The 105,320-nt window shown below is 35.6% G+C and carries 93 protein-coding genes, 2 pseudogenes and 1 riboswitch; of the genes and pseudogenes, 27 read left to right on the forward strand and 68 right to left on the reverse strand.

The genetic code is table 11. The annotated features are described in order from the left end of the window. Positions 1–275 precede the first annotated feature (275 nt). Positions 276–710, reverse strand: a complete 435-nt coding sequence (locus tag BJ095_RS09635) for a recombinase family protein (RefSeq protein ID WP_107935035.1) — start codon at positions 708–710, stop codon at positions 276–278. A gap of 92 nt (positions 711–802) precedes the next feature. Between BJ095_RS09635 and BJ095_RS09640 the strand changes: the two genes are divergently transcribed. The 5 genes from BJ095_RS09640 (at position 803) to BJ095_RS09660 (ending at position 8,279) form a co-directional block, all read left to right on the forward strand. After that, complete coding sequence (locus BJ095_RS09640) at positions 803–2,236, forward strand: SulP family inorganic anion transporter (protein WP_285842490.1); 1,434 nt, start codon at positions 803–805, stop codon at positions 2,234–2,236. Positions 2,237–2,246: 10 nt separating this feature from the next. Further along, a complete protein-coding gene (locus tag BJ095_RS09645) occupies positions 2,247–2,666 on the forward strand; it encodes a universal stress protein (RefSeq protein WP_107935037.1) in 420 nt (139 codons plus the stop codon). A 164-nt stretch (positions 2,667–2,830) separates the two neighbouring features. Then, the gene (gene rnjA / locus BJ095_RS09650; protein WP_107935038.1) at positions 2,831–4,501 is read left to right on the forward strand and encodes a ribonuclease J1; all 1,671 of its coding nucleotides are present in this window, start codon (positions 2,831–2,833) and stop codon (positions 4,499–4,501) included. Between the two features lie 190 nt (positions 4,502–4,691). Further along, positions 4,692–5,666, forward strand: a complete 975-nt coding sequence (locus tag BJ095_RS09655) for a D-alanyl-D-alanine carboxypeptidase family protein (RefSeq protein ID WP_107935122.1) — start codon at positions 4,692–4,694, stop codon at positions 5,664–5,666. Between the two features lie 678 nt (positions 5,667–6,344). After that, positions 6,345–8,279, forward strand: coding sequence for an LTA synthase family protein (locus BJ095_RS09660; protein WP_107935039.1), 1,935 nt, complete (start codon positions 6,345–6,347; stop codon positions 8,277–8,279). Between the two features lie 209 nt (positions 8,280–8,488). On the opposite strand, the gene BJ095_RS09665 is transcribed toward BJ095_RS09660, so the two are convergent. Then, positions 8,489–9,037, reverse strand: a complete 549-nt coding sequence (locus BJ095_RS09665) for a recombinase family protein (protein WP_107935040.1) — start codon at positions 9,035–9,037, stop codon at positions 8,489–8,491. A gap of 91 nt (positions 9,038–9,128) precedes the next feature. Here BJ095_RS09665 and BJ095_RS09670 point away from each other — a divergent pair, with 91 nt between their 5' ends. The 3 genes from BJ095_RS09670 (at position 9,129) to BJ095_RS09680 (ending at position 12,016) form a co-directional block, all read left to right on the forward strand. Next, positions 9,129–10,562 (forward strand): SulP family inorganic anion transporter, encoded by a 1,434-nt coding sequence (locus BJ095_RS09670; protein ID WP_285842486.1) that lies wholly within the window; start codon positions 9,129–9,131, stop codon positions 10,560–10,562. 12 nt (positions 10,563–10,574) lie between these two features. After that, on the forward strand, positions 10,575–10,994 hold the full coding sequence (locus BJ095_RS09675) for a universal stress protein (RefSeq protein WP_107935042.1): 420 nt from the start codon (positions 10,575–10,577) through the stop codon (positions 10,992–10,994). Between the two features lie 83 nt (positions 10,995–11,077). After that, positions 11,078–12,016, forward strand: a complete 939-nt coding sequence (locus BJ095_RS09680) for a hypothetical protein (RefSeq protein WP_107935043.1) — start codon at positions 11,078–11,080, stop codon at positions 12,014–12,016. Positions 12,017–12,116: 100 nt separating this feature from the next. Here the strand turns inward: BJ095_RS09680 and BJ095_RS09685 are convergent, their stop codons facing one another. The 9 genes and pseudogenes from BJ095_RS09685 to BJ095_RS09725 form a co-directional block, all read right to left on the reverse strand. Beyond that, entirely contained in the window at positions 12,117–12,833 is a 717-nt protein-coding gene (locus BJ095_RS09685; protein ID WP_107935044.1) for a hypothetical protein, read from the reverse strand. Positions 12,834–12,835: 2 nt separating this feature from the next. Beyond that, the gene (locus BJ095_RS09690) at positions 12,836–14,542 is read right to left on the reverse strand and encodes a site-specific integrase (protein WP_107935045.1); all 1,707 of its coding nucleotides are present in this window, start codon (positions 14,540–14,542) and stop codon (positions 12,836–12,838) included. 27 nt (positions 14,543–14,569) lie between these two features. After that, entirely contained in the window at positions 14,570–17,917 is a 3,348-nt protein-coding gene (locus BJ095_RS09695; protein WP_107935046.1) for a hypothetical protein, read from the reverse strand. Further along, positions 17,898–19,247, reverse strand: a complete 1,350-nt coding sequence (locus BJ095_RS09700; protein WP_107935047.1) for a site-specific integrase — start codon at positions 19,245–19,247, stop codon at positions 17,898–17,900. The genes BJ095_RS09695 and BJ095_RS09700 overlap by 20 nt, the downstream gene beginning before the upstream one ends. A gap of 143 nt (positions 19,248–19,390) precedes the next feature. Continuing rightward, positions 19,391–19,525, reverse strand: a pseudogene (locus tag BJ095_RS09705) (DUF72 domain-containing protein); the annotation flags it as partial. Between the two features lie 192 nt (positions 19,526–19,717). Next, positions 19,718–20,788 carry a sulfate/molybdate ABC transporter ATP-binding protein gene (locus BJ095_RS09710; protein ID WP_107935048.1) on the reverse strand — a complete coding sequence of 357 codons (1,071 nt, stop codon included), beginning with the start codon at positions 20,786–20,788 and terminating at the stop codon, positions 19,718–19,720. Positions 20,789–20,800: 12 nt separating this feature from the next. Then, positions 20,801–21,679, reverse strand: a complete 879-nt coding sequence (gene cysW / locus BJ095_RS09715) for a sulfate ABC transporter permease subunit CysW (protein WP_107935049.1) — start codon at positions 21,677–21,679, stop codon at positions 20,801–20,803. 12 nt (positions 21,680–21,691) lie between these two features. Next, positions 21,692–22,528: a sulfate ABC transporter permease subunit CysT gene (gene cysT / locus BJ095_RS09720; protein WP_107935050.1), complete on the reverse strand. Its 837-nt coding sequence runs from the start codon at positions 22,526–22,528 to the stop codon at positions 21,692–21,694. A 99-nt stretch (positions 22,529–22,627) separates the two neighbouring features. Continuing rightward, positions 22,628–23,653 carry a sulfate ABC transporter substrate-binding protein gene (locus tag BJ095_RS09725; RefSeq protein ID WP_107935051.1) on the reverse strand — a complete coding sequence of 342 codons (1,026 nt, stop codon included), beginning with the start codon at positions 23,651–23,653 and terminating at the stop codon, positions 22,628–22,630. Between the two features lie 395 nt (positions 23,654–24,048). Between BJ095_RS09725 and BJ095_RS09730 the strand changes: the two genes are divergently transcribed. From BJ095_RS09730 to BJ095_RS09755, 7 genes are all read left to right on the forward strand, one after another. Next, on the forward strand, positions 24,049–24,750 hold the full coding sequence (locus tag BJ095_RS09730; protein WP_107935052.1) for a phosphoadenylyl-sulfate reductase: 702 nt from the start codon (positions 24,049–24,051) through the stop codon (positions 24,748–24,750). Further along, a complete protein-coding gene (locus tag BJ095_RS19030; RefSeq protein WP_181418022.1) occupies positions 24,743–24,916 on the forward strand; it encodes a hypothetical protein in 174 nt (57 codons plus the stop codon). The genes BJ095_RS09730 and BJ095_RS19030 overlap by 8 nt, the downstream gene beginning before the upstream one ends. Before the next feature lie 32 nt (positions 24,917–24,948). After that, a complete protein-coding gene (gene sat / locus BJ095_RS09735) occupies positions 24,949–26,088 on the forward strand; it encodes a sulfate adenylyltransferase (RefSeq protein ID WP_107935053.1) in 1,140 nt (379 codons plus the stop codon). Between the two features lie 18 nt (positions 26,089–26,106). Then, positions 26,107–26,703, forward strand: coding sequence for an adenylyl-sulfate kinase (cysC, locus tag BJ095_RS09740; protein WP_107935054.1), 597 nt, complete (start codon positions 26,107–26,109; stop codon positions 26,701–26,703). A 166-nt stretch (positions 26,704–26,869) separates the two neighbouring features. Further along, the gene (locus BJ095_RS09745; protein ID WP_107935055.1) at positions 26,870–28,345 is read left to right on the forward strand and encodes a spore germination protein; all 1,476 of its coding nucleotides are present in this window, start codon (positions 26,870–26,872) and stop codon (positions 28,343–28,345) included. A 9-nt stretch (positions 28,346–28,354) separates the two neighbouring features. Further along, complete coding sequence (locus BJ095_RS09750) at positions 28,355–29,446, forward strand: GerAB/ArcD/ProY family transporter (protein WP_181418023.1); 1,092 nt, start codon at positions 28,355–28,357, stop codon at positions 29,444–29,446. After that, positions 29,439–30,698 (forward strand): Ger(x)C family spore germination protein, encoded by a 1,260-nt coding sequence (locus BJ095_RS09755; RefSeq protein ID WP_107935057.1) that lies wholly within the window; start codon positions 29,439–29,441, stop codon positions 30,696–30,698. The genes BJ095_RS09750 and BJ095_RS09755 overlap by 8 nt, the downstream gene beginning before the upstream one ends. A 256-nt stretch (positions 30,699–30,954) precedes the next feature. Here the strand turns inward: BJ095_RS09755 and BJ095_RS09760 are convergent, their stop codons facing one another. After that, the gene (locus BJ095_RS09760) at positions 30,955–33,540 is read right to left on the reverse strand and encodes a polynucleotide kinase-phosphatase (RefSeq protein WP_107935058.1); all 2,586 of its coding nucleotides are present in this window, start codon (positions 33,538–33,540) and stop codon (positions 30,955–30,957) included. Positions 33,541–33,543: 3 nt separating this feature from the next. Beyond that, complete coding sequence (locus BJ095_RS09765) at positions 33,544–34,890, reverse strand: 3' terminal RNA ribose 2'-O-methyltransferase Hen1 (RefSeq protein WP_107935059.1); 1,347 nt, start codon at positions 34,888–34,890, stop codon at positions 33,544–33,546. Between the two features lie 564 nt (positions 34,891–35,454). On the opposite strand from BJ095_RS09765, the gene BJ095_RS09770 reads away from it, so the two are divergent. Beyond that, positions 35,455–36,048 (forward strand): YdeI/OmpD-associated family protein, encoded by a 594-nt coding sequence (locus BJ095_RS09770; RefSeq protein WP_107935060.1) that lies wholly within the window; start codon positions 35,455–35,457, stop codon positions 36,046–36,048. A gap of 196 nt (positions 36,049–36,244) precedes the next feature. Here BJ095_RS09770 and sufB read toward each other — a convergent pair whose 3' ends face one another. From sufB to gltB, 7 genes are all read right to left on the reverse strand, one after another. Further along, positions 36,245–37,642, reverse strand: coding sequence for a Fe-S cluster assembly protein SufB (sufB, locus tag BJ095_RS09775; protein WP_107935061.1), 1,398 nt, complete (start codon positions 37,640–37,642; stop codon positions 36,245–36,247). Positions 37,643–37,666: 24 nt separating this feature from the next. Then, on the reverse strand, positions 37,667–38,104 hold the full coding sequence (sufU, locus tag BJ095_RS09780; protein ID WP_107935062.1) for a Fe-S cluster assembly sulfur transfer protein SufU: 438 nt from the start codon (positions 38,102–38,104) through the stop codon (positions 37,667–37,669). Next, positions 38,094–39,317: a cysteine desulfurase gene (locus BJ095_RS09785; RefSeq protein ID WP_107935063.1), complete on the reverse strand. Its 1,224-nt coding sequence runs from the start codon at positions 39,315–39,317 to the stop codon at positions 38,094–38,096. Before BJ095_RS09785 ends, sufU begins: the two co-directional genes overlap by 11 nt. Then, positions 39,317–40,624: a Fe-S cluster assembly protein SufD gene (gene sufD, locus BJ095_RS09790; RefSeq protein WP_107935064.1), complete on the reverse strand. Its 1,308-nt coding sequence runs from the start codon at positions 40,622–40,624 to the stop codon at positions 39,317–39,319. The genes BJ095_RS09785 and sufD overlap by 1 nt, the downstream gene beginning before the upstream one ends. Positions 40,625–40,640: 16 nt before the next feature. Beyond that, a complete protein-coding gene (sufC, locus tag BJ095_RS09795) occupies positions 40,641–41,423 on the reverse strand; it encodes a Fe-S cluster assembly ATPase SufC (protein ID WP_107935065.1) in 783 nt (260 codons plus the stop codon). A gap of 490 nt (positions 41,424–41,913) precedes the next feature. Continuing rightward, positions 41,914–43,392, reverse strand: coding sequence for a glutamate synthase subunit beta (locus BJ095_RS09800; protein ID WP_107935066.1), 1,479 nt, complete (start codon positions 43,390–43,392; stop codon positions 41,914–41,916). Between the two features lie 14 nt (positions 43,393–43,406). Continuing rightward, on the reverse strand, positions 43,407–47,927 hold the full coding sequence (gene gltB, locus BJ095_RS09805; RefSeq protein ID WP_107935067.1) for a glutamate synthase large subunit: 4,521 nt from the start codon (positions 47,925–47,927) through the stop codon (positions 43,407–43,409). Between the two features lie 119 nt (positions 47,928–48,046). On the opposite strand from gltB, the gene BJ095_RS09810 reads away from it, so the two are divergent. After that, positions 48,047–48,949, forward strand: coding sequence for a LysR family transcriptional regulator (locus BJ095_RS09810; RefSeq protein ID WP_107935068.1), 903 nt, complete (start codon positions 48,047–48,049; stop codon positions 48,947–48,949). A 341-nt stretch (positions 48,950–49,290) separates the two neighbouring features. On the opposite strand, the gene BJ095_RS09820 is transcribed toward BJ095_RS09810, so the two are convergent. The 10 genes from BJ095_RS09820 to BJ095_RS09865 all read right to left on the reverse strand — a co-directional run bounded on the left by BJ095_RS09820 (position 49,291) and on the right by BJ095_RS09865 (position 59,796). Further along, positions 49,291–50,160 carry a MetQ/NlpA family ABC transporter substrate-binding protein gene (locus tag BJ095_RS09820; RefSeq protein WP_107935070.1) on the reverse strand — a complete coding sequence of 290 codons (870 nt, stop codon included), beginning with the start codon at positions 50,158–50,160 and terminating at the stop codon, positions 49,291–49,293. Between the two features lie 78 nt (positions 50,161–50,238). Next, the gene (locus tag BJ095_RS09825) at positions 50,239–50,907 is read right to left on the reverse strand and encodes a methionine ABC transporter permease (protein WP_107935071.1); all 669 of its coding nucleotides are present in this window, start codon (positions 50,905–50,907) and stop codon (positions 50,239–50,241) included. Beyond that, entirely contained in the window at positions 50,900–51,925 is a 1,026-nt protein-coding gene (locus BJ095_RS09830) for a methionine ABC transporter ATP-binding protein (protein ID WP_107935072.1), read from the reverse strand. Before BJ095_RS09830 ends, BJ095_RS09825 begins: the two co-directional genes overlap by 8 nt. 176 nt (positions 51,926–52,101) lie before the next feature. Then, positions 52,102–52,208: riboswitch (SAM riboswitch) on the reverse strand. A gap of 57 nt (positions 52,209–52,265) precedes the next feature. Beyond that, the gene (locus BJ095_RS09835; RefSeq protein ID WP_107935073.1) at positions 52,266–52,571 is read right to left on the reverse strand and encodes a thioredoxin family protein; all 306 of its coding nucleotides are present in this window, start codon (positions 52,569–52,571) and stop codon (positions 52,266–52,268) included. 43 nt (positions 52,572–52,614) lie between these two features. Beyond that, positions 52,615–53,019, reverse strand: coding sequence for a toprim domain-containing protein (locus tag BJ095_RS09840; RefSeq protein WP_408056960.1), 405 nt, complete (start codon positions 53,017–53,019; stop codon positions 52,615–52,617). A gap of 188 nt (positions 53,020–53,207) precedes the next feature. Next, the gene (gene gcvH / locus BJ095_RS09845; protein WP_107935075.1) at positions 53,208–53,588 is read right to left on the reverse strand and encodes a glycine cleavage system protein GcvH; all 381 of its coding nucleotides are present in this window, start codon (positions 53,586–53,588) and stop codon (positions 53,208–53,210) included. 81 nt (positions 53,589–53,669) lie between these two features. Beyond that, positions 53,670–54,026 (reverse strand): arsenate reductase family protein, encoded by a 357-nt coding sequence (locus BJ095_RS09850; protein ID WP_107935076.1) that lies wholly within the window; start codon positions 54,024–54,026, stop codon positions 53,670–53,672. Between the two features lie 200 nt (positions 54,027–54,226). Beyond that, positions 54,227–56,008, reverse strand: a complete 1,782-nt coding sequence (locus tag BJ095_RS09855) for an acyl-CoA dehydrogenase family protein (protein ID WP_107935123.1) — start codon at positions 56,006–56,008, stop codon at positions 54,227–54,229. Between the two features lie 162 nt (positions 56,009–56,170). Then, the gene (locus BJ095_RS09860; RefSeq protein ID WP_107935077.1) at positions 56,171–57,343 is read right to left on the reverse strand and encodes an acetyl-CoA C-acetyltransferase; all 1,173 of its coding nucleotides are present in this window, start codon (positions 57,341–57,343) and stop codon (positions 56,171–56,173) included. A 68-nt stretch (positions 57,344–57,411) separates the two neighbouring features. After that, a complete protein-coding gene (locus BJ095_RS09865; RefSeq protein ID WP_107935078.1) occupies positions 57,412–59,796 on the reverse strand; it encodes a 3-hydroxyacyl-CoA dehydrogenase/enoyl-CoA hydratase family protein in 2,385 nt (794 codons plus the stop codon). A gap of 279 nt (positions 59,797–60,075) precedes the next feature. On the opposite strand from BJ095_RS09865, the gene BJ095_RS09870 reads away from it, so the two are divergent. Both BJ095_RS09870 and BJ095_RS09875 read left to right on the forward strand, forming a co-directional pair. Continuing rightward, entirely contained in the window at positions 60,076–60,393 is a 318-nt protein-coding gene (locus BJ095_RS09870) for a thioredoxin family protein (protein ID WP_107935079.1), read from the forward strand. Between the two features lie 124 nt (positions 60,394–60,517). Beyond that, entirely contained in the window at positions 60,518–60,721 is a 204-nt protein-coding gene (locus BJ095_RS09875; protein WP_107935080.1) for a 2-hydroxymuconate tautomerase family protein, read from the forward strand. Positions 60,722–60,818: 97 nt separating this feature from the next. Here the strand turns inward: BJ095_RS09875 and BJ095_RS09880 are convergent, their stop codons facing one another. Next, positions 60,819–61,544, reverse strand: coding sequence for a YjjG family noncanonical pyrimidine nucleotidase (locus BJ095_RS09880; RefSeq protein WP_107935081.1), 726 nt, complete (start codon positions 61,542–61,544; stop codon positions 60,819–60,821). Between the two features lie 122 nt (positions 61,545–61,666). Here BJ095_RS09880 and BJ095_RS09885 point away from each other — a divergent pair, with 122 nt between their 5' ends. Continuing rightward, on the forward strand, positions 61,667–62,173 hold the full coding sequence (locus BJ095_RS09885) for a C39 family peptidase (protein ID WP_107935082.1): 507 nt from the start codon (positions 61,667–61,669) through the stop codon (positions 62,171–62,173). Between the two features lie 27 nt (positions 62,174–62,200). Here the strand turns inward: BJ095_RS09885 and BJ095_RS09890 are convergent, their stop codons facing one another. The 5 genes from BJ095_RS09890 to BJ095_RS09910 all read right to left on the reverse strand — a co-directional run bounded on the left by BJ095_RS09890 (position 62,201) and on the right by BJ095_RS09910 (position 67,823). Further along, on the reverse strand, positions 62,201–63,088 hold the full coding sequence (locus BJ095_RS09890; RefSeq protein WP_181418028.1) for a 5'-3' exonuclease: 888 nt from the start codon (positions 63,086–63,088) through the stop codon (positions 62,201–62,203). Positions 63,089–63,220: 132 nt separating this feature from the next. Beyond that, complete coding sequence (locus BJ095_RS09895) at positions 63,221–63,964, reverse strand: hypothetical protein (protein ID WP_107935084.1); 744 nt, start codon at positions 63,962–63,964, stop codon at positions 63,221–63,223. A 497-nt stretch (positions 63,965–64,461) separates the two neighbouring features. Continuing rightward, positions 64,462–66,450 (reverse strand): ABC1 kinase family protein, encoded by a 1,989-nt coding sequence (locus BJ095_RS09900; protein ID WP_107935085.1) that lies wholly within the window; start codon positions 66,448–66,450, stop codon positions 64,462–64,464. Between the two features lie 29 nt (positions 66,451–66,479). After that, positions 66,480–66,926, reverse strand: coding sequence for an SACOL1771 family peroxiredoxin (locus BJ095_RS09905; protein ID WP_107935086.1), 447 nt, complete (start codon positions 66,924–66,926; stop codon positions 66,480–66,482). 123 nt (positions 66,927–67,049) lie between these two features. Continuing rightward, positions 67,050–67,823, reverse strand: coding sequence for a metallophosphoesterase family protein (locus BJ095_RS09910; RefSeq protein WP_107935087.1), 774 nt, complete (start codon positions 67,821–67,823; stop codon positions 67,050–67,052). Positions 67,824–68,255: 432 nt separating this feature from the next. Here BJ095_RS09910 and BJ095_RS09915 point away from each other — a divergent pair, with 432 nt between their 5' ends. Then, the gene (locus BJ095_RS09915; protein ID WP_036201146.1) at positions 68,256–68,456 is read left to right on the forward strand and encodes a cold-shock protein; all 201 of its coding nucleotides are present in this window, start codon (positions 68,256–68,258) and stop codon (positions 68,454–68,456) included. Between the two features lie 22 nt (positions 68,457–68,478). Here BJ095_RS09915 and BJ095_RS09920 read toward each other — a convergent pair whose 3' ends face one another. The 14 genes and pseudogenes from BJ095_RS09920 to BJ095_RS09985 all read right to left on the reverse strand — a co-directional run bounded on the left by BJ095_RS09920 (position 68,479) and on the right by BJ095_RS09985 (position 82,376). Next, on the reverse strand, positions 68,479–70,080 hold the full coding sequence (locus BJ095_RS09920; protein ID WP_107935088.1) for a putative bifunctional diguanylate cyclase/phosphodiesterase: 1,602 nt from the start codon (positions 70,078–70,080) through the stop codon (positions 68,479–68,481). Between the two features lie 133 nt (positions 70,081–70,213). Further along, a complete protein-coding gene (locus BJ095_RS09925; protein WP_107935089.1) occupies positions 70,214–71,104 on the reverse strand; it encodes a helix-turn-helix domain-containing protein in 891 nt (296 codons plus the stop codon). A 444-nt stretch (positions 71,105–71,548) separates the two neighbouring features. Beyond that, positions 71,549–71,878 (reverse strand): annotated as a pseudogene (locus BJ095_RS19510) (methyl-accepting chemotaxis protein); the annotation flags it as partial. Positions 71,879–72,590: 712 nt separating this feature from the next. Then, complete coding sequence (locus BJ095_RS09935) at positions 72,591–73,409, reverse strand: ABC transporter ATP-binding protein (RefSeq protein WP_107935091.1); 819 nt, start codon at positions 73,407–73,409, stop codon at positions 72,591–72,593. Further along, positions 73,409–74,446: a FecCD family ABC transporter permease gene (locus BJ095_RS09940; protein ID WP_107935092.1), complete on the reverse strand. Its 1,038-nt coding sequence runs from the start codon at positions 74,444–74,446 to the stop codon at positions 73,409–73,411. The genes BJ095_RS09935 and BJ095_RS09940 overlap by 1 nt, the downstream gene beginning before the upstream one ends. After that, positions 74,443–75,486 carry a FecCD family ABC transporter permease gene (locus BJ095_RS09945; protein WP_181418024.1) on the reverse strand — a complete coding sequence of 348 codons (1,044 nt, stop codon included), beginning with the start codon at positions 75,484–75,486 and terminating at the stop codon, positions 74,443–74,445. The genes BJ095_RS09940 and BJ095_RS09945 overlap by 4 nt, the downstream gene beginning before the upstream one ends. Next, complete coding sequence (locus BJ095_RS09950) at positions 75,476–76,534, reverse strand: iron-siderophore ABC transporter substrate-binding protein (RefSeq protein WP_107935093.1); 1,059 nt, start codon at positions 76,532–76,534, stop codon at positions 75,476–75,478. The genes BJ095_RS09945 and BJ095_RS09950 overlap by 11 nt, the downstream gene beginning before the upstream one ends. A gap of 131 nt (positions 76,535–76,665) precedes the next feature. After that, a complete protein-coding gene (locus tag BJ095_RS09955) occupies positions 76,666–77,718 on the reverse strand; it encodes an NAD(P)/FAD-dependent oxidoreductase (protein WP_181418025.1) in 1,053 nt (350 codons plus the stop codon). A gap of 165 nt (positions 77,719–77,883) precedes the next feature. Further along, positions 77,884–78,078: a hypothetical protein gene (locus tag BJ095_RS09960; protein ID WP_107935094.1), complete on the reverse strand. Its 195-nt coding sequence runs from the start codon at positions 78,076–78,078 to the stop codon at positions 77,884–77,886. Between the two features lie 397 nt (positions 78,079–78,475). Continuing rightward, on the reverse strand, positions 78,476–79,093 hold the full coding sequence (locus tag BJ095_RS09965) for a hypothetical protein (protein ID WP_107935095.1): 618 nt from the start codon (positions 79,091–79,093) through the stop codon (positions 78,476–78,478). A 40-nt stretch (positions 79,094–79,133) separates the two neighbouring features. Next, positions 79,134–79,883, reverse strand: coding sequence for a C39 family peptidase (locus tag BJ095_RS09970; protein ID WP_235867629.1), 750 nt, complete (start codon positions 79,881–79,883; stop codon positions 79,134–79,136). A gap of 30 nt (positions 79,884–79,913) precedes the next feature. Next, positions 79,914–81,545: an L-glutamate gamma-semialdehyde dehydrogenase gene (gene pruA, locus BJ095_RS09975; protein ID WP_107935096.1), complete on the reverse strand. Its 1,632-nt coding sequence runs from the start codon at positions 81,543–81,545 to the stop codon at positions 79,914–79,916. 236 nt (positions 81,546–81,781) lie between these two features. After that, on the reverse strand, positions 81,782–81,970 hold the full coding sequence (locus tag BJ095_RS09980; protein WP_107935097.1) for a multidrug transporter: 189 nt from the start codon (positions 81,968–81,970) through the stop codon (positions 81,782–81,784). A gap of 43 nt (positions 81,971–82,013) precedes the next feature. Next, on the reverse strand, positions 82,014–82,376 hold the full coding sequence (locus BJ095_RS09985; protein WP_107935098.1) for a DUF2294 domain-containing protein: 363 nt from the start codon (positions 82,374–82,376) through the stop codon (positions 82,014–82,016). 516 nt (positions 82,377–82,892) lie between these two features. On the opposite strand from BJ095_RS09985, the gene BJ095_RS09990 reads away from it, so the two are divergent. Continuing rightward, on the forward strand, positions 82,893–83,318 hold the full coding sequence (locus BJ095_RS09990; RefSeq protein ID WP_107935099.1) for a hypothetical protein: 426 nt from the start codon (positions 82,893–82,895) through the stop codon (positions 83,316–83,318). Positions 83,319–83,480: 162 nt separating this feature from the next. On the opposite strand, the gene BJ095_RS09995 is transcribed toward BJ095_RS09990, so the two are convergent. The 3 genes from BJ095_RS09995 to BJ095_RS10005 form a co-directional block, all read right to left on the reverse strand. Then, on the reverse strand, positions 83,481–83,729 hold the full coding sequence (locus BJ095_RS09995; protein WP_107935100.1) for a hypothetical protein: 249 nt from the start codon (positions 83,727–83,729) through the stop codon (positions 83,481–83,483). Between the two features lie 241 nt (positions 83,730–83,970). Next, positions 83,971–84,255 (reverse strand): hypothetical protein, encoded by a 285-nt coding sequence (locus tag BJ095_RS10000; RefSeq protein ID WP_107935101.1) that lies wholly within the window; start codon positions 84,253–84,255, stop codon positions 83,971–83,973. A 371-nt stretch (positions 84,256–84,626) separates the two neighbouring features. Then, complete coding sequence (locus tag BJ095_RS10005) at positions 84,627–85,520, reverse strand: SDR family oxidoreductase (RefSeq protein ID WP_107935102.1); 894 nt, start codon at positions 85,518–85,520, stop codon at positions 84,627–84,629. A gap of 222 nt (positions 85,521–85,742) precedes the next feature. On the opposite strand from BJ095_RS10005, the gene sspO reads away from it, so the two are divergent. Next, positions 85,743–85,898 (forward strand): small acid-soluble spore protein O, encoded by a 156-nt coding sequence (gene sspO / locus BJ095_RS10010; protein WP_235867630.1) that lies wholly within the window; start codon positions 85,743–85,745, stop codon positions 85,896–85,898. A 326-nt stretch (positions 85,899–86,224) separates the two neighbouring features. After that, on the forward strand, positions 86,225–86,641 hold the full coding sequence (arr, locus tag BJ095_RS10015) for an NAD(+)--rifampin ADP-ribosyltransferase (RefSeq protein ID WP_107935103.1): 417 nt from the start codon (positions 86,225–86,227) through the stop codon (positions 86,639–86,641). Positions 86,642–86,980: 339 nt separating this feature from the next. On the opposite strand, the gene BJ095_RS10020 is transcribed toward arr, so the two are convergent. From BJ095_RS10020 to BJ095_RS10045, 7 genes are all read right to left on the reverse strand, one after another. After that, positions 86,981–87,199: a hypothetical protein gene (locus BJ095_RS10020; protein WP_107935104.1), complete on the reverse strand. Its 219-nt coding sequence runs from the start codon at positions 87,197–87,199 to the stop codon at positions 86,981–86,983. A gap of 246 nt (positions 87,200–87,445) precedes the next feature. Next, entirely contained in the window at positions 87,446–87,796 is a 351-nt protein-coding gene (locus BJ095_RS10025; RefSeq protein WP_107935105.1) for a hypothetical protein, read from the reverse strand. A gap of 162 nt (positions 87,797–87,958) precedes the next feature. Then, on the reverse strand, positions 87,959–88,456 hold the full coding sequence (locus BJ095_RS10030; RefSeq protein ID WP_107935106.1) for a hypothetical protein: 498 nt from the start codon (positions 88,454–88,456) through the stop codon (positions 87,959–87,961). A gap of 173 nt (positions 88,457–88,629) precedes the next feature. Then, positions 88,630–88,794 carry a hypothetical protein gene (locus BJ095_RS19035; protein WP_181418026.1) on the reverse strand — a complete coding sequence of 55 codons (165 nt, stop codon included), beginning with the start codon at positions 88,792–88,794 and terminating at the stop codon, positions 88,630–88,632. Between the two features lie 136 nt (positions 88,795–88,930). Beyond that, positions 88,931–89,158: a hypothetical protein gene (locus BJ095_RS10035; RefSeq protein WP_107935107.1), complete on the reverse strand. Its 228-nt coding sequence runs from the start codon at positions 89,156–89,158 to the stop codon at positions 88,931–88,933. A 318-nt stretch (positions 89,159–89,476) separates the two neighbouring features. Continuing rightward, positions 89,477–90,628: a M24 family metallopeptidase gene (locus BJ095_RS10040; protein ID WP_107935108.1), complete on the reverse strand. Its 1,152-nt coding sequence runs from the start codon at positions 90,626–90,628 to the stop codon at positions 89,477–89,479. A gap of 66 nt (positions 90,629–90,694) precedes the next feature. Next, positions 90,695–92,008 carry an MFS transporter gene (locus tag BJ095_RS10045; RefSeq protein WP_107935109.1) on the reverse strand — a complete coding sequence of 438 codons (1,314 nt, stop codon included), beginning with the start codon at positions 92,006–92,008 and terminating at the stop codon, positions 90,695–90,697. A 120-nt stretch (positions 92,009–92,128) separates the two neighbouring features. On the opposite strand from BJ095_RS10045, the gene BJ095_RS10050 reads away from it, so the two are divergent. Next, positions 92,129–93,004 carry a LysR substrate-binding domain-containing protein gene (locus tag BJ095_RS10050; protein WP_107935110.1) on the forward strand — a complete coding sequence of 292 codons (876 nt, stop codon included), beginning with the start codon at positions 92,129–92,131 and terminating at the stop codon, positions 93,002–93,004. 281 nt (positions 93,005–93,285) lie between these two features. Here BJ095_RS10050 and BJ095_RS10055 read toward each other — a convergent pair whose 3' ends face one another. The 3 genes from BJ095_RS10055 to BJ095_RS10065 form a co-directional block, all read right to left on the reverse strand. Continuing rightward, positions 93,286–94,218, reverse strand: a complete 933-nt coding sequence (locus BJ095_RS10055; protein WP_107935111.1) for an aminoglycoside phosphotransferase family protein — start codon at positions 94,216–94,218, stop codon at positions 93,286–93,288. Positions 94,219–94,393: 175 nt separating this feature from the next. Further along, a complete protein-coding gene (locus tag BJ095_RS10060; RefSeq protein WP_181418027.1) occupies positions 94,394–94,927 on the reverse strand; it encodes a GrpB family protein in 534 nt (177 codons plus the stop codon). A gap of 171 nt (positions 94,928–95,098) precedes the next feature. Further along, positions 95,099–95,803 (reverse strand): hypothetical protein, encoded by a 705-nt coding sequence (locus BJ095_RS10065; RefSeq protein WP_107935113.1) that lies wholly within the window; start codon positions 95,801–95,803, stop codon positions 95,099–95,101. 454 nt (positions 95,804–96,257) lie between these two features. On the opposite strand from BJ095_RS10065, the gene BJ095_RS10070 reads away from it, so the two are divergent. Beyond that, positions 96,258–97,721, forward strand: coding sequence for a phospholipase D family protein (locus tag BJ095_RS10070; RefSeq protein WP_107935114.1), 1,464 nt, complete (start codon positions 96,258–96,260; stop codon positions 97,719–97,721). A 350-nt stretch (positions 97,722–98,071) separates the two neighbouring features. On the opposite strand, the gene BJ095_RS10075 is transcribed toward BJ095_RS10070, so the two are convergent. The 5 genes from BJ095_RS10075 to BJ095_RS10095 form a co-directional block, all read right to left on the reverse strand. Further along, on the reverse strand, positions 98,072–98,554 hold the full coding sequence (locus BJ095_RS10075; RefSeq protein ID WP_107935115.1) for a hypothetical protein: 483 nt from the start codon (positions 98,552–98,554) through the stop codon (positions 98,072–98,074). Between the two features lie 137 nt (positions 98,555–98,691). Continuing rightward, the gene (locus BJ095_RS10080) at positions 98,692–99,162 is read right to left on the reverse strand and encodes a DMP19 family protein (protein ID WP_107935116.1); all 471 of its coding nucleotides are present in this window, start codon (positions 99,160–99,162) and stop codon (positions 98,692–98,694) included. Between the two features lie 1,017 nt (positions 99,163–100,179). Continuing rightward, a complete protein-coding gene (locus BJ095_RS10085; protein WP_107935117.1) occupies positions 100,180–100,653 on the reverse strand; it encodes a YtxH domain-containing protein in 474 nt (157 codons plus the stop codon). A gap of 330 nt (positions 100,654–100,983) precedes the next feature. Next, positions 100,984–102,285 carry an NCS2 family permease gene (locus BJ095_RS10090; protein WP_107935118.1) on the reverse strand — a complete coding sequence of 434 codons (1,302 nt, stop codon included), beginning with the start codon at positions 102,283–102,285 and terminating at the stop codon, positions 100,984–100,986. Between the two features lie 570 nt (positions 102,286–102,855). Then, positions 102,856–103,479, reverse strand: coding sequence for an FMN-binding negative transcriptional regulator (locus BJ095_RS10095; RefSeq protein ID WP_107935119.1), 624 nt, complete (start codon positions 103,477–103,479; stop codon positions 102,856–102,858). A gap of 161 nt (positions 103,480–103,640) precedes the next feature. On the opposite strand from BJ095_RS10095, the gene pdxR reads away from it, so the two are divergent. Beyond that, entirely contained in the window at positions 103,641–105,023 is a 1,383-nt protein-coding gene (gene pdxR / locus BJ095_RS10100) for a MocR-like pyridoxine biosynthesis transcription factor PdxR (RefSeq protein WP_107935120.1), read from the forward strand. Positions 105,024–105,320: the final 297 nt, after the last annotated feature.

Raw genomic sequence — 105,320 nt, forward strand, 5'->3', positions numbered from 1 at the left:
AATTATATCTTAATTAACCTAATTAAAAAAGCTACCTACTAGCATGTAGTCTATTAAAATTACCGTTATAAATGTTAAAGCATTACAGAAACAATTGGACACCATTATGGAAAAACATCTAGGATAAAGGATTATAGCTTACCTTTTACTAGATATAGCTATGATGGTTATAGTATTAATTTATTTTATAACCTTTGATAATTCATAATTCATAATTCTTTTTTTAATCAATTTAATAATCCAGTGCATTTACTGTTCCATGGAAATAGCTTCTCTTAATTCTCATCTTTTTTTTTAGGTCTTCCTATGGTTTTTCCATTCTCTATTGCACGTCTCATTCCAATTAATGTAGAATGTCGCGCTACATCCTGTTGAAACTCAATTATCCGATGAAGTAATTCTTGTAACGAACATGATAATAGGTCACAACTATTCACCTTTTCTTTTATAAAATAAATAATGACTCCTTTTTTTTCACACATATTTAAAACTTCCATTAGATGCCGAATAGAATCAGCAAGCACAAAGAACCTTTGTACAAAGATTTTATCTCCTTGTTGTAAATACATGAATAATTCCTCAAGTTGCAAGCGTTTTCTCGAAAATCCGTGAGATTCTTCAAAGATTTTATCAAAAATTATAGAATCAGTTATTAATTGATTTTCACATTGTTTGTCGTTATAAATTGGGCGTTTGTAACCATAAATCATTCTTATCTCTCCTCAAATGTCTCAAAAGGGTTACTTTTTGGGAATAAAAGTGTTATGATAATCTAAGAATTTTAAAAGAAAAGGAGATTATCATGCAAAGTTTAAAACAACAATGGTTCGGTAATGTGCGTGGGGATATTCTATCTGGAATCGTAGTAGCATTAGCGTTAATTCCTGAAGCAATTGCCTTTTCCATTATTGCAGGTGTTGACCCAATGGTTGGGTTATATGCTTCATTTTGTGTAGCAGTTATTATTGCCTTTGTAGGTGGTCGTCCAGGTATGATCTCAGCTGCTACCGGTGCTATGGCATTATTAATGGTGCCACTAGTAAGAGATCATGGAGTGGAGTATTTATTAGCTGCAACAATTCTAACAGGGATTATTCAAATTTTATTTGGTATCTTTAAAGTCGCTAAGATTATGAAGTTTATTCCAAATGCAGTTATGATTGGCTTCGTAAATGCACTAGCTATTCTTATATTCATGGCACAAGTACCACATTTCATCGGTATATCTAATATGACATATGTTTTTGTAGCGATTACGTTAGTTATTGTCTATACCTTACCACGTTTTGTAAAAGCAATTCCAGCTCCACTTGTGGCACTTGTCATTTTAACAGCTGTCGCAATGTTTAGTGGCTTTGAATTGCGAACTATTGGGGACTTAGGAAATATTACACAATCATTACCTTCATTCTTAATTCCAAATGTTCCATTTAATTTTGAGACATTACAAATTATCCTCCCATATTCATTGGCATTAGCGATTGTCGGATTACTAGAGTCACTATTAACAGCACAAATTGTTGATGATATGACAGGGACAGCAAGTAATAAAAACAAAGAGGCTCGTGGTCAAGGAATTGCGAATGTTGTTACAGGTTTCTTTGGCGGAATGGCTGCATGTGCGATGATTGGCCAATCAGTAATTAATATAAAATCTGGTGGTCGTGGACGTTTATCTTCACTTGTAGCTGGTTCATTCCTAATGTTTTTAATAATCGTATTAGGAGACCTAGTTGTAAAAATTCCAATGTCTGTGCTAGTAGGGATTATGATTATGGTAAGTATAGGTACGTTTGACTGGAGTTCATTTAAATATTTGGCGAAAGCACCACGTACAGATGCAATAGTTATGCTAGCTACTGTCATCATTGTCGTGTATACGCATGACCTATCAATAGGAGTTCTTGCAGGGGTGCTTTTAAGTGCAATTTTCTTCGTTGTAAAAATATCTACTTTAAAAGTGGAAAGGAAAAATTCACATTATATCGTGAAAGGTCAATTATTCTTCGCATCTACTGATGGATTCATCGACTACTTTAAATCAACAGATATTAATGAGAAAGAAATTACAATTGACTTCTCAAATAGTCGTATTTGGGATGATTCAGGAGTGGCAGCATTATCTAAAGTAAAAGATATGTTGAGAGATGAAGGAATCGAAGCTAAAGTAATAGGATTAGATACATCTAGTCAAAAGGTTGTTCAACAACTAGATGGTATATCATCATCACATTAAGGAGGAAAATATGTATAAAAACATTTTACTAGCAGCAGACGGTTCTAATAATGCCCTACGTGCTGCCAATGAAGCAATTAAAATAGCAAGTCTATCCAATGAATCTGTTATTGATATAGTTTATGTAGCAGACTATGAAAAGACTAAGGAAGATGTTTTACATGCTTCTTCTGCAGATGAACTTATGATTGAACGTCGAAAAAAAATACAAAATGTAGAGAAAGCGTTAAAGGACAATAATGTTTCCTATAAGGTAACAATTTTACATGGTTTACCAGGACCAGAGATTATCAAGTACGCTAACGAAAGAAAAATGGATATAGTCGTCATTGGTAGCCGTGGTTTAAACAGTCTACAGGAAATGGTGATAGGAAGTGTCAGTCACAAAGTAATGAAGCGCGTTTATTGTCCAGTATTGATTGTGAAGTAATATGTGATTAAAATCTTTATATAATTAAACCGAAATCTTATATTTCGGTTTTTTAATTATATAAATAGTAATAATAAAACAAAAGAAATATGTAAAACTTTTTCCATATTAGCAACAAATATGATTACAAATAATAGAGGTGAACTACCATAAAAAAGAATCTTATAAAAAATGATCAAGTAGCTGTGTTTGCACTCGGTGGACTAGGTGAAATAGGGAAAAATACGTACGGTGTTCAATTTCAAGATGAAATTATTCTTATTGATGCCGGTATAAAGTTTCCACAAGATGATCTATTAGGAATTGATTTAGTCATACCTGATTATACCTATTTAACACGAAATATAGAAAAAATCAAAGGACTATTTATTACGCATGGGCATGAGGATCATATTGGGGGTATTCCCTATTTATTGCGTCAAGTGAATGTGCCAGTATACGGTGGAAAACTAGCATTAGGACTTCTTCAAAATAAATTAAAAGAACATGGACTATTACGTAGCACAAAAATGATTGAAATATGTGAAGAAGATATAATCAAATTCAATAAAACATCTGTAAGCTTTTTTAGAACAACACACAGCATTCCCGACGCATTTGGTATTGTTGTAAAAACACCACCGGGAAACATTGTTCATACGGGAGACTTTAAGTTTGATTTTACCCCCGTTGGGCAACCAGCTAACATTACAAAGATGGCGGAAATAGGAAGTTCGGGTGTGCTTTGCCTATTGTCTGACAGTACTAATTCTGAAAAACCAAATTTTAGTATGTCTGAGCGAATAGTAAGTCAAAGTATTGATGAGATTTTTCGTAACTTAGAGGGACGGATTATTTTTGCAACGTTTGCATCAAACATCTACAGAGTACAACAAGCAACTGATGCCGCTGTTAAATATGGCCGTAAGATAGCAGTTTTTGGACGTTCAATGGAAAACGCTATTAGAATTGGTCAAGAGCTGGGTTATATAAATGCACCAAAAGAAAGCTTTATTGATGCTCATAGTATAAAACATTATCCTGCAAATAAAGTGATGATTTTGTGTACCGGATCTCAAGGTGAGCCTTTAGCTGCTCTCTCTCGAATTGCAAACGGTACACATAGACAAATTCGCATTCAACCAGCCGATACAGTTATATTCTCTTCATCACCCATACCGGGAAATACAAAAAGTGTGAACAGGATCATCGACTTATTACACCGTGCAGGTGCAGAAGTAATTCATGGTCAGATTAATAACATCCATACTTCTGGTCATGGTTCACAGGAAGAGCAAAAGTTGATGTTACGTTTAATGAGGCCCAAATTCTTTATGCCAATACACGGTGAATATCGTATGTTGAAAATGCATTCACAATTAGCAGTTGAATGTGATGTACAAGAAGAAAACACTTATATTATGGAGAATGGGGATGTACTTGCCCTTAGTTCTAATCAAGCAAATGTAGTTGGAAAAATACCTTCAGGTGATATATATATTGATGGCAATGGCATCGGTGACATTGGCAATATCGTATTACGTGACCGTCGTGTTCTTTCTGAAGATGGTATCATGATTGTTGCGGTAAGTATCGATACAGAACGAAAAATCATTGTATCTGGTCCTGATTTTATCTCACGTGGTTTTATTTATATGCGAGAATCAGGAGAACTACTCACTGAAGCACAAAAGATGTTAAAAAATCATTTAACGGAATCCATTAAAAATGAACCAACTAATTGGTCTAGCTTGAAAAACGTTATATCAAAACTATTAGGACCTTATTTATTTGAAAAAACAAAGCGCCGTCCAATGATTTTACCCGTTGTTATGGATGTTAATAAAGAAGAGTAAACTGAGTACGCTGATGAACATGCAAAATAGCTAGAATACAAGTAACAACATAACTTTCCTTTTCTTTCAGATATAAAGAAAATACTTGTAGAAAATCTAAACAGTCACATACTAAGAGCGCCTCACTTTTAAAAAATTTACAGAGGACATTAACTATAAAAGGAGTGACTTTTTGAAATCTATAGTTAAATTGTTGTTTCTTCTAATTTGTTCATCGGCTGTTTATTTATCAGTAGCTAAATCTGCAGATGCCTCATATGCAGTTATTGATGCTGAAACAGGTCGACTTCTATCAGGAAGTAATGCACATGCTCAAATGCCAATTGCTAGTTTAACGAAAATGTGGACTGCTTTAGTAGCAATTGAGAATAGTAACTTAGACGATGAAGTAAAAATATCAAGACAAGCAGCATTAAGTGAAGGATCTTCCATTTATTTAGAACCAGGAGAGAAAATAAAGGTTGAAACTTTATTGTATGGATTAATGTTGCGTTCAGGAAATGACTCAGCGTATGCATTAGCCGAACATACAGGAGGTTCATTTGAAGGTTTTATCGATTTAATGAATGAAAAAGCCGTTCTTTACGGATTAAAAAACACTTACTTTATGAATCCTTCTGGATTACATCACGATCTACATTTATCTTCCGCATATGATACAGCGATGATGTTAAAAATTGCATTAGAGAATGATTCATTTCGTAAAATTACTTCAACCGTTAATTATAAAAGTTCAGAAAAGAATGGTGTAACATGGCAAAACAAACATCGATTGGTTCAGGAACAAAATGGCGCAGTTGCAGGTAAGACTGGTTTTACCAAAGCCGCTGGACGAACACTTGCTACTTATTTTGAACGGGAAGATAAAAAGGTCATTGTGGTCACATTAAGAGAATCTAATGATTGGCAAGTGCATAAACAACTTGCAAATCATGTCTTCTCTCAATATGATATCGTCACAGTAGCGAAAAAAGGGGTTTATAAAGTGACAGAAGACATATCTGTTTCGTTAAATAAGCCAATTGAGCTACTATTGAATAAGCAAGAAGAAGCTGGACTAAGAAATGTGATACATCTTTCAAATAATAAAGAAAATAAGTATGGAATATGGCACGTGCTTTTAAATAATGAAAGCATTTATTCAACACAAGTACCATTGAAATAAGCTGTTGATAAGGCTGTGAAGAATACCTATAAAGATAACTTTGTGAGTCGAGGAAAATAAATACTTTTAACTCTGGCAATTTAACACAGTAAACATATTAACGATAGGCCCATCCAGTCTTTTAGGTGGGCCTATTTTCAATCCGAACAGAAAAAAATATGGCATATTTAGAGCGTACCGAAAAGGTGCGCTTATTTTATATTTTTAAGACTTACTCTTGATTAATCATCTTTGATAGTTATTGCTATTGAGGAAAAGATAAATCACATGGAGGACTATCTTGTTTTAAAGAGGTTGATTGAAATGGCATGGTATAACCTATTAACTTCTCATACTATCCTATCTGCTCCTATTTTTCTTTATAATACCATACATTTAATAGTTAATAAGAGGCTCAAAAAGGTTCTTTTTTGGGACTAATCATGTTACACTCTTTCTATTGAGTTTTTTAGACTCAAGCTTTTATGAGGATGAAAAGTAAATCTACGTAAGATGGATGTAATTTTGGTAATGCACTGAAAAAATGAAATGAAATTTACAAGTAAACTAATAGATCGATAAGTTAGTTTTTTTAGAGTTTACCAAAGCTGATAATTATGTATGATTGAAGAAATTTTTAGTAAGGAAAAATAGCAAAACTTTACTAGTATGATAGCTATAGTTGCAATGGAGGTATATATGAATACAATAATTCAAAAAAGTCAGAGTATGTTCAGTAAATATATTGTCTTTTTCATTACGGCCGTTATTTTTCTATGGATGAAGACATATATAGTTCAATTAAAGCAATTTAATTTAGGAGTAGAAAACTCAATCCAAGAGTTTCTATTATTTCTAAATCCTTTAGGCTCCTCTATCCTGATTTTAGGAGTGGCATGCATATTTAAAAAAAGAAAAAAATACATTTGGTTAATTGTTATTGATTTTCTCCTATCCTTTCTTTTATACGCTAATGTTCTATATTATCGATTTTTTAACGATTTCCTTACATTACCAACTATATTTCAAACACAAAACTTTGGAGATGTAAGCAGTAGTATATCATCACTTTTTAGACCATATGACTTTTTATTCTTTATTGATATAGTTGTGTTAATTCTCTTACTTACTGTTAAATTTGTTAAAATCGAAGCAATTAACATGAAGCGTCGAAACGTAGTGGCAATAATAGTTGTTGGTTTAGGTATTTCAATTTTAAATTTGACCTTAGCAGAAGTAGATCGTCCTCAATTATTAACAAGAGGTTTCGATCGTAATTATATTGTGAAGTATCTGGGGATGTACAATTATACGATTTATGATGCCGTTCAAACTACTAAAGCATCTACGCAAAGAGTTTTGGCAGATAGTGATGATATTACAGAAGTGATTAACTTTACGCAGGCTAATTATGCTGAATCTAATCCGGAATATTTTGGAGTCGGTAAAGGAATGAACGTGATTCTAGTGCATCTTGAATCTATACAAGAATTTTTAATTGACTATAAGTTGCATGATGAAGAAGTTACTCCATTTTTAAATTCATTAACAAGAGAAGAACATACGATTTATTTTGATAATTTTTTCCATCAAACAGCACAAGGGAAAACTGCTGATGCTGAATTTATCCTGTCTAATTCATTATATGGTCTGCCACAAGGTTCAGCCTTTACAATAAAAGGCTTAAACAAATACCATGCTGCTCCGGCTATTTTAGGACCGCTGGGTTATACTTCGGCAGTATTTCATCCAAACAAAGGAAGTTTTTGGAATAGAGATGAAATATATAAATCTTTTGGATATGATAATTTCTTTGATTCAAGCTACTATAATATGATTCCTGAACAATTAGCTGATTACGGACTAATGGATAAGCCATTCTATGAGCAATCAATTCAAAAATTGGAGTCCTTGCCCCAACCATTTTATTCGAAGTTCATCACTGTATCACATCATTATCCATATAAGATGAATCAAGAAGAGGCAACCATTGGACCGCATACAACTGGTAGTAAATCAGTGAATAATTATTTCCAGACAGCTCGATATGCTGATGAAGCTTTGGAGCAATTTTTTACTTACTTGAAGGAATCTGGTTTATATGATAAATCCATTATCATTATGTATGGTGACCATTACGGTATATCTCAAAATCATGATGCAGCTATGGAACAGGTGCTTGGCAAAGAAGTAACACCGTTTGTTAGCAAGGCTGAGTTACAGCGAGTACCATTGTTTATTCGGGTGCCAGGTATAGAAGCTGGAGTGAGCCATCAATATGGTGGACAAATCGATATTCTACCGACAATTCTTCATTTATTAGGAGTTGAAACAAAGGACTACGTACATTTTGGAACAGACTTATTATCCAAAAGTCATGATGAACTTGTTCCATTCCGAAATGGTGACTTTGTAAGTCCAACCATTACATTTGTTGATGGGAAATTTTATGACTCGAAAACAGGCTTATTATTAGCAGAAGAACAATTAGAAAAAGCAAAGGCATATCAGGAAATGGTGCATCGTAAATTAGAACTCTCGGACCGAGTCATCAATGGAGATCTACTGCGTTTTTATACTCCTGAAAGCTTCATGCCTGTTGAGCGTTCTCAATTTGACTATAAAGTGAAATAAGAACCTAATACGTAGAATAATGATAGATAAAAAAGCCTTCAATTGAAGGCTTTTTTATCTTATACAGTATTGTTGGATAGTATCCATTTTAAAATAATTTAATTATAGATTAACAGGATTATAATTATAGTAAGTGAAAGCGAATAATAAAAACCACACTTTCCACATGAACTTACAAAAATTCCATTGGGTAGTGTGGTTTTTACTTGTTATTTATTGTCAGCAGATTCTAGGTAACGATACAAAGTGGATTTACTTATTCCTGTTTCATTTTTTATATCATGCAGTTTAAATCCTGCATGATACATTGAAATTGCTTTTTGGATGCTATCATCTGATTTTTTAGGTCTACCAAATGATTTACCATTTCTTTTTGCTTGATCCATACCTATTGTTGTTGATTGTTTCACTATATCTGTCTGGAATTGCAGTATATGAACCATTAAATCATTTAAGCGAATGTTCAATAACTCATTACTTTTAATATCTTCATTTATAAAACGAATGGTTACATCATCTTTTTCACACACTTTTAATAGTTCAGAGAGATGTCTTGACGAATCAGCTAAAACAATCATTCTTTCGACGAAAATCATATCTCCTGGTTCGATTTTCATGAGTAATGCTTCTAATTGTGTTCTTTTCTTAGGAGAACCATGTTCCTCATAGTAAATTTCATCACACTTTTTATTTAAAGTTGTATGTTGTTTTTCTATTTTTTTATCATCGTACAATGGTCTTATATATCCGTAGATCATTTTAATCGCTCCTAACAAAGTATCCGGAAGGGTTCCTTTTTGGGAATATGGGTGTTATACTAATTAAAGAATTTTAGAAAAGGAGTTTATCATGCAAAATTTAAAACAACAATGGTTCGGTAATATTCGTGGAGATATCCTCTCAGGGATTGTAGTTGCCCTTGCTTTAATTCCAGAGGCAATCGCCTTCTCCATTATTGCTGGCGTTGACCCAATGGTCGGTTTATATGCATCCTTTATAATCGCTGTTGTAATTGCGTTCGCTGGTGGAAGACCAGGGATGATTTCAGCTGCTACAGGTGCAATGGCTTTATTAATGGTTCCGTTAATTCGAGATTACGGATTAGACTACTTATTAGCTGCAACAATTTTAACGGGTGTTATCCAAATATTATTTGGAGTATTTAAAGTTGCTAAGGTTATGAAGTTTGTCCCTAATGCTGTAATGATTGGGTTTGTCAATGCATTAGCAATTTTAATTTTCATGGCCCAAATAGAACATTTTATTGGTATTTCAACCATGACATATGTGTTTGTAGCAATTACATTAATTCTATTATACACATTACCACGCTTCATTAAAATAATTCCAGCCCCATTAATTGCAATTGTTGTATTAACAGGGGTAGCAATTTATAGTGGATTTGATTTAAGAACTGTAGGAGATTTGGGTTCAATTACTCAATCATTGCCGTCATTCTTTATCCCAGATGTTCCTTTTAGCTTTGAAACGTTACAAATTATTTTCCCATATTCACTTTCACTTGCGATTGTTGGTTTATTAGAATCATTACTTACTGCACAGATTGTAGATGATATGACTGGAACAGAAAGTAAAAAAAACCAAGAAGCTCGTGGACAAGGTATAGCTAACTTTATTACAGGTTTCTTTGGTGGAATGGCAGGATGTGCGATGATCGGTCAATCTGTGATTAATGTGAAATCTGGTGGCCGTGGCAGATTATCAACTCTAATTGCAGGTATATTTTTAATGTTCTTGATTTTAGTACTTGGTGATTTAGTTGTTCAAATTCCGATGCCCGTTTTAGTAGGTATTATGATTATGGTAAGTATCGGTACTTTCGATTGGAGTTCGTTTAAATATTTAGTAAAGGCTCCACGTACTGACGCAATTGTTATGTTAGCTACTGTAATCATAGTAGTCTTTACTCATGACTTATCAAAAGGTGTTCTTGCAGGGGTACTTTTAAGTGCAATTTTCTTCGTTGTAAAAATTTCAACAGTGAAAATTACCAAGGATGGAAATCGTTTTATCGTTAATGGGCAACTTTTCTTCGCTTCTACAGACGGATTTGTCGATTACTTTAAGAAAGCAGAAATTCAAGAAAAAAACATACAAATTGATTTCTCTAATAGTCGAATTTGGGACGATTCTGGAGTAGGTGCTTTACTTAAAGTAATGGACTCATTAAAAGAAAAAGGTATTAACGTTGAAATCGTAGACATAGATGCTTCAAGTAAAAAAATAATGGACAAATTGGATGGTATTTTAACATCCCATTAAAGGAGGATTTTTATGTATAAACATATTTTACTGGCTTCTGACGGATCAGAGAACGCAGTTCGTGCAGCAAAAGAGGCCGTTAAAATTGCTTCATGTACGCAAGATTCAGTTATAGATGTAATATATGTCGTAGATTTTGATAAATCAAAATCAGACGTATTACATTCTGGTTCAAGCGAGGCAATAGATATTGAACGCCGTAAAAAAAATTCAAAAGTTATACAGTTCCTTAATGATGCAAATGTTAACTATAAGACGACTATACTACATGGTAAACCAGGACCGGAAATTGTAAAATATGCCAATGATAAAAAGGTAGACCTTGTTATAATCGGTAGTCGAGGACTTAATGCATTACAAGAAATGGTACTAGGTAGTGTGAGTCATAAAGTAATGAAACGCGTTAATTGTCCAGCATTGATTGTGAAATAATAAATAGTTTGTAAAACAAAAAACCGAAATTTAATAAATTTCGGTTTTTCTTTATTATAAAATATTTTTATAGGAGGTTTGCAATGATTGTAATTGATAAGCTCGACGGAATTGATGAATCCATAATAGAACAAATGAAAGAAGGGTTAGAAAAGTTAATTATTGAAAGCTTTGCAAAGGTTTTAAATCTATCCAGGTTGGACTATTTATATTTTCCTAATGATTTTGACAAAGCTGTAATAGATTTTCAAGTAGAACAAAATATGGCAGAAAGAGGTTCCACTAACAATGAAATGGGAACAGCTTTTGGAAAGACAATGGAAGTTGATGTTAATGGACAATTAAAAGATAGAGTGTTCCTTCGAAAAGAAATTTTATTACACCTGTTTTTTGGAGAAGACAATACCAAGTCAATTTCACTTAATACCATACATCATGAACTATGCCATGTACAAGAACATTATGACTTAGCAAATATGGTAGAATTCCAAGAGGAATTAGACGTTGAATCTCCAACTTTAGATAGTGTTTTAAATGCTCATGCGATGAATATATTTAGCGAATATATTGTTCCGAAAATGGCTGTTTCTACTAAGGGAATAGATAACATTATAAAACCGGAATTCATAGAAGATATATTAAACTATACACAAGAAGAAATAGATCGTGTAATTGAAAGTCATGAGAATGAAGAGTTAATCATATATAAACTTTTTGGTGAAGTGCAACTCAAAACAAGTCATTTATTAAAAGTTCTTTCTACCACTTTAGGAGAACTAGATGGGATTGAAATAGAAACTGCATTAATTATAGAAAAACAGTTAGATAGTCTAATAAGTAATTATAATTTAAACCATTGCTGGCTCTCTTTAAAGTCAGCACTAAGAGGTTTAAATGAAACATATCCAAATTGGAAAAAAGTCGAAGAAATAGAACCTTTAAAAGATTGTATTTTGGAAACATGGAATGTCTATGGTATTTATCCTGAGAAAAGAGGAATAAAAATCCACAAAAATAGCTGAATTAAAAATTGGTTGATTTTTGAGGAATAAAACAGCTTGTAATTTAAACATCAAGCTGTTTTATCCTTTTTTATCAATTCACTTGTTTTGTTCCTAAATATTACGTTCTATATCTACTTTTAATCTTATTTGATATCTTATTCCCTTCAGTTATCTCCACAATTTTACTATTCTGTTTTTTTTCATTTTGCAAACTCTGTTCACTGTACCAATTAATAAATTCAGTGGGTCTTTCGAACATTCCATTTAATGCTTCTTTAACTAATTCTGATTCTTCTTCTCCTATTTCTAAAAAATTTATGATTGGCACATTCTCAAAACTACTAAATCGAAATATTTTAAAAAGAGTGTCCTCTAAAATTTCTACACGTTTATTTAACGTATGATTATTTTGTTTAAGCTTCATCATTTGTTCTTCTAGTTTTTTATTTGCTATCTTAAACTTGTTTTCTCGTTGAATGCTATTAAAAAGTTCTTTTTCAATAGGTATTAGTTCATTCAGTAGAGTATTTATATCTCCATTATTTTTATAAATGACATCACTTACACTTGGTATAAGTATTTTACTATCTTCTGAAGTATCAAGCTTATGTCTAAAGATTTCATTTGCCTCGTCAATCTTTATTTTCCCTAAGCGACCTTTTTTTCTCCAAAAGTCATCACTCATTGAACTTTTAACTCTTCCTTCTTCATATAATTCCTTGTTAAAACGAAATACTTCTAGATATTCTATTCTACCCATTTGATTCTTCTCTGTTTTATACAGACCAATAATTTCTTCTACTTCTTTTTCAGAGAGAGTAAGCTTTCTAGCCATTTTTAAAATTCACCACCAATATTTAACATTTCAATACTTGCAAGCTCATATATCTCTTCTTTTAATTGTTCAGCTTTTGTTTTCATCAAATTAAACGTGCTTGGATTTCTCCTTGTAATTTCATCAGATAAGATTTGCTTGTGAATATTTATCAAAAATGTCTGTAACTCATTAATATTGCTTCTTTTTTTTCTTAATTTTTCTTTTATTAAATGTTCTTTTTCTAGAATTTCTTTTGGAGTTATACGCCAATGACTACATCCATAAATACATTCATTTGTTTCACAAGTTTGATCCTTATCAATACAAAAACCTATGTCTAAATCATGTTCTTTCTTTTTTCCATTAGGTATACCAAGATAAGCCACTAATTTTATTGTATCAGGGATATAATTTACATTATCGGATTTTGAAATTCCCACAGAATACTTAAACTTTTTCATTAAATTGAAAACCTCTGAATCTACCCAATACTCAGTATGAAATGAATAGTGATATTGTGCCGTGATTGTTTTATGACCACCTAAACGAGCTATTTCAATAGGGGATATACCCTGCATCATTAGAGAACTAAATGCTATATGTCTAGTTAAATTAGGTGTGAGTCTATTTTCATATGGAACATATTGATTATACTTTTCTTCAATTATATTCTTATAGAATCTTCTTAATAACTGTGATAATATTCCATTATGAAAGTATGTAGTATCTGCTTTTAAGCTACTACGATTACCTCTTTTATCTGCAAAAATTAATGCTCTATAAGAGATTAAAGTTTCAGAATGGCCATATGGATCCGTTAAATCAATATAATCCTTTATTAAAAAATATATCTCTTTTGTTACCTCAACTATATCAATTATTTGTATCCTGTTTGGGTTAAAATCTTCTTTACTCCTAGGTAATCTAATTTTATATTTATTATCCTCATATATTAGGCAATCCCTAGTTATTAAGCAAAATTCAGATGCCCTTAATGGTATTATTGTTGTCAACTTCCACCAAATGATAATGGGGTAATAAAAAATTTTTTCATCTAATGAAGCTTGCATAAGCCTTAAATAACCATAATATTCTTCAATGTAATGTGAAAAAATTAATATTTCTTTTGCAGGTGGAAGGATTCTAGCTCTTGTCTTTTCTCTAATTTTACTATACATTTCATTTAATTTAGGAGAATAGCTATCGCTTACTGGTATATCTGTATAAATAAAAAAATTTATTAAGCTTCTAATAAAGCTCTTCTTTGTTTCTTCCATTACTTTATCCCCAGTAGTCGTTTTAAAGTTTTTTATACTCCTAATTAAAAAATCTACTTTATTTTCTTGAAATCCATTACTTAATTCTAATGCTCTTAATAAATCAGAATATCCCTTTTTAGCAGTAATTGGATAGACTTTAGTTAATAGTTCAATAATCCAACATTTTGTAATTAACTTAATATCCTTAGGAATATCTGGAAACTCTTTATATTTTTCTATCAATGAAAAGTCTAAATAGATTTTAACTCCTTTTTGAAGATGGCTCTCCAACTCCCAAAAATCCTCTTCTATTGAAAATAAATAGAATCCAGTGTTTTTTTTAAGAATATCTAATTGTTCCATTGCCCTTGATACTGCTAAGTCTAACGAAAACAACTCCTCAGGCAAGGAGGGTATTTCTTCATCCAGGTGAAATTTGGTGTAATCTTCCAAATTTAAATTTCCCAATTTAAATCACAACCTAAACTATATATTTTATAAGTAACCTTCAATCCCTGGTATTTCATCTAATTGAAGTAATAAATCAAAGAATCCCTTCATTTCACCATCAAAAAACTTAAATACTTCTATTTTTCCAAATTTATCTATTGCTTCATCTAATAGATCTAACTGAAAAGAAAGTATATTTGAAATTCTTTTTTTCTCTGCTGATAAAGCGGAATTTTCAAAATCCTCTTTGAAATTAATTATTAATTCTTCAATACTGCTTGTTAAGGAAGAAAGAGCATAAAAATTTGGTATAGAAAATGGGCAATTCTTACATGACAATCCTCTTTTCTTACAACCATCCTCTGAATATAAGCATTGATAATGTTCTTCTTTACTTGGAAGTAAATTATTTTGAATACTAAATAAAAAGTTTGTTGCTTCTTCGAATCCCATAGATAGAATTCTATTAGCAACTAATTTTTTATCAGCAGTAATAGAGTTAACATACCCAGAAGTTGCTTCAATTTTTAGTACGTCACCCAGTTTATTACTTAGTACCTCAATTTCCGATGTTCTTTGTTCTCTATTAGTTAACTCTCCAAATATGACTTCTGCAATTAGATTAGGTATGAATCCAAATTCTTTTCTTTGAAATAACTGACGTGATAGATGATCAATTTCCACTTGAGGTATATCAATATAAATATTTGTAGTTTCAAAATCTTCATGTGACCTTAGTCTCTGAGCTATTTCAAGTGCAGCACTACTTTTTCCTTTTTTCACTAATAACACATATAAATAAGACAATAGAGATCTATTCATTTTTCTACTTCTAAAAACAAATTCAGTATCATAAAATTCAGCAAAAAATTCTCTATGTTTTATTTCGTTAAATACCTGGTTCTTATTTGAAAAGTTTATAATGTGATTAATTTTCTTTTCCTTAGAATTTGATAATAGCCCCATTTCAATTTTTCTTGTTCTTATTTCACATAAAATTGCAGCAGTAGCAAAAGAAACTCTTAAGTCATCTGAGCAAAAGAAATGTGAAGTAGCTTGAGTTTTGGATACTTTTATATCTTTACGAATTATTTGATTAACTACTAAATTAGCTTGCGAATCCGATAGATTATTATCTATAAACCACTTCTCATCAAAATTCAAATCGTGTAATTCCTCTAAATTTATACGTGGTATATTATGAATAACATCTGAATGTCTCCATGCATTGTTCATATGTACTAATACATATAACCAAGAAGATGAATAATTAGAGTATTCTCTATCATTTACATTGCTAACATCTGAGATAGCTTTCATTTTATGTAATTCGACATTATTAACATAATTAAATAGTTCTTGATATTCAGCAAAATCATATATTCCTTTTTCAATTTGTTCGCTTGAATAATTATAAGGGTTAGTAATCCAATCAAATCTAAATACAGGTTTATTGTTCATTTTCAGAACAGCATAATATTCTTTCAAGAATGTATGTAAGTACCTTTGTTGACTAACAGTAACTTTATTTATATTAAACAATTTCAAATTAATCGAGTTTGCCGTTAATTCATAAAGCTCCTTTTCTTGAGTAATACTAACCAAATGAGAAGTACATTTAACAAACTCTGACACCATTCTAGTCGTTGTTTTAATACTGCCAGTAGTTAATTGTAATTTATCTACGCAAAAGTTGTACCATTGCTGTTTGGTATACAAGATATTTTCCGAAAAATTTATTTCTAGAATTACTTGGTATCTTTTAAAGGCCTCGACTGGGTCTGAATAATCAATTTGTGAGATTTGTTTTCTTAATATATATTCTTTATAAATTTGATTAACAGGTTCTTTTAAATAAAAGTTTTCAACTGATAATGCATCATCGAATGCTGTTCTAATTAGTGTGTTTCCTTTTAAAATAAATTCTCGCATTTGATGTTTATAATAAAAAGTCCCAAACATTTTCCTTATCTCTCTATTAGAATAATACTTCTCTCTGTATTCTAATTGCCGTACTTTTAAATCATGTATTTTGTCTTTATCAAAATAAGCAACCATTTTATTTGTAATAACCGGCTTAAGATTTTCTTCATCTAACAACTTGTAATAGGTACTCACCGTTAAATTTAGTAATTTTATAACTTGTTGCTTTGAATAATAGTTATCAATATTTAAATATTTTTTAATTATATTCTCTATTTTTCTTTTACGATAAAATTGATGATTCCTAGATTGACTAAATGTAATATTTTCAATACCATATTCTTTTGCTAATCTTACAACTATTGAATATGATAAATTGTGTGTCTCTGTAAGGTCATTAAGAGATACATGATCTTCTAGAAAACGGTAAACATCGCTTTTATTTATTAAATCTGTATAGCCATGTACAGGTTTATTTAAATTTACTACTCTAAATAATGTATTATATTCATATATTTTCGACCTAAATTTACTTATATTCCCAGGTCTATAACCTATAATTTTTTCAGCTGCGTCATGAAAAGGCATATTCACTTCAAATAATTTTGTTATATATGTAAAGTATTCTCTAAAAGACTTTAAAGAAATATACATATATCCATCTGTACCATTAATATATTCAATATTTCCTTTAAGTGCCCATGCTCTTATTACATTTTGATTTTTATTGTGAAAATCTAAGCTTTCAGCTTTACCTAAAGTAATGTAATCTCCATTAGCTAATAAGGATTTTTTAGATATTAAATTTGCTACCCAATCAGTTGGAAAGTATGTTAAAGAAGACCGTCCAATATTAACAGCCTTTACATTTTCTCGTTTTGCAATAGCAAATATAACTCTATTTGGTATTCCTTTAATTTCTTTTATCTTCTTTATAGAAATATGTTCCCTTAAGAATTTCTCGATAATATCATAAGAGTTAATAGGCATATAAATTTGTATATCAGTTAAGTAAATATCATCTTCTAAATTAAAATACTCTTTAAATTTAGAATAGTGAAATAAAGAAAGATTTAAGTCCTTTAGAGCCTCAATTCTTTTCTTGTATTTTCCATTAATAATATTTAAAAATTTTCTTTCGACATATAATTTTTCTCTCCAATTTTCCGTTTTCACAATACCTTCTTTAGATAGTTTTATTATCCCTTCTCTAAATGGTTTAATTGAAGCATCGCGAGACATTCCAATTTCGCCCACAAAATCTCTAATAAATATGTACTTTTCATTTAATAATTTTTCTTTTTCTATAAATTTGTTTAATGAATTAATATTTATTAAGCCTTGATCATTAATTTCAATTAGACCTTCCTTAACGAGGTTTAGTATCTTACTTTGAGAATAAGGAATTTCTGAAAGATTGCCCGCTTGAAAGGGGGTTAAATATCTATATCTATTTCCATTTTTTTTCACGTTTTAAAACACCATCCTTCCAATGCGTTTTAATTAAATCTCTATCAACAACTCCAAACATTTCTTTAGGAGTATTTTTCAGTTCATTTAGAGCATCTATTAGAGCCTTTGAAGTTACTTTTTCGTCAACATATTTAATAACTGTATCTGTACTCGTATCACCACGTGCAATTGCAACCTGTGTTATAGACAATCCCATATCCAATAAAAAGTTTGTAAAATTACCTCGACCAATATGAGATGACCAGTAATTGTTACTAAGTAATTGCCAATCATCAAATCTTCCAGGAGTCGATTTTAGTTCTTTAAGAAATACCTTTTTAATCTTATTAAATTTTTTGTCCCAACTTGAACCAGATATCGCATTACCATCATTATTAATAAATAAGGCTTGTGTTTGTGCTTTTTCTTGGTATTTATACCACTGTTTCATATGAAAATCGTATAAATCCCATAATAAATCATTATCTAAAATAGTCTGTTGAGCCATATTTACTTTAAGATAATTTAATCTTTTAGGGTTTTCTTTAGTAGTATCTTTTAGGTGACCAAATAAAATGTTCCTATTATCTCTTATTTCAACATAAAGAGATTCCCTGTATTTTGCTTTTAAATTATCTTTTATCAAATTTACTGCTTCTCCACGTCGTATTCCCCCATAGAATTGTAGAGCTATTCCAAATGCTATTTCCGGCGCAATCTCTTTTGCTTTTAATATAAACTCATTAACCAATGAATATCTATTGTCCCCAAAATCCTTTAATTTTGACATTAAATTATGGCTTTTCATTTTATTACTAGGAAATCTCGTTGAAAACGCAGAGTGACGAAAGGGGGATTGTATAACTAGATTCTTATTATTATCAAGAAAAGTCCTCATTTCAAACTCGGGCGAGATAATCTCTTTTTCAAATAAATATTGATAAAAAACTTTCAAGTAGTTTTCACTGTACTGTACTGTATTTCTTGTCTTGCCCGACTTTGTTAAAAAAGTAATATATTTGCTTCCATGTATGTACTTTAACTCCTTCAATCCACCTTCTTTAAGTGTTATAAAATTTAGATCTTCATTTGAAACCCTTTCTAATATATAGTTTAAAAATCTACATATTACTCTAGCAGGTGCTATTTGAGAGTTGACTGACTTTCCTGAATACTCATATTTGACTCTTATAAAATCAGTTATTGGGTGCGGGAACACTATATCATTTATCAAATCTTTAATACCTATATTCACAGTTCTAATAGTTGTTACATTATTATTAAACACTTCTTTGGTTTCTGTTTCTTTCACTACATATTTATACCTACCACAAGTAAATTTCTCCAAGGATCTCCCTCATTTAAAAGAATATTCCGAACAATACCATTTTACCCACATTTCTTCTAATTGGGCAATTAAAAAACCCCTTGTTTTCAAGGGGTTGAGTATAAATCGAATTAAAGATAACATATTGCCCATTTCAATACCTATAAAGCGTAAAACGATGTATCTAATTCCACTATCGGAAAATGGCCACTATAGTCAAAAAGCTTATCTCTTCGAGTTGAAGTTGTACTATATATCGAGGGATGATCCCCCCATCCAGTTAATCCAATTTTTATCATATTTTATTCCTCTATTTTACCTTATTTTCATTTTCTTTATGTATTCCCCATAAATTCTCTAAGTAAAATTATAAACGATTTAACTTAGAAAATCACAGCTCTACATCTAGAGATTAAGGATGGGATTTTTACTTCTAAAGATAAAAAAAGCTCGATTACGCTTATGGCGTAAATCGAACTGTTTAATACAGCTTAGATTGAATAATCCTCAGGAATAAACACTCTCAGCTGTTTTGGTCTGATATAGACAGTGTCTCCATTTTTTATGTGTAATTGTTTATAGTGTTCCTTTGGTATTTCAGCTTCTAGATATTCATCGACATCCTCACGCTTTAGTTCGATTTGTACAATTGGGCCTACCATATGGATATGCACAATTTTAGCAGCCACTGATTCATTATTAAGCTGCTCTTTTTCAATTTGAATATCATGTGGTCGAACATAGCCTACAGCATCGTCATGAGAATCTAAGTAAGTTGGTACATCTATTTCAAATTCCCCTTGAGTTAGCTTTCCTTTATGCAATCGACCTCTAAATAGATTTACGTTCCCTAAGAAATCATAAACAAAGGGACTATTGGGATGCTCATACACTTCTTCCGGTGTACCAACCTGTTCAATTTTTCCGTTATTCATCACAATGATTCGATTAGCAACATCAAGTGCTTCCTCTTGATCGTGTGTTACAAAAATACTTGTTACATGGAATTCATTGTGAAGTTTACGTAGCCAGCGACGAAGCTCTTTTCGTACCTTTGCATCTAAGGCGCCAAACGGTTCATCTAATAACAATACCTTTGGTTCTACTGCTAGTGCTCGAGCTAATGCAACGCGTTGACGCTGACCACCAGAAAGCTGCGAAGGATAGCGATCTGCGAAATTATCCAGCTTCACAAGTGCCAAAAGCTCTGTCACCTTCTTTTTGATTTCTTCCTTTGAAGGGCGCGTTTTACGTGGACGTACCTTTAAACCATATGCGACATTATCAAATACAGTCATATGTCGGAATAGGGCATAATGCTGGAAAACAAATCCAACTTCTCTTTCCTTTGGGCTTACATTTGTAATATTTTGTCCATCGAACAATATCGCCCCTTCATCCAATCCTTCCAAGCCAGCTAAGATTCGTAATAGGGTTGTTTTTCCTGAACCTGATGGCCCTAAAAGTGCAATCAGCTCCCCCGATTCGATATCAATTGAAATATCCTCTAACGCTTGAAATGAACCGAATGCCTTTGAAACATTTTGAATATGAATACTCATTTTTTAACCTCCCTATACGTCTTTTACTTTCCACTCAATAATATTTTTTATAATAATCGTAATAATTGCTAGAATCGACATGAGTGAAGCAACTGCAAATGCTGATGTAAATTGATATTCGTTATACAAAATCTCAATATGCAGTGGCATCGTATTTGTCATCCCTCGAATATGGCCAGATACAACAGACACCGCTCCAAATTCTCCAATTGTCCGCGCGTTACATAATATCAATCCATATAATAATCCCCATTTAATATTTGGCAGCGTCACTAAGAAGAACGTCTTCCACCCACTTGCACCTAGGGAAATGGATGCTTCCTCCTCGGTAATCCCCTGCATTTGCATTAAAGGAATAAGCTCTCTTGCTACAAATGGGAATGTGACAAACATCGTTGCTATGACAATACCTGGCAATGCAAAAACTATTTTTATATCATTTTGAAATAGCCAATCACCAAATACGCCTTGAGCACCAAATAATAAGATAAAGACTAACCCGGCAATAACCGGAGATACAGCAAAGGGTAAATCGATTAATGTAATTAATACGTTCTTTCCCTTGAAGGAGAATTTCGTTATTGCCCATGCTGCTACGATTCCAAAAATTGCATTTAGAGGCACAACAATTAAAACTACTGTCAATGTAAGTTTAATAGCTGCAAGAGCATCAGGATTTGTAATGGAGGCTACATAGGTTGCCCATCCCTTCTCTAAGGCTGTAACAAAGATTGAAACCAATGGCAAGATTAAAAATAATGATAGAAAAACTAGTGAAATCGTAATTAACGACCATTTAACAAATGCTGACTCCTGTAGAGCATAAGACTTCGTAGCTCCAGAGCGTATTGATATAGAAGATTCCTGCTTCACTTCTAAAGGTTTTGTCATTCCTATCCCCCCTTACTGCACATTAAATTTACGGTTTGTATACCATTGGATTATATTGATAAGCAATAGTAGAGCAAACGAGGTAACAAGCATCACTGTTGCAATGGCTGTTGCTCCAACATAATCGTACTGCTCCAGCTTCGTCATAATGATAAGTGGTGTAATTTCAGTTTTCATCGGCATATTGCCAGCTATGAATACGACAGAACCATACTCTCCTAAAGAACGTGCAAAGGCTAATGAAAATCCAGTTATAATCGCAGGAAGTAGCTCCGGAAAAATTACTTTTGTAAAGGTTTGAAGCCGAGTGGCACCTAGACTCGCTGAAGCTTCCTCAATTTCTCTACTAAGGTTTTGCAGCACCGGCTGTACAGTTCGCACGACAAAAGGTAAGCCTATAAAAATAAGTGCAATAACGATTCCAATGGGTGTAAAGGCAATCTTAAAATCAAAGAACTGACCAATCCAACCATTTGGTGAATATAAGGTTGCAAGCGCAATACCAGCAACTGCTGTTGGTAAAGCAAATGGTAAATCTACTAATCCATCAACGATTCTCTTTCCAGGAAACTGATAACGAACCAACACCCATGCAATAATCGTTCCAAACACCACATTTATTAATCCTGCCGCTAATGCTGTGCCAAAGCTTAACTTATAGGAAGCAACTGCTCGAGGATGTGCTATCGTTTCCCACAATTCACTCCAGCTCAAGGATAATGTATTAAAGAAAACCATTGATAATGGAAGCAGCACAATAACACTTAAATACAGCATTGTATATCCAAGAGTTAAGCTGAAGCCTGGTATGATTGTGTTCCTTTTACGTTTTTTTAATGTTAACTCCATATGTACCTCCTCTAGCCCTTATTAGTTTAATGCTAGTTAAAAAGAGTGTAAGGAAGCTTCCAATTTAGCAGCCTCCTTCTACACCAATATTCTACTTAGTTATTGATAGATTTCGTCAAAGGTACCGCCATCAGCAAAATGTGTTTTTTGAGCTTCTTGCCAGCCTCCAAAATCCTCAATTGTGATTAATTCTAATGATTGGAATTGATCTTTATACTTTTCAAGTACTTCTTCATTTCGTGGACGGTAGTAATTTTTAGCTGCAATTTCCTGACCTTCCTCAGAATACAAGTATTCTAAATAAGCTTGTGCTACCTCACGAGTACCTTTTTTATCTACAACTTTGTCAACAATCGCTACAGGTGGTTCAGCTAATATACTTAAAGAAGGTGTAATAATTTCAAACTCATCTACACCTAACTCATTAATAGATAAATAAGCTTCATTTTCCCATGCGATTAAGACATCCCCAATCTCTCGTTCAACAAATGTTGTAGTTGAGCCACGGGCACCTGAATCTAGAACCTCTACATTTCCAAATAGTTGCTTCATAAACTCCTGTGTTTGCTTTTCATCACCATTAAACTTTTTCTCTGCATAGCCCCAAGCTGCAAGGTAATTCCAGCGAGCCCCACCACTTGTTTTTGGGTTTGGTGTAATAACTGATACATCATCTCGTACTAAATCGTCCCAGTCTTTAATGCCCTTCGGATTTCCTTTACGAACTAGAAAGACCATTGTCGAAGTGTATGGAGACGAATTGTGTTCAAACTCTGTTTGCCAGTCCTCATTTAATAATTGGCGTGATTGAGCAATCTCATCAATATCGTAGGCTAGCGCTAGAGTCACAACATCAGCTTCAAGTCCATCAATCACAGCACGACCTTGCTTACCTGAGCCTCCATGGGATTGCTGGAATGTTACATCCTGCCCTGTCTGTTCCTTCCAAGACTCTGCAAAAGCTTGGTTAAACTCAACATATAGCTCACGCGTTGGATCATATGAGACATTTAAAATTTCAAATTTTCCATCACTACTTACCTGTTTGTCACCACCACAAGCTGCTAAAAACAATGCACTTGAAATAACTCCTGCTAGTAAAACAGATTTCTTCTTTTTTCTCATGTTCTCTTTCCCCCTTTAAATAGTAAAAAGGCTGCATACATCCCCTATTAAAAAATAGGAAACGGTGCAACCTTCAGTGTGTCTGATCGGTACTTATTTTTTTGTGTGCCCTTTAAAAACTGCTGTTGTATTTGAAATTTACAATAATCCAATTTATCCGATAAGTCAACAAGGAATTAGAAGTTTTTTCAAAATTTTAATATTTGAAAATTTAATTTGACTATTTCTATAAAAATAGTATACTTTAAACAAAGATACACAGTCTTTGGAAATTTTTTGGCATACAATATGAATAATAATGCTGACTAGACACACTAGAGGCGTTTTAATATCACCCCAGCTTTTCTTTTGGGTTGTATTAAAACGCCTTATTTTTATTTTTAAGGAGGTACTTTATGCTAACTTACACTAGTTGGGACGTTTCTACGTTTCAATTTGAAGTAGATGAAGTCTATAAGGGTGCATTAAACGTTTTAGAATGGGCTTACTCTCACTATGGCGATGAAGTTGTGTATGCATGTAGCTTTGGTATTGAAGGAATTGTACTTATCGATTTAATCGCCAAGGTGAAGCCTGATGCAAAAATTATCTTTTTAGATACAGACGTACATTTTAAAGAAACCTACGAAACAATCGAAAAAGTAAAAGAAAAATATCCTCTTCTGCAAATTGAACTGAAAAAGCCTGCTATTACTTTAGAAGAGCAAGCACAGCAATTTGGCGAGGAGCTTTGGAAAACAAATCCGAACAAATGCTGTGAGATTCGAAAGCTTACACCACTAAAAGAAACTTTAAGTGGTTCTAAGGCATGGATTTCTGGCTTGCGTCGTGAACAATCTGATACTCGAAAAAATACCGAGTTTATCAATAAAGATAATAAATTTGAATCAGTCAAGATCTGTCCTTTAATCCACTGGACATGGAAGGATGTCTGGCGTTATGTAAGTAAACACAATTTAACTTATAACCCACTACATGACCAAGGCTACCCAAGTATCGGCTGCTCTCACTGTACAAAACCTGCCTTCACTATGGACGATTTACGTTCAGGTAGATGGTCTGGTTCAAATAAAACAGAATGTGGTTTACATGAATAAAAGAAAAGCGGAAGGTGCTCGTTCAGCTCCGACAACAACTGGAGGAATCGACAAAAGGACGCTTTTTGTCCTTGCAGGCGATTTCGAAGTTGTCGAGGAGCTAGCACCTGCAGCTAGACATAGACTTAACATTAAAAAAGTTAATCTCATTTCATCTTTATTATAATTTTCAAAAACTAGATTTAGGAGGAATAACTAATGAGCTTACAACCACACGGAGGAAAGTTAGTACAAAATTTCAATCCAAACGAATCAATTGAAAATCTAACAAAAGAAATTCAACTTGATGCTATCGCATTAAGTGATCTTGAGTTAATCGGCATTGGAGCATATAGCCCGATTGAAGGTTTCTTAACAAAGGCTGATTATGAGAATGTTGTTCATAATATGCGTCTTGCTTCTGGAACAGTTTGGAGTATTCCAATTGCTTTACCAGTATCAGAAGTGATTGCAGCTACTTTAGAAATTGGCGAAAAAGTAAAGCTAACTTTCAATGGTGAAGTATATGGTCTAATCGAGGTTAGTGAAATTTACACACCTGACAAACAGGTTGAAGCTCGCTTAGTTTATGGTACAGATGATTTAAATCATCCTGGCGTTAAAAAGCTATTTGATCGCCCAGCCGTTTATGTAGGCGGGAAAACTACTTTAATCAAAAAATCAGAGAAGCAATTCCCTGCTTATAGCTTTGAACCAAGTGAAACGAGAGCAATCTTTGCTAAAAAAGGCTGGGAAACAATCGTTGGCTTCCAAACAAGAAATCCTGTCCACCGTGCTCATGAGTATATCCAAAAGGTTGCACTAGAAACAGTGGACGGTCTTTTCCTGAATCCATTAGTTGGCGAAACTAAGTCTGATGATATTTCAGCTGAAATCCGTATGGAAAGCTATGAGGTATTACTAGACCAATACTATCCAAGGGAACGTGTTCAATTGGGTGTATTCCTTGCTGCGATGCGCTATGCAGGTCCAAGAGAAGCGATTTTCCATGCGCTCGTTCGTAAAAATTATGGGTGCACACACTTTATCGTTGGGCGTGACCATGCAGGAGTTGGCGATTACTATGGCACATATGATGCACAGATCATCTTCGAAAACTTCACACCTGAAGAGATTGGCATTACACCTTTGAAATTCGAGCATAGCTTCTATTGCACTGCTTGCGAAGGTATGGCAACAACAAAAACATGCCCTCATGATGCCTCTGCTCGCATCATTTTATCGGGTACAAAGGTTCGTGAAATGCTTAGAAATGGTGAAATTCCTCCAAGCACATTCAGTAGAAAAGAAGTTATCGAAGTTTTAATTAACGGTCTTCGTAAAGAAGTACATTCATAAACAAAAGAGGTGTAAAGTATGAGCTCAAACATTGTATGGCATGATGCCTCCATCGGCAAAACTGAAAGAAGAGAAAAAAACAAACATCAAAGCTTTATCCTATGGTTCACTGGACTTTCCGCTTCAGGAAAATCCTCAATTGCAAATGCATTAGCAAGAGAATTATTTGAAAGAGGCAACCAAACCTTTGTGCTTGATGGCGATAATATTCGTCATGGCTTAAACAAAGACTTAGGATTTGATGAAGAATCACGTAAGGAAAACATCCGTCGAATCGGTGAGGTTTCCAAGCTTTTCGTTGAGAGCGGTCAAATTGTCCTTACTGCCTTCATCTCACCTTACCAAGAGGATCGTGATGTGGTTCGTGCTTTAGTTGAAGAGGGAGAGTTTATAGAGGTCTTCGTAAAATGCTCTGTTGAGGAATGCGAACGACGTGATCCAAAGGGGCTTTATAAAAAAGCACGCAATGAAGAAATCAAAAACTTTACTGGAATTAGTGCACCTTATGAAGCACCAGTAAATCCTGAAATCATTGTCGATAGTGAGAACTTCTCTATTGAGGAATGTGCACAACAATTGATCGAAATTTTAGTAGAAAAACAATATATCGATTAAAAAATAAGCTGTTCAGCTGTCTAGAAATTAGACAAATTGAACAGCTTTTTTTGACCTTTAATATCCAATAAAACAAAAAACTAAACTCTTTAGCCATTTTTGTAATTTACGTATAAATTCCTCATTCCAGTGAAATTCTAAGCTAAAAAGTGGAGTTGAGAGGAATATGGAAGATCTTACAACTTTAAAGAATAAAGCGATTGACTCCAATTTAGAAGATACAATTGAGATTTTAAAAAAATTCTATTCAGTACCATTAAATCAGGATATAGTCATCCGAAATTTTTCGATTAGTGGATTAGATAAAAAAGCTACAGTCATCTATATCAACAGTATTACTGATAGCGAGAAGATAGAAGAACATATCATTAGACCGTTGCTAACAAATAATAGCACTGAAAAAAAGCTTGAAAACATAAGCCCTGCACAATTATTAAACACACATGAAAATTTCTCAAATATATTACAAGACATAAATAACGGAAATACAGCACTTCTTATCGACGGTGAACCTAAAGCCTACATTTTTAGTAGCAGTAAATTTCAAGGAAGAAGTGTTGAAAAACCTTTAAATGAAGTTGTCGTAAATGGACCTAAAGAAGCCTTTAATGAGAATGTGATTGACAATATTTCATTATTAAGAAAAAAAATAAGAAATGAGAATCTTATTTTTGAATCCATCACTATCTCCAAAAACTCAAACAACGTTTTATATATTGTATATATGAAAGATTTAGCAGACGAAAAATTGCTCCAAAATATTAAAGATAGAATTAACTCCCTGGACATTAATTCTATACAAAACCTTTCGTTACTTGAGCAGTACATTGAAGATAAAGTGAAATCTATTTTTCCGACTATATTAAGTACAGAACGACCAGACCGTGCAACTTCCTTTTTAGAGGATGGATATATTGTTTTATTAATGGATAATTCCCCAGATTCTTTAGTATTACCAGCTACTTTTTGGTCATTTTTCCATAATTCTGAGGACCATTATTTACGCTTTATATTCGGGAATTTTATTCGTTTATTACGACTTTTAGCTCTACTTATCACCTTATTTATCTCTGCACTGTATATCGCGATAACGAATTATCATGTGGAAATGGTACCCACCGATTTACTTCTCGCTATTTCGGCAACTCGTGAAGTAGTACCTTTCCCGACAATTATCGAGATACTCATGATGGAAATAGCCTTTGAGCTAATTAGAGAGGGTGGTCTACGTGTCCCTAATCCAATTGGGCCAACTATAGGGATTGTAGGTGCTCTAATACTAGGACAAGCTGCGGTCGAAGCTAATATTGTCAGTCCTCTAGTAGTTATTATCGTTGCCCTTAGTGGGTTGTGTTCGTTTGCAATAGGTGACATGAAATTGAATTTTTCTGTTCGATTATCAAGATTTCTCTTTATTGCTTCTGCAGCTATTTTTGGGTTTTATGGAATGACTGCCGTGTTAACAATTGGGATATTCTATTTAGTTTCGTTCTATTCTTTCGGTGTACCCTATTTAGCCCCTATGACGCCAAAATATATCTCGTCAAAGGATACTTTTTTTAGAAAAATCTTAAAAACAGAACAATATAGACCTGGTTACTTAAAACCAAAAGATATTGTGAAAAAGAAGGAAAGTCAATAGATGAATAGTATGGATAGTACAAAGGGAAAAATCGGGCTAAAAGAACTTGTAGCTATAATTATACTAAATGTAGGAACAAAGGTTGCCGACAATACACCCACTATTTTTTATGAGGCTTTTGGAACAGCTGCTTGGATCGGCATTCTTATTATTGGCCTCATATCATTGATACCTATTTTACTTATAACTAAGCTTATTACACTATATCAAGATAAAAATTTAATAGATATTATCTTACATTTATTTGGAAAACACATCGGTTTTGTTCTTCTCTTTACTTTATGCATTTTGCAAATATTTACAAATATCAACAATACATCCATATATACTGACATAATTGGAACAATGTACTTTAGCAAGACACCTACAGTTGTTATTTATCTCTTACTGTTAGGGGTAGCAGCCTATGGAGCTAAGAAAGGGATAGAGTATATCGGTTCGAGTGCTTGGGTTATGCTGTTTTGGATTTGTCTCTCATTGCTTGTTATATTAAGTGTTGTGTTTGTTCAAGGAGAATTCAATCAAATATTCCCAATACTTGGTACAGGTGGTTTGGAATTGGTGAAAGGCAGCTATCAAAATTCATCTATTCTAATGGATTTTTTATATTTAGCTCTTATAGCATCGAATGTAAAAAGCGCTACTATTTATAAAAAAGGGATATGGATTGGTTTTGTTATCATCTTACTAGCGTTTGTGCTTTCTTTAATTGGTTATGTCATGTTATTTGACTATTATGGAGTACGAATGTTTGATTACCCTTATCACGAAACAATTCGTTATATTGAGATTGGATTTCTAAATAATGTAGAGCTACTATTTTTCCCTTTTTGGTTAATTTCTTCATTTATCAGATTTGCTTTCTATTTGTATTTAGGCGCTCTTCTGTTCGGTGCTGTATTCAAAATTAAACAGTTTGAATATGTTGTACCAGCTTTGGCTGTCTTTACAATTTTAGCAGGGTTAATACCCGAGTCATCTGTTTTCTCTATGAATGATTTCAGAGTTATCTTTTTGAATTTAATTACTCCAATTTTTTTACTGTTTCCCTGTCTTTTATGGATAACAGCTAAATTAAAGGGGGATTTTAAAAATGAATAATATTAAGCGTGGTAGTCTAATGCTCTTCTTTATTTTCCTCATTCCTCTACTTAGCGGATGCTGGGATCAAACCTCTATCGAAGAAAGAGCTTATGTCGTCGCTATAGGATTAGATAAAAGTAAAAGTGACAATGAAAATCAAATCCAAATTTCCTATATTATCGCAAATCCTGAGTTTTCAAAAAAAGAAGCAATGACTACCGAGCCTCCTATGGAAACAATCACTTTTGATGCGAACGATATAAATGTTGCAAGAAATAAAGCTAATACTGTTGTGGCAAAAGAGATTTCTTTTAACTTATTAAGCGTTATTATTGTTTCTGAAGAACTAGCAAAAGATAAAAATTTTATAAGATGGATGTACGATGCTACTAAAGAAAGAGAGATTAAACGTGATACACCTCTTATTGTAGTGAAAGAAGAAAGTACGAAATTCTTCAAACAAAATCAACCTAAATTAGAATCGAGGATCCATAAATACTATGATTTGATTTTAAAATACGCTAGTAAGGCAGGAATGATACCCAATTCTCATTCAAATCTGGGTAGATATTATAGGATCACGCAAGCAGATGCTAGCCTCTTTTTAGGGATATATGGTACGAGTGAAAAATCGGAATATAAAAGAAGTGAAGAAGAGGATAATTTTATGGCAGGGCAAATTGAAATCGGAGGCGAATCAAATAAAGTTCAATTCATGGGTTCAGCGGTTTTCAAAGAAGGGCAAATGATTGGAACACTTACAGGAGAAGAAACTCGAGCAGCAGTTCTTATAAATGAAGGTTTAAATATGGGCTCCATTATAGCAACCTATAAGGATCCTTTTGATGATAGGTATAGGGTTACAACTAGAATACTTCAAAAAGAAGATATAAAAATTAAAATGGATTTAAAAAGTCCTCTGCCTACTATTGATGTATCAATCCCACTTTATATCGATATATTAAGCCAGCACAGTATGGTTGACTATGTAAATGATTCAGAAAAAAGAGAACGCTTAAAACAAAGTATTGAAGAAGAAGTTACGAATACCTATAATAAGCTAATCAAAAAAACACAGGAAGAGTTTAAGGGTGAACCATTCGGCTGGTCGTTAATTGCAAGAAAGGAATTCTTAACAATAAAAGAATTTGAAGATTTCGACTGGATGGAAACCTATCCAGAAATAGATGTAAATCTGACAGTTAAAGTTAATATTGGTAACTTTGGAAACCAAAGCAAAGTGCCTGAGCTCGAAGAAATGAGGGATTAATGTGGAAATCATCATTTGGTTTATAATCGTACCTATTTTTATTTACACAATTGGCTATTCCATAATGCTGTGGAAGGATAAAAGTAAACTCGGCTCAATAGCCACCTTCATATTAGCAATTTGCCTGATAATCCTTCCCTTCTTTTCAAACATTAGGTAGTTGAATGATTATGTCTATATAAATAGACCAGGGTCCGTGTATCCTGGTCTATTTTAACTTTGTTATTAACTGACTCTTGTATCATTACCGTTTTATTTATAATCTCGGATCTACTGGATCTGACTCCATTGCCAAAGTTCCAAGTACACATTCATGAACCCTTTCAGTGGATTCACCATTTACTAGCCTTTGTATTCCCTCTACTCCTAGTGAGAATTCTTTTAATGCAAGCTTTTGCTTTTTCCCCACATTCCGCTGCTTTAATCTAGTAAGATTTCCTGGCTGTAAGTAATCCATGCCATAGATGATATTAAGATATTTTCTACCTCTAACCTTAATAGCTGGTTGAATCAGCCTTCCCTTTGACTTCGCGATAAATGTCTCTGGCTTAATGACAATTCCCTCATGCCCATCACTTGTAATCTCATCCCACCATCTGATGACCTCTTCCTCACTAGCTGGATCATCAATGACCATATATTCTGTTTCAACAAAGAGCTTGTCCATTTCAGCAAATTCCTTGTTCAACTCCATATGCCAAGTGTGTGGCTTATCAAAAAAGGTTTCATTACTATGGGCTAGAATATGGAAAGGAGCAATTTGGATTTGATCTAGATCATTAATTTCCCAGCAGTATTTTTGGAACACATCCTTGAAAACTTGAGAATTCACAAGCATTTCATCGTATTCCTTTAGCCAAGCATTCAGATTTTCGTTATTGTAAGCCGCACCTTCGAGCTTATTTTTTAACAGACTGCGATCTAAAAATGCATTTTCGGCCACATGTGCATATTGACTGCTAATAAGCTCCTTTGCCTTCAAATTCCAGGGCATAATCTCCGCATCAACAAGAAGGAATTCTGTCTCATACTTATTAAAATAATCATTAGCTGTTAGGCTTTGATTGATTCTAGAAAGAATTTCACCTTCTATTTCAATATCAAAAAATCTTCTACCTGTTCGAGTATAGATGACTCCAAGCGTTTCTCGCCCTACAAATTTTCGTCCCGCCTCTTTATCTTTAAATAAATAGAGGATTCCCCTACTTCCCATATGCTTCTTCTCTGCAACCATCCGGTTAATGCCTAGACTTCGGTAGTATTCAATCGCTTCTCGAGGGTGTTCCAGATACCCTTCTATGGAAGAAGGCTTCGGCGTAGGACTCATTGTAGGTGGGATATAAACCAGCTCTTCAATCGGTACAGTAAAATGTGACAAAGTATCGACTGAGGCTAGCGCATATTCTTTTGGTATTTTAATGCTTCCTATGTGCTCTGTTAAAACGGAAAAGCCATCAATAAATTTGGCAATGTTCGGCGGATTTAACCTTTTCTTTTTCAACTCGATTAGCGGGTTATTGTGACCTCCCGAGTAATCCTGTTTAGCTTGAACCGCCACAAATTCCTGCTCTGGATAGCGGAATGCAGTAAGCTCCCCACCAAACACAACTCCCTGGTCAATATTAATGGTATTATTCACGACCAGCGGCTTTGGCTTAGGGTCATGCCCCCAGACAATTAAAGTACTTGTTTTATGATGGATAGTCCAATCCTTCCGAATCGGTTTACCTGTCTCATCAAGCCCTTCATTATCGCCGTAACGACAAAAATCACTAATGTCATAGGATTGCTTCCCGATGAAATCATCTTTTATCCCTGCATGTGTGCAGACCAATGTTGGAACGTTATTTTTCGTTAAAATATAATGCGAGGGTGCTCTAAGGAGAAATGGCTTTAGTTCTTGTTTGAGTTGAGTGATGTCGCCAGTTTCTCCATACCTAGCTAGCTCTTCTTCCACCAGCTCATCCCCGTGATTTAAGGTAACATTTTTTCCCTCTAACCACCGAGCAATTTTCCAGCCATGATTACTATCAATCATATAGGCTAGATTTTCATTCACATGACGCATGAAAAATTCCATCGTTTTTAGAGACTCGGGTCCACGGCTCATAATATCGCCAAGAGATAAAAATCTTCGTCCCTCTGGATGAATATAAAGATTTTGATGATCCTTTTCATAACCTAGCCTTTCAAGTAGTTCAATCATTTCATCATAGCAGCCATGAATATCGCCAATAATATCGATGCCATTACCTACCTCAAGATGAAGTGGATTTTGCGTTTTTCTAATAACCTCCACTTCACTTACATCTGAAATGAAATAACTCGCTAAATAGCCTTCTTTTTTTATAAAACGTTTTTCTCTTTTAAATACCTGATACTGTTGTTTAATTCGTTTACTACCACGCGGATTTTTTCGTAGTTTATCACGTTCAAGCAGCTCTTCTTGCTCTACATCCAATACAAGAGTCATAACCGGAACATGATGCTTTTTCCCAAGCTCTATATATCTTTTTCGATCATCAGCATATAAATGAGTAGCATCCACAATCGTCATCTTATTTAACCGGCATCTCGCCTCGATTGTTGCTTCCATCAGGGAGAAGGCTTCTTGAGAAATTCTTTGATATTCATCAAACAAGCTTTCCGATACATCCTTCCACCGATGACTCCAATCTATAAATTCCACATCGCCAACACGTATTCGATAATCATCTGAGCTAATTACCTCTGACGGAAGGATTTTCCCCTTTTCAATTTGTTGCTTGAGAAAGGAGGACTTTCCACTATTGGAAGGACCAACTAGTAACACAATACCTGCATAGGGTAGCGTAATCTCCATGGTTTAAAGCTCCTTTCTCGTAAACAAACACATCTGAGTCGGATAACCGTGAAGCTCGTGTTCTTCACCGATTCCATCAAACGCGATGTTATATTCATGATTCTCATTTTGGGTTTTGCACCAAGTTTGAAATTCTTCTCTAGTCCACTCAAAACGGTGGTCAGGATGTCGGTAATCCCCACCCATTCCATATACCTCGTTATACTCTTGGTTAGGCGTAGTAATTATCAGCGTTCTCGGTCGATAATCCTGCAAAATAGTCTGTATGATTTTAGGTAAACGGTATTCATCTATATGCTCAATTACTTCACAAAGAATAAGTACATCCTTACCTTTCAAACGCTCATCATAGTAAAAGAGCGAGCCGAAAATTTGCCTTGGTTTCACAAAATTCTTATCCTGGGCTGCCTTTTCAAAGCGTTTAAGTGCTTTAAGCGTTGCCGATTCGGATGGCTCGACCGCTAATATTTCTTTAACTCCATCGATAAAGCCTAATTTTTCCGATAGCTTCCCTTCTCCTGAACCAAGGTCTACTACGGTCTCTTTACGCTTTAATTGATTTACTTTTCCGACTATTTTATCGTAACGCAGGTCGTTTAATCTTAGTTTCGGTGATGATTCGTTTTCTTTCTTGGTATGTTGATTTTCGAATTGGCCGTAGACTTCCTTAAATCGTAGGGCTTGGCGCAATATGAACTCTCTTTTAGGATGCTTGTCCAACCACCCCTCACCGTAACGTACAATTTTCTCGACTTCCTGCTCATCAATATAATAATGCTTATAATTGTCCAAAACCGGAATCAAAACAAACAGCTGTCTAAGTCCCATCTGAAGAGTAGTCGAGCCTTTCAAGGTGATGAATCTAGCCGAACTTTTTGATTTAAAATCCATATTATAATCAGCCTCTCCATAAGTAATTTCAACCGCATAACCTAAGGGCTGAAATAAGCTCTGGATATCTTGATCAGTTAGCTGTGAAGCAACTGGTCCAAAGGAAAATTCCAATGGGAACGGATGATTCACCCAAGGCTCATATTCCTCAACTGGCTTTCCGTTTAGTGCCGTGCCAAGAGCTGTTCTTAAAAAAGTACAAAAGATACTGCTCACCACAAATTCACGGTCATTAATATAAGAAGTAATATCGTACACCTTCGAATTATTCCTCGAAAGCTCAATCGGATCGGGCGTTACAAAAAAAGTAACTTCCACTTCTTCCTCAGAGAATTGACTAAAAAACATACGTACTAAATGGCCACTTACCCTTCTCTCATAAAGGTTATTAGGATTTTTCGCCAACAAATATGAAATGACCTGTATATCCTGCCCCGTCCCTCGTATTGTTAACTGCATCGTTTATTACACCTACCTTCAACTATTCCATTTTTATACAATATACCATAAGTAATGGTTGGAGTTCTATTTGTGGGGGCTTTGGATTGTTGTAAGCTTATGGTGAACTTTTCCGAAAGAAATAGTTCATACTTCTTTGGATGAAGTTGTTTCAGGAAAAATAGACAGGAATGACTTTCGTAAGAAGGGTGAATGACAAAATAACTGGTAGCTATTTCGAAAAGCTTTCATATACCGAATTGGAATGAATGCCATTATTTCGGATTGCCCCATCTATAGTGGCGTTCACACGTTGTATGTTTGCCACTTTTTCAGATTCTCCCATCCATAGTGGCGTTCATTCAAAGAAATAAATTCACAAAATGTCTTTCTTAAAGAGGATGAGGGACTTTTTGAACGAAATCTATTGCCAGGAAACACTTCACTCAAGATGCACTTTTCAAAACAAAAAAATTCGCAAAGAAGTGCTTCAATCATTTGAAAAGTAGAATGAATTCAAGGTTTAATGTATATTTAAGTAAAAGTTCAAATTATAAAAGATGCTATTACGTGAGGTGTTTCTGAGTGACAAAAAGTAATCCTAAGGTTGAGGAGTTTTTAAGTAAAGAAACAAAATGGAAAGCGGAATTTGAGAAGTTACGAGAAATTATCCACAATGTTGAAGAGCTTGCCGAAGAATTTAAGTGGATGCATCCTTGTTATACTTATGAAAACAAGAACGTCGTGTTAATACACGGATTTAAAGAATATTGTGCACTACTTTTTCACAAAGGGGCTTTGTTAAAGGATCCACATGGGATACTCATCCAGCAATCAGAGAATGTACAAGCTGCTCGTCAGATTCGATTTACTAGCCTACAGCAAATTAATGATTTAGAAGAAGCGTTGGAAGAATATGTACTCCAGGCGATTGAGATTGAAAAATCCGGTGCGGAAATTGTATTCAAGCAAACGACAGAATTCACAATGGCTGAGGAGTTTCAAACAAAGCTAGATGAAAACCCTGATTTAAAAACAGCATTTGAAGCATTAACACCTGGTCGCCAAAGAGCATACCTTCTTCATTTCTCGACACCTAAACAATCTAAAACTCGAGAGTCAAGGATTGAAAAGTGTATACCAAAGATATTTGAGGGGAAAGGGTTGAATGACCGATAAATATTAGAGGCAGATTTGTTTTATTTACCAACTAATTTTAGTTGCTCCTCGCCTCACTTTGTCTTAAATAAGCTGGTGCAAAAAAAAACCGAGCAAAATACACTCAGCCTTTAAATATAATCTTAGTAAGCAAAAAGGGTTTTCGAGCATTTTACAATGACTCGAAAACCCTTTTATATTAACAGTTTATAAGCTATTAACCGATAGAACCTTCCATCTCGAACTTGATTAGGCGGTTCATTTCTACTGCGTATTCCATTGGTAATTCTTTTGTGAATGGTTCGATGAAGCCCATTACGATCATTTCTGTTGCTTCACCTTCAGAGATACCACGGCTCATTAGGTAGAATAATTGCTCTTCAGATACTTTAGATACTTTTGCTTCGTGCTCTAAAGATACGTTATCATTTAAGATTTCGTTGTAAGGAATTGTATCTGATGTTGATTCGTTATCTAAGATTAATGTATCACATTCGATGTTTGAACGAGCACCAGTTGCTTTTTTACCAAAGCGAACGATACCACGGTAAGTTACTTTACCGCCTTGTTTAGAGATCGATTTCGATACGATTGTTGAAGATGTGTTTGGTGCTAAGTGAATCATTTTCGCACCAGCATCTTGGTGTTGACCTTTACCAGCGATTGCGATAGAAAGTGTCATACCACGTGCACCTTCACCTTTTAAGATACATGCAGGGTATTTCATTGTTAATTTAGAACCGATGTTACCATCAATCCATTCCATTGTACCGTTTTCTTCAACAACAGTACGTTTTGTAACTAGGTTATACACGTTGTTCGCCCAGTTTTGGATTGTTGTATAACGGCAGTATGCATCCTTCTTAACAATGATTTCAACTACTGCTGAGTGAAGTGAGTTTGTTGTGTATACAGGAGCTGTACAGCCTTCTACATAGTGTACACTTGAACCTTCGTCAACAATGATTAATGTACGCTCGAATTGACCCATGTTTTCAGAGTTAATACGGAAGTACGCTTGTAATGGTGTGTCTAATTTAATACCAGGTGGTACGTAGATGAAAGATCCACCAGACCAAACAGCTGAGTTAAGTGCAGCAAATTTGTTGTCTGAAGATGGAATTACAGTACCCCAATATTTTTTGAAGATATCTTCGTTTTCGCGTAATGCAGAGTCTGTATCTTTGAAAACGATACCTAGATCTTCAAGGTCTTTTTTCATGTTGTGGTAAACTACTTCAGATTCATACTGAGCAGATACACCAGCTAAATATTTTTGTTCAGCTTCAGGAATACCTAATTTGTCAAAAGTAGCTTTGATTTCTTCAGGTACTTCATCCCAAGATTTTTGAGTTGCTTCAGATGGCTTTACATAGTAAGTAATTTCATCGAAGTTTAAAGATCCAAGGTCGCCACCCCATTGTGGCATTGGTTTTGAGTAGAAGATTTCTAAAGCTTTTAAGCGATAGTTTAACATCCACTCTGGTTCGTTTTTCATTTTTGAAATTTCACGTACGATTTCTTCAGTTAATCCACGTTTTGAACGGAAAACTGATACGTCTTTATCATGGAAGCCGTATTTGTAATCGCCGATATCAGGCATTTTTTTTGCCATTTTATTCTCCTCCGTTCAAACTACTTATCTTTGTTCGTTTACACCCTTTTCCATTGCTTTCCAAGCCAATGTTGCACACTTAATTCGTGCTGGGAATTTTGAAACACCTTGCAGCGCTTCAACATCACCAAGATCGTATTTATCTGTATAGTCTTCACCTAGCATCATATTCGAGAAAATTTCAGCTAGTTCAAGAGCTTCGTCTAATTTCTTCCCTTTAATAACCTCTGTCATCATAGATGCAGAAGACATTGAAATGGAACAGCCTTCGCCATCAAATTTAGCATCTTCGACTAAACCATCGTTAATCTTTAATGTTAAATGAATACGGTCACCACATGTAGGGTTATTCATATCGATTGTAACACTGTCACCATCAAGAGAACCCTTGTTGCGTGGTTTTTTATAATGATCCATAATAACTGAGCGGTAGAGCTGATCTAAATTATTATTAAAAGACATCGTTAAAATACTCCTTCGCTATGCGCAATCCTTCAACAAGTCGATCAACATCTTCTTTTGTATTATAGATATAGAAGCTTGCACGAGCTGTAGCTGTACATTGTAGCCATTTCATTAATGGCTGTGCACAGTGATGACCAGCACGGACAGCAATACCATTCATATCTAAAACAGTTGCTAAATCATGAGGATGTACACCGTCAATGTTGAAAGTGATTAAACCGCAACGTTTTTGTGGGTCACGAGGTCCATAAATAGATACACCTTCAATTTTGTCCATTTCATTCAGTGCATATTCTACTAGGTTATGCTCGTGCTCTGCAATTTTTTCTAAACCAATTTCAGTTAGGAAATCAATGGCAGCTCCTAAGCCGATAGCCCCAGCAATGTTAGGTGTACCGCCTTCAAATTTCCAAGGCAGCTCCTTCCAAGTAGAATCATGTAGATCTACAAAATCAATCATTTCGCCACCAAATTCTATTGGCTCCATGCTTTCTAGATGGGCTTGTTTCCCATATAGTACACCTGTACCCGTTGGACCACACATTTTATGACCAGAAAAAGCTAAGAAATCACAATCTAAATCTTGTACATCAATTGGCATATGTGGTGCAGCTTGAGCAGCATCTACGACAATGACAGCCCCTGCTTCATGGGCAATTTTCGTAATTTCTTTGATTGGATTAATCGTTCCTAGCACGTTTGAAGCCATTGTAATAGCAACGATTTTTGTTTTATCTGTAATCGTATTGCGTACAGTTTCAAGTGTAATTGTACCATCTTGCTCAAGTTCAAAGTACTTTAATACAGCACCTTTTTCTTTTGCAAGCTGTTGCCATGGAATCAAGTTCGAGTGATGCTCCATATGTGAAATAACAATTTCGTCGCCTTCATTTACATTCATGCGTCCATAAGCACCAGCAACAGTATTTATAGAAGTTGTTGTACCACGAGTGTAGATAATTTCTTTTGTAGATTTCGCATTGATGAACTTGCGGATTTTTTCGCGAGCTCCTTCATATGAATCTGTCGCACGATTTCCAAGTGTATGTACACCACGATGTACGTTAGAATTGTCTAACTCGTAATAATTTCTTACAGCTTCTAATACTTGCACTGGCTTTTGGGATGTAGCAGCACTATCAAGGTAAACGAGCGGATGCCCGTTTACTTCTTGATTTAGTACAGGAAATTGTTTGCGAATTTCATTCATTAGCGAACTTTCCCTTCAATAACCTTCGTTAATTGATTTTTAACGCTTTCGATAGGAAGATTTGTTACTACAGGAGCTAAGAAACCGTGAATTACTAAACGTTCTGCTTCTGCTTTTGAAAGACCACGACTCATTAAGTAGAAAAGTTGTAATGGGTCAACACGACCAACTGATGCTGCATGTCCTGCCATTACATCGTCTTCATCGATTAATAGAATCGGGTTTGCATCTCCACGAGCACCTTCAGAAAGCATTAATACACGTGATTCTTGCACTGCATTTGACTTACTAGCACCATGCTCGATTTTACCGATACCATTGAAAATAGTTTGAGCAGAATCTTTCATAACACCATGCTTTAAGATAAAGCCTTCTGAATTTTTACCCCAATGGCGAATTTCGGTAGTGAAGTTTTGCTTTTGTTCTCCGCGTCCTACTACTACAATTTTCGTATTTGCAAGCGAACCATCACCAACTAAATGAGTAATGCTTTCGGAAATTGTATCTGAATCATTCATTAAACCTAATGCCCAGTCAACCTTAGCATCGCGTTTAACATGACCACGGCGGTTTACATAAGTAGTAAAGCCTTTTGCAAGAACATCTACTGAACCAAAAGTAACCTGTGCATTGTCTAATGCGATTACTTCTTCGATTAAATTTGCTTGTCCATTTGATTGTTCAACAGTTGATACATAAGTTTGTACATATGTAACAGCTGAATTAGAATCAGCAACAACTAAAACGTGGTTGAATAATGAAGCATCAGCGTTGTCGTGTAGGAATACCACTTGTAATGGTTTTTCTACAACAACATTTTTCGGCACGTATAAGAATACCCCACCGTTTACTAATGCTGCGTGGTAAGCAGTTAACTTATGCTCATCAACTTTAACAGCATCTGTCATGTAGTATTTTTGAACTAAGTCACTATGTTCACGTACTGCAGTTAAAATATCTGTGAAAATAACACCTTGTGCTTTTAGCTCATCAGAGATTTTAAGGAATGCAGCTGTGTTGTTACGTTGGATATAAAGGTTTTCTTGGCCTTCAATATCGATAATTTCTTTAACTTCTGCAGAAAGCTCATCTAGAGAGCTAAATGTAGCACTTTCTACTGTATGTTGAGGGAACTCTGTGAAGTTCCACTTTGTAATATTTGTTTTGTCTGGTGTTGGCATTGGAAGCTCAGTAGCTTTTTCAATTGCTTCTGCACGCAAAGAACCAAACCAAGCTGGTTCATTGTTGTTTTGTGAGAACGAGCGTACTTCTGTAGCTGATAACGCCAATTTAGTTTCAACTGTCATGTTATTCGTCCTCTCTTTATGCTTCTTCTGTTACCGCGTCTGTATCTTCGATTCCTAATTCTTGTTTAATCCAGTCATAACCTTCTGCTTCTAAACGTTGTGCTAATTCTGGACCACCAGATTTTACAACGCGACCTTGCATCATAACATGTACATGATCAGGAGTGATGTAGTTTAGTAAACGTTGGTAGTGAGTGATTGCGATACAGCCAAATCCTTCACCGCGCATTTCGTTAATACCTTTTGCCACTACTTTTAATGCATCGATATCTAAACCAGAATCGATTTCATCTAAGATTGCAAACTTAGGCTTGATCATCATTAATTGTAGGATTTCGTTACGTTTCTTTTCCCCACCAGAGAAACCTTCGTTTAAGTAACGTTGAGCCATTTCTTGGTCCATTTCTAGGAAATCCATAGATTTGTCTAATTCACGGATGAATTTCATTAATGAAATTTCATCGCCTTCTTCGCGACGTGCGTTGATAGCAGAACGAATGAAGTCAGCATTTGTTACACCTGAAATTTCTGATGGATATTGCATAGCTAAGAAAAGACCAGCTTGTGCACGCTCATCAACTTCCATTTCAAGCACATTTTCACCATCTATTTCAATTGTACCTTGAGTAACCTCGTATTTAGGGTGACCCATAATAGCAGAAGCTAATGTAGATTTACCTGTACCGTTTGGACCCATGATAGCGTGGATTTCGTTTGTATTAATTGTAAGATTTAGACCTTTTAAAATCTCCTTGTCTTCGATTGATACATGAAGATCTTTAATTACTAAAGTTGACATTATATTACCTCCGTAGTTGTGCATTGAATGGTAGAACCATTTCTAATTTATTATCATTCTAATCTTAACCGAAATCATGAAACCATGCAAAACATTTATTCGAAAAACTTATATTTCAACGAAAACCATTAAGATCTTGATGTTTTACACATTTTTATAGTTTAGGAGAAAAGTAAGTTAGAGGAAAAGTAGGATAATCCATTTTCAATAAAAACAGTCTAATTGAGAATTCATTTCACCGATAATGTTCGACAATATAATTTCAAATACGTTAAAAGTATCGCAAATAGTTTGCCAATATGTATTCACTTCTTATACATAGTGAGAAGAAGTTATATTAAAAAAATTTTCTATTTAAAACTTCGCTATTTACCCGATTTTTCAACACTTAGCTTTATGGTAGTTTAAACAATAAGAAAGTATTATACATTCTTTTCTACTAAATAAAAAGCGATTCCCGATTTTCCTAAAATCTCGGGAATCACTTTAATTATGCCTTCACTTCTAAAGCTAAAAATTCATCCACACTTGCTGCTACAGAACGCCCTTCTTTAATAGCCCAAACCACTAAGCTTTGACCGCGTCTTGCATCACCTGCTGTAAATACGCCAGGTACATTTGTTTCAAAATCTTTAATCGATGCACGGATTTTATTGTTCGAGATTGTCACCCCAAATTGCTCTGGTAGTGATTTTTCTACTCCTTCAAAGCCAATTGCAACGAATACCGCTTGTGCTGGCCATACTTTTTCAGTGCCTGGCATCTCTTTAAAGAAGTAGAAGCCGTCGTCACCTAAAATTTTCTCCATTTGAATCGTATGAAGTTCTTTTACACGACCCATTTTGTCCTTCACAATTTTCTTTGTTTGGATACAATACTCACGGGGATCATGTCCCTTTGCTGCCTCAACTTCTTCATATGCATAATCAAGTTTATATACATTGGGATCTTGAGGCCAAGGTCGGTCCTCCTGACGAGTTTTTGGAAGCTCAGGATGCTTACCAAATTGATGTACTGAGCGTGCTTTTTGACGAATAGCAGTTGCTACACAGTCAGCACCAGTATCACCACCACCAATAACGATGACGTCTTTACCTGAAACGTTTAATGCTTTTCCGTCTTTCAAATTAGAATCTAGTAAGCTTTGAGTTACACCTGTTAAATAATCCATGGCTAAGTGTACCCCTTTAGCATCACTGCCTTCTAAATGTAGGACACGTTGTTTTTGAGCACCGATACATAGAATTACTGCATCATACTGTGCTCTTAATTCATCCGCATTAATATCCTTACCGATTTCTGTACTTAAAACAAAATCGATTCCTTCTTGGCGAAGTAGGTTCACTCGGCGTTCAATAACTTCTTTTTCAAGCTTCATGTTGGGAATACCATACATTAGTAATCCACCTGGACGATCAGCACGCTCAAAGACAGTTACACTATGCCCAAGCTGGTTTAGGTCGTCTGCTGCAGCTAATCCTGCTGGACCTGAACCAACCACTGCAATTTTCTTACCTGTACGCGTTCTTGGTATACGTGGAAGAACCCAGTTATTTTCAAAGCCTTTATCAATAATTGAACGTTCGATTGATTTGATGGCTACTGCTGGATCTGTAATTCCTAATGTACAAGAGCTTTCACAAGGCGCTGGACATACACGCCCTGTGAATTCTGGGAAGTTATTCGTCATATGTAGACGATCTAATGCTTCCTTCCACTTTCCTTTGTACACTAAGTCGTTCCATTCTGGAATGACATTCTGAATCGGACAGCCTGCAGCAGCACCTCGAATTTCAACTCCCATATGACAAAACGGTGTGCCACAATCCATACATCTTGCACCTTGCTCTTGTAAGGTTTCATCTGGCAGCCTAGTAGCATATTCATTCCAATTCGAAATGCGCTCTAGTGGAGGCTGCTCTTTCGTTTTTGTTCGTTTATATTCCATAAATCCTGTTGGTTTCCCCATTCTAGAACCCCCTCTTATTTGGAAATCGCTAATTCTTTAGCGCCAGTTGCTTCAACAAATGCTTGCATTGCAGCCGTTTCTTCCGTTAAACCTTGGAATTTGTGATAGCTGATTTTATCAATCATCGCTTTATAATCCGTTGGTACAACTTTTACAAACTTCGTTACGAATTTATCCCATTTTGCTAGAATATCTAAAGCAATTGTACTTTCAGTGTGTTCTAAGTGTTTGATAATCATAGAACGTAAAGCTTCGATTTCATTTTTATCTTCTAAACGCTCGAATTCAATCATTTCAGTGTTACAGGTTTCTTTGAACTTTTCTTCATCTGTTGGTAAAACATAGGCAATACCACCGCTCATACCTGCAGCAAAGTTTTTCCCTACATCACCTAGAATGACAACACGACCACCAGTCATGTACTCACAACCATGATCACCAATACCTTCAACTACAACATTGGCTCCACTGTTACGAACAGCAAAGCGTTCCCCAGCACGACCATTGATATATGCAGTACCACTTGTAGCTCCATATAGACAAACGTTCCCTGCTATAACATTTTTCTCTTGGGCACCCTTGATCGGTGCGATAGCTACTAATTTACCGCCAGATAGACCTTTACCGAAGTAGTCGTTAACATCTCCTACACATGAAAGCGTCATTCCTCTCGGTACGAATGCACCAAAGCTTTGACCTGCATGACCTGTAAAGTTCAGTTTAATAGTTTCATCTTTCAACCCAACTTCACCGTATTTTTTCGAAATTTCACTTCCAATTATCGTACCTACAACACGATCTGTATTTTTAATCGAATAATCGAGTTCGATTGATTCTTTTTCGTTAATGCTCTTTTCAACTTTTGGTAGAAGCTCACGAATATCAAAGGTTTCGTCAATACGTAAATTCTGGTCAGTTTGCTTCGTGCGAGCACCTTGTACCTGGTAAAGTAATGCTGATAGATCAAGCTGACCTGCTTTCCAGTGTGATTTAGCACGTTCACTAATTTGTAGGACATCTGTGCGTCCAACCATTTCGTCAACAGTATGGAATCCTAATTTCGCCATGTATTCACGCATTTCTTCAGCCACAAAGTACATGAAGTTTACAATGTGATCTGCGTTCCCCATGAATTTGGCGCGCAATTCTGGATTTTGAGTAGCTACCCCTACTGGACATGTATCTAAATGACATGCACGCATCATGATACATCCTAGTACGATTAATGGAGCTGTCGCAAAGCCATATTCCTCTGCTCCAAGTAAAGCCGCCATAACAACGTCCTTACCTGTCATTAGCTTTCCATCAGTTTCTAATGTTACTCGCTCGCGTAGGCCGTTTAACATTAATGTTTGGTGTGCTTCAGCTAAGCCTAGCTCCCATGGTAAACCTGTGTGCTTGATAGAAGTTTTTGGCGATGCGCCAGTTCCTCCATCATATCCAGAGATTACAATGACATCTGCTCCACCTTTAGCAACACCTGCTGCAATCGTTCCCACACCAGCTTTTGCTACTAGTTTTACAGAAATACGAGCATTACGGTTAGCATTTTTCAAATCGTAAATAAGCTCGGCTAAGTCCTCGATTGAATAAATGTCATGGTGTGGTGGAGGTGAAATTAACCCAACTCCTGGAGTAGAACCACGAACATCCGCAACCCATGGATAGACTTTGTTACCTGGTAATTGACCACCTTCACCAGGTTTAGCTCCTTGAGCCATTTTAATTTGTAGCTCTTTTGCATTTACAAGATAATGAGATTTCACACCAAATCGACCAGATGCAATTTGTTTAATCGCACTATTTCGGTTATCTCCATTTTCATCGATTTCAAAACGAGCAGTGTCTTCCCCGCCCTCACCTGAGTTTGAGCGTCCACCGATACGGTTCATGGCAATTGCTAAAGTTTCATGCGCTTCTTTAGAAATCGAACCGAAGGACATTGCACCTGTTTTGAATCGTTTTACGATTGAGTCTACTGATTCTACATCCTCTAACGGTATTGATTGATTAGTAGATTTGAACTCAAACATATTACGTAAGAACCCAAGTTGTTCTTCATTTGCCATTTCTGCATACATTCTGTATAAACCAAAATCATTTCTTCTTGTAGCCGTTTGCAGCGTATGGATTGTTTTCGGGTTAAATGCATGGTGTTCGCCATTAGCTCGCCATTGGAAATCACTTCCCGATTCAAGTAAAGCATTTCTAGAATCTAGCGCTAATTTGTGGCGACGCTTCGCTTCCTCGCCGATCGTTTTTAAATCAATCCCATCAATTTGAGATGCAGTTCCAGTGAAGTATCGATCAACGACTTCCTTACTAATTCCTACTGCTTCAAAAATTTGAGCACCACGGTAAGATTGAACAGTTGAAATACCCATTTTAGACATTACTTTTACTACACCATCAGCGATTCCCTTACGATACTTTTTCACGGCATCCTGGTAGCTAATTGTTAAATGGCCAGCCTCGATTGCCTCTTCGATAGAAGCAAACACAAGATATGGGTTAATAGCATCTGCACCAAATCCAACTAAAGCTGCAAAATGATGTACTTCACGAGCTTCTCCACTATTTGCAATAATGCTTACAAGAGTACGTTTACCTGTACGGACTAAATATTGATGTAAGCTACTTACAGCAAGTAATACTGGGATCGTTGGTGAATTCACATCGTCTAATTCATCTGACAGTATTATTAAAGAAATTCCTTTTTCGATTGCTGCATCTGCCTCATTGAATAAACGCTGTAATTCTGACTCTAATGTATTTTCATACTGAAGTGTGATTACTGCATGCTGGAAATGTGCATTCTTCATATTCGTAATCTCGCTCAACTCGCCATTTGTTAAAATCGGAGTATCTAAGAAAATACGGCGTGCATTCTCAGCATTTGGATGCAATAGATTCCCTTCAGCTCCAAGCAGAGTCATCGTTGAAGTTACAATATGCTCACGAATTGAATCGATCGGTGGGTTTGTAACTTGGGCAAATAACTGTTTAAAGTAATTAAATAAAGACTGCGGACGATCCGATAGAACTGCTAAAGGTGTATCGTTCCCCATTGAACCAATTGGATCTTTCCCGCTCTCTGCAACTGGAACAATATATTTTTGAATGTCCTCAAAAGTATAACCAAAGGATTTTTGACGTACTGCTAGCACATCAACTTCTTTAGGAGTTTCCTCATCAGCTTCAACTGTTAGCAAATTTTCTTCTAGCCATTTCGCATATGGTTGCGCCTGTGCCATCTCGCTTTTCAGCTCTTCATCAGAAACAATTTTCCCTTGCTCTAAATCGATTAACAGCATGCGGCCTGGGCTTAAACGTTCTTTATATAAAACGTTTTCTTCCTCGATATCGACAACCCCTACTTCCGAAGAAAAGACGATCATATCATCCTTCGTTACATAGTAGCGTGCCGGACGTAAGCCATTACGATCTAGTATTGAACCAATTTGCTTACCATCTGTGAAACAAATCGCTGTAGGACCATCCCAAGGCTCCATCATACTTGCATGGTAAGCATAAAATGCTTTTTTCTCCTCTGAAATATGAGGATTTTCAGTCCATGGCTCTGGAATAAGCATCATTGCTGTATGTGCTGGTGTACGACCTGCTAGCACAAAGAATTCAAACGCATTATCTAACATAGAAGAGTCAGAACCTGAGTTATCAATAATAGGTAATAATTTCTTTAAATCCTCTCCAAAGGCCTCAGAAACAAAACGTTGTTCACGGGCAGTCATCCAGTTGATATTGCCACGTAATGTGTTAATTTCCCCGTTGTGCACAATATAGCGGTTTGGATGTGCACGTTCCCAGCTTGGGAAGGTATTTGTTGAGTATCTTGAGTGAACAATAGCAAACGCTGAAATAAAGCTTACATCCTGAAGGTCGATGTAAAATTCACTAACCTCTTCTGGTGTTAATAACCCTTTAAAGACCATTTTTTGGCTAGACATACTTGGACAGTAAAATTTCATATCATTTTCTTTTGCCCAGAATTCAGCCTGCTTGCGAATTAAATATAATTTACGTTCAAAAGCTAAAGAATCTTCAGCATTTTCTCCCTTAATAAAAACCTGGCGAACAACAGGTGCTGTTGATTTCGCAATATCACTTAATATCTCTTTATTTGTAGGAGCAGTTCTCCAGCCAATTAATGTTTGACCTTCCTGCTCGATAAGCTCGTTAATTTTGTTTTCGATGGACTCTCTCTCTCTATTATCCTCTGTGAAAAACAATTGCCCTACACCGTACTCACCATTTGCTGGTAAGTTTAAGTCTGGACAGTTTAGTTTAAAAAATGCATCAGGAATCTGAACCATTAATCCAGCTCCGTCGCCAGTTCTACCATCGCCACCTCGTCCTGCTCGGTGATCTAAGCGACATAACATCTCTAGTCCGTTTTTTACAATCTCATGTGAAGCGTGTCCCTTAATATTTGCGTAAAAGCCGATTCCACAAGCGTCATGTTCGAAACTTGGTGAATAAAGCCCTTGCGCCTTCGGAAACTGATGAAAAGTCATGTAAATCCCCCCAAATCTTCGTGAATACCTTATTTACATTGTAAAGTTTTTAGAATAATATAAACAATATATACTTTGGATTGAATTCATCTAATATTTAGATAAATGGGGTGGAAACGTTGGAATTACGGCAATTGCGATACTTTGTTGAGGTAGCCGAAAGGGAACATATTTCTGAAGCAGCCGAACATTTACATGTCGCCCAGTCAGCTGTTAGTCGACAAATCGCAAACCTTGAGGATGAGCTTGGCACACCACTTTTTGAACGTGTTGGTCGAAATGTAAAGCTTACACCAATTGGTAAAATCTTTTTGGAACACACCATTACCGCATTGAAGGCAATTGATTTTGCTGTTAAACAAGTCGAAGAGTATTTAGATCCAGCAAAGGGAACCATCAAAATCGGCTTCCCTACAAGTCTTGCAAGTTACGTATTACCAACTGTCATTTCCGCCTTTAAAAAAGAGTTCCCGGATGTTCACTTCCATTTACGTCAGGGCTCATACCGCTATTTAATCGATGCCGTAAAGAACCGCGAACTCAACCTTGCCTTTTTAGGTCCTGTTCCACCTAGCGACGAAAGCATCCATTCATCAATACTATTTAGCGAGAAAATTCATGTATTACTTCCTGCGAACCATCATTTAGCCAATGCTGAAAAAATCGTACTTGGTGATTTAAGAAATGAGAATTTCGTTCTTTTTCCTGAAGGCTTTATATTAAATAAAGTAGTTGTAGATGCATGCAAAGCTGCCGGTTTTGTACCAAGCGTTACTTCGGTTGGTGAAGATATGGATGCTTTAAAGGGGCTAGTAGCTGCCGGCATCGGGATTACACTACTGCCTGAAAGCTCACTTTACGATTCCACGCCACGTTTTACCGTAAAGATGGCTATCGAAAATCCTATGATTACGCGAACAGTAGGCGTCATTTATCCAACCAACCGCGAACTCGGACCTTCTGAACAAGTTTTCTTGAAATTTATCGATAATTTCTTTTCAAGATTGAATCAGTTTTTATAGAGAATGCGAGAAACGCGCGGAGCACGAGGGGATTGTGCTCTGGGCGTTTCTTTTGTTTTGAAATTAGCTGGGGTGTTTTGCGGTGGATTGGCTCATGAGAACTGCTTCGTAGATTGAGTTTCACTTTCGGATGCACTTCACATTCTTTATGAACTGCATCCCGGATTGTTTTATACTCTGGGATGCACTTCATCCACCCCATGAACCGCATCCCGCCCCACATTTCACTCTCTAACAATCTTCATCCTCCTCATGAACCACACCCCGAACCCGATTCCACTCTCAACTGTCCTTAAAATCAAAAATGGTGAGAGAACATTTCGTTCCCTCACCACTTCAAATTATTCGTTTACTGGTACTACAGCGCCGCCCCACTCATCCATGATGAATTGTTGGATTGCATCAGAGTGTAGAACTTCTACTAAGCGTTTGATTGCTTCGTTATCTTTGTCTTCTGCACGAACTGCAATAATATTTACATATGGAGATTCTGAGCCTTCGATAGCAATTGAATCTTTAAGAGGGTTGATGCCAGCGTCGATTGCGAAGTTAGAGTTAATAACAACTACATCGCCTTCGCCTTCTTCATAATAAGTCACTAGCATTCCTGGTTCTGATTTGTTATCGATTACTAATTTTTTAGGATTTTCAACAATATCATCTAAAGTTGCAGCTGCTTTGTCGACACCCTCTTTTAACTTGATAAGACCTTGAGCCTCTAAAAGAGATAAGAAACGACCTTCTTCAGCAGGGTTATTTGAAATAATAACAGTAGCACCTTCTGGTAGTTCATCTAAAGAATCATACTTTGTTGAGTAAATACCCATTGGCTCAATGTGAATTCCGCCAGCATTTACAAAATCATAGCCTTTTTCAGCAATTTCCGTTTCAAGATAAGGAATGTGTTGGAAATAGTTCGCATCTAAATCACCAGACTCTAAATCTTGGTTAGGCATTATATAATCTTGGTAAGGTTGGATATCTAACTCGATACCTTCTTCAGCTAAAATTGGTTTTGCTTGCTCTAAAATTAAATCATGTAAACCATTTGATGCACCAATCACGATTTTATCTGATTTTGCCGTTTCAGTTGCGCCTTCATCTGCAGCACCATTTGTAGAATTAGTTGTTTCTTCCTCTTTAGCAGTTCCACATGCAGCTAATGCAAGTACGACTACTGATAGTAATAAGAATGATAAAAATTTCTTCATGTCGTCTTTCTCCTTTTCTCTATTTCTCTCTATATGTGAACGGCTAAACCGTCAGCACCAATTACCAAACAAATCTAATTATCGTTTGTCAGTCTTTGTTGTTATAAAGTCTCCAATAAACTGTAGGATAAACACAATTACTAAAATTATGATTGTCGCCATTAAAACTACATCATCACGGCTACGCTGGAAGCCATCAATAAACGCCAGGTTTCCTAAGCCGCCTGCACCGATAATCCCAGCCATCGCTGTATAGCCTACTAATGCAACAGCAGTTACTGTAATACCTGAAAGTAATGCTGGTAATGATTCAGGTATTAATACCTTCCAAATAATCGTTGAAGTTTTCGCTCCCATTGAACGAGCTGCTTCAATTACACCTTTATCAATCTCTCTTAAAGCAATTAACACTAAGCGAGCGTAAAACGGTGCTGCGCCAATAATTAATGCCGGTAAAGCCGCTTCAACTCCACGAATTGTTCCTACAAGGAATTTCGTGAAAGGAATTAAAAGTATGATCAATACGATAAATGGAATCGATCTAAAAATATTAACAAGTGATCCTGTTAAAAAATTCACCACTTTATTTGCCCAAATTTGGTTTGGGCTTGTCAGGAATAGTAAAATCCCTATTACTAGTCCTAGAATAAAGGTTACTCCTGTTGAGATAACCGTCATATATATTGTTTCGTATGTGGCCTCCCACATTTTTACCCAATCTACATTCGGAAATAATTGATTAAACATGGTCAATCACCTCCGCTTGGATTTCTCTTGTTTCTAAAAGCTTAAATGCTTCTTCCACCTGATTTGGTTTACCATCTATTTGTACAATTAATGTTCCATATGGGCCACTTGTAGTTTGTGTGATATTTCCGTGCACGATATTTACTTCAACATCAAATTCTTTAATGATTTGGGAGATTACCGGTTGCTCTGTTTTGTTGCCAATAAACGTTAGCTTAACGATCTTCCCAGTAGGATAATTGACAAGAATTTGCTCGATTGATTCTTTTGATTCTTTCGTTCCAGAAACCTGCATTACAAAATTCTTTGTAATTTCAGCCTGTGGATTTTGGAATACGTGAAGCACATCGCCAGATTCTACAACTCGTCCTGCTTCCATAACTGCCACGCGATGACAGATTTTGCGAATAACGTGCATTTCATGTGTAATCAGAACAATCGTCAGACCTAAACGCTTATTTATATCAAGCAATAATTCTAAAATAGCGTCCGTTGTTTCAGGATCTAGTGCACTTGTTGCTTCATCGCAAAGTAATACTTCTGGGTTATTAGCAAGTGCTCTTGCAATTCCAACGCGCTGCTTTTGACCGCCAGACAGCTGAGATGGGTAAGCATTTTCTCTGCCTGTCAAACCAACTAAGTCGATTAATTCCTTTACTCTTTTTGAACGCTCAGCCTTTGAAACACCTGCAATCTCTAAAGGAAAAGAAATGTTATCAGCAACTGTACGAGACCATAAAAGGTTGAAATGCTGGAAGATCATACTGATTTTTTGGCGTGCTTGACGCAGCTTTGTACCAGAAATCGATGAAATTTGATGTCCACCTACTTCTACCGTACCAGTAGAAGGCTTCTCCAAGCCGTTTAACAAGCGAATCATCGTACTTTTACCGGCACCACTATAACCAATAATTCCGTATATTTCACCTTTGTTAATGGTTAAATTAACATCTTTAACAGCTGTTATTTCTCCATTTTTTGTTTTATATATTTTCGATATATCTTTTAGTTCAATCATATGCGAGACTCCTTATAGCGAATCGTAACTATGTATTCTTATTAGTGAGTTTAAGTGCTTCAATTGTCCCCATTTGGCAAGTGTGAGATGTGAATCTAGTAATTTATAAAAAAACAAAAATCCCCTTCTACACAGACAAGTAGAAGGGGACGTAAATATATATTTACGTTACCGTTCTCTTATCTTCCAAAGTATCCACTTCGCGTGACTTGGCACCTTTTCACATTACTGTGATGGTTGCCGGGCTTCATAGGGCACTTCCCTCCACCGCTCTTTATAAGAGTTACGATATTAAGTTTTAGATTATGGATGTTACTTTACCATGTTAGATTGTTTCTAGTCAACTACTTTTTTTCAACTTATCATATAGGAATGGTACAGATTGGAAAGCATACAATTTTTCGACATTCCCATTTTCGCTAATTAGTAAGCATGGTACACTTTCAATTTGATAATCCATCGCTAAGTTTTCTAAGAAATTAATATTGGCTTTTCCTAACGGCAAGTCTGGTAAAAGATTTTCAATCACATCCATCATTTTCGATGCAACAGCACAAGTTCCACACATAGGCGTATATAAATAAAAAGCAACTAAGCCATTTTGCTCCTTTTGTTGCTTCCAATTTTCAATTGTCCATTCTCTCATAATCATCATCCTACTTCTTTGTTTAGGTAATAAAAACATCTATTTACATTTCAAGTGTCGAAGATAAATACTGCTTATGCACAGAGAATTTAGCATCGCTTAACAAATTAGCTAAAACTTTCTTAGGCGCATTTGCCACTTCGATATATGTTCGAGGTATGAAAAGATGAACAGCCTCAGAATAGATTCTTTTCGTTAGCTTTCTCAACTTTTCACCTGAATTATCCGCATCGAATAACGTATAGAGTTTACATTCTTCAAATGGCTCTAGAAGATCCAGGAGAGCATCCTCACTAATTGTTCCATTTGTACAAATAATTTTAACATCCTCAGCAAAAATTGGTGCGATGTTTAACTTATCCGATCGACCTTCAACAATTATACACTTATCAACTATCATTTGCTTCACCCCACGATTTGTAGTTACACAGCTAAATAACGTCTTCAAATATGCATAAGGATAATGATTGAAAAGCACGGTTTTCATAAAGCGAAATCCGATGTCTTTTCCCACTGAATTTGTAAGAAAGTCTTAAAAATATCAGTGAAATAAAAGGTATGGTTACTTATTATATTTATATTGTAAAAAAAACGCCAGTGATTTTCTGGCGTTTTTCTTTCTATATCATATTCATATTATGCGTCAATTAATTCATCATATTGCTCAGGAGTTAATAAAGCTTCCACTTCTGAAAGATCTGTTGGCTCAATAACAATCATCCAAGCCTGATCATAAGGTGATTCATTTACAAATTCTGGACTATCTTCAAGTTCACTATTGATTTCAACAACCTTACCTGACACTGGTGCATATAGTTCTGAAACTGTTTTTACAGATTCAACACTACCGAATGGTGCGTTTAACTGAACTTCGTCGCCAACCTGTGGTAGTTCAACGAAAACAATATCGCCAAGCTCAGATTGTGCAAAGTGCGTAATTCCAATGCGAACTTTACCATCTTCAACTTTAACCCATTCGTGTTCTTTAGAGTAACGTAAATCTTTCGGTGTGCTCACTCAAAACCCCTCCAAATATATGTAATTCATACATAATAAGTTTGACATATTTTATAATTAAAAACAAGATAGAGTAATGCTTTATTTCCAAGATTCAGTGAAGTCAGTTTCTTTAAATCCTAAAGTAACTTTTTCACCATCTGTAACGATTGGTCTTTTAATCAGCATACCGTCAGAAGCAAGTAATTCTAGCTGTTCATCCTCTGACATAGAGCTTAACTTGTCCTTTAAGCCTAATTCTTTATACTTCATGCCAGATGTATTAAAGAACTTCTTCAAAGGAAGCTCACTTTTCTCCCAAATCGCCTTTAACTCAGCTTTCGTTGGCGTCTGCTCCACAATATGAATCGCCTCATAAGCAATCCCTTCATCCTTCAGCCATTTCTCAGCCTTCTTACAAGTCGTACAACGCGGATATTGAATCAATTTAAGTACCATACAGAAACTCCTTCACTATATTAAATTTCACCTAACAAAAGTATAGCAGACAACCATTGTGTCTGTATTGTTTGTGTGCCTGGTACGCATTTAATTCAGAATAATTTGAATTGTTTTAGATTTGTGTGTGTACCTGGTACATACACAATTCCCATACACAAAAAACGGGCATCCTGTGTTAAGGATGCCCGTCAAGCGTACTATACGATGAATTTTTCTGCTTCGATTAGTTTTTGTGAAGCTTCACGTTTTTTCAAGATTAGGTTGTAAGGGTTACTGCGTGTTAGTTTACGAAGTGCAGAAAGTGTCATTTTACCTGCATCTCCATCTACTGAAGCTAAGATTGTTTCTTTAGCTTCTTTTTCGATCTCTGCAAAGGCTTCTTGGCAGAAGATTTCAGTATAAAGAATTTTTTGCTTCGACTTCTCTACACCGTCACGCTCGATTGCTTTTGCTGTACGAATAACAGCTGACTCCATTGCATAAAGCTGGTTCGCGATATTAGCAATGTTAACAAGCACTTCTTGCTCAGCTTCTAGCTTTGCACCAAACCTCTGAGCTGCTACACCTGCAGTTAACACACCAATTTTCTTAGCGTTTTTCACTAAGTATTTCTCTTGTGCTAATGGCTCGTCACTGATTTCTTCAGGCATTAGCATTAATAGTTCTTCTTGTAGCTTTTGAGCAACTTGAAGTAGTGGCAATTCACCTTTTAATGCCTTTTTCATAAATGTGCCTGGTACGATTAAGCGATTGATTTCGTTTGTACCTTCAAAAATACGGTTAATACGAGAATCACGGTAAATACGTTCTACTTCATATTCTGCCATGAAACCATATCCACCATGTAACTGAACTGCTTCATCTGCAATATAATCTAAAGTTTCAGAACCGAAAACCTTCGCGATTGAACATTCGATAGCGTACTCTGCAATTGCCCCAGCAATCGCTTTCCCATCTTTTTGCTCTTCTGCTGAAAGCTGGCTTAAACGATCCTCGAAGTAACCAACTGTACGATAGTTCAATGATTCTGAAGCATATAGCTGAGAAGCCATCGTCGCGATTTTTTCCTTTGTTAGGTTAAAGCTTGAAAGTGGTGTTTTAAATTGTTGACGTTGGTTTGTATAAGCAATCGCTAATTCTAAAGCACGCTTTGAACCACCAACTGTACCAACACCTAATTTATAACGACCAATATTTAAAATGTTGAAGGCAATAACGTGACCGCGCCCAACTTCACCAAGTAAGTTTTCAACAGGAACTTCAGCATCCTCTAAGATTAATGTACGAGTTGAAGAAGATTTAATCCCCATTTTCTTCTCTTCTGCCCCTACAGATACACCTGGGTAGTTGCGTTCAACGATAAAAGCAGTGAATTTATCTCCATCGATTTTCGCGTAAACAACGAATACATCAGCAAAGCCTGCGTTTGTAATCCATTGTTTTTCCCCGTTTAGTACATAGTGAGTGCCAGCTTCATTTAGCTTAGCAACCGTTTTCGCACCAAGTGCATCAGACCCTGAGCCTGGTTCAGTTAAAGCGTATGCTGCGATCAACTCACCAGAAGCAAGCTTCGGTAAGTATTTTGATTTTTGCTCATGGTTACCGAATAATACGATTGGTAATGAACCGATCCCTACGTGTGCACCATGAGTAATAGAGAAACCACCAGCTGGAGACATTTTTTCAGCGATTAAAGCAGATGAGATTTTATCTAACTCTAAGCCCTCATATTCTTCAGGTACATCAGCAGCTAGTAAACCAAGCTCCCCTGCTTTTTTCAGTAGTCGTACTGAATGCTCGAATTCATGGTGCTCTAAATTCTCGATAACTGGCTTTACTTCATTTTCAATATAGTCAGTAGTTGTTTGAGCGATCATTTTTTGCTCGTCTGTAAAATCCTCAGGAGTGAATACACGATCTAATTCCACATCTTCAATTAAAAAACTTCCACCCTTGATAATGTTTGTTGTTTGAACCATTTTTACTTCCTCCCCTTTATCCCATAAAGTTATTAAAATCATTTATAAGTAATTCCTACATGTTCCCATCCAAATACCATATATAGAAAAGCTCTAGACACTCGTTTCCCGGAGGCAACGGTAGTAGCACGATTGCCTAAAGCTAATCAACAAATTCACAAATTATAAAACTTCAATTACTCCAGCAGCGCCCATTCCGCCACCGATACACATTGTAATAACGCCATACTTCTTGCCTTGACGTTTTAGCTCATGGATTAGTTTTAATGTTAGAATGGCACCTGTTGCACCAAGTGGATGCCCTAAAGCAATTGCTCCACCATTTACATTTACTTTATCCATATCGATTCCTAAATGGCGAACCACTTGAATCGATTGAGAACCAAAGGCTTCATTTAATTCCCATAAATCAATATCATCTAGTGAAAGACCAGCGATTTTTAACGCTTTTGGTACAGCTTCGATTGGGCCGATCCCCATTACTTCTGGTGGAACGCCACCTACTGCAAAGCCTAAAAACTTCGCCATAGGCTTTAATCCTTGGTTTTCAGCTTCTTCACGATCCATTACTAGAACCGCCGCAGCTCCGTCAGATGTTTGAGAAGAGTTCCCCGCTGTTACAGAGCCTTTTACATTGAAGGCTGGACGTAATTTCCCAAGCCCCTCCATAGAAGTACCTGGTCGAACACCTTCATCTGTATCAAACGTAAATGTTCTCGATTGAAGCTTATTATTATCGTCAACATAGTGTTGCACTACTTCAATAGGAACAATTTCGTCTTTAAATTTACCCTCTTTAATAGCTTTTTCCGCTAATTCATGAGAACGTACAGCAAAAGCATCTTGGTCTTCTCTACTAACTTCATAACGATTTGCAACTTCCTCAGCAGTATGACCCATGCTCATATAATATTGAGGTGCTTCTTCTGCTAGCTTCGGATTAAGTCGAACAGTATTTCCTGTCATCGGAATCATACTCATCGACTCTACTCCGCCGGCAAGAACTGCTTTTGAATGACCTAGCATTACTCGTTCTGCTGCATAAGCTATTGCTTGAAGACCAGAAGAACAGAAACGGTTAATGGTAATAGCTGGTGTAGAATCTGGTAGACCTGCTAATGCACCAATATTACGCGCAACATTCATTCCTTGTTCAGCTTCTGGCATTGCACAGCCCATTATTAAATCATCGATTGGACCAACATATCCCGCTCTTTTTAATGTTTCCTTTACTACCACTGCCCCAAAATCATCAGGACGTACGGTTGCAAGTGATCCTTTTTTTGCCTTAGCAATCGGCGTTCTTGCACCTGCTACAATTACGGCTTCACGCATATTGTGTATCCCCCTTATTCATTGCATATGACACTTTTAGATTTCGTTCTGATCCTAGAAAACACAAATTAGTTACGTAATGGTTTCCCCTTGATAAGCATGTGCTGCATTCTTGCTTGTGATTTCGGATCTGCTACAAGGCTTAAAAATGCCTCGCGCTCTAAGTTTAGTAAATAGTCTTCTGTTACTTCAGTTCCGTATGGTACAAGCCCCCCTGCAATAACATAGGCAAGCTTTTTCGCAATTTTCAAATCATGCTCACTGATGAAGCCAGACTGGAACATACCTTGTGCACCGAGTAATAACGTTGCATAGCCTGGCGCTCCAACAACCTTCACTTTTTTCGGAGCCGGCGCTGTATAACCAGCTTCTGATAATGCAAGTACTGCCTGTTTTGCATCATGGATTAAATGATCTGGATTAACCGAAATTCCATCAGCAAAGCTTAAGAAGTTATTATCGCGTGCTTCTTCACCTGATGTTGAAACCTTAGCCATGGCAATCGTTTCAAATACTTTGTTAGCAATAGCTTGATAGTCAATTTCTACTCCGTTTGGTAGACCTTTTAAGTACTTCTCATAAAGTGCTAGGTTACCTCCACCACCTGGAATCAAACCTACACCTACTTCAACTAAGCCCATATATGTTTCGCTAGATGCTTGAATATGAGCAGCTGGTAAACACACCTCTGAACCGCCACCTAGTGTCATGCCAAATGGTGCAGCGACAACAGGCTTTTTACTGTATTTCACTCGTCGCATCGCTTTTTGGAATGCACGAATTGTATAGTCTAATTCAAAAATGTTATCATCCTGAGCTTCCATTAGAATCATGCCAAGATTTGCACCTACACAGAAGTTTTTACCTTGGTTTCCGATGACTAGCCCCTTGAAATTCGCTTCAACCTCATCGATTGCAAAATTCAGCATTTGAATAATATCAAGGCCAATTGCATTTGATTTCGAATGGAATTCAAGTAAAGCAACTCCATCCCCTAAATCTATTAAACTAGCACCAGAATTTGATTTAATGACCCCTTGCTTTTTCTTATAACGCTTTAAATCAATTACTTTTTCGTTAACCGGTACTTTTACATACTCTGAACCATTGTAATAAGCTAAGTCACCATCTAGCTCTGTATAGAAGGATTCAAAGCCTTGAGATAAAAACTCTTTCACGAAGCCAGGTACTTCTTTATCTTCAGCCTCCATTTTTTCTACTGATTTTTGAACACCGATAGAATCCCACATTTCAAATGGACCCTGCGACCAACCGAAGCCCCACTTCATGGCATTATCAATTTCAACGATACTGTCAGCAATAACACCTGTCATTTCAGCAGAATAAATTAATGTTGGAGCAAAGATGTTCCATAATAATTCACCCGTACGATCGTTGGCATAAACAAGTGTCTTCACTTTATTTGGAAGTCCCTTTGTTTGTTTTGCCATTTCTATAGAAGGTGTTTGTAATTTCTTTGCGGGTACATATTCAAAAGTTGAAGGGTCAATCTCAAGGATTTCTTTGCCCTTTTTCAAGAAGAAGCCTTGACCAGATTTCGCACCTAACCAACCATTATCTACTAATTTCTTCATTAGCTCTGGTACTTCAAACACTTTTTGCTCTTCATCAGTTGTTTGATCGTAAACTGTTTTTGCAACGTGTAGGAAAGTATCTAATCCTACAACATCAAGTGTTCTGAAAGTCGCTGATTTTGCTCGACCAATTAGCGTTCCAGTAACTGAGTCAACTTCACCTACTGAATAACCACGCTCCAGCATTTCTCTTAACGTAACTAGTAAACCATATGTCCCGATACGGTTTGCAACAAAGTTTGGTGTATCCTTACCGATTACTACCCCTTTACCTAATACATCCTCAGCAAACGTTTTCATGAACGAAACAACCTCAGGTAACGTTTGTTCAGTTGGAATAACCTCTAGTAGCTTTAAGTATCTTGGCGGGTTAAAGAAGTGTGTTCCTAAAAAGTGCTTTTGGAAGTCTTCAGAACGTCCCTCAGCCATAGCATTTACACTGATACCCGATGTATTTGAACTAATAATCGTCCCTGGCTTTCGGACTAAATCTATTTTTTCAAAAAGATTCTTTTTAATATCTAAATTTTCAACAACCACTTCAATGATCCAGTCAACGTCACTTAGCTGATCTAGGTGATCGTCAAAATTTCCTGGAGTAATCAGTGCTAAATTTTTCTTTGAAGTTAATGGTGCTGGTTTATGCTTTAATAGCTTTTGAACTGCACTTGCTGCAAAACGATTTCGAACAGCAGCGTGTTCTAAATTAAGACCCTTTGCTTCTTCTTCCTTCGTAAGCTCCCTTGGAACAATATCCAATAATAATGTTGGAATCCCGATATTTGCTAAATGTGCTGCAATTCCTGATCCCATTACCCCTGAACCGAGTACGGCTGCTTTTTGAATTTTGTAAGACATAAATATCCCCCTTAATCCTTTGAATGAATACTCATTCATTTTATGCCGAAAAAAAATAAATTCATAAAATTTAATTCTTTAAATCACGTTTTCTGTTCTTAGTGTAGTTGATTTCCTCAAATTTAGCAATAACTTTTAACTTAATTTTCTAAAAAATTCGGAAGGTTTTTTATTGATTTACTAGAGTTATCTATATTTTATGAACAATCATTCAGTAAGTCAAATTACTTTTCCGAATAATTTAAAATGTGTACACTACATATAAGGAGAGTGATTATAATGCAAGACATTACTACAAATGAACAATTTAACGAAATCATCGTATCAGAGCAACCGGTAATCGTAAAGTTCTACGCTGGCTGGTGTCCAGATTGCACACGCATGAATATGTTTATCGACCCAATTGTTGAAGAATACAGCCAATACACATGGTATGAAATGAATCGTGATGAATTCCCTGAATTAGCAGAGAAATATCAAGTAATGGGTATTCCAAGTTTATTAATCTTCAAAAACGGTGAAAAACTAGCACACTTACACAGTGCAAACGCTAAATCTCCAGAAGATGTGAAAGAATTCTTAAACGCTCAAGCTTAATTTGGCTTTTGTATGTCTTTGGGCTATGAATAAGTTTTTCAAAACTTACTTCATAGCTTTTTTGCTCTGTGCAAGTTTAGTTAAGTCCAACTGATATGGAATCAATTCTAAGGGGATGAACAAAATGCCTTATGTAAATATCAAAATAACTAATGAAGATGTGACACCAGAAAAAAAAGCTGCCCTTATTAAAGGAGCAACTCAATTGCTAGTAGATGTCCTAGGTAAAAACCCAGCAACAACTGTAGTAGTTATCGACGAGGTTGACACTGATAACTGGGGTATTGCTGGAGAAACTGTAACAAGCCGAAGGAAAGAAGGAAAATAACTAGAATGTTAGAGTAGCGAGAAAAACATCACGGTCGATGTTTTTCTTTTTTATATGCTCGTTCCCCTGCTTCAAAAACAACTTCAATCTCTACTAATTATAAAACTAAATTCCCTGCACCACTGTAATCCTTCAATCCCAAAATCCAGTATAATTCCTCTAACTCACGGATTTTATAAGTAGGGTGAATGTCAGTATTAGCTAACTCGCTCCCTTCCCTGTTTACCCAGCACGTATCGATACCGGCATTCCAGCCACCAGTTACATCAGCACTGAAGGAATCTCCGATGATTAATGTCGTGCTTAAATCTAAGCTTTCAATTTGAGAAAAAGCATAATCGAAAAAGCCCTTCATCGGTTTTTGATAGCCCGTATCCTCTGAAACAAATACTTTTTTGAAATACGGCGCCAGGCCTGAGCCCTCTAACCTTTTTTGCTGTATAATCGACGCACCATTTGTCACAACATATAAATCAAATTCAGTAGAAAGTTTTTGAATTAATTCCATCGCACCTTCTATTAAATAATAGCCTTCACTTAAATATTTTCGGTAGTTTTGCTCGAGAGCTGCGCCGTCTACCTGGATTCCATACTGTTCAAATAACAGTGCAAATCTCGTATTAACGACTTCATCTCGATCTATTTCACCATTTTCATAGCCCTTCCATAATGCAGTATTGATCTTCTGGTAGTTGGCTTTTATGTCAGGTGTTAATGAAAAATTTTGATCACTAAATAACTTTTGTAAGGCAATATCCTCTGAAGCCGCAAAGTCTAACAATGTCTCATCTAAATCAAATAATAAAGCTTTGTATTGTACCATCGTGCTCCCCCTTAGCTTTTCAATCATTCTCTTTTTAATATTTCTTATTAAATTATAGCATTCTTTTGTACAGAATCCCTTACTTACCATATGATATTAGAAAGAAGGTATGAGGTGAAAAAATGAGAGTTCAACTAAATGTACAAGGAATGTCCCAATATAACAAAGAAGTAAACGCGCACTATCAAAACTCTGCTTGTGGGCCAACTACAGTATCTGTCATTTTAAATTATCATGGCTTAGAACAAACAAAGGATATCAATACACTTTATAAGCTACTTGGCGGAACAAAAATCGGTTTGTTTACTTGGCGCCTCATAAAAAATTTACGAAAAATCCTAGGACCCAGCTGGAATATCTCACGCTGTACACTAGCAGAAAGTCTAAAAGAGCTAGAGGCAGGTAGACCTGTTGCTATGAAATTTGATAAGCATTTTACTTTCCAATGGTTCACTAAACCAACCTTTAAATATCACTGGACACCATTAATTGGCTATGAACTCGCCAATGATGAGCTCTTCCTAATCCTTCATGATAATGGCGGGCGCAATCGGGATAGCCAAATTAGAAAGGTTCGCTATGCAGATAACCATAAAGTACTGACCTTCGTAAAAATAGAGCCGAAGTGATACCCTAATCACCGCGGCTCTTTCCGTTTATACTAACGAATATAAAGATCTTGCATGCTTTGCAATCAAGCTTAGCCCTTTTCCTTCAAGACGTTCAAAGGTTTCATGAGCATAATCAGCTAACACTAGCTCCTCTAATTGTACATCAATTTGCATTTCTCTTTGAATCTGCGCTAACTGATGAGAAAGCTTCAGCATTTCAAGATTTTCACTTACTTTATTACGTTGTGCTGGCTTTAGTGCAGCTAAATTCTCCAGTACACCATCGATAGAACCGTAGCTTTGGATTAGCTGTAAAGCTGTTTTCGGGCCAATTCCCTTAACACCAGGATAACCGTCACTTGTGTCACCCATAAAAGCTTTCACATCAGCGAACTTATATGGTTCAATTAAGTACTCTTCCTTAAAGCGTTCTTCTGTATAAACATCGTACTCGGAATATCCCTTTTTCGTAAAGGCTATTTGAGTTGATGGATTGAGTAATTGAAGTAAATCTTTATCTCCAGAAATAACCGTAATCGTTGCTTCATCCTTCCACTTTTCAATCATGGAACCGATTAGGTCATCTGCCTCCATCCCAACCTCACCAAAGTTCTGCCAGCCGATCATCTTAGATACATCCTTTGCCATATCAAATTGTGGGAGCATTTCTTCAGGTGGTGCCGGACGATTTGCTTTGTAGCCATCAAAAATTTCATTTCGGAAGGTTTGCGAACCCATATCCCAGCACACCGCTAAATGTGTTGGCTTGTAAATAGATTGGGCTGTTAATACATGGCGGGCAAATCCTTGTACCCCATTCGTCGGAGTTCCATCAGCTAAACGAATGTAATGCCCCATTGCACTTGAAGCGAAGAAGGAACGGAACAACAGAGCCATTCCATCGACTATTAAAAGATGTGGTTTATTTGTCATCATGAAAAATCCTCTCTAAATCTAGTGCTCTTATTATAACAAAACTATCGATAGATAAGATGACAATTGAATTGTTAATTAATTCGTACTCAATTAATTTAAAGGGGAAATTGGAATTGATTAACTTCTCTCTTAATAACTTAGCCGTTTTTTCAAGCCCTTTAAATTGAATTGTATAAGCAGCTGACTAAAAGGAGATTTTGAAATATAGCCTGAGAAGACGGTTACCAGCTTTCCACCGAAGCCTTCTTTTAACTCCTCTAAAAGCTGCAAATCCTTAATATCACCAAAATCATAAATCTGGTAACCTTGCTTGCTAAAATGCTTTATATTTTGCCAGCATAAAAAATAATTGGCACACTGTTCTATTCTGTCATTAAATACTCCTTGTCCCTCGCTATACAATTCCATTACCATCTCCAGGCCAACAGCATATATGCGATAATAAACAACTGCCTTCTGTTCATTTTCTATCTTCGTTATTACTAATCCACCTTGATCGCGAAGAAGCTTCAACGTTTGTAAATCATATTTGTTTAGCTTTCGAGCATCCTTTTGTCTGGAGTTCAAATTATAAAACTGATGATATTCTTCAATATCCTGATCAGTTGGACTATTTATTCTAGAAATTGTCCAATTCTCCTCGTGAATTTCATCCAAGAGATTAATGACTTTCTCAGACAATCTATAAAATAAAGTAGGCTCGTCTAGTGTTAAATTTATATGGAGGGTTGATTTACCCTGTAGCTTCCGACTTGGCTTTAAGACATGTGTATAACTAATAAGCTTTGGTTCATACCTACTATCACACTTCAACTCTTGAAAATAAACTTGGTTCAACGGCAGTGCAAATAATTTCCTACTGATTTGTAGCATGAACGACACTCCTTCGACATTTGAATTTCTCTAGCATTTCGTAAAAGTTATCTATTATTTTCATATTAATTTTATGCAAAAAATATACCTACCGATAATTATTCATATATTCGATTCCCACGATTTATCCAAAAATTATTTTGTTAAAATACCTTTTTACCGCTAATGAAATATTTCCTAGGTAATAAACCATTTCCTGAGTAACGCTAGTCACATTCCACTAGAACGCAAATAATCTCAACCAAAATCGAATTTCACAAAGCTTTAAAAATATAATTTCATTTCAAGCTATTTCAAAACTATCAAACCTTCTCTCACCCCTCTCAAATACCTCTCTTAAACATTAGATTTACTAGAGTTTATCTTTACTTGTTTCTCAAACTCTTTCCCCTAATTATTAACAATCAACTTCATTTATAATCCTAAAAAGGAAATAAATTCAAAAAACCTCACACAAAAAAGCCCTTTTCAAAATTATGAAAAGGACTTCTTATTATTTATTCGTTTCGTTTCATATCCCGAATCGCTTGTATAGATAGGCGAACGAGTAGGATAGCACATAAAAACAGGCCAAAGTAGGCAGCAATATTTAAGTAAATGGCATAAGCCGTGTGAATGACCTGAGAAATCGCTAGTAAAGCAACTGAAATTACGCCAAATGTAATACCAACAAAGAGTAATACAAATCTTGAAAATAACTGGGTAATAAATTTTGTATTATTCTTATCCGAGAAAATGTCATGATGCAAAATAACCTTTCCATCCTCAACCTTTTTGAAGAGCTGGTCAACCCTTCGAGGTATTTTGCGCAAATTCGGTAGGATTAACGCTAGCTCCTCTTCCAATCTATCCTTGGTTGCAAATGGTTCCTTGAAAGGCTTCTTCAATGTGAATTTCAGGAAGCTACTTGAATACACCTTCGCTTCTTCAAAAATGTTGAAATCTCGGTCAATGATACGTAAAGTGCCATCTAGCGTAACGATTACTCTTAGCGCTAGACTGACAGACGGATAGAATTGCAAACCAAAATCTCTTATTACTGAGAAGATTGAGTAAACAATTTCGTCTGTTCGAATACGATCTACATATGAAATCTTCAGTAAAATTTGGCTAATAGCATGCTCCAGTTCTCCTCGATCTATATCAGTTCGCTTTTTTACCAGCAGTGAAATTCCATCATAAAGAATAGAGGAATCACTTTGTTGGATTCCGATGAAGAAAAATTTTAACCCTTCCTGCTGAGAAGAAGACAAGCGACAAACCGCGCCAAAATCTAATAACGTAATTTCTTTTGACGTAACGTCGTAATAGATATTGCCTGGGTGAGGATCTGCATGAAAAATCCCTGAAACCAAAGCTTGTTCTAAGTAAGAGAACAGTATGTTTTCTGCAATATCGTGACGGCTCATCCCTGTTTCTTGCGGTAAATTGCCGACACTCACACCCGGTACTAAATCCATCACTAATATGTTTTCATTGCTATATTCATCATATACCTTAGGAATATTGACGCTTAGCTTACTTTTCTTCAATACATTACATATTTGCGTCATATTGCGTGCCTCAATATTAAAGTCAATTTCTTCCCGTAAAGAAGCAGCAAATCCCTCTGCTAAATCTCTGAAGCCCAGACTTTCTGCCCATTGTGATTTACCTGTTATCCAGTTGGCAAACTCCATTAGAATACTGAGATCCTCACGCATAATATCCTTTACGTCGGGACGTAATAGTTTGACAACCACTTGCTCATTTGTTTTTCGTAAAACTGCTTTATGTACCTGACCAATGGAGGCCGCTGCAACTGGTGTTATATTAAAATAAGAAAATACCTCATCTACCTCACCACGTAGGTACTGTTTAAGAATATCATGTACTTGTTTTTCTGAAAGTGTCGTAACATTTTGCTGTAGCTTTTCTAGCTCTTCGATAAAAATAGGAGAAAATAATTCCTTACGAGTTGAAAGAACCTGTCCAAATTTTATAAAGATACCGCCGCATTGCTCAAGAGTTTCTCGTAATGCTATCGCCAGCTCACGGTCTGAGTCCCGATTTCTAGCATACTTTACCGTTCTTGTAATGCCATTCGTTACAGCGATTTTGACAACATTACGTAATCTTTTTTGATGTCTCCAATAGCCAATTAATTTTTTGAAAAAGGATTTTTTGCCATTGTGCCGACCTGATTTTTCATCAAATGCAATCGGATCAAAGAGCTCAAATAATAAATAAATCAGCATCGAGATAAGCAGCATACTTCCAATCCACAGCAAGGTTGCTACATTCACAACACTTTCAACATTATCAAAGGAATATACCGTTCCCTTTAAATACGTATACCAATAGATGAAGGTTGTAAAACACACACTGATAATAACTGAAAAGACCCTCTTAAACAGATTTACGTTTGCCCCTATTAAACGACCACTTATAAAAAAGGTAAAAACGGCCACGAGTACTATTAAAAGGATTGGTTTAATAATTGTCATTCCCTACACTCGCTTTCTAGGTATTCTATTTACTCTACTATTTTACAATCTACTGCAATATCTACATTCCCTCTTAACGCTTTACTAATCATGCAGGTTTCTTCTGCTTTTAAGGCTAGTCGTCTAGCAATTCGCATATGCGATTCATTCTTTTCATGTAGGAAAACTTCAATATGGTGAATAATTTGTTTATAGGTAAAAATATTATTTTCCACTTGGACAATTCCGTCAGATTGAAGAACTAATCGTGCTTTTACATTAGAGCGTTCGAGCATTGCAGCAAGAGAAATAATATAACAGCTAGCTGCGGCACTTAAAAGTAATTCATCGGGATTTGTTCCAATACCAGGACCACCCATTTCCTTAGGAATCGACATAGTTGTTTGTAGCTTTTCACAATGGATTTCACCTGTATCGTTTCTTCCACCGTCCCAGCTTGTTTGGAGCTTAAAAATATGTTCTACTTTATTAGCCATTTCCTTCCACCTCACTACTTTAACTATACCATCCAAAAAGAATCGGATGCCAAAAATCTTTATTTAGATAAATAAAAAACGAACCCACATTAAGTGAATCCGTAAAATTATGAAGCATTCCTTTTATAATTCCAAATCGATTGTTTTTGTTGTTAAAGCTGAAGTTAACCCAACTGAGTGAATGGTAATTTCTTTTGAACCCTTTGTAAAAACTACACCATGAAGCTGGCCACGTTCGAAAATTGCTCCGCCTCCATCGATGCCTAGCTTTTTTTTGCAGGATGAAATCCAGACATTACTCGATTTATCTTCATTTAACAAAACTGTTGGTGTGTGACCAAATACAACAATTTCCTTTGCTTTATGAGGGACATTATAAAACTCTTCTCGAATCCAATATAAATCCTCTTCTTTGGTATCTCGAAAATTTTCTACTGCTGAAGAAATCCCTGCATGAACAAAAAGAAATGGCCCCCATAGATAAAAACGTCGTAAACCCTTTACAAACTCAACGATTTTAGAATGCTCTTTTTGAATTTTCGCTGTCATTTCTTTTACAGAAAGATTCGTTGTGGCAATGTTAAAAGTAGCATCATTATATAAGCTTTGGACAGTAGCTGCTCCCCCAACCTTTGGATTGAAATAATATTCAGAAAGCTCCTCTGGTTTATCCAGCCAGCCCAAAAACAATTGCTCATGATTGCCACTTAATGTTACTGCCTCATAATCCCGTGATAACTGCATGATTTTTTCAAGAACCTTTAAGCTTTCAGGTCCCCTATCAAGATAATCCCCTAAAAAAACTAGTTGTTCTTCTTCCGGATTCCATTTCGTTAAGATGGACTCAAGTAAGCTATAACAACCATGTATATCACCAATGACGAAAACTTTATCCAATTACACACACCCCATTTACATAAACAAACTTCTGATAATTGTAAGATAAACTTCTATAATCACATAATTCATTCTATTCCTACTATATCATATTCAAGTTGGAAATTTTTTATATCTATATTTAAAAGGAGTTTTCTGCGTATATAAGAAGAAATATTGGTATCCTTGACCTTGAACCCAATATATAAGTACCCTAAAGCTTAATAATATACTGAATTTACAAATTAAATTTCCATTTTTTTATTTATCTCTAGACAATTCTGTAATCACCTTGTATAATCAAAAGTATAATAATTATATTGCTTCATATCTAATGAATTCACATGTTACAAAAAGTAATCGTGAACGTTCGGTACTTTTTGTAATGTGTGAATTTTTTATAGTATTTTGAAGTAATTAATTATTGATTAAATTTTTTGGAGGTCTATTAACATGACACAAGGTACAGTAAAATGGTTTAACTCAGAAAAAGGTTTTGGATTTATCGAAGTTGAAGGTGGAAACGATGTATTCGTACACTTCTCTGCAATCCAAGGCGACGGTTTCAAAACTTTAGAAGAAGGTCAAAAAGTTGAATTCTCAGTTGAAGAAGGAAACCGCGGACCACAAGCTTCTAACGTTACTAAACTTTAATATTGAAGCTCAAAGAGCAATCTCACTTATGAGATTGCTCTTTTTTTCGATTAAATATTTGTTTGATCAAGCTATAATATTCTGACTGCAAATCGCAATGTAAATCCTTCTTATTCAAGCATCTGCAATTGTTAATAATTGTCTCAAACAAGATAGGTTTACTTATTAAGTAGCCCTGCATTGCATCACAATCACTATTCAATAAATAATTGAATTGCTCCATTGTTTCCACTCCCTCAGCTACCACATTTAAATTTAAATGCTTTGCCATGGAGATGATCAAGTCCACTAATGGCTCACGCTCGTCCTCGCTCATATTATTTACAAATTCTCGGTCAATTTTCAAACAATCAATCGGTAAATCCTTTAAATAGGAAATGGATGAATACCCTTTTCCAAAGTCATCTAAAGCAATCGTTACTCCTAATGCCTTTAAATCATGTAGGATAGGCAGTAAAAAGTTCTTATCCATCGTCATGGATTCTGTAATTTCAAGCTGCAGACTTTTTGGTGGAAGCTGTGTTTCCTCTAAAATTGAACTTACTACTTTTACAAAGTTCTCATGATAAAGCTGGCGAAGTGATAAATTAACAGCAACAGTTACTTGCTGGCCTATTGTTTCTTGCAGTTCTTTTGTTTGTCTACAAGCTGTTTCTAAGACCCATTTTCCTATCGGGACAATTGTGCCAGATTCTTCTGCTAGTGGAATAAAGTCACCGGGTGGTATTAGCCCTTTCTCTGGATGATTCCAGCGTACAAGAGCTTCCATTGAAAAATCATGCTTTGTTTTTAATTTAAGCTGTGGCTGATATTGAAGAAATAATTCATTGTTTTCTAATGCTTTGTATAAGTCCTTTTCAAGCAATAACCGTTCTTCACGAGAACAAGCCATAGTCGGCTCAAATAACCTATATTGTTCAGGTACCCTTCTCGCTTCATACATAGCAAACTGAGCATATTTCAAAAAATCCTCCGCAGTTTTTGCATCCTCTGGAGAGTATGCAACCCCTACATTTACTTTCATATTTAGCGTCAATTGCTGAATGTTAAACGGTTTTTCAATTAAATCAATAAGCTGCTTACATAATCTTTGAAAAGTCTCTTTTTCATTTTTATTTTCCAATAAAATCACAAATTGGTCTTCTTGTATTTTCCCAACAATGTAATTCGGAAATCTACATTGTAACCTTTCTACAATCAGTTCGAGTATTCGATTGGTATACTTTGAACCCAAAGAGCTTTTAAGGTGTGTTAAGCGATCCACTTCAAAAACCACTAATGCTATTTGTGATGTGCCGTTCTGCCAAGTATTATTAATTTGCTCTACTATATAACGTTCGTTTGGGAGCCTTGTCACACCATCATAATAAGACATAAAATGCTTCTCTTTTTCAGATTCCTTTAACCTTTGTTCAGTATCACGTAAAGTATTAATAGTACCTGTAAAGATTGATTTAACACAAATTACAAGATACAGCAACAAAACAATCAGAATAGAAAAGATTATATTGTTGGAAATTGAGTTCTCTTTAGAAAAAATAAATTCACTTAATAGAGTAAGGGCTATTAAGCCAATCGCTATATAAACTATATTTTTCCTATATAAATAAGAATAATTATTCATAATCGACCCCCATAATCTAAATCAAAATAACTAGTCAAAAAAATTCGTAGGCAAATTGGAATGATTAAATTTCCTTAGTAGTTATATTAATTTAATCCTACTTATGGGGGTTTTTTATTTTTTGTACACTATTTTATACTTCTTCAGCTGTAGCCTCTTTATTTTTCACTTTACTTAACAATTCTTCTAAATCTGCTTTGTATTTTTGATAGATACTCTCATGACCTAACGTTTGGAAAATTATGAAGGCACGTTCACACTTCGCAATTCCTTCTTCGATTGAATTTTCTACGATATTTAGCATACCTTCGTAATAGATTATTAAAGTTTGCTGAAAGAAGTCCGATACGTTTTTATAATAATTTTTGGTTGCATCCAATACAATCTTTGAATAGTAATAGCCTCCATATTTGAAACTACATTCTAAAAGATTGAAGAATATATAACTAAGCATATTTTTATCTAAATTTAGTCCCTTATATTTATCCGCTCGTTTTAATAAGTTTTTTGTCATTAAAAATGCTGTTTCTGGAGGGAATAAGAGAATAAAATTATTCATTACTGCCAGCTCATGGTAGCACCACTCGTCCATACTTAATAAGTAATCTGTTATTTCCTTAATATATTCTTCATTTACCTTAGATGAATCTAGATCATTTTCTATACAATGGCACAGTATATATAAATGTCTTAAAAAGATGTCCCCATTCTTTTCGTATTGCTCACTAACAGTCTTTTTAATTTTTAATATTTCTTCCATATTATTGGCATAGTACAATTCAATTACTCTATTAAACTCATTCATTTTAGATGAAGGTTTATAATCATTTTTTATGTAGAAAAACTCATTATAAGTCACATTACAATACTCAAGTATTTCTGTTAGCTTATCGGAGGAAATACTATTTTTCCCTGATTCAATTCTTGCAATATAGGGACGTGTCATGCCAATCGCAGTTGCTAAATCCTGTTGAGTGATTTTTTTATTAGTACGTATATATCTTATAACCTGCCCTATTTCCATTATATATTTCCCCTCTCTTCTTTGTATAATATAGTTTACAGTTTAGCCATATTTTAACTCTATTTAGTACAATTTCATTATATTAAATTTCTAACGAAAGGAATGAAAGATTATGAAAAAGTTTACTACCATTATGAAATTAGCAGTTATCGCAGCAGCAGTTGTTGTAACAACTACTCCAGAGATTAAACCAATGGCTTGGTTAATCGGTTACTATTAATATTAATAAGATTTGATTTTTCCGTTTGAAAACTACCTTTTAACTACCAAACCAGTCTGTAATTGTTTTGTCCTCCTAATTATTGGGAGGATTTTTTTATTACTATAATTTTCCTTAGTTCTATTATATATGTAAGATAAAAACCACGCTATCATTATGTATAACGTGGTTTCACTTAATATATGCAGCATCACTTGTTAGTGTTTTGCGATTATTGTTTACTACTATAATTTTGTTGCTAATTTGTTTAATTCGTTAGACAGCTCATGGATGTCTTTTACGAAATGGGAAACCTGTTGAACAGATGCAGCTTGCTCCTGACCAACTGCAGAAATTTGGGCAATTGCTTCTCCCATCTGCTTCGTTACATCCTGTATCTGGGCTAAAGTATCTTTAATTTGCTGAGTCGATTCGACTGTTTCCTTTGAGAACTTACGGATTTCGTTTGCAACAACCTCGAAGCCCTTCCCTTTTTCTCCAGCACGTGCTGCTTCGATTGCCGCGTTTAAGCCTAATAGATTCGTCTGATCTGCTACACGTTTAATAATGGATAATACTTCAGAGGTCTGTTTTACACTTTTGTCTGCTAGTTCAGACTGTTGTAGTAAATGGCTAGCTACATCTACAAGGGAATTAGAGCTGTTTGTAATCGTACTGATTTGTTCGTCAGCTTGAATTAATGAGTTCAAAATTCGCTCTGATACTTGTCTTAGCTCCGTTTGTTTTCGATGCTGTACAGCAATGCCTCCAATTACTTTTCCTTGATTATTACGTAATGGTAAGGCAGTACCTGTAAATTCAAATCCATAAAATTCAGCTGGCACCTCTGCCTGTAGACGCTTATTTTCCTTAAGTGCGATAACAAGGGGTTCACCTGGTTGAAATTTCTGACCAATCTTTATATTTAAGTTAATATTGTCTCCGGGGAAATAGGCAACAAATTTTTCTAAATCACAAACTGCAATCGATAAATCGACTGGAACAGCTGTTTTAAAAGCAGGAATTGAGCTTATGAATTGCTCCAAGGATTCAATTTTATTCATCAGGGTATTCCCTCCTACACATCATAAAATTATTATACAATAATAACATTTTATAATAAAAAAACGAAAAGTCATTTTACCCATTAATCAATCACTATCTTCACTATTTAAATAACAAAATAGGAAAAAGGATATTGTTTTGAGCTTCCACTCTAACAATATCCCTATTTCTAAGCCCATCTATACATTTAAAACCTTGCAAACATATTATATTAGAACAATATTATAGCGTTGCACTCTCATCTTTCACATGATAACGTCCTTTTGGAATTATTAATGGCGTATCTGAAATCGGATCGGGAATGACAACACAATTTAAATCGAATACTGTTTTCACCAGGTCGGCAGTCAGTACATCTGTAGGTTTTCCTTCTGCAACAAGCTTCCCTGATTTCACCGCAAAAATATGGTCTGCATAGCGTGCCGAGAGATTAATATCGTGCAATACCATCACAATTGTTGTGCCGAATTTTCGATTTAAATTTGTTAATAAGTCTAAAATTTCTACCTGATATGTAATATCTAAAAAGGTAGTAGGTTCGTCCAGAAACAATATATCGGTTTGCTGTGCAAGTGCCATAGCAATCCACACACGCTGTCTTTGTCCACCTGATAGCTCATCAATATCAAGATCTGCAAACTCTTTAATATTCATGAACTCCATTGCTTCTTCTACAGCTTCATAATCCTTTTTTGACCATCCACTAAATAAGGATTGGTGTGGAAACCTGCCTCGACCAACTAGATCTGCAACAGTAATCCCCTCAGGTACAACTGGTGATTGCGGTAGTAGCCCTAAAATACGTGCCAGCTGCTTTGGAGGATATTTGTTGATAGCTTTACCGTTTAACGTAACGTCACCTTCTGTAGGCTTAATCAGCTTCGCCATCGTTTTTAAAAGAGTGGATTTTCCACAGCCATTTGCACCGATGATAACACTAATTTTATTTCTTGGAATTTCTAGGTCAATTCCATGGATAATCGTTTTATTTTCATAGCCTGAAACTAAATTGTCGACTCGAAAAACATGTGTGTTACTCATTACAATTCTCCTTTTCGGTTCATTCGGATAATTAGATAAATTAAATATGGTGCGCCGAGTATTCCCGTAATAACACCTACTGGGAATCGATATTCAAATGCAAACTGTCCTATTAAATCTGCAAATAATACTAAAATCGCACCAACTAAACCTGCCGGGAGAATATTTGACGCACTAACACCAACTAGTCGATTCGCAATTGGGCCTGCTAAAAAGGATACAAAGGCTATTGGTCCAGTTGTCGCCGTTGCAATGGCGATTAAAATAACCGAACTTATTATTAATGTAACCCTCATTTTATCAGTAGCTACGCCAAGAGAAGTCGCCATTTGTTCACCTAATTCCAGCATACTTAACTGCTTACCAAGCACTAACAAAATCGGTGTGAAGATAATTACCAACATTACCAAAGGAATTGCCTCAGTCATTTTAGAGCCATTTAAGCTTCCACTTAACCATCTCAGTGCCGCTGCAATATCCTGCTGTGCACTTTTAAGTATCAAATACGAAATGACAGCATCTAGCATTGCCTGCATTCCAATTCCGATAATGATTAATCGGCCAATTGAAAACGATCGCCCGCGAGATAAGAAATACATAACGATTACCGTTACTAAGCCCCCGAGTATTGCCGCAATCGATACAACTGTATTACTTGTATGGAGAACAACAATGCAAAATACAGCAGCCACACTTGAACCAGATGTGATACCTAAAATATTGGGGTTAGCCAATGGGTTTCTTAGCATTGTCTGAAAAATATAACCGGCAACACCAAAGGCAAATCCTGCAAACACGCCTGTTATCATTCGTGGAAGTCGTATTGTATTGATAGCGAAATTAGCACCTGTAATTTCCTCACCCATTAAAGAACGCATCACCACATTAACTGGATAAATCGTGTTTCCTAACAATAACATTGCACAGCATAGACCGATTGCTATGATGACTAATATAGATGTGACAAAAAGCCAGCGTCTTCTTCTTTGACGCATGCCCTCCATTATAAAATTCACTTCACCAGTTTGCTTTCTCATAATGACCTCACCTTCGATCTCTTAGCTAGTAAGATTAGGATTGGTGCACCAATAAACGCTGTAATAATACCTACCTCAAGCTCTCCAGGACTTCCTATCAATCTACCAACAACATCAGAGAAGGTTAGAATGATTGCCCCTGCTAAAGCAGACATAGGGATTAAGAAGCGTAGGTCTGGTCCAATAACTAAACGCATAGCATGAGTTGCTAATAGACCGATAAAACCAATTGGACCTGCTAAAGCCGTCGTTACTCCACATAAAACAACACCTGCGCAAATCGCGAAGAATCGTAGCATACCCGGTCTAACGCCTAGACCTGTTGCAACATCATCGCCTAGCGCTAATGCATTAAGTGCTGGTGCTGATACCAAAGCTATTATCACACCAGTGACTAAAAAAGGAATGAATATGGCAATTGAATCCCATGATCCTGAACCAACACTTCCTACTTGCCAAAATCTAAATTGATCCATTGCATATGTACTTGGAATCATAATTGCCGTTACAAGTGAAGAAAGAGCTGCACTAGTTGCAGCTCCAGCTAAGACTAATTTAATTGGCGTAGCGCCACCACGCCCCATAGAGCCTATTCCAAATACGAACACTGCTGTAATAGCAGCCCCGATTAAAGCTAACCAAATATACTGTCCTGCTGTATTGATATGAAAGAATGTAATACCAATGATTACAAACAGGGACGCACCTGTATTAACACCTAAAATACTAGGATCAGCTAATGGGTTTCGTGTCACAGATTGCATAAGCACACCGGCAATTCCTAATGCCACACCACAGCACAAGCTAAATACTGTTCGTGAAATTCGTTTCTGAACGACATTTGCGCCATAGGAATCTTGGTTCTGATAAAATAACCCATCCATTAATTCTTGAAAGCTGACCACTCTAGCTCCTAATACAAGAGAAGCAAAAACTGTCACTAGTAGAAGAATCAGTCCTATCACTAAAATCAGTGAAAAATGCTTTGGTGCATGTATATCTAGCTGCTTTTTTTTAGAATTAGAGGAACTATTTTTCAATCTTATCAATTGCCCCACCAATTAATTCTAAATATTCATCAATCGTATAAGCAATTGAAAGTGGGTTTGGTGTTCCCGCTGCTACTAATGGCGTCTCACTTGTAATAAACGCCACAGAGCCTCTTTCTATTGCTGGAATTTTACCTAGTAAAGGATCTGCCTTAATCGTTTCGTAAAGTGCATCATCACCATATCCAACGATTAAATCAGCATCAAATAAAGCTTCTACATTTTCTGCACTTAAATTTAAAGAGTAACTATTTGGATCAGTTATTAATTCCGTAATACTCTCTGGATGTGTCATCCCTAATTCCCCTAAAAATGCTACACGAGAATCGATTGGTGTGTAAATGTGTAATTGAGATAAATCCTCTGCCGAGAAGTTCACCCACACTACTTTTTTACCTTCGATTTGAGGATAAGCACTTAATTTATCAGCTATCAATTTCTCAGTATCCTTGATTAACTGTTCGCCTTCCTCTTTCATGCCCATACCTGCTGTATTGTACTCAACCTGCTCACGCCATGTAGTAGCCCAAGGTGCAGTTGGATATGCCACAACTGGAGCGATTTGAGATAGTAGCTCATAATCCTCAGGTGTAATACCAGAGTATGCTGCTAGAATTACATCTGGGTTTGCATCAGAGATTGCTTCAAAATCTAAACCGTCCGTATCCTGGAAAACATTTGGAGCTGTAACACCAAGTTCATCTAACTTTTCTTTTGTCCATGGCAGTAAACCGCTATCGTCCTGGACACCAAAGTTTGCTGCTGAAAAACCTACTGGTACAACACCTAATGCCAAAGCAACATCATGATTTGCCCATTGAATTGTTACAACACGTTCTGGTTTACTCTCTATAACAGCTTCACCTAAAGCATGCTTAATCGTCATTGGATATTGTGAATCAGCTTCTGTTTCTGTTGAAGCCTCTGGTTCTTTTTCTTCCTTCTCTTCTGTTGAAGACTGACTAGAACAGCCAACTAATGCAAAAATCGCCATCAGTGACAAAGTCAGCATGAGTAAAAATGATTTTTTCTTTCGCATATATATCCCTACCAATCTATTTTTTTGATGTATCAGCCGATTGGTAGTTAATGGCTTACACCCAATCGAGAATGATTATCATTATCATGAATGTAAACCAAAATTTACTAACTGTCAATAAGATTTTAAATTTACAGACTACTAGCTTCTGTCTTACAGAATAATTCTTCTAAAAGCTCTTTATTCATCTCTGCAAATTTCTCATTATGAGAAGAAACCATACCATATTGGTCAGCCTTCGGATCGATATACTTTTTCGCATTATTAACCGCAAGCACTGCATCCTGGAATGTACCAATCAATAAGCCAACTTTGTCGTCGTAAGAGATAATATCCCCTGCCCCAAAAATTCCAGGAACAGATGTCTTACATTGACCCAAGCTCACTAAATAGTAATCATCTTTACGAATAGGTTGGATATTGCGAGCGAATTCCAAAGAAACCTCACGATTGTAGCCATGACTAATCAGTACATCATCGACCTCAATTTCATGAAGCTCTCCATTTTGTGAAATAACTACTTTCTCAATTGCAGATTTACTATCATTTGAAATTACAGAGTGAATTTCAGAGTTAAGCATAATATCCACACCATGCTCTTTTAGCTTATCTACCTGAGATTCATGTGCAGTTAATTGGTCTTTTCGGTAAATAACTACAACCTCTTTAGCGACAAATAAAAGCTCAACTGCCCAGTCAATTGCACCATTTCCGCCACCTGAGACAAGAACCTTTTTATCACGGAAGCGCTCCAACCCTAGAATTGTATAGTGAAGGTTAGACATTTCGTACTTTTCTGCACCTTCTATTTCAAGCTTAATCGGACTTAAAATACCACCACCAACAGCCACAACGATTGTTTTTGAATAATGAATTTCGCCTTTATTTGTTGAAATCACAAAGATTTCTCCCTGCTTCTCAACCTTTTCTACTTTTGTATTTAAACAAATTGTTGGTGCGAAGGTATTCGCTTGGTTAATTAAATTCTTAACAAACAATTGAGCCTGCATTGGCGGCTGTCCACCAACATCCCATAGGACCTTTTCAGGATAGATATTCACTTTCCCACCAAGAACCGGCTGTACCTCAATAATTTTTGTTTTCATACTACGCAAACCACTATAAAAAGCACTATATAAACCAGCAGGACCGCCACCAATAATCGTCACATCAAATAAATCCATAATAACCTCCAGAAATTTTGTATCTATATAAAAACTGATAATTATTCTCAATAACTCAATAATATAGATAATGATAATCAATTTCAATAACAATTATGCAATTTTATCAATTACCAATAATAGGTACTATTTCACAATAAAAAAAGCCCCACCAGTTAAACAGAACTAATCTGCTTTACTAATGGACGCTGTTCTTTTTTCTATTAACTTATTAGCTTTATCAAATAACTTAGAAACAATGGCGATTAAAATAAATAGGATAATAAAATCAATTAACAGGTTGGTTTCGATGTAATTTTTTATATACCCGTATCCTAGTACTGCAGCTGTATAGAATAGTGATTTAATAAATAGATTCATGGTTTATGGTTCAGCTCCTTTTTATTTTGCTGGCTTTTCTGATTAGCTTGACCAATGGATTGCATTTCCGACTATGAATAGATTGAATAAGCGGAGAAATTCCGCTTATTAGGAAATCAGTGTGGTAAATAGCTAGAATAGCGGAAGAATTTCCCCTTATCCACTCAAAAAATATTAAAATAGAGTGTTTTCCTCCTGATAACAGGAAAATTTCCCCTTATTTAGCCCAAATAGCGCTCCATTCTGCATATAACCGAAGAATTTCCTCTTATTCTCGCACCTTATTGAGTTAGAGGCCAAATGCAAATTATCACTCACATGCATTCCCGAGATTATTGGTACTCCTCCAAGAGTTTGCTTAAGAATCTCCTCAACCAAGGAAGGCACTAGGGCTATCTTATTTGTCGGTCCATAAAACTTTATAAATAAATGCGAGCTCAGCTTCTTCAATACCTGCTGGAAGCTCGCCATCGCCGCCTCCACCTGATCGCAACTCGTTTTTTGTAGTGCCTAGCCAGGCTGCTAAATAAATGGGTTTATTTTTTTCTAATGTTATTTCTCCTTCGATTAGCTTACTGAAGGTAGAAACTGTCATACTGTTTGGATATAACGTTGTAGCAAGTCCTGAGGGTATACCATTTAGCAGTTTCAAAGAACGATCTCCTTCGCTCTCGCCCTCTCCTTCTCTACTGTCACTAATCCCAAATGATATAATGCTGTCTTCATATATTGTTTGGACTTCATCCCAAGTTTTTAGTAGCTCCTCTTTAAACTTCCCATTTTCAAATACCTCCACTGAAAATTGCAAATCATCCTCTTCCTTCAAAGTACCATTCAGCTTGAAAAATTCGATTTGCTCCACACCTGTTTTACTAATAAGCAAGCTTTGATTTTCACTCATGCTGTATGACTTAATGGTTAATTTCGTATTCGATGGAGATTTTTCTACATCCGCACACCCTGTTAACAGCAAGATGGAGATTAAAAGCAAGCAATATCCTTTAAAGTAACGCATTTCCGTCCGCCCCCCCATTTAAAGACTGTTTCATTAAAATTTATATCTCTTTTTTTGTAACTTTGGTGTCTACGGTGATGTAAGTATTACTATACAGAGGCATATTAATATTTTTCACATTCCATAATTTCCTAAATTCATTAATAGGAACTTTACGATTATAGCCAATGTTCTCATCATTACAATTCACCAGTTGACTTAATGATTCTGAAAGGTAAATATACTCCTTGTCGTATCCTATGACAGGGACAAAATGCAAATCCTTACTTTCCTTATGTACTTTGATAAAAACAATTACGGGGTTTCCTTTACTAACCTCGTATTTTAAGGTATTTATATTTCCTTTATAATAGTTTGTTTTAAATCCATTTTTTCTTAGTACTGTACGGATTGCCTTTGGATATACATTGCCTGACCTCAATTTACTAGGGAAATTAGTATATAACTCTTCGCCATCAGCCTCTAAACCAAAATGACGTAACACATATGCTGTTGAAAATGCTGCACATTCTCTCTTGGTTTGTTTATCAATCCTATTGCTTCGTTGAATAACATAGTTAGCTGGATAATCTCTTTTTCGTAAAACTGGAAGGGGAAATGTCATTAAATATGCATTAATAATAATTGTTATAATAAACCATAAAATAACTGATCTAACTATAATCATGCTACTTCCCCCCTCCAACAATGTTTTAAGCTCATTTTCACTCAATCTAATTTTAACATAAATATCCAATTCTCTTATTATTATTTTTATTAATGCAACAAAAAAAGAGGCTAAAGTGAACACTTCACTTTAACCTCTTCTTTACATTATTTTTTATTCTTCATCCATGAATGGATAAGTAATATCTGTTGTTGGAGCAAAGTTTTCTTTGATGACACGTGGAGTTGTCCAGCGAATCATGTTAAATACTGATCCTGCTTTATCGTTTGTACCAGAACCACGAGAACCACCAAATGGTTGTTGGTTAATCATTGCACCAGTTGGTTTGTCATTGATATAGAAGTTACCAGCTGCACCAGATAAACGATTCTCTAAGTGAAGAATAGCTTGGCGATCCTGTGCAAAGATAGCACCTGTTAATGCGTACATAGACGCTGTATCAACTGCATCTAAAGTTTCTTCTAATTTGTCATTTTCATAAACATAGATTGTTAACACTGGTCCAAAGATTTCCTCAACCATCGTTTTGAAGTTTGGATTAGTTGTTACAATAATTGTCGGTTGAACGAAATAACCAACAGAATCATCATAAGTACCTCCAGCAATGATTTCTGCTTCATCAGATGCTGCAGCGTAATCGATATAGCTTGTAATTGAATCAAACGCAGGCTTATCGATTACTGCTCCCATGAAGTTACGGAAGTCACGTACATCCCCAACTTTAAGCTTAGCAGTTTCTTCAACTAACCCGTTCTTCACTTCTTCCCACATGCTTTGTGGAATGTAAGCACGAGAAGCGGCAGAACATTTTTGACCTTGGTATTCAAACGCTCCACGAACAAGGTTAGCGACTACTTTGTCAGCTTGTGCAGTTTCGTGAGCAAATACGAAGTCTTTACCACCTGTTTCCCCAACTAAACGAGGATATGATTTGTAGCTTGCAATGTTCTCGCCTACTGTTTTCCAAATTGTTTGGAATGTAGCTGTAGAACCTGTGAAGTGGAATCCAGCCATGCGAGCGTCTGTTAATACTACTTCAGATACTTGTGATCCACGAGATGGTACGAAGTTGATTACACCTTTTGGTAATCCAGCTTCTTCTAAAATACGCATGAAGTAGTAGTTTGCCAGAATAGACGTTGTTGCTGGTTTCCAAACAACTACGTTCCCCATCATTGCAGGAGCTGCTGGTAAGTTCCCACCAATTGCAGTGAAGTTGAATGGAGAAATCGCTAATACGAAACCATCTAATGGACGGTAATCAAGACGATTCCATACATTCTTCATGCTGTCAGGCTGGATTTGATAAATCTGATTTGCATAATCTACACCGAAACGTAAGAAATCTATTAATTCTTGTGCAGCATCAATTTCAGTTTGGATAGCTGTTTTAGATTGGCCTAACATAGTTGCCGCATTCATAACATCACGGTATGGACCAGAGATTAAATCAGCAGCTTTTAAGAAAATCGCAGCACGATGTTCCCAAGGCATATTAGCCCATGATTCTTTTGCAGCCATAGCAGCCTCGACAGCATCACGTAATTCTTTCTCTCCAGCTTCTGAGTAGTTTGCTAACACATGTTGGTGAGCATGTGGCATTACTACTTGCTTCACTGTATCTGTTTTAATATTTTGACCGTTAATAATAACAGGGATATCTACTACCATTTCAGATTGGCGTTTTAGTTCCGCTTTTAATGTTTCTCTTTCTTTTGTACCTGGAGCATATGTATTGCCTGGCTCGTTTTTAGGTGTTGGTATCTTGAAAATTCCGTTACTCATACTTTCACTTTCCTTCCTATAGTTAATACATTTCTCTTATCATTCTAAACTATCTTCTCTCATTCGACAAAATATAAAATTCTTTTTTACTTTTTGTTTCAATAAAAGTGGAGGCTAGAGCCGTTATCACTAAAAAATATTGAATACTTCCTTAACTTAAACAAATCAGTTAACCAGATAAATTACAAAATGCCAGCCCACATTTGGACTGGCACCTCTTACATTCCTACCAATTTTCAAAACATCAACAATTTAAGTGGAGGAATAATTTTATATTTACCGAGCATTTCACGATTTTTTTCTATTATTTCTCTATTTTTTTCAATCGTATTCTTTAAATTTGGCTGCACTTCATCTTCGTTAGTTTCAGGATTATTTTTTAGGTTTTCATCTAAGTGAGATACTAATTTCGTATTCTTATCCATTTTTTCAACCTCCTGTATGACCAACAAATGTATTATTGTTTTATCATAATTTACTTTGTAAATCCTCTGAAAGCTTAAAAACCATAATGCGTTCTCCAGTTATAGTACTTAAATCCGTATAAAAACTCACTACTTCCAAATCTGTAATATTTGATAGTGCTTCTTTTATTTCTATCACCCCGGATTCCACCAGACTGTTTCGCATTTCTTTTACTGATAATAACCCCTCTTTTTCTTGGCAAACCGAATACTCTGCAGGTGTTAAGACTCCCTTCAACACAACAACTACCATATCTCGCACAATATCTGATTTAACCGATACAGAACCTCGACCCAGATAAGTTTTCTCCCAATGAGTTAACACTTTACTAATCTCAGCTTCGAGAACACCTTTTGTTTTATCCAAATAACTTCCTTCCCTTCCATAACTCAGATTTTATAAATTTTGCTATTTATTTTTCATCTCTTTGAAATCCATCTGATACCCAGTGAATCCAAGAGGTTGCACTTAAAAACTTTCTCTTCAAATCAATTGCTACCAAATTGTATATATAAAAAAACCGACAATTAAAAAGATAATAGTCTCCAATAAAAAACCATTATACTTTGAAAATTGCCGGTTTACTTTTAACTAACCTACTTAGGTTCTTTAAATCGTCTACCATTTATTTTATTCTAATTTCCTTTTTGGCTTAGATTGATAATCAATTTCCAAAAGGAGTGACTATCAAACTTTAGATAAAAGGAACCTCTAAAACTCTATTGATTATATAAAATTCTAGTATTTAGTTAACTCCGTGTCAAGGTTGAGATTATTAATTTTCTAACTTTGATAGAATGGTTCATTTCCATTGATAGAAAACATTTTTTCTTCGTGGTTTCTGGGGAGTTGTGCTATATTCAAAGTGTCAGGAGTGAGTTGATGAAAAAGTTTTTAACATTTACCGTAATAATTCTTGGTTTACTCGGAGTAGCTGGCTATGCGGTGTGGCATTTTGGGACAAATATCGCCTCCGAAAAAATAATGGAAAAAGTGGAATCTACTTTAGATGATGAAAAACTAGCTGAAGTAAAATCTTATATCGAGAACGATTCAAAGGTTCAAGAGATTGTAAGAGAGGCAGCAAATACAGATCCGGATAACCTTCCCTTCCAAACTAAAGAAGAAGCGACACGTGTGTTAATAAAAAAAGTTGGCGTTAATCGATTACTTGATATCCAGGAACAAGCACAAAACGGCTCAATTAATCAGGATGAATTATTATCTGAGATTGAAGGTAAACTATCCGAAGATGAAATTTCGGCTTTAAAATATGTTTTATATAAGGAATTAAATAAACAAAACTAGCTATTTTAAATTCATGTACACTAACTCCAACAACGTGACAGACCCACGTTATAATGGCTCGATTCCTATTTAGTGGTGTCGAGCCTTTTTCTTATCATTCTTCTACTGTTGCTGATTAAACTAGAGTGCTCGATTGTAGAAAAGTAAACTTTTAGCTTTTATCTACCTAATCTTCGGTATATATCTATCTAAAATAATTCCGTAGCTAACTGCTAATAGAAAATGTAACGTTAAGGCATAAAATATGCTTGGATTATCTGGTAGTAAAGGAAGTAAAAAGGTAAATAAGAATGAAAATATAGGGTCAATCGCTGCCCAAGGATGCTTTACTGGTTTAAATACCAACTCATAAACAATGATAAATATGCTCAATAATGGTAACCAAAAAGTAAATTTTTTAAGCAACTTCATACACTCGCCCCTTTAGTAAGTCCGCTCTTAAACACCAAGTATTGTACTCCTCAAGATTACTTTAACATATAAAAATTGCATTTTTCGTGGTAAACAAGAATATGCCATATAGCTAAAGAAGGCACAATTCCTTTTCAGATTACTCTCAATTGTGGATAATAGTTATTTACCTAAAATCCCGGGTAGTTTTACAAAATTATCTACACATTAATTGTATAGAATAAATAGTGACAATAAGAAATTACTTCTTACCTTTTCGTTCTAAAAGCATAGGTGCTATATTTAGTAAGATCGAGACAATTGTTAAAAACCATAATGCCCTTTCCATGCCTGGTACTACATCCTCTAAAGCTGCCCAATCTTTCACTTCTACCCATTGCGATATAAGACTGTATTCTGCACATAGGGTTAATGCTGTAAATGATAACCCGATTGCCATCGCAAGCTTGTAATCTTTACCTGTTGCATACATATAAAGATTTATAAAAGTAGCTACTATTGCAATAAGACCTATTGTTAGCCACATAATGACGCCTCCCTTAAACTTTCGTTTTTTATATAGACATCAATTGTAATTATATGGTTCCCAAAACTTATTTTGAAAAAATACAATATTAGAATGTTGTTCTTCAACCTGGTCGGATAACTAACTAAAAAGGGCCCAATTCCTATGCAAGAATAGTGCCCAAATGGTGTATAGTTTTTTACTTATTCAAGTTCACTCCAGCAAATCTCTTGAACATTTACTAAAAAATCTGACCCGCTTATCAGACACTGTTATTCCTAAAAGAAGCCCACTACAATTGGGTATTTAACTCCAACTGCAGCAGGCTTCTTATCTTTTACATTATCTATGCTTAAACGAGAATGGGGTTTTTATTTAACTCACATTTAAGATTATAAGTCGATTGCTTCGCCACCTGTTACCCCGTAAATCTGACCGGTGATATAACTTCCTTCATCGGAGGCTAGGAGAACATACACCGGTGCTAGCTCTACTGGCTGTCCCGCACGACCAAGAGGAGAATTTTGTCCAAACTTAGGGATTTGTCCATCCAATTGTCCGTTATCCAGCTGCAATGGTGTCCAAATTGGTCCTGGAGCAACCGCATTGACACGCACCCCTTTATCAGCAAAGTACGCGGAAAGGTTTATCGTAAAGTTGCTTATTGCACCTTTTGTAGCCGCATAATCCATTAAAGATGTAGACGGATTAAAAGATTGAACCGATGAGGTAGTAATAATTGCACTTCCTGCTTCCAAATGCTCTTCGGCAGCTTTTACCGTCTCATACATGCTGATAATGTTTACTTTGAAGGTATCCTGCACTTGTTGGATGGATAAATCACTTAGGGTTGGCTGTGCAATTTGCTGCGCAGCATTCAATACTAGCGTGTCCAATCCACCAAAAGCTTCCACTGTTTTTGTAACAATCTCTGTCGCAGCTCCATCTTCTCGCAAATCATATGGTAGCAACAATGCTTTTCTGCCTGCTTTTTCAATTAATTCTTTGACTTCGTTCGCATCTTCTTCTTCGCCAGGGAAGAATTGGATAGCTACATTTGCACCTTCTCGCGCATAGGCAATAGCGGCGGCACGCCCAATTCCGGAATCGCCACCAGTAATCAAAGCATTACGGCCTTCTAAACGATTATAACCCTTATATGATTCTTCCCCGCAGTCAGGTTTAGGGCTCATTTTACTCTGTAGTGCTGGAGTGTTCTGTTCTTGATCTGGGAATTTGTCTGTATAAAATTTCGTACGTGGATTAGTTAGATGTGGATTTTTCATCAAAATCATCTCCTAGTAAAATATTTAAAGCCAAAGTAAAAAGTTCACCAAAAGCTTATAAAAAGTAAGCTTTCACAAACTAATCTCTGGTACATTTTTTACCCTACGATCTTTTTTTTAAACAGCTTCAGATCTTTAAAACCTTTCAAAAGGACATAAGAATTAACAAAAATGCATACTAAGGATTCCACGTGGCAAACTAAAATCATGGAGGTGGATATTGTGAGTAACAGCGAAAAGAAAAATTCAAGTGGTAATGTTAGTGATGAGCAAGCAGTAAGGAAGAATTTATCAAGGGAATTTGATCATGAACTTGCAAACGAACCCTTAACAGCGACAGAGAGACTTAATAATAAGAAAACCAAGAAGCGTCAATAAGCTAAAATGATACAAGCCGGAATTATCAAAAGGAAACATCAAGCCCCCATCTCTAGTAAGGTGGGGGCTATTTAACATAATATCCTCAAATTTCTTTAACGACATTATAGCTCTTTAATTAAAAAAACACCTCCCTTATTAAGGAAAGCGCCAGATTGCTTGCATTCAGAAACGTTGATTGCTAACAGGAACAACGATAATTGTAATTCGATATTAATCACTCTACTTACATTATACCGTTCTTTAAAAATTATTTATAGACTGTTCATTTCGTAATTTGGAAATTAGTATTATATACAGATCTATCACATAAGGGGTGTAGCTTTATGAATGACAAAGGAGAAGTTTTAGATAAGGGTCCGTTTTTTCATGGTACTAAAGCTGAACTGAAAATCGGGGATTTGTTAGAGCCACAGTACTTATCAAATTACCAAGATAAAAAATCGAACTATATATACTTTACTGCAACATTGAATGCTGCTAAATGGGGTGCTGAATTAGCAAGATCTGAATCAAAAGAAAGAATTTATATTGTCGAACCATTAGGTGAGTTTGAAAATGATCCGAACTTAACTGACAAAAGATTTCCTGGAAACCCAACACGTTCTTATAGGTCTAAATCTCCTTTGAAAATAATAGCCGAATTAAGTTCATGGGAAAGACATTCCGATGAAGAAATAAATCAAATGCTAACATCTTTAAAGAAGCTAACTGAAGAAGGTAAAAATGTAATCTATGATTAATCCTTAAAATCTAAAAAGTAATGACTTAGCAAATCGTACAAAAGCGCAAAAATATTGCCCCCAACCCTTGGGGGTCATCCCTTTTTTATTTACTACTCGAACTCTTGTACTTCTCTAATCAATCGAATTTGCAGCCTTTATGTATTAATGAAATACGACCAATTGTGGAATACCTATAAAGTTATTTCAAACAGTATTTTTAATAATTACAAGCCAATTAGCGTACATTTAAAAATATTTTTACAAAATAATTTTGCAAGCAAAAATGCTCAGAAGTTTAATCTGAGCGTTTTTCGTATATCTTCTTTGTTACCTATGCACCGGTTAATTTAATTAAAACTAAGTGCTACTTTTTATAGCTCTACCAACACCAAAAGTAATTAATAGGATTAACATTGCAGAAAAGATTAAAGTCCAGATATTTCCTTCTCCGAATAAAGCAGTTAAGACCACATCACCTGAAGGAACTCCCAACGCATACAGTAATGGTAATCCGAAAATTACTGAAGCAAAACTGATTACGAAAGTTAATATAGGATTCCTTTTCTTTCTTTCCACAATTCTCACCCCCTCCTCCCTAACTACATTATCATAAATTTCTAAATTATCAGTAAATTAACGCCGTTAATATAGACTGATTTTTAAACAGGAGATAAGTAGAATAAAATTGTTACCGAAGCTTAGGTTAGTATCTAATCTAAAAAGACTGTTCTTTAATAATTTGGCTCGATTATTGAATAAAGACCCATTCAATTCATGGAAAGCGCCCGATTGTTAAAGATTGTTCGGTTTTTATCAAGTAACCTATTCATCTATCAAAACTATTTCTTTAGCCTCAACTTGTCGGCTACTGTTACATCTATTTATAATTTTAGCTTCCGTAAGAATCACTTGTACAATTACACCAGTTTGAAAATCCTTAGCACTTAATTCCTCTCGATTTAGGTTTCTAAAAGTAGTGTTATCTGTGAGAACAACAGCACAAGAGTACCCAATATCCTCGGTATAATTTTCCGTTTTTTGAACCTGATCTGAACACTCTACAATAAAAGTCTTTTCTTCAATCTTATTAAGTCGTCCATATAATGAAGTAGTTTCATTAGAACAAGCAATTAAAAAGACACAGCAAACAATTATTGACACTATTCCTTTCAAGGTATTTCCCCCGCTCCATAAAGATAAAAAAACAATTTGAAGATAGCATTCAATATATAAACTTCAAAATAATTATATATAGCATATTAATATCAGATTTTTAAAATACAATTCTAATTCGGAAATTGCGCTTTTGTTGAGGTTCAAGACATTGGCTTATTGTTAAACTAAAAGCTCGTTTAAATTAGAAAATATATGTTCCAAATAAATAATTCCCATGAATATTAACCAAATAGCACAAGGAATTATCAGACTTTTAACAGAATGTACCCAATTAAATTTATAGTTCCTTTTTTGTATCATTTTATCTGTAATTAAGAACAAAATTGCTGCACCCAAACTAAAAGGAAGTAAGATAAGACCAAAAAGGATGTGAAAAATTACGTTAAGAATTAATTCGATTTTTTTATGATTATTTTTTCTCGTTATAAATTTACTGATCAAATCACAAATTATTGAAGTTATAACCCCATAAATTAATATAACTGGGAAGCTGTACATCAAATAAACAGGTGTAGCTAATATAAAAGTGAATATGTATTCTCCAATCGAACTTATACTTTCTCCAAATGGATTTGGAACAATTAATGCCACTAATATAGCAAACAATGATCCAGATACAGATGCTGATATTATTTTCCTCCATATAATCGCACTCATATAAAATTCCCCTCTTCTATGTATCCTATTTAGGATTAAGTGTAAATCTCATCCATCCTATATTCCACACTCTAGTCCTATTGCTGAAAATGGCACATTCATCTTTAAGAATTGTGCCATTTTGTGGATTATCATATTGACTTAGAGAATTTATTAGTTCAATAGGGATTTATTCAATTTTTATATAAACTCAAACCTAATCTAATTAGCAATATCAAAAATATTAAAATAATTATACTACCGATTGTAGCCCAATCTATTTCACCATCACGAAAGAAACTTACAGCTATTATTGCTATAAGCACACCCACAATACCAGAAAGGAATGTCTTCAACAATTTCATCCCCCTTCTTCATTATCAAACTTCTTAACCCGTTAGTTTAAGTATATCTCTTCTCAATTCTTATATAAATTTTAACATAAATATCCAGATTTTTTTAAGTAGTGTTCAATAATATGAAAAGAGCACTTCCTTATTCAAGAAAATCGCCCGATTGTGGAATAAAAGCAAACATCCAAGTTAACGTGAAAACTATAAATGCAGAAGCAAAACACATCCAAAAAATATTGCCTTTTGTATTTAGCACTTTTGTAATAGTTAATTTCTTTAAATAACTTGTTAAATTTAAGCAAAAAACAACCGCCAATATAGGATTAAGTAAAAATGAGATAGCCAATAAAGAGTCGATTAATTCTTCCATTTTCATTTCTCCTTCACAAGGCTACCTAAATTTTAACATTAATATCCATATACCTTTAATATGTAATTTAATTAAGTGGCCCGATTACGGCATAACTAACGTGAGAATTATTTACACATTATTAATAGAAATAACATAATTCTTTGCCTGCCTGTTTTTACATAATGATATTAATATCAAATGAAAAAGGATCTCCGACTGGAAGATCCTTCAATACTTTTTGTGGAACAAAATGGTACATCATACTTCTACTATCTGTTCACATTCCCTAAACTGTACTATGGCGAATTTCTTTTTCTTGACCACGCTCATAATATACTAATGATAGGCTATAGGATTAAAAATTAATTCATCTATGGTTCGTGGACACTCAGTTAGCATTTCATATCCATTTTTTGTAACGAGAATTGTGTCTGAATGACGGAAGCCTCCTATTTCAGGAACATATATACCGGGTTCCACAGTAAATGTCATTCCCTCTTGTAATGTTGATGCGTCATCAAAACGGAAGAATGGAGCCTCATGTACAGCTAGACCAATACTGTGTCCACTTCGATGAACGGCATATTCACCATACCCTGCCTGTTGTATAAATGATCGTGCCGCAGCATCTACATCACTTGTCTTTACATCTGCTTTGATTGTATCAAGCGCTGCTTTTTGAGCATTCATCATCACTTCGAACAATTCTCTTTGTTTTGCTGTTGGCTCCCCAACAAAGCAAGTTCGTTCACATTCACCTTTATATCCATCTAGCGAAGTAATTCTTGTAATTATTAATCCATCTCCTGTATTTATTTTTCTCAAATTTGAAAACACATGAGGTAGAATCGTTCGTTTTACTCCTGATGGATTCATTCCCCCTGTAAAAAGGCTTGAGTCGGGATAATGGTTGGATGCATCTTGATAAAAAGCGCTGGCTGCAGCATTTTCAATATCCCGTTCAGTCACTCCTACCTTTAAAGCTCGAAATGCTGCTTGTATGGATCCCACTGCTAATGAGCATACTTGCCGCATTTTTTCTAATTCCTTTTCATCTTTTAACGCCCGATTTTTAACCATTTCGGAAGTAACATCTGTTAATTTCCAGTTTTCTCTCTGGAGTATATTTGCTAATTCAAAAGATAAGGAGCGAGACTCAATCCCGAGTCTTCTTTCTCCATTTAGAGCTTGTAAACATTTTATTATCAATGCAATCGGTTCATTACCCTGCTTTGCTTTTTCTGGATGCTCATAATATACAATTAAATGATCAAATTCTGCTTTTAATTTTGCATGCTCTTCTTCTAGACCAGGAACAATTAGTATACATTCATTCTTGGTCACTATTGTGAAAATTGGACGGGAATAAGTAATTATTTCAAATCCAGTTATATAACACTGGTTATTTGGATCAGTTAATAATACAGCTGTAAGTTTTTCCTTTTCCATTAAACCTCGTAACTTGTCTAACCGTTTGTCAAAATTCATTAGATCAGCTCCTTTAAACCTTTTACACTTACAAAACAGTCCTGCGTCTTCCAACTTTAAATGAATTTATGCCGTCTTTGTTCCAGCATCATTTTGTACAAAATCGTTACGCACATTCCCAAGGAGAAGACCCATAATAAGAGATAAAATAGTACCTACAATCAAATAGCTGAACGCAATGGAATAAGATCCATTGAATAGCTGAATCAAACTACCCATAACTGCTGGAGTGATAAATGCTGCCAAATTCGCTCCAGTATTTATCATTCCAAAAGCGCTTCCCATGACTGACGAGGGCAACATCCTCAATGGCACAGCCAAAACGCCCATGTATGCAATCTGAAGGAAACAGGCTGCCATATTTTGAAAGATAATTGTCATTGTCAGAGATTCAACATTGAACATGCCGAAAATACAAATGGCTGATAATAAATTTCCGTAGATGATCAATAGTCTCTCACGGTTCACAAAGACTTTGTCAACCAGCCACCCTCCAACCAAGTACCCAATCATACCAGCAATTGCCGGAAGTGATGAGTAGATCCCAGTATCAAGTAAATTGAGTTTACGTACATTCATGAGATAGGAAGGCACCCAGCTAGTCAGTCCCCAAATCGCAGTATACAATCCAAACAGAGCCACCATGATTTTCCACATGGAAGGGGATTTCAGCAGGGAAACAAAGGATACTTCCCCTTCCTGCTGCTTGATATCAGTAGGACCGGTTTTGTCTGACCGGAGAAATAGCATGAACAGCAGGGCGGTAATCACTCCCATAATTCCAAGGCATATATACACGTTTCTCCAACCTATTTGCGTAATGAAGTAGGCTCCCGCTATACTTGCAACGAACCCACCCAATACGATTGCGACCAGTAATACTGACTGTATACTAGTTCTTTTTTCGGGGCTCACATTCTCACTCATTAGTTTGGTAGCTGCTCCTGGAAATGCACCTTCTCCCAATCCAAAGAAAAATCGGATAACCAATAGAGAAGTGACCGACCAAGCCACACCTGACAAACCGGCAAATAAAGAGAAAGCTAGGATAGTTACTATAATGGCCGTTTTGGAACCGTATCGGTCTGCTATCAAGCCACCAGGTATCTGCATGAGTGTATAGCCTAAATAAAATATACTTAGCACGATCCCAAATGTCGCTGCATCCATTTCCAGTTCTTTTCCAATAGGTAAAATGGCTATGTTTATGAACATACGATCAACGGAAGAAATAAACCATCCTAGGAATAGTAGTACAATAATTCCCTTTTGTCGTGGCAACCTTGCATTCAAATTCTCCGCCCCCTTTGCTTTAATACCTTCAAAGTAAAAATAGCTAGCTTTCGTTCCCTCCATCATTCGCTCAATTTTTTGTAACATGTTCCTTACAAAAGCAACATTAAAGATATTATAAAACTAAAAGACAGAATTGTAGAAATACTTAAAAATATCTATAATAATACTCAATAAGTATTATTACAGACAACGAGGAGGCGGAAAATGGAGCTGAGGCATATTCGATATTTCGTGGCACTTGCAGAAGAGCTTAATTTTAGACGTGCATCTGAACGCTTGCATATTGCACAACCCCCACTTAGTAGGCAAATTCAGCAGTTGGAAGAGAAAGTCGGCGTTCTTCTGTTTTATCGGACCAATCGCCGGGTTGAATTGACCCATGCAGGAAAAGCTTTTCTGGAAAAGGCCTATCAAATGCTTGACTTAGTTGAGGAAGCATGTGACACCGCAAGAATGTCAGCAAGAGCAGAACATGGGAAGCTAGTAATCGGTTTTACGGGGACTGGAGAAAATATACTTCCCATAGTAGAGAAGTATCGGGCTATGCACCCTTCCGTCAACTTGGATCTACAGTTAATGGGGACAACCGCCCAAATCCAGGCCTTGCATGGGAAAAAGATTGATGTCGGACTTCTCACCCCACCTATTAACAGCGAACAGCTAATCGTAAAAAACTATATGAATGTTCCTATTCAAGCCATGCTGTCAGAAAAACATCCTTTGGCCATGAAAGGGGGGCCTATTTCTATCACAGATTTGGCAAAGGAGTCATTTGTTATTACCCCCCGAGTGATTGGACCGGGGTACTACGATGTGATAACGAAAATCTGTCATCAAGCCGGTTTTTCTCCAAAAATCACGATTGAAACTCATGACATCCAAACTGTTATATCTCTTGTATCCATGGGGATGGGCGTTTCCCTTTCTGCTAAATGTCATACTCAAAATACTGGAGTTGTCTTCAGGGAACTTGTGGATACGTCAACTACTTTAGAATTGGCAGTAGCATATCGTCATGATGAAAAATCTGAGGTGTTGCATTCGTTTCTTGATATATTTTTCGATTATTATTCAAATTAAAATGATGGAAGCCGCTTTTCATTTACGCGTTGATAAGTGGCTTACTATTATTCTTTAATTTTTTTCTTGTTTAACATCTATTAAACTAGTATCAAAAATCAAATTCAATATATTAAAAAGGTCTAAGCCTATATAACTGAAACCTTATATATGTTATTCAATTAAATGACCCTTTAACTGAAAAAGACCCTTCCCCTATTTAAGGAAAGCGCCAGATTGTTGAATGTCTGAAAATATAATCGCTGCACAGTAATTGCTAAGTTAATTTGCAAAAGCTGTTTTTATCGAACGTGCATTTCCTCTGTATACCACTTAGGTTTTATTTTACAAAAGTAATCATGATCCTCTAAAAAAGCGTAAACCTTACCTAACATATCATCCATGTTGTCTGGAATAGTTTTTAAGGTCCAAATTACAGTAGAGAAGACACACATTGCTAGGTAAAGTGAATAAAGTCTCCAGAAATATTCATCGGGTTCAGTATTATTAAAATAGCCCCTAATTTGTCCTATTGAAAAGGGGATACTTACTTCTCGACTGAATATACCAATTTTAAGAAAATCATGAATGGGATCTCCCCAATCATACCTGTTAAAATCTATAACTCCAGCAAACTGTTTATTATTTACAATGATATTTCCGGGATGAAAATCATCATGTTGGAATAAATTCGGACGTTTTTTCATGTGGTGGATATTTTCCTGAATAAAATTCATTATTTTTTGGTCATTTTCAACTTTAATGCCACATGCTAAATAGTCTTCATAATATTTCTTATGCTTTTTCTCTTTCCTTAAATGCCACGAAGTGATATGGCAAGGAGCTGTAAACTGATGTATTTTCCTTAATTCCTTCCCAGCTTCAAAGCCGATATCAAACTGCTCTTTTGCTGAGTATTTGTGGATTTCATCCTCGGCATCTTTACCCTCGATGTATGATGTGATCATGTAACCCCGACTTCCTAACTCACCCATAGAAATCGGCCGCGAACAAGTAACTTTATATTCCCACATTCTTTCTAGAATCAAATATTCTTTCTTTTTTGATTCAAACTCTTCTAACTGAAATGTTCTAAGAAGTAACTTTTCGTTATCATCATTCATGTGTACTAGAAATTTTTCATCTGAGGAAAATCCCTTATTAATTTGAATAACTTCCTTACAATTACTTATAATCGGGATCTGCTTTAGTAGAGTTTCTTTATCTCTGTTCATTGATGCCACACCTCCACGGTAATTATAATCCTTCAAAAATCACCCTCAATTTTAATATATTTATCCATGTTAACTAGAGTTCTTATTCGAGTAAATGGTCTTATAGCTGAAATAGGCACAATTTCTATTCAAGAATCGCGCTGATTGTTGAATTAATTATAAGGTAGTAAGCCAATTAGTATTTTTTCTCAAGTTTATTGCTTTGGTACCAAAACATTGCTTTTCGTTCAATCTCCATGGCTAGCTGTTCCTTGCCTTTGATATATGATTCAATGTCATAGGGAAATATTTGCGATAGATATGTTTTTAAATCTCCATACTTTTTGGCGACATCTGAATGTGCTCGCAAGTAATCACGGAATGCTAAATGACGTTCAATTTCGGGATTACCTAATTGATAAATGTGGACATGGTGGGTTCGATTATCTCCACCTTTTTGGAAGTATCGACGCTGAGAAATCCCATTTTCTCCTTTTGGCTTATAACCAATTTCGATCATTGATGTGTTAAACTTATCGATTCGATTTATGTCTTTAACCACAGGCATAATATCAATGATAGGCTTTGCTTTTAGACCGTTTACGGATGTACTGCCAATGTGGTGAATATCAATGATTTCTAAACCGAGTATCTTATGTAATATATTTGCTTCTTCTTCAAAAATTGAAAGCCATTGCTCGTTATATGGCTTCACTACAACTTTTCTCACTTTGAGCCTCCCCAATTGTTTATTAAAATTTTTTCCCATTCCCAAGGTTCCTAGTGATTTGAAACACAGTAAATACGGTACATCCCTCAAGAAACAGGGTGAGCAAATTTTTCTGCTATCGTGCAAATAATCCATCCCTTCTTTTAATGCAGCTCCCCCTTTTCCTTATGGCTAATTCTTATTTGTATCTAGTAACACCTGAGAGTAGTCTTTATCCCCTATCTCTTCCTCGGAGATAAGCTTACGGTTCACATACATCACATCCCCGTAAACTCCTCCAGATATGACACCGTTGTTATCTTCTGGTTCTATTATCGTATAATGACTATGGAGATTTGCCTTCGGGAACGTATCGACTACCCACTTTATAACCTCGTCATCCTTTTCCCTCATTCTTATAAATGACAGAGGATGATCATTAAATAGTTCTGATAACTCAGCTCGTAAATCATATGTGTTTTCTGCATCAGACGTAAAATTTATATCATCATATGCATCTACTAACCCGAACCTACATTCACGACCTAGCTGGTTACTACAATAATCTTCTAACTTATACTCTAGTTGCCATTGAGCACTGAAATCATAATCCGTATCTTCAAACACTTGAAACGGCATTACAACCTCGTCCCCATCGTATTCTTGGTACTTTACTTGAAAGATTGAAAAGTAGGATCGAATGGGAAAACCACCAGTACCCTCAGTGTCCCAATATCCCTCCATCTCCTCACTAACCACCTCATAGTCACCTAACGCTTTTTTTTGTAGTGTATCGTTTTCTTCTATATACGGCATGAGACTTTCGTATTTTCCTCCACAACCTGTCAGCACTACCCCTATTACAAGTAACAACGCGAACCATTTAATCTTCTTCATATGAAACTCCTAATCCACCTTTCAGATTCTAGAACACTGTAATACTTCATTCTCCTATTTTACCATAAAAAGTAATTTCCTCTTGCATATACATATTTGTTTTCCTTCCTTAACAATCTGGTCCTATTGCTGAAAATGGCACAACTTATCTTCAAGGATTTTATTATATTGTTAAATAATGACGTGTAATTAATTAATCAGCTAAATAACACCATAACTATTAGTAAAATTCTTCAAGTGATTTATTGTTTTTTAGTTTCCTCCATGATACTCGCTTCGAGAAATAATGTGATCTGCATACATACAATGCTCCTTCTAATACCTATCGTAATTTCCCAATTATACTAGCGCCACTAGCATTTCCTTAAATATTACCAGCCGCCATGCAATCTACCGCTGTTTAACTTTGCTTGTTCAGGGGAATTAAAAGTACAAGAGTATTGGAGGAATTTCAATGAAAAAAGTTCAGAAGAAATGGAACAGCTGGAGTCGCAGAAATAAAGTTATAAGCGCTCTTATACTTCTTTTGATTTTGCTATATATAGGAGAAATGTTATGGCATACATATAAACCGTTGCCGGAAGACATTTCCTATGAAGGAGACTTGCACAGAACGGACAATATTGAAATGTTAACGGATTTAACTTATGCGCAAGACCAGGAAGGGACCAATCGGAAACATGAGAATCATATTTTTGATGAAGTTTATGCACTGATTGATGAAGCTGAACAGTTTGTGGTGGTGGACTTCTTTTTGATGGATGGGTATTTCGATGAAAAAGAAGATTTCCCGCCAATCGCGAAAATCCTCTCTGATAAGCTTGCCGAGAAAAAGGAAAACAATCCCGATATGCCGGTTGTTTTCATCACCGACCCGCTCAATAAGGGCTATGGCTCCTATGAAACTCTGTGGTTCAAGAAGATGCGTGAAGCCGGGGTAGAAATTGTTTACACCGATTTAGAGCAGCTGCGGGATTCCACGCCGATTTATTCAGGCTTATACCGATTAATTTTTCAATGGTTCGACCACGACGACAAAGGATGGATTTCCAACGCCATGTCAAGCAAAGCGCCAAAAATGACCGTATCTTCTTATTTGGAACTGCTCAACGTGAAAGCCAACCACCGCAAAGCGGCCATTTCGGAAAAGGAAGCGATTATCACATCATCAAACCCGCATGATGCAAGTGGCTTCCACGGAAATCTTGGTTTGAAAGTAACGGGACCCGTCATAAACGATATCCTGGAGGCAGAAGAAGCGGTATCGCTCATGTCGGATGGTCCGAAATTGCCGAGGGCCGATATACCCCAGCAAGGTGACGGCCAGTATGCTGTACAATATTTAACCGAGAAGAAAATTTTGGACGCCTTGCTTGAAGATCTAGAGGCGACAAAAGCAGGAGATAAAGTTTGGATTGGCATGTACTTTATTGCCCAGCGCGACATTGTCAACACTTTAACAAATGCAGCAAACCGGGGTGTGCAGGTGAATATGATTCTAGACCCAAATGAAAACTCATTCGGCCAGAAAAAGTCCGGTCTGCCAAATCGACCGGTTGTGAACGAGCTGCTTGAGGATACAAATGAACAAATCAACATTCGCTGGTACAATACCGTAGTCGGCCAATACCATACAAAAGCCATCTGGATTCAAACAGCGGAACAAACAATCATTTCAAGCGGTTCTGCCAACTATACGGAACGAACATTGGAGAATTACAACCTGGAAAATAACGTACGTATCCTCGCTCCAAATGATAGCGCGCTCGCCTTGGATATGGAACGATATTTTGAACGACTTTGGAAGAATGAAGATGCCCTCTACACTCTTGATGCGGAAAAGTATCAGGATAACCTCTCCTGGTGGCAGCGCTGGATTTACACGGCTCAAAAAGCAGCCAAGGTAACCACTTATTAATAGAATAAAGGAGATGCTTCCTATTTAAATGTGGCATCTCCAATAATTTAAGTTAATAATTCGATTTCGTCAGCAGTTGTAAAAGAGATACCACTGAAATGCACATCCGAATTATAGGATTCCAAAAAGCGTGAGTTGGAATTCTAAGATGTTATTCAATATGAGGTATCAAATGTAAAAAAAGTATTCTTATTAAAGAAAGGCTCGTGATTGTTGTATATCAATTTTTATTAAAATAGTGATAAATTATTGGAAATTAAGCTACTCCACTAAATAATAATTCAATAGCGGAAGGGTTACGATACTGTCTCTGAAAAAGAAAAATGTTATTTAACTAGAGCTTCCATAGATCAATCAGTTACCTCATATATTTTAAGTACTTCAAGGAATGCTTGGATTAACAAACGTGCAAGTGGTGTTGTCAAAGGAAGCAAAATAAAGGCATAAATTGTTCCCCAAATCAGAACTCCCTCTACATTAACACCTATATATCCTCCCTCAATATACGTTCTAAGACTTCCCCCCCTAACAATATACTCACCAAATAAAGCACCGATTGTTCCAGTGTACAGTGAGATAAATAATGCGGATATTAGGCTTAATAACCAAAATTTTTTATTTGAAACCTTATCTTGATTGGTGAAATAAAATCCTAATATCCCAAAGGTTAGAATGAAGGGAATAATCGCTGCGTAATACAACCAACTTTCGCCAAAGAAAGATGTAAAGCCACCTGCCATTCCTTGTGCAATAAACATAAATATAAATGAAATGCAAAATGATAAAACAAGACCAAATATCAAACCTATCATAATGCCTTTTGTCTTTTTCATAATTTTGCTCCACTCCATGTTAATTAACGATGCTAAAATTGTTTATTTATAACTAATTCTACGTAATTTCAAGAAACAAGCTGATTAAAATGCCTATTACACTAATTTACGCTTTTTCCTTCTGCAAAATAACAATATTAATCTTCAATTACTTCAATCAAGTATGTATAAATTGTAACAAAATATGTTTCTAATAACTCTCTCAACTCATCATTAAATTTGTAATATTCATCTGTTGCTTCTCCAACGATATTATAAAATTCATCTTCATAATTTTCATCATTTTCTAAGGCAACGTATAAGTTCCACATCTTTTTACAATACTTTTTCTCAAGTGTTACATAGTGGTTAGCGCCAATTTCTTCAAGGATTTTAATTAGTTTATTCAAGTAGTTATCTATTCCCATGTCTTTAATTTCCTGTCCAAACCACTTAAATAAGCTTTCGTGACCTCCACTTTCAAGTTCAGAATAGTAGTGATAGACAATTAATGATTTATTTAAGATATTATCCTCGGATGATAAAATAGATTTACTTAAAACATCTATTACAGCGTTTGAGATATCAGTCTTTGTCATTAAATCTTTTCTTTTCATTTTTGGTTTCATAGCATCCCCTCCTATTCATCTACCTCTTGAGCAGCTTAATTTCCCTTTTAATTATAGTGTAACCTTACCAAAACAATATTTGGTAAATTTTATAAAAATTATGTAACTTAGCGATCTAGCTCTATCACGAAAAAAAGCGATTTTCTTATTGAAGAATCGCCCCAGATTATTAAAGAAAAAACCGCTCTTTATCTTTAATTAACTTTATTTTTCTTATAGAAAGATAAACTTGCCGTTAGTATCACTAGGATACCTAATATAATTAGAGCTGTTAATTTTAAATAGTTTCCGGCTATGTATGAAAACAGTAGCCCTGCAACTCCACCGAGGATAAACATGCCGACTATAAACTTCAAAATATATCACCTTGTTCCTTCAATATAATAAGTTTTAGTTTATCACATTTAAAAATATTAACTATTTTAATAAATCCCTTCAATATTATGACCCTTTAGTTAAAGAAGGTACTTATCAAGAATTCCCCGATCGTGGAGGCTAATGTAAAGCCAATTTAGTTCGCTTTTTTGGTTACATTCTGTAATATAAAATTTCCTAATCAAATAAGTGATTAAATAATTCATAGAAGAAATTTTCAATGGTTGAAATACTACCAATCTTAATTATAAAAATATTGGGAAGTTATAAAATCAGAGTCAATTCATCTTACCCAAAATGAATCATCGTATATTTTCCCTAAATCCACCCTACTTACAGCGTTGTTGGAAGAATGTAAACTAATAATGGATGCTATGGGAGTCTATACACAATATCCTCCTGAAGCAATTGAAAGTTTCTATAATAAAATTGAAATTTTTCATAATAAAATATGGTAAAAAGTTACTTTTCCTTCAACTTCCAGGCTTGATGAGAAACGGATATCGATATGAAAAAAATGCAAATGGCACATCCCTCAGGTACAAGATGTGCCAATTTTTTATTATCTAAATCATTTTGCAAGGTTCCTATAAACGTAGAATTGATATGACCCTTATCATAAGGTCTTTGAATCGAAGAATCCTAATTATAAGCACCGTTGCTTTGCCCATTACTACCATCTATTACTTCTTCGCCAGCTTCTTTGACTTTTCCCCCGATTTCCTTTATATCAGTCGTGACTTCCTTGGCATTGGAAAGAATCTCACTTGACTCTTCCTTTAACACACTTACCGGAAAAAGAATGTTCTCGTTCACTTTTTCATAAAGATTTTGAGCATCCCTGATTGCTTCTTTCAAAACGGAAGAAGCGGATTTCAATCGCTCTTGTAAGTCGTCCTTCACTTCAGAAGGATTGTTTTTGACTTGGCTGTACATATCCATTGTCGAATCCTTCATGTTTTTTGTTGTGGCAGTTATTTTGTTTCTTGTGTTTGAATCAAGCATTGTAAGAGCTCCACCAATAACAGCCCCTATCATCATACCCTTTAAAAGCTTTCCATTTTTCTCGTTTGTGGTAGTTGTCGTTACATTGTTATAAGTAGCAGCTTGTGTCATAAAAATTATTCCTCCTTTATGTTTTCTGATTTTGTTATTTTACTCCTTAGGTGCCCGATATTACTTTCATTTAAACAATTTGAGCAAATTCTTTTTTTATCAGCTATTCAACAGTTCTCCACGAATGAAGGAAAAATCATGACGACTTTTTTTCTCTAGCTGCAGTGATTAGTAAAATTAGAGTTTCTGTTCGTCGAGCCAAGATTTAATTCCACGCTTCCTTAGTGGTTGGTTTATGTGTACCTCCTCAGTGGACTTTCACCACCTAGATAGTTGCCTGTCTGGCACACATAAAAAAGCCTCTCGCTTTATACGAGAGGCTCGAAGTTTTTAGTGAGGCATAAATACTAACTGGATAATGAATAAAATCGCGAAGAAGTAAAGTAATGGGTGAACATCTTTACCTTCACCTTTGAATAATTTAAATAATGGGTATGAAATAAACCCGAATGCGATACCAGTTGAAATACTAGATGTTAATGGCATGATTAAAATAACTAAAAATGCTGGGATTGCTTCTTCAACTTTATCCCATTCGATACCGCGAACAGCACCAATCATTAAACTACCTACGATAATTAATGCAGGTGAAGTAATGGCAGAAACACTTGCTAACGCACCAGCTAATGGTGAGAAGAATGCAGTAATTAAAAATAGTACTGCAACTGTTAACGACGTTAAACCTGTACGTCCACCCATTGCTACGCCAGAAGAAGATTCTACGTAAGCTGTTGTTGGGCTTGTACCAAACATTGAACCGATTGTTGTTGATAATGAGTCACCAAGGAATGCCTGACGTGCTCGTGGTAATTTATCATCTTTTAAAATCCCAGCTTGTTTGGCAACGCCGACCATTGTACCTGTTGTGTCGAATAATGTAACTAAAATGAACGAGAATACTGTCCCGTATAAGCCGTATTTAATTACATCGCCAAATGCTTCAATTGGATTCCATACTAAAATACCTTCTGGTAATGCTGGCATAGCAACAACACCAGTAAATGTTAAGTTACCAGTAATTGCAGCGATTATTGCTGTAACAATCATACCCCAGAAAATTGCACCGAATGCACGGTACATCATTAAAATAGCAGTAACAAGAACACCTACGATCGTTAACCAAACCATAGGGCTTGATAAATCGCCTAATTTTACTAAGTTTGATTCGTCACCTGTCACTAAGCCTGCCGAACGCATACCGATGAAAGCGATGAATAAACCGATACCAGCCGTAATGGCTAATTTCAAGTTATTTGGAATTGCTTTTACGAGCATTTGTCGTAAAGGCGTTAAGCTAATAATGAAGAAAAGAATACCGGCTACGAATACAGCAGAAAATGCTGTCATATAGTCAATTTCACCTTTAGAAGCTTGGACAACCGTGAACGTAAAGAAAGCGTTCAGACCCATACCAGGAGCCATTGCGATTGGATAATTTGCAAATAGTGCTAACCATAACGTACCAAATACAGCAGCGATAATTGTCGCTGTAAATACTTGTTCACTAGGCACACCAGCAATAGATAGAATTGAAGGGTTAACGATTACAACGTATACCATTGTACAGAAAGTCGTTAAACCTGCTAAAATTTCAGTCTTTACAGTAGTATTATTTTCTTTTAGTCGAAACAAAAAGTTCAACCTCCTAAATACGAACATTTAAAACAACGAAATTAATAATATTCGGTTTTCAATTTTAATGCAAGTGCTTTTACGTAAATTTTCGTCTCATACAAAAAGTTGTTATAACAAGAATATTTAGAATATGAGGAGTTAGTCATGTGATTAATCAACCAACGAAACGAAAGAATGAAACAGAATACGAAGAATTTAAGGGAGTGGATTGTTAAGAGGTAGCTTATGTCCATATTACAATGATGTAGTTAGACGCCTTGCGATCGATAATTGGGGGCGATACATCAACCGAATACCAATTTATATACTTTAGAGGATAATGAAAATTTACATTTTAAAAATGAAAAGTTAGTAGCCAAGATTATTACATAATGAGCTTTAATCTTATAAAAAGGGTGTGCGAATTAACCATTGGACACCCCTTTCTACCTCATAAATATTTCCTAAGTGACGTTTGGTAACTTGGATATAAGATTGTTATTCCACAATATGGTTCTATTGCAGAAAAAGCACAATTTTTCTCCAAGAATTGCTCCCGATTCTGGAATAAAACCTAATATATAATCCTTATTTATTATTCTGTATTGTTTTTTTCATAACCTTGGCCAATTGTTGAGAGTTTATATTATCTTCTTCTTGTAATTTTTTAATGATATTCTGATAATCCTCTTCCTCTCGATTCTGACTTAGCTTATAAGCAGCTTGAATTTCTTCCACTTTAATTTTAAAACCTACTATACCTTTTAGTTGCCGTTCTAATAGTTGAGGGGATAATTTATTCCATAATATTGGATTTTCACGATGGTTCTCGTACTTTTCTAACAGCTTAGTTAGATCTTTTTTTAACTCCTCACCCCCTAAAATGGTTGCCTTCCCATATACATGTACGGCCTGATAATTCCATGTAGGTACATTTTCATGCTTATACCAAGAAGATGAAATATAAGCATGTGGTCCTTGATATATAACTAAAACATTTTCACAACTTTCGAACGTCCTCCATTGGGGATTACCATATGCTAAATGTCCAGTGAGGAAATATTCCATCCCAATTTTTTGAAGCTGTAATGGTAGATGCGTCGCAATTGGCTTTTCGTTTTGGGTTGTAACGACAGTTGCAAAGGAGTTCTCCTCCATAAATCCAATCACTTCATCCATATTTTTCACCTGAAAATATTTTGGTATAAACATAAACATACTTCTCCTTTCATTATGAATTCTTACTAATTCATCCTGGCTAATTTCAATTCTTTTAACTGTTATTAGAATTTCATTTGTTAACATCGTATACTAGTAAGTGACATCTTTAAAGGTACAAAATAAACAAAATAGACATGTCAGAGGTGATGGCCATGAAAAATATCATTTTCACGCTAGAGAATGGTCCTTCTAAATATTTACAGATCTATGAGCGTTTTAAATTACTAATTGAACAAGGTGACATTCTAGCTAATGAACAATTACCTTCCATTCGTCAACTTGCAGATTCATTGCAAGTTAGTCGCAATACAACATTAATGGCTTATGAACAACTTGTTGCAGAAGGCTATATTCGTGGAGAAGGAAGAAGAGGCTATTTTGTTATTGATTTAGAACCTTATTTAGTTCAAGAGGATACATATTCTATTCCCCGTCAGCAATCAAAACCAATAACAAACTTTATTGTTGATTTTAAAGCTGGAGCTGTCGATCAAGCTAACTTCCCGTTAAAAGTTTGGAGAAGAATTTCAAATTCAGTCCTTACCCTACAGGAGACTTTTCTTTACGGAGACCCCTTTGGCGAAATGTGTTTGCGTGAACAAATCGCTACTTATTTACTTCAATCTCGTGGAGTCAAGGCAGACCCTAATGCAATTATTATTGGTAGTAGTACCCAGCAAATGTTGACTCATCTTGGTCAAATAATGAAAGAGGATTTTCAAAGCATAATTGTGGAGGATCCAGGATATGACGGTGCAAGAGAGGCGTTTGCATTTCATCAATTTACACTTGAAACCTTATTAGTAAATGAAACTTGTACAGATTTTTCACAATTAAATGATACGAATTCACGGTTAATTTATGTGACTCCTTCCCATCAAAGCCCACTAGGTGTAAGTATGTCAGTGAAAGAAAGACAAATGCTTATTCATTGGGCTAACAAGATACAAGGGTATATTATCGAAGACGATTATGATAGTGAATTCCGGTATACGCAGCAACCATTTCCGGCACTAGCTTCCATCGATTCAACAAGAGTCATATATCTAGGAAATTTCTCAAAGTCCTTTCTGCCAGGAATACGTCTTAGTTATATGGTGCTACCTCAGTTACTCTTAAAACATTATAAGAATCGATTTCTTCGCTTTGAGAGTACCGCTTCACTTATTAGTCAACTTACAATGGCTAAATTTATGGAAGAGGGAGAATGGAATCGCCACATTAAAAGGATGCGTCTTGTTTATAAGCGAAAAATGCAGTGCGTCGTTTCAGAGTTAAAAAAAGAATTCCCTGAAACAATCACCATTATCGGGGAACAATCAGGATTGTACATACTAGTTAAGGTACATCTAAACCGTTCTGAACAATGGTTAATCGATCGTGCTTCCATACATGGTGTTAAAGTGTACCCTACCTCTGTATATTTCATAAACAATCACTCTGATGAAGCAATTATTAAACTAGGATTTAGTAATCTGACTTTTGATGAAATTCGGTTAGGTGTGGAGCTATTAAAGAAAGCGTGGTCTTTATAAGTATTTTAGCGATACCGTAACTACAGCTAGTTACGGTTTCACTATTAATTGAGGTACTAACAACAAAAATTACTTCACCCTTATTCGACTCTTAAAAATGGGCCTGCTCCACAATATGGCCTTATAGCTGAAAAGGCGCAATTCACTCAAGAATCGCGCCAGATTATTGAATATCAAAATTTATAAAATATAATGTTGTTTAAACTTTAGAGAACTAACTTATATAGCCCTTATTTACATCTTTCACACACTACACTATCAGCAGTTCTTGCAATTGCATTATCTAAGCGTGATACT

Origin of the sequence: Ureibacillus chungkukjangi (assembly GCF_003217295.1) — a bacterium.
Lineage (GTDB): Bacteria > Bacillota > Bacilli > Bacillales_A > Planococcaceae > Ureibacillus > Ureibacillus chungkukjangi.

Bases quoted from the DNA above. Each gene is read 5' to 3' on its own strand.
- BJ095_RS09635 (WP_107935035.1), bottom strand. From the start codon at position 710: ATGATTTATGGTTACAAACGCCCAATTTATAACGACAAACAATGTGAA.
- BJ095_RS09640 (WP_285842490.1), top strand. From the start codon at position 803: ATGCAAAGTTTAAAACAACAATGGTTCGGTAATGTGCGTGGGGATATT.
- BJ095_RS09645 (WP_107935037.1), top strand. From the start codon at position 2,247: ATGTATAAAAACATTTTACTAGCAGCAGACGGTTCTAATAATGCCCTA.
- BJ095_RS09660 (WP_107935039.1), top strand. From the start codon at position 6,345: ATGAATACAATAATTCAAAAAAGTCAGAGTATGTTCAGTAAATATATT.
- BJ095_RS09665 (WP_107935040.1), bottom strand. From the start codon at position 9,037: ATGATCTACGGATATATAAGACCATTGTACGATGATAAAAAAATAGAA.
- BJ095_RS09670 (WP_285842486.1), top strand. From the start codon at position 9,129: ATGCAAAATTTAAAACAACAATGGTTCGGTAATATTCGTGGAGATATC.
- BJ095_RS09675 (WP_107935042.1), top strand. From the start codon at position 10,575: ATGTATAAACATATTTTACTGGCTTCTGACGGATCAGAGAACGCAGTT.
- BJ095_RS09680 (WP_107935043.1), top strand. From the start codon at position 11,078: ATGATTGTAATTGATAAGCTCGACGGAATTGATGAATCCATAATAGAA.
- BJ095_RS09685 (WP_107935044.1), bottom strand. From the start codon at position 12,833: ATGGCTAGAAAGCTTACTCTCTCTGAAAAAGAAGTAGAAGAAATTATT.
- BJ095_RS09710 (WP_107935048.1), bottom strand. From the start codon at position 20,788: ATGAGTATTCATATTCAAAATGTTTCAAAGGCATTCGGTTCATTTCAA.
- cysW (WP_107935049.1), bottom strand. From the start codon at position 21,679: ATGACAAAACCTTTAGAAGTGAAGCAGGAATCTTCTATATCAATACGC.
- cysT (WP_107935050.1), bottom strand. From the start codon at position 22,528: ATGGAGTTAACATTAAAAAAACGTAAAAGGAACACAATCATACCAGGC.
- BJ095_RS09725 (WP_107935051.1), bottom strand. From the start codon at position 23,653: ATGAGAAAAAAGAAGAAATCTGTTTTACTAGCAGGAGTTATTTCAAGT.
- BJ095_RS09730 (WP_107935052.1), top strand. From the start codon at position 24,049: ATGCTAACTTACACTAGTTGGGACGTTTCTACGTTTCAATTTGAAGTA.
- BJ095_RS19030 (WP_181418022.1), top strand. From the start codon at position 24,743: ATGAATAAAAGAAAAGCGGAAGGTGCTCGTTCAGCTCCGACAACAACT.
- sat (WP_107935053.1), top strand. From the start codon at position 24,949: ATGAGCTTACAACCACACGGAGGAAAGTTAGTACAAAATTTCAATCCA.
- cysC (WP_107935054.1), top strand. From the start codon at position 26,107: ATGAGCTCAAACATTGTATGGCATGATGCCTCCATCGGCAAAACTGAA.
- BJ095_RS09745 (WP_107935055.1), top strand. From the start codon at position 26,870: ATGGAAGATCTTACAACTTTAAAGAATAAAGCGATTGACTCCAATTTA.
- BJ095_RS09750 (WP_181418023.1), top strand. From the start codon at position 28,355: ATGGATAGTACAAAGGGAAAAATCGGGCTAAAAGAACTTGTAGCTATA.
- BJ095_RS09755 (WP_107935057.1), top strand. From the start codon at position 29,439: ATGAATAATATTAAGCGTGGTAGTCTAATGCTCTTCTTTATTTTCCTC.
- BJ095_RS09760 (WP_107935058.1), bottom strand. From the start codon at position 33,540: ATGGAGATTACGCTACCCTATGCAGGTATTGTGTTACTAGTTGGTCCT.
- BJ095_RS09765 (WP_107935059.1), bottom strand. From the start codon at position 34,890: ATGCAGTTAACAATACGAGGGACGGGGCAGGATATACAGGTCATTTCA.
- sufB (WP_107935061.1), bottom strand. From the start codon at position 37,642: ATGGCAAAAAAAATGCCTGATATCGGCGATTACAAATACGGCTTCCAT.
- sufU (WP_107935062.1), bottom strand. From the start codon at position 38,104: ATGTCTTTTAATAATAATTTAGATCAGCTCTACCGCTCAGTTATTATG.
- BJ095_RS09785 (WP_107935063.1), bottom strand. From the start codon at position 39,317: ATGAATGAAATTCGCAAACAATTTCCTGTACTAAATCAAGAAGTAAAC.
- sufD (WP_107935064.1), bottom strand. From the start codon at position 40,624: ATGACAGTTGAAACTAAATTGGCGTTATCAGCTACAGAAGTACGCTCG.
- sufC (WP_107935065.1), bottom strand. From the start codon at position 41,423: ATGTCAACTTTAGTAATTAAAGATCTTCATGTATCAATCGAAGACAAG.
- BJ095_RS09800 (WP_107935066.1), bottom strand. From the start codon at position 43,392: ATGGGGAAACCAACAGGATTTATGGAATATAAACGAACAAAAACGAAA.
- gltB (WP_107935067.1), bottom strand. From the start codon at position 47,927: ATGACTTTTCATCAGTTTCCGAAGGCGCAAGGGCTTTATTCACCAAGT.
- BJ095_RS09820 (WP_107935070.1), bottom strand. From the start codon at position 50,160: ATGAAGAAATTTTTATCATTCTTATTACTATCAGTAGTCGTACTTGCA.
- BJ095_RS09825 (WP_107935071.1), bottom strand. From the start codon at position 50,907: ATGTTTAATCAATTATTTCCGAATGTAGATTGGGTAAAAATGTGGGAG.
- BJ095_RS09830 (WP_107935072.1), bottom strand. From the start codon at position 51,925: ATGATTGAACTAAAAGATATATCGAAAATATATAAAACAAAAAATGGA.
- BJ095_RS09835 (WP_107935073.1), bottom strand. From the start codon at position 52,571: ATGAGAGAATGGACAATTGAAAATTGGAAGCAACAAAAGGAGCAAAAT.
- BJ095_RS09850 (WP_107935076.1), bottom strand. From the start codon at position 54,026: ATGGTACTTAAATTGATTCAATATCCGCGTTGTACGACTTGTAAGAAG.
- BJ095_RS09855 (WP_107935123.1), bottom strand. From the start codon at position 56,008: ATGGTTCAAACAACAAACATTATCAAGGGTGGAAGTTTTTTAATTGAA.
- BJ095_RS09860 (WP_107935077.1), bottom strand. From the start codon at position 57,343: ATGCGTGAAGCCGTAATTGTAGCAGGTGCAAGAACGCCGATTGCTAAG.
- BJ095_RS09865 (WP_107935078.1), bottom strand. From the start codon at position 59,796: ATGTCTTACAAAATTCAAAAAGCAGCCGTACTCGGTTCAGGGGTAATG.
- BJ095_RS09870 (WP_107935079.1), top strand. From the start codon at position 60,076: ATGCAAGACATTACTACAAATGAACAATTTAACGAAATCATCGTATCA.
- BJ095_RS09875 (WP_107935080.1), top strand. From the start codon at position 60,518: ATGCCTTATGTAAATATCAAAATAACTAATGAAGATGTGACACCAGAA.
- BJ095_RS09880 (WP_107935081.1), bottom strand. From the start codon at position 61,544: ATGGTACAATACAAAGCTTTATTATTTGATTTAGATGAGACATTGTTA.
- BJ095_RS09885 (WP_107935082.1), top strand. From the start codon at position 61,667: ATGAGAGTTCAACTAAATGTACAAGGAATGTCCCAATATAACAAAGAA.
- BJ095_RS09890 (WP_181418028.1), bottom strand. From the start codon at position 63,088: ATGACAAATAAACCACATCTTTTAATAGTCGATGGAATGGCTCTGTTG.
- BJ095_RS09895 (WP_107935084.1), bottom strand. From the start codon at position 63,964: ATGCTACAAATCAGTAGGAAATTATTTGCACTGCCGTTGAACCAAGTT.
- BJ095_RS09900 (WP_107935085.1), bottom strand. From the start codon at position 66,450: ATGACAATTATTAAACCAATCCTTTTAATAGTACTCGTGGCCGTTTTT.
- BJ095_RS09905 (WP_107935086.1), bottom strand. From the start codon at position 66,926: ATGGCTAATAAAGTAGAACATATTTTTAAGCTCCAAACAAGCTGGGAC.
- BJ095_RS09915 (WP_036201146.1), top strand. From the start codon at position 68,256: ATGACACAAGGTACAGTAAAATGGTTTAACTCAGAAAAAGGTTTTGGA.
- BJ095_RS09920 (WP_107935088.1), bottom strand. From the start codon at position 70,080: ATGAATAATTATTCTTATTTATATAGGAAAAATATAGTTTATATAGCG.
- BJ095_RS09925 (WP_107935089.1), bottom strand. From the start codon at position 71,104: ATGGAAATAGGGCAGGTTATAAGATATATACGTACTAATAAAAAAATC.
- BJ095_RS09935 (WP_107935091.1), bottom strand. From the start codon at position 73,409: ATGAGTAACACACATGTTTTTCGAGTCGACAATTTAGTTTCAGGCTAT.
- BJ095_RS09940 (WP_107935092.1), bottom strand. From the start codon at position 74,446: ATGAGAAAGCAAACTGGTGAAGTGAATTTTATAATGGAGGGCATGCGT.
- BJ095_RS09950 (WP_107935093.1), bottom strand. From the start codon at position 76,534: ATGCGAAAGAAAAAATCATTTTTACTCATGCTGACTTTGTCACTGATG.
- BJ095_RS09955 (WP_181418025.1), bottom strand. From the start codon at position 77,718: ATGGATTTATTTGATGTGACGATTATTGGTGGCGGTCCTGCTGGTTTA.
- BJ095_RS09960 (WP_107935094.1), bottom strand. From the start codon at position 78,078: ATGAATCTATTTATTAAATCACTATTCTATACAGCTGCAGTACTAGGA.
- BJ095_RS09965 (WP_107935095.1), bottom strand. From the start codon at position 79,093: ATGCGTTACTTTAAAGGATATTGCTTGCTTTTAATCTCCATCTTGCTG.
- pruA (WP_107935096.1), bottom strand. From the start codon at position 81,545: ATGAGTAACGGAATTTTCAAGATACCAACACCTAAAAACGAGCCAGGC.
- BJ095_RS09980 (WP_107935097.1), bottom strand. From the start codon at position 81,970: ATGGATAAGAATACGAAATTAGTATCTCACTTAGATGAAAACCTAAAA.
- BJ095_RS09990 (WP_107935099.1), top strand. From the start codon at position 82,893: ATGAAAAAGTTTTTAACATTTACCGTAATAATTCTTGGTTTACTCGGA.
- BJ095_RS09995 (WP_107935100.1), bottom strand. From the start codon at position 83,729: ATGAAGTTGCTTAAAAAATTTACTTTTTGGTTACCATTATTGAGCATA.
- BJ095_RS10000 (WP_107935101.1), bottom strand. From the start codon at position 84,255: ATGTGGCTAACAATAGGTCTTATTGCAATAGTAGCTACTTTTATAAAT.
- BJ095_RS10005 (WP_107935102.1), bottom strand. From the start codon at position 85,520: ATGAAAAATCCACATCTAACTAATCCACGTACGAAATTTTATACAGAC.
- arr (WP_107935103.1), top strand. From the start codon at position 86,225: ATGAATGACAAAGGAGAAGTTTTAGATAAGGGTCCGTTTTTTCATGGT.
- BJ095_RS10030 (WP_107935106.1), bottom strand. From the start codon at position 88,456: ATGAGTGCGATTATATGGAGGAAAATAATATCAGCATCTGTATCTGGA.
- BJ095_RS10035 (WP_107935107.1), bottom strand. From the start codon at position 89,158: ATGGAAGAATTAATCGACTCTTTATTGGCTATCTCATTTTTACTTAAT.
- BJ095_RS10040 (WP_107935108.1), bottom strand. From the start codon at position 90,628: ATGAATTTTGACAAACGGTTAGACAAGTTACGAGGTTTAATGGAAAAG.
- BJ095_RS10045 (WP_107935109.1), bottom strand. From the start codon at position 92,008: ATGTTACAAAAAATTGAGCGAATGATGGAGGGAACGAAAGCTAGCTAT.
- BJ095_RS10050 (WP_107935110.1), top strand. From the start codon at position 92,129: ATGGAGCTGAGGCATATTCGATATTTCGTGGCACTTGCAGAAGAGCTT.
- BJ095_RS10055 (WP_107935111.1), bottom strand. From the start codon at position 94,218: ATGAACAGAGATAAAGAAACTCTACTAAAGCAGATCCCGATTATAAGT.
- BJ095_RS10065 (WP_107935113.1), bottom strand. From the start codon at position 95,803: ATGAAGAAGATTAAATGGTTCGCGTTGTTACTTGTAATAGGGGTAGTG.
- BJ095_RS10070 (WP_107935114.1), top strand. From the start codon at position 96,258: ATGAAAAAAGTTCAGAAGAAATGGAACAGCTGGAGTCGCAGAAATAAA.
- BJ095_RS10075 (WP_107935115.1), bottom strand. From the start codon at position 98,554: ATGAAAAAGACAAAAGGCATTATGATAGGTTTGATATTTGGTCTTGTT.
- BJ095_RS10080 (WP_107935116.1), bottom strand. From the start codon at position 99,162: ATGAAACCAAAAATGAAAAGAAAAGATTTAATGACAAAGACTGATATC.
- BJ095_RS10085 (WP_107935117.1), bottom strand. From the start codon at position 100,653: ATGACACAAGCTGCTACTTATAACAATGTAACGACAACTACCACAAAC.
- BJ095_RS10095 (WP_107935119.1), bottom strand. From the start codon at position 103,479: ATGTTTATACCAAAATATTTTCAGGTGAAAAATATGGATGAAGTGATT.
- pdxR (WP_107935120.1), top strand. From the start codon at position 103,641: ATGAAAAATATCATTTTCACGCTAGAGAATGGTCCTTCTAAATATTTA.